The 95,609-nt window shown below is 59.1% G+C and carries 77 protein-coding genes, 3 tRNA genes, 1 other RNA gene and 1 pseudogene; 54 read left to right on the top strand and 28 right to left on the bottom strand.

The features are described from left to right. Positions 1 to 75: 75 nt before the first annotated feature. Both ACSFE6_RS06545 and ACSFE6_RS06540 read right to left on the bottom strand, forming a co-directional pair. Positions 76 to 780 (bottom strand): methyl-accepting chemotaxis protein, encoded by a 705-nt coding sequence (locus tag ACSFE6_RS06545; protein WP_435426831.1) that lies wholly within the window; start codon positions 778 to 780, stop codon positions 76 to 78. A 201-nt stretch (positions 781 to 981) separates the two neighbouring features. After that, positions 982 to 1,860: pseudogene (locus ACSFE6_RS06540) on the bottom strand (methyl-accepting chemotaxis protein); the annotation flags it as partial. 395 nt (positions 1,861 to 2,255) lie between these two features. Between ACSFE6_RS06540 and ACSFE6_RS06535 the strand changes: the two are divergent. Together ACSFE6_RS06535 and ACSFE6_RS06530 are read left to right on the top strand one after the other, a co-directional pair. Beyond that, positions 2,256 to 2,927: a histidine phosphatase family protein gene (locus ACSFE6_RS06535; RefSeq protein WP_435426829.1), complete on the top strand. Its 672-nt coding sequence runs from the start codon at positions 2,256 to 2,258 to the stop codon at positions 2,925 to 2,927. A gap of 26 nt (positions 2,928 to 2,953) precedes the next feature. Continuing rightward, on the top strand, positions 2,954 to 3,787 hold the full coding sequence (locus ACSFE6_RS06530) for a phosphatase PAP2 family protein (RefSeq protein WP_435426828.1): 834 nt from the start codon (positions 2,954 to 2,956) through the stop codon (positions 3,785 to 3,787). A 112-nt stretch (positions 3,788 to 3,899) separates the two neighbouring features. On the opposite strand, the gene rimJ is transcribed toward ACSFE6_RS06530, so the two are convergent. Next, the gene (rimJ, locus tag ACSFE6_RS06525; RefSeq protein WP_435426827.1) at positions 3,900 to 4,487 is read right to left on the bottom strand and encodes a ribosomal protein S5-alanine N-acetyltransferase; all 588 of its coding nucleotides are present in this window, start codon (positions 4,485 to 4,487) and stop codon (positions 3,900 to 3,902) included. A gap of 213 nt (positions 4,488 to 4,700) precedes the next feature. Continuing rightward, positions 4,701 to 5,171, bottom strand: coding sequence for a cysteine hydrolase family protein (locus ACSFE6_RS06520; RefSeq protein ID WP_435426826.1), 471 nt, complete (start codon positions 5,169 to 5,171; stop codon positions 4,701 to 4,703). Positions 5,172 to 5,440: 269 nt separating this feature from the next. Between ACSFE6_RS06520 and ACSFE6_RS06515 the strand changes: the two genes are divergently transcribed. The 10 genes from ACSFE6_RS06515 (at position 5,441) to ACSFE6_RS06470 (ending at position 20,788) form a co-directional block, all read left to right on the top strand. Next, positions 5,441 to 6,373, top strand: coding sequence for an NAD-dependent epimerase/dehydratase family protein (locus ACSFE6_RS06515; protein ID WP_435426825.1), 933 nt, complete (start codon positions 5,441 to 5,443; stop codon positions 6,371 to 6,373). A 60-nt stretch (positions 6,374 to 6,433) separates the two neighbouring features. Continuing rightward, positions 6,434 to 9,247: an endo alpha-1,4 polygalactosaminidase gene (locus ACSFE6_RS06510; RefSeq protein WP_435426824.1), complete on the top strand. Its 2,814-nt coding sequence runs from the start codon at positions 6,434 to 6,436 to the stop codon at positions 9,245 to 9,247. Continuing rightward, positions 9,225 to 12,848, top strand: coding sequence for a tetratricopeptide repeat protein (locus ACSFE6_RS06505; RefSeq protein ID WP_435426823.1), 3,624 nt, complete (start codon positions 9,225 to 9,227; stop codon positions 12,846 to 12,848). The genes ACSFE6_RS06510 and ACSFE6_RS06505 overlap by 23 nt, the downstream gene beginning before the upstream one ends. 28 nt (positions 12,849 to 12,876) lie before the next feature. Next, entirely contained in the window at positions 12,877 to 13,395 is a 519-nt protein-coding gene (locus ACSFE6_RS06500) for a penicillin-binding protein activator LpoB (protein ID WP_435426822.1), read from the top strand. 5 nt (positions 13,396 to 13,400) lie between these two features. After that, the gene (locus ACSFE6_RS06495; RefSeq protein ID WP_435426821.1) at positions 13,401 to 14,765 is read left to right on the top strand and encodes a PelD GGDEF domain-containing protein; all 1,365 of its coding nucleotides are present in this window, start codon (positions 13,401 to 13,403) and stop codon (positions 14,763 to 14,765) included. Next, positions 14,743 to 15,732 (top strand): HEAT repeat domain-containing protein, encoded by a 990-nt coding sequence (locus ACSFE6_RS06490; protein ID WP_435426820.1) that lies wholly within the window; start codon positions 14,743 to 14,745, stop codon positions 15,730 to 15,732. Before ACSFE6_RS06495 ends, ACSFE6_RS06490 begins: the two co-directional genes overlap by 23 nt. After that, entirely contained in the window at positions 15,729 to 17,243 is a 1,515-nt protein-coding gene (gene pelF, locus ACSFE6_RS06485; protein ID WP_435426819.1) for a GT4 family glycosyltransferase PelF, read from the top strand. The genes ACSFE6_RS06490 and pelF overlap by 4 nt, the downstream gene beginning before the upstream one ends. After that, positions 17,244 to 18,614 (top strand): exopolysaccharide Pel transporter PelG, encoded by a 1,371-nt coding sequence (pelG, locus tag ACSFE6_RS06480; protein WP_435426818.1) that lies wholly within the window; start codon positions 17,244 to 17,246, stop codon positions 18,612 to 18,614. 345 nt (positions 18,615 to 18,959) lie between these two features. After that, positions 18,960 to 19,910 (top strand): enoyl-CoA hydratase/isomerase family protein, encoded by a 951-nt coding sequence (locus ACSFE6_RS06475; RefSeq protein ID WP_435426817.1) that lies wholly within the window; start codon positions 18,960 to 18,962, stop codon positions 19,908 to 19,910. Between the two features lie 158 nt (positions 19,911 to 20,068). Further along, the gene (locus tag ACSFE6_RS06470) at positions 20,069 to 20,788 is read left to right on the top strand and encodes a hypothetical protein (protein ID WP_435426816.1); all 720 of its coding nucleotides are present in this window, start codon (positions 20,069 to 20,071) and stop codon (positions 20,786 to 20,788) included. Positions 20,789 to 20,819: 31 nt separating this feature from the next. Here ACSFE6_RS06470 and ACSFE6_RS06465 read toward each other — a convergent pair whose 3' ends face one another. Beyond that, positions 20,820 to 21,197 (bottom strand): winged helix-turn-helix transcriptional regulator, encoded by a 378-nt coding sequence (locus tag ACSFE6_RS06465; RefSeq protein ID WP_435426815.1) that lies wholly within the window; start codon positions 21,195 to 21,197, stop codon positions 20,820 to 20,822. A 90-nt stretch (positions 21,198 to 21,287) separates the two neighbouring features. On the opposite strand from ACSFE6_RS06465, the gene ACSFE6_RS06460 reads away from it, so the two are divergent. Further along, positions 21,288 to 22,433 (top strand): alkene reductase, encoded by a 1,146-nt coding sequence (locus ACSFE6_RS06460; RefSeq protein WP_435426814.1) that lies wholly within the window; start codon positions 21,288 to 21,290, stop codon positions 22,431 to 22,433. 91 nt (positions 22,434 to 22,524) lie between these two features. On the opposite strand, the gene ssrA is transcribed toward ACSFE6_RS06460, so the two are convergent. The 7 genes from ssrA to ACSFE6_RS06425 all read right to left on the bottom strand — a co-directional run bounded on the left by ssrA (position 22,525) and on the right by ACSFE6_RS06425 (position 31,068). After that, positions 22,525 to 22,914, bottom strand: a transfer-messenger RNA (tmRNA) gene (gene ssrA / locus ACSFE6_RS06455). A gap of 96 nt (positions 22,915 to 23,010) precedes the next feature. Continuing rightward, positions 23,011 to 23,283 carry a hypothetical protein gene (locus ACSFE6_RS06450; protein WP_435426813.1) on the bottom strand — a complete coding sequence of 91 codons (273 nt, stop codon included), beginning with the start codon at positions 23,281 to 23,283 and terminating at the stop codon, positions 23,011 to 23,013. Positions 23,284 to 23,473: 190 nt separating this feature from the next. Then, the gene (locus ACSFE6_RS06445; protein WP_435426812.1) at positions 23,474 to 26,284 is read right to left on the bottom strand and encodes an FAD-binding and (Fe-S)-binding domain-containing protein; all 2,811 of its coding nucleotides are present in this window, start codon (positions 26,282 to 26,284) and stop codon (positions 23,474 to 23,476) included. Continuing rightward, positions 26,281 to 26,952 carry a LutC/YkgG family protein gene (locus tag ACSFE6_RS06440; RefSeq protein WP_435426811.1) on the bottom strand — a complete coding sequence of 224 codons (672 nt, stop codon included), beginning with the start codon at positions 26,950 to 26,952 and terminating at the stop codon, positions 26,281 to 26,283. The genes ACSFE6_RS06445 and ACSFE6_RS06440 overlap by 4 nt, the downstream gene beginning before the upstream one ends. Continuing rightward, positions 26,952 to 28,406, bottom strand: a complete 1,455-nt coding sequence (locus tag ACSFE6_RS06435) for a LutB/LldF family L-lactate oxidation iron-sulfur protein (protein WP_435426810.1) — start codon at positions 28,404 to 28,406, stop codon at positions 26,952 to 26,954. Before ACSFE6_RS06435 ends, ACSFE6_RS06440 begins: the two co-directional genes overlap by 1 nt. Next, a complete protein-coding gene (locus tag ACSFE6_RS06430) occupies positions 28,403 to 29,227 on the bottom strand; it encodes a (Fe-S)-binding protein (RefSeq protein ID WP_435426809.1) in 825 nt (274 codons plus the stop codon). Before ACSFE6_RS06430 ends, ACSFE6_RS06435 begins: the two co-directional genes overlap by 4 nt. Positions 29,228 to 29,373: 146 nt before the next feature. Further along, on the bottom strand, positions 29,374 to 31,068 hold the full coding sequence (locus ACSFE6_RS06425) for a lactate permease LctP family transporter (protein WP_435426808.1): 1,695 nt from the start codon (positions 31,066 to 31,068) through the stop codon (positions 29,374 to 29,376). A gap of 261 nt (positions 31,069 to 31,329) precedes the next feature. Between ACSFE6_RS06425 and ACSFE6_RS06420 the strand changes: the two genes are divergently transcribed. After that, positions 31,330 to 32,097 carry a GntR family transcriptional regulator gene (locus ACSFE6_RS06420; protein ID WP_435426807.1) on the top strand — a complete coding sequence of 256 codons (768 nt, stop codon included), beginning with the start codon at positions 31,330 to 31,332 and terminating at the stop codon, positions 32,095 to 32,097. A gap of 172 nt (positions 32,098 to 32,269) precedes the next feature. Here ACSFE6_RS06420 and smpB read toward each other — a convergent pair whose 3' ends face one another. After that, positions 32,270 to 32,752: an SsrA-binding protein SmpB gene (gene smpB, locus ACSFE6_RS06415; protein WP_435426806.1), complete on the bottom strand. Its 483-nt coding sequence runs from the start codon at positions 32,750 to 32,752 to the stop codon at positions 32,270 to 32,272. A gap of 238 nt (positions 32,753 to 32,990) precedes the next feature. On the opposite strand from smpB, the gene ACSFE6_RS06410 reads away from it, so the two are divergent. Both ACSFE6_RS06410 and ACSFE6_RS06405 read left to right on the top strand, forming a co-directional pair. Further along, positions 32,991 to 33,425 carry a type II toxin-antitoxin system RatA family toxin gene (locus tag ACSFE6_RS06410; protein ID WP_435426805.1) on the top strand — a complete coding sequence of 145 codons (435 nt, stop codon included), beginning with the start codon at positions 32,991 to 32,993 and terminating at the stop codon, positions 33,423 to 33,425. Beyond that, entirely contained in the window at positions 33,418 to 33,732 is a 315-nt protein-coding gene (locus tag ACSFE6_RS06405) for an RnfH family protein (protein WP_435426804.1), read from the top strand. The genes ACSFE6_RS06410 and ACSFE6_RS06405 overlap by 8 nt, the downstream gene beginning before the upstream one ends. A 61-nt stretch (positions 33,733 to 33,793) precedes the next feature. Here the strand turns inward: ACSFE6_RS06405 and ACSFE6_RS06400 are convergent, their stop codons facing one another. Then, a complete protein-coding gene (locus tag ACSFE6_RS06400; RefSeq protein WP_435426803.1) occupies positions 33,794 to 34,321 on the bottom strand; it encodes an outer membrane protein assembly factor BamE in 528 nt (175 codons plus the stop codon). A gap of 97 nt (positions 34,322 to 34,418) precedes the next feature. Here ACSFE6_RS06400 and fur point away from each other — a divergent pair, with 97 nt between their 5' ends. After that, positions 34,419 to 34,823 carry a ferric iron uptake transcriptional regulator gene (gene fur, locus ACSFE6_RS06395; RefSeq protein ID WP_003197684.1) on the top strand — a complete coding sequence of 135 codons (405 nt, stop codon included), beginning with the start codon at positions 34,419 to 34,421 and terminating at the stop codon, positions 34,821 to 34,823. Positions 34,824 to 34,898: 75 nt separating this feature from the next. Here fur and recN read toward each other — a convergent pair whose 3' ends face one another. Beyond that, the gene (gene recN, locus ACSFE6_RS06390) at positions 34,899 to 36,572 is read right to left on the bottom strand and encodes a DNA repair protein RecN (RefSeq protein WP_435426802.1); all 1,674 of its coding nucleotides are present in this window, start codon (positions 36,570 to 36,572) and stop codon (positions 34,899 to 34,901) included. A 240-nt stretch (positions 36,573 to 36,812) separates the two neighbouring features. On the opposite strand from recN, the gene grpE reads away from it, so the two are divergent. The 8 genes from grpE (at position 36,813) to ACSFE6_RS06350 (ending at position 47,285) form a co-directional block, all read left to right on the top strand. Further along, positions 36,813 to 37,379 (top strand): nucleotide exchange factor GrpE, encoded by a 567-nt coding sequence (gene grpE, locus ACSFE6_RS06385; protein WP_435426801.1) that lies wholly within the window; start codon positions 36,813 to 36,815, stop codon positions 37,377 to 37,379. A 102-nt stretch (positions 37,380 to 37,481) separates the two neighbouring features. Next, positions 37,482 to 39,398: a molecular chaperone DnaK gene (dnaK, locus tag ACSFE6_RS06380; RefSeq protein ID WP_435426800.1), complete on the top strand. Its 1,917-nt coding sequence runs from the start codon at positions 37,482 to 37,484 to the stop codon at positions 39,396 to 39,398. A 298-nt stretch (positions 39,399 to 39,696) separates the two neighbouring features. Continuing rightward, entirely contained in the window at positions 39,697 to 40,821 is a 1,125-nt protein-coding gene (dnaJ, locus tag ACSFE6_RS06375; protein ID WP_110966284.1) for a molecular chaperone DnaJ, read from the top strand. Positions 40,822 to 40,830: 9 nt separating this feature from the next. Next, on the top strand, positions 40,831 to 41,637 hold the full coding sequence (dapB, locus tag ACSFE6_RS06370; protein ID WP_435426799.1) for a 4-hydroxy-tetrahydrodipicolinate reductase: 807 nt from the start codon (positions 40,831 to 40,833) through the stop codon (positions 41,635 to 41,637). A gap of 259 nt (positions 41,638 to 41,896) precedes the next feature. Beyond that, positions 41,897 to 43,033, top strand: coding sequence for a glutamine-hydrolyzing carbamoyl-phosphate synthase small subunit (carA, locus tag ACSFE6_RS06365; RefSeq protein ID WP_435426798.1), 1,137 nt, complete (start codon positions 41,897 to 41,899; stop codon positions 43,031 to 43,033). A 118-nt stretch (positions 43,034 to 43,151) separates the two neighbouring features. Continuing rightward, positions 43,152 to 46,373 (top strand): carbamoyl-phosphate synthase large subunit, encoded by a 3,222-nt coding sequence (gene carB / locus ACSFE6_RS06360; protein WP_435426797.1) that lies wholly within the window; start codon positions 43,152 to 43,154, stop codon positions 46,371 to 46,373. A gap of 2 nt (positions 46,374 to 46,375) precedes the next feature. Then, positions 46,376 to 46,852 (top strand): transcription elongation factor GreA, encoded by a 477-nt coding sequence (greA, locus tag ACSFE6_RS06355; protein ID WP_433741287.1) that lies wholly within the window; start codon positions 46,376 to 46,378, stop codon positions 46,850 to 46,852. 28 nt (positions 46,853 to 46,880) lie between these two features. Continuing rightward, positions 46,881 to 47,285, top strand: a complete 405-nt coding sequence (locus tag ACSFE6_RS06350; protein ID WP_435426796.1) for an MFS transporter — start codon at positions 46,881 to 46,883, stop codon at positions 47,283 to 47,285. A gap of 9 nt (positions 47,286 to 47,294) precedes the next feature. Here the strand turns inward: ACSFE6_RS06350 and ACSFE6_RS06345 are convergent, their stop codons facing one another. Next, positions 47,295 to 47,603: a YhbY family RNA-binding protein gene (locus tag ACSFE6_RS06345; protein ID WP_435426795.1), complete on the bottom strand. Its 309-nt coding sequence runs from the start codon at positions 47,601 to 47,603 to the stop codon at positions 47,295 to 47,297. Between the two features lie 101 nt (positions 47,604 to 47,704). Between ACSFE6_RS06345 and rlmE the strand changes: the two genes are divergently transcribed. The 16 genes from rlmE to ACSFE6_RS06265 all read left to right on the top strand — a co-directional run bounded on the left by rlmE (position 47,705) and on the right by ACSFE6_RS06265 (position 63,376). Then, a complete protein-coding gene (gene rlmE, locus ACSFE6_RS06340) occupies positions 47,705 to 48,334 on the top strand; it encodes a 23S rRNA (uridine(2552)-2'-O)-methyltransferase RlmE (protein ID WP_435426794.1) in 630 nt (209 codons plus the stop codon). A gap of 202 nt (positions 48,335 to 48,536) precedes the next feature. Then, complete coding sequence (gene ftsH, locus ACSFE6_RS06335) at positions 48,537 to 50,447, top strand: ATP-dependent zinc metalloprotease FtsH (RefSeq protein ID WP_077046416.1); 1,911 nt, start codon at positions 48,537 to 48,539, stop codon at positions 50,445 to 50,447. A gap of 8 nt (positions 50,448 to 50,455) precedes the next feature. Further along, complete coding sequence (gene folP / locus ACSFE6_RS06330) at positions 50,456 to 51,307, top strand: dihydropteroate synthase (RefSeq protein ID WP_435426793.1); 852 nt, start codon at positions 50,456 to 50,458, stop codon at positions 51,305 to 51,307. 16 nt (positions 51,308 to 51,323) lie between these two features. After that, positions 51,324 to 52,661, top strand: coding sequence for a phosphoglucosamine mutase (glmM, locus tag ACSFE6_RS06325; protein ID WP_435426830.1), 1,338 nt, complete (start codon positions 51,324 to 51,326; stop codon positions 52,659 to 52,661). 66 nt (positions 52,662 to 52,727) lie between these two features. After that, positions 52,728 to 53,483, top strand: a complete 756-nt coding sequence (tpiA, locus tag ACSFE6_RS06320; RefSeq protein ID WP_435426792.1) for a triose-phosphate isomerase — start codon at positions 52,728 to 52,730, stop codon at positions 53,481 to 53,483. 4 nt (positions 53,484 to 53,487) lie between these two features. Further along, positions 53,488 to 53,871: a preprotein translocase subunit SecG gene (gene secG, locus ACSFE6_RS06315; RefSeq protein WP_017336473.1), complete on the top strand. Its 384-nt coding sequence runs from the start codon at positions 53,488 to 53,490 to the stop codon at positions 53,869 to 53,871. A gap of 22 nt (positions 53,872 to 53,893) precedes the next feature. Continuing rightward, positions 53,894 to 53,979: transfer RNA gene (locus ACSFE6_RS06310), tRNA-Leu, on the top strand. Between the two features lie 97 nt (positions 53,980 to 54,076). After that, positions 54,077 to 54,153, top strand: a tRNA-Met gene (locus ACSFE6_RS06305). A 138-nt stretch (positions 54,154 to 54,291) separates the two neighbouring features. Further along, the gene (rimP, locus tag ACSFE6_RS06300) at positions 54,292 to 54,750 is read left to right on the top strand and encodes a ribosome maturation factor RimP (protein WP_435426791.1); all 459 of its coding nucleotides are present in this window, start codon (positions 54,292 to 54,294) and stop codon (positions 54,748 to 54,750) included. A gap of 47 nt (positions 54,751 to 54,797) precedes the next feature. Continuing rightward, a complete protein-coding gene (nusA, locus tag ACSFE6_RS06295; protein WP_435426790.1) occupies positions 54,798 to 56,279 on the top strand; it encodes a transcription termination factor NusA in 1,482 nt (493 codons plus the stop codon). Positions 56,280 to 56,306: 27 nt separating this feature from the next. After that, entirely contained in the window at positions 56,307 to 58,832 is a 2,526-nt protein-coding gene (gene infB, locus ACSFE6_RS06290) for a translation initiation factor IF-2 (RefSeq protein ID WP_435426789.1), read from the top strand. Between the two features lie 159 nt (positions 58,833 to 58,991). Further along, positions 58,992 to 59,393 carry a 30S ribosome-binding factor RbfA gene (gene rbfA, locus ACSFE6_RS06285; protein ID WP_435426788.1) on the top strand — a complete coding sequence of 134 codons (402 nt, stop codon included), beginning with the start codon at positions 58,992 to 58,994 and terminating at the stop codon, positions 59,391 to 59,393. 3 nt (positions 59,394 to 59,396) lie between these two features. Next, positions 59,397 to 60,314: a tRNA pseudouridine(55) synthase TruB gene (gene truB / locus ACSFE6_RS06280; RefSeq protein ID WP_433738629.1), complete on the top strand. Its 918-nt coding sequence runs from the start codon at positions 59,397 to 59,399 to the stop codon at positions 60,312 to 60,314. A 262-nt stretch (positions 60,315 to 60,576) separates the two neighbouring features. Further along, positions 60,577 to 60,846: a 30S ribosomal protein S15 gene (gene rpsO / locus ACSFE6_RS06275; protein WP_002555121.1), complete on the top strand. Its 270-nt coding sequence runs from the start codon at positions 60,577 to 60,579 to the stop codon at positions 60,844 to 60,846. A gap of 209 nt (positions 60,847 to 61,055) precedes the next feature. Then, complete coding sequence (gene pnp, locus ACSFE6_RS06270; protein ID WP_435426787.1) at positions 61,056 to 63,161, top strand: polyribonucleotide nucleotidyltransferase; 2,106 nt, start codon at positions 61,056 to 61,058, stop codon at positions 63,159 to 63,161. A 139-nt stretch (positions 63,162 to 63,300) separates the two neighbouring features. Next, positions 63,301 to 63,376, top strand: a tRNA-Thr gene (locus tag ACSFE6_RS06265). An 8-nt stretch (positions 63,377 to 63,384) separates the two neighbouring features. Here ACSFE6_RS06265 and ACSFE6_RS06260 read toward each other — a convergent pair. After that, complete coding sequence (locus ACSFE6_RS06260; protein WP_435426786.1) at positions 63,385 to 63,891, bottom strand: hypothetical protein; 507 nt, start codon at positions 63,889 to 63,891, stop codon at positions 63,385 to 63,387. A gap of 299 nt (positions 63,892 to 64,190) precedes the next feature. Here ACSFE6_RS06260 and ACSFE6_RS06255 point away from each other — a divergent pair, with 299 nt between their 5' ends. Next, positions 64,191 to 64,496, top strand: a complete 306-nt coding sequence (locus ACSFE6_RS06255; protein WP_435426785.1) for a DUF6388 family protein — start codon at positions 64,191 to 64,193, stop codon at positions 64,494 to 64,496. A gap of 85 nt (positions 64,497 to 64,581) precedes the next feature. Here ACSFE6_RS06255 and nadC read toward each other — a convergent pair whose 3' ends face one another. Then, a complete protein-coding gene (gene nadC, locus ACSFE6_RS06250; protein WP_435426784.1) occupies positions 64,582 to 65,430 on the bottom strand; it encodes a carboxylating nicotinate-nucleotide diphosphorylase in 849 nt (282 codons plus the stop codon). Positions 65,431 to 65,670: 240 nt separating this feature from the next. On the opposite strand from nadC, the gene ACSFE6_RS06245 reads away from it, so the two are divergent. The 5 genes from ACSFE6_RS06245 to ACSFE6_RS06225 all read left to right on the top strand — a co-directional run bounded on the left by ACSFE6_RS06245 (position 65,671) and on the right by ACSFE6_RS06225 (position 71,326). Next, positions 65,671 to 66,954, top strand: a complete 1,284-nt coding sequence (locus ACSFE6_RS06245) for a DUF1631 family protein (protein WP_435426783.1) — start codon at positions 65,671 to 65,673, stop codon at positions 66,952 to 66,954. A gap of 64 nt (positions 66,955 to 67,018) precedes the next feature. Next, entirely contained in the window at positions 67,019 to 67,594 is a 576-nt protein-coding gene (gene ampD / locus ACSFE6_RS06240; protein WP_435426782.1) for a 1,6-anhydro-N-acetylmuramyl-L-alanine amidase AmpD, read from the top strand. After that, entirely contained in the window at positions 67,591 to 68,427 is an 837-nt protein-coding gene (gene ampE / locus ACSFE6_RS06235) for a regulatory signaling modulator protein AmpE (protein WP_435426781.1), read from the top strand. Before ampD ends, ampE begins: the two co-directional genes overlap by 4 nt. A 217-nt stretch (positions 68,428 to 68,644) precedes the next feature. Further along, positions 68,645 to 70,675, top strand: coding sequence for a methyl-accepting chemotaxis protein (locus tag ACSFE6_RS06230; RefSeq protein ID WP_435426780.1), 2,031 nt, complete (start codon positions 68,645 to 68,647; stop codon positions 70,673 to 70,675). Positions 70,676 to 70,936: 261 nt separating this feature from the next. Continuing rightward, positions 70,937 to 71,326 carry a hypothetical protein gene (locus ACSFE6_RS06225; RefSeq protein WP_435426779.1) on the top strand — a complete coding sequence of 130 codons (390 nt, stop codon included), beginning with the start codon at positions 70,937 to 70,939 and terminating at the stop codon, positions 71,324 to 71,326. Here the strand turns inward: ACSFE6_RS06225 and ACSFE6_RS06220 are convergent, their stop codons facing one another. Both ACSFE6_RS06220 and cra read right to left on the bottom strand, forming a co-directional pair. After that, positions 71,327 to 72,103 carry a TatD family hydrolase gene (locus tag ACSFE6_RS06220; protein WP_435426778.1) on the bottom strand — a complete coding sequence of 259 codons (777 nt, stop codon included), beginning with the start codon at positions 72,101 to 72,103 and terminating at the stop codon, positions 71,327 to 71,329. 3 nt (positions 72,104 to 72,106) lie between these two features. Next, positions 72,107 to 73,102 carry a catabolite repressor/activator gene (cra, locus tag ACSFE6_RS06215; RefSeq protein ID WP_435426777.1) on the bottom strand — a complete coding sequence of 332 codons (996 nt, stop codon included), beginning with the start codon at positions 73,100 to 73,102 and terminating at the stop codon, positions 72,107 to 72,109. 294 nt (positions 73,103 to 73,396) lie between these two features. On the opposite strand from cra, the gene ptsP reads away from it, so the two are divergent. From ptsP to ACSFE6_RS06195, 4 genes are all read left to right on the top strand, one after another. Continuing rightward, the gene (gene ptsP / locus ACSFE6_RS06210; protein WP_435426776.1) at positions 73,397 to 76,258 is read left to right on the top strand and encodes a phosphoenolpyruvate--protein phosphotransferase; all 2,862 of its coding nucleotides are present in this window, start codon (positions 73,397 to 73,399) and stop codon (positions 76,256 to 76,258) included. Continuing rightward, positions 76,258 to 77,199 (top strand): 1-phosphofructokinase, encoded by a 942-nt coding sequence (pfkB, locus tag ACSFE6_RS06205; protein WP_435426775.1) that lies wholly within the window; start codon positions 76,258 to 76,260, stop codon positions 77,197 to 77,199. Before ptsP ends, pfkB begins: the two co-directional genes overlap by 1 nt. An 11-nt stretch (positions 77,200 to 77,210) precedes the next feature. After that, positions 77,211 to 78,950: a PTS fructose-like transporter subunit IIB gene (locus tag ACSFE6_RS06200; protein WP_435426774.1), complete on the top strand. Its 1,740-nt coding sequence runs from the start codon at positions 77,211 to 77,213 to the stop codon at positions 78,948 to 78,950. Positions 78,951 to 79,086: 136 nt separating this feature from the next. Then, positions 79,087 to 80,628: an alkaline phosphatase D family protein gene (locus ACSFE6_RS06195; RefSeq protein WP_435426773.1), complete on the top strand. Its 1,542-nt coding sequence runs from the start codon at positions 79,087 to 79,089 to the stop codon at positions 80,626 to 80,628. A 642-nt stretch (positions 80,629 to 81,270) separates the two neighbouring features. Here ACSFE6_RS06195 and ACSFE6_RS06190 read toward each other — a convergent pair. Together ACSFE6_RS06190 and ACSFE6_RS06185 are read right to left on the bottom strand one after the other, a co-directional pair. Next, entirely contained in the window at positions 81,271 to 83,799 is a 2,529-nt protein-coding gene (locus ACSFE6_RS06190; RefSeq protein ID WP_435426772.1) for a PepSY domain-containing protein, read from the bottom strand. Positions 83,800 to 84,003: 204 nt separating this feature from the next. Then, positions 84,004 to 86,328, bottom strand: a complete 2,325-nt coding sequence (locus ACSFE6_RS06185) for a TonB-dependent receptor (RefSeq protein ID WP_435426771.1) — start codon at positions 86,326 to 86,328, stop codon at positions 84,004 to 84,006. A 208-nt stretch (positions 86,329 to 86,536) separates the two neighbouring features. Here ACSFE6_RS06185 and ACSFE6_RS06180 point away from each other — a divergent pair, with 208 nt between their 5' ends. Both ACSFE6_RS06180 and ACSFE6_RS06175 read left to right on the top strand, forming a co-directional pair. Next, complete coding sequence (locus ACSFE6_RS06180; protein WP_435426770.1) at positions 86,537 to 87,217, top strand: Fe2+-dependent dioxygenase; 681 nt, start codon at positions 86,537 to 86,539, stop codon at positions 87,215 to 87,217. After that, positions 87,214 to 87,981 (top strand): tetratricopeptide repeat protein, encoded by a 768-nt coding sequence (locus ACSFE6_RS06175; protein ID WP_435426769.1) that lies wholly within the window; start codon positions 87,214 to 87,216, stop codon positions 87,979 to 87,981. Before ACSFE6_RS06180 ends, ACSFE6_RS06175 begins: the two co-directional genes overlap by 4 nt. Positions 87,982 to 88,164: 183 nt before the next feature. Here ACSFE6_RS06175 and ACSFE6_RS06170 read toward each other — a convergent pair whose 3' ends face one another. The 6 genes from ACSFE6_RS06170 to ACSFE6_RS06145 form a co-directional block, all read right to left on the bottom strand. Next, entirely contained in the window at positions 88,165 to 89,328 is a 1,164-nt protein-coding gene (locus tag ACSFE6_RS06170; protein WP_110966316.1) for a type III PLP-dependent enzyme, read from the bottom strand. Positions 89,329 to 89,483: 155 nt separating this feature from the next. Then, a complete protein-coding gene (locus ACSFE6_RS06165; RefSeq protein WP_435426768.1) occupies positions 89,484 to 89,915 on the bottom strand; it encodes a hypothetical protein in 432 nt (143 codons plus the stop codon). Between the two features lie 62 nt (positions 89,916 to 89,977). Beyond that, positions 89,978 to 91,135, bottom strand: coding sequence for an osmoprotectant ABC transporter ATP-binding protein OsmV (locus ACSFE6_RS06160; RefSeq protein WP_435426767.1), 1,158 nt, complete (start codon positions 91,133 to 91,135; stop codon positions 89,978 to 89,980). Continuing rightward, entirely contained in the window at positions 91,132 to 91,785 is a 654-nt protein-coding gene (locus ACSFE6_RS06155) for an ABC transporter permease (protein WP_435426766.1), read from the bottom strand. The genes ACSFE6_RS06160 and ACSFE6_RS06155 overlap by 4 nt, the downstream gene beginning before the upstream one ends. A gap of 12 nt (positions 91,786 to 91,797) precedes the next feature. Further along, positions 91,798 to 92,691 carry a glycine betaine ABC transporter substrate-binding protein gene (locus tag ACSFE6_RS06150; protein ID WP_435426765.1) on the bottom strand — a complete coding sequence of 298 codons (894 nt, stop codon included), beginning with the start codon at positions 92,689 to 92,691 and terminating at the stop codon, positions 91,798 to 91,800. Positions 92,692 to 92,711: 20 nt separating this feature from the next. Continuing rightward, positions 92,712 to 93,428, bottom strand: a complete 717-nt coding sequence (locus ACSFE6_RS06145) for an ABC transporter permease (RefSeq protein ID WP_435426764.1) — start codon at positions 93,426 to 93,428, stop codon at positions 92,712 to 92,714. Positions 93,429 to 93,869: 441 nt separating this feature from the next. Here ACSFE6_RS06145 and ACSFE6_RS06140 point away from each other — a divergent pair, with 441 nt between their 5' ends. Beyond that, the gene (locus tag ACSFE6_RS06140; protein ID WP_435426763.1) at positions 93,870 to 95,453 is read left to right on the top strand and encodes a peptide chain release factor 3; all 1,584 of its coding nucleotides are present in this window, start codon (positions 93,870 to 93,872) and stop codon (positions 95,451 to 95,453) included. Positions 95,454 to 95,609: the final 156 nt, after the last annotated feature.

Below are 95,609 nucleotides of genomic sequence, written 5' to 3'. Positions count from 1 at the left end.
CCCACAGGTTCATCGACCAACCTGTGGGAGCGAGCCTGCTCGCGAATGGATCTGTGATTCACAGCTGATCCAAGGTCAAACGCGGAAGTGACTCACCATCATCTGCAACTGATTGCCCAATCGCGCCAGTTCAACACTGGACTTGGCCGTGTCATCGCTGGCCGCAGCCGTCTGTTCCGACACATCGCGCACGTTGATGATGCTGCGGCTGATTTCTTCGGCCACGGCGCTTTGCTGTTCGGCGGCGGCGGCGATTTGCTGGTTCATCGATTGGATGTTGGACACCGTGCGGGTGATGCTTTCCAGCGAATCGCCGGCCTTGCGGGTCAGGGCCACGCTGCTGTCGGTGAGGGCGCGGCTGTTGTTCATCACTGCCGCCACTTGCTGCGTGCCGTTTTGCAGGCCGGCCACCAGGCCTTCGATTTCTTCGGTGGATTTTTGCGTGCGCTGGGCCAGGCCGCGAACCTCGTCGGCGACCACGGCAAAACCACGCCCGGCCTCACCGGCACGGGCCGCTTCGATGGCGGCGTTGAGGGCCAGCAGGTTGGTCTGTTCGGCCACGGCCTTGATCACGTCCATCACGCTGCCGATCTTGTCGCTTTCCTGTTGCAGCACGCTCATGGCCTCGGTGGAGCGCACCACCTCGCTGGCCAGGCGCTCGATCTGGGCAATGGCTTCGTTGACCACTTTGTCGCCTTCACGGGCTTCGCCATCCGCAGCGGCCGCCGCTTGCGAGGCCTCTTCGGCGTTGCGCGCGACTTCCTGCACCGTGGCGGTCATCTCGTGCATGGCCGTGGCGACCTGATCGGTTTCGACTTTCTGGTTGTTGACCCCGGCGCTGGTTTGTTCGGTCACGGCCGATAACTCTTCCGCGGCGCTGGCGATCTGGGTGACGCCGTCACGAATACCGCTGATCAAATCGCGCAGGGTCACACCCATGCGCGCGATGCCTTGTTGCAACACGCCGAGTTCGTCGCGGCGGATCACAGTGACGTTCTGGGACAGGTCGCCGCTGGCGATGCGATTGACCACGGCCAGGGTATCGCGCAAGGGGCCTGTGATCTGCCGGGTGATGAGCACGGCGGCAATGATACCCACCAGCAACGCCAGCAAGGTGCTGACCAATTGCAGGGTCTGGGCTTTGGCGCTTTCGGCGTCACGACGATCGAGCTGGATCTGATACAGCTGTTCGCTCAGGGAGACGATGGCGGCGCCCTCGTCGGTCATTTCCTTGCGTGCCTCTACCACGTCACTGTTGGCGGTTTTGTAGGCCTGCAAGGCACTGCGATAGTTGCCCAGCGCGGTTTCCAGTTGGCGCAGGGCGTCTGGCTGAACGTCGGCCAACCGTGCATTGAGGGATTTCACGCTGGCGATGGCAGCGTCCAGTTGCGCGACGGCTTTCTGCTCGGTCTCGGCGTTGGCGGTGGCGGTGTAGCCGCGCACTTCGTAGCGAGCCAGCAGGAACGCTTCCCTGGCGGCGGTGATGGCCTGGAACTGTTCGAAACGCTGATCGCTGCTCGGCAGTTGCTGCACACGGGTGTTGATGTCGTTGATCAGTGTGTTGGCGGTTTCCGCGTTGGCAGTCATGACGTCCCGTGCACCGTTGCCAGCACGGTAGGCGCCCCGCATTTTGTTCAGCGACGTTTTGTAGGCGTCGATGACCGCGCCTTGCTCCTTGAGCAACTTGATGTTTTCCGGGCTCTTGAATTTGGTCAGGATGGCCTGGTGTTGTGCGGAAAACCCGTCGAGGGTGTTCTGTACATTCTGCGCGAGGGCTTCATCACCGTTGGCCAGCATGTATTGCAGACGCACCACGCGCAACTTGGTCAAGCCTGCGTTGAGCTGGGTGATGTCGCTCATCCAGTTGCTGCGATCAATCAGGCTGCCGAGGCTGGTCCAGCCCGTCAGCGCCAGGACGCAGGTCAATGCCAGGACCAGGCCAAACCCCAGGCCCAGTTTCAGGTTCACGCTGATATTGCCGAACCAGCTATTCATCAAAATTCCTCCAGGAACGTGGTGCTTCTCGATCGTCGGTTGGCTGGAAGATTGTTGTTTTTAGGTGCCAGCAAGGTGTGTAGAAGGTCTGTATCGGCCGCTACCGCGAGAGCTGAAAGGATTTTGTTGGATTGATCTGTAACAAGGTTTTTGGCCAGCCTTTAAGCTTTTTTTCACAAGCGTTTCACTGTCAGCCCACGCCCCGCTCTCTACCCTCGGCGCATCAAATGAAGGTGTGCATGCCGGCGAGGCGGCTTGATGTGGAATTGAGACTGAGTTTGTTCGGTGTAAGCCGCTCGATCGATTTGGGTGGTTTGGCCCGCTATCGCAATGCCGCCGTGGTGTTGGCCTCGGCGCTATTGGTGATCCCGCTGACCGTGTTTTTACTGCGTCCCGCCGCCGTGCCAGACCTGGCCCATGGCAACGTCGCCGGCGCACTGGCGCTACAGATGGGGTGGGCCAAAGGCGACATGATCGTGCTGGTGCGGCATGTCGAGCGCTGCGACCACTCCCGCGCCCCTTGCCTGATCGGTATCGACGGGATCACCGACCGCTCGCGCAGTGTCGCGGTGGCCGTCGGCGCGCAATTCGAGCGGTTGGGCCTGGGCAAGGCCGACATCTACAACAGCCCGATGATGCGTACCGCGCAAACTGCCGGATACATGTTCAACAAAGTCGGTACAGGTGATGAGTGGTTGATCAACTGCAAGGGCACCATGTTGCGTGACGCACTGGCGCACAAGGTGGCCGGGCGCAACCTGATTCTCGTGACCCACAGCGAATGCATGTCGCAACTGGAGAAAGACCTTAAGTTGCCAACCTCGACCCTGGGTTACGGCGCTTCTCTGTTTATCACCGCCGAAGCCCTCAAGGCGCCGCGCATGCTGGGTTTCATCGAAGCCTCGGACTGGCATTCGGTGACCTACAAATGAACTCACGCTCTGAATCAGGAAACACCATGCCAACGCCGTCCCGTAACCGTTTTTACTGGATGAATATCGGAATACCACTGGCCTGTGCGGTCGTGGTGTTCCTGTTGTTTGACCTGACCAAAATCGACATTGCCTTCAACGATCTCTTTTTTGATCCGGTAACGCAGACCTTTCCGCTGGACCATGTGCATCTGTTCGAAAAGATCACCCATAAATGGGCGCGGATCATTCCGAACTGGACCGGTGAACTGGCGGTGGTGGGCGCCGTGTTGTCCTTCTTTTGGGCACTTTTCAAAGTGGAAAAACACCCGAAGCTGCGCGCCTTCCTGGAAAAAATCAAAGTCGCGCCGTTGTTGCGCTTCACCCATAAACATCGCCGGGATTTTCTCTACGTGGTGTTTGCGTTTGCCATCAGCACCGGCCTGATTCACTACCTCAAGGGCCACACCAGCGTGTATTGCCCGATTGAAACGACGCAGTACGGGGGCAAGATCGAGCACAAGGAATGGTACGAGAACTTTGATTTGCTCAAGGTCGCAGGCGATGGCCGCTGCTGGCCGGGCGGGCATGCGTCGGGGGGCTTCACCATGCTGGCGCTGTACTTCGTCGCCCGTCGCTATCGCTGGCGTTATTCGAAAGCGTTGATGTACGGCTCGTTGGGGCTGGGGTTTGTGTATGGCACGACGAGGGTGCTGCAGGGCTGGCACTACATGTCCCACACCTTCTGGGCCGGAATTGTTGTGTGGATGGCCTGTTTGCTGACGGCGCTGGTGTTTTATGGACGGGCCCGGCTGGAGCAGCCGGTGTTGCAGAAGGCCAAAAAGCCGGTGTTGGTGGCTGAGACCCAGCCCGGATTTTGAATTGTGTTGTCCGGGAAATGGCTTTCGCGAGCAGGCTCGCTCCCACAGGAGATTGCAATCCACTGTGGGAGCGAGCCTGCTCGCGAAGAACGATAACGCGGTCCCAGACGCATCAACCCAACTGCCGCGACCATTGCCGATCAGGATCCTCCCAAACCCGGCTGACCAACGCCGTCAGCACATGATCCTGCCAGCGCCCGGCAATGTTCAGGTAATCCTTGGCATACCCTTCACGTTCGAAACCCAGGCGCTCCAGCAACCGCGCACTGCGCTCGTTTCCCGGAATGTAGTTGGCCATGATCCGGTGCAGGTTCATGGTTTCGAACATGTAGCCAATGCCCACCTCGAGCGCTTCTTGCATCAAGCCCTGGCCCTGCCTGGATTCGCAGATGTGGTAGCCCAGATAGCAGGCCTGAAAGGCACCGCGCACGATGCCGCTGAAATTGCACGCGCCGATCATCTGCCCGCCGTCACGATCCAGCACGGCGAAATGCACCGCGTACCCTTCATCAAAGGCCATGGCCTGTTGCGCCAGGCGCGAACGGATTCTTTCCGGGCTGTAGTAGTCGTCCGAACGAACCGGCGACCAAGGCGCCAGGTGCGCGTGGTTGCGTCGATAGAAGTCGCTCTCCAATGTCGCTTGGCTTGGGCTCAGGATCGCCAGTGTCAGGCGTTTGCAAGGCAGGGTGAGGATCGTCATCGGGCGCTCCGGGGCGCGAGCCCCCATCGGTGGAGAGAATGACGAGCAATCTACAGGCAAAAAAAAGCCCGCGGGAGGGCGGGCAAACCGTAGTTTCTTGAATGAGCGAGGGAAATGTACAGGTACCGGGATTAAGGCAGGGTGAAGAAATGTTCATGTGCTGATCGATGGGCGGTGCTTATGTTTCGTATGCGTGACATTCAGCGTCGGATGTTACGTATGCAGAACATCACGCGACGTAACTACATGCCCAAAATGATGCACCCAAAGCCTCACCCCCAACTCCCCCGACCGATCCAGTGACGATCCCACCGTCAAATCCGTGATCAATGTCGGCTGCAACCCCGCATCGAACAGTGCGAACCCTGCCGCGAGGCAGCAGGTTTCGGTTTGCAGGCCGCACACCAGGACTCGATCCACGTTCAGGCTTTTCAGGTACTCAATGGTCTCGGGCGTTGGCGCGTAGCCATGCTTGATGAAGATGCGGTCTGCGTCGATCAGGCTGTCGTCATCCGGGGCAGGGTGCCAGCCGAGTTGCTTCTGGAAGGGCGTTTTCGCTTCGTCGTGGCGTTCGACGGTGGCGACGCTGGGTAAGGTGCCGATGAGCTTGGCGATGCCATCAATGAGCCACTGCGGAGGCGCGAAGCAGGGTTGCACATCGATGATGAGTAAGGCTTGATACATGAGTCGATGTCCGGTTGGATCCGATTTATGTCGTCAAAAAAATGGCTTATTTTTGATCGGGTTGATCGCTTGGTAACAAAATAGACAACCTATTGACAGTGTTCGTTTGATCTCCCATCATCGGCCGCGTTTTGATGGCATCGCGCCATAAAACTGTCATTGATGACTGGCTAGTTTTACACGCTTCACATTCGTATACGATTAAACCGGCCCAACCGTTAGCGGATTTCAGACACGAGTATCCGCTTGAATCTTCAGGAAGAAATTTCATGTTCGTTGAGCGAGTACTGGTCACAGGCGGGGCAGGTTTCATCGGGTCGCATCTTGTAGAAGCATTGCTGGCCAAGGGGTACAAGGTTCGTGTGCTGGATAACCTGTCCACTGGCAAGATCAGCAATTTACCGATGGATAACGCCAACCTGAACCTGGTCATCGGTGATGTCGCCGACAGCGCCGCCGTTTCCCAGGCGATGCGCGATTGCACTGCCGTCGTACATTTGGCGGCCGTCGCTTCGGTGCAAGCCTCGGTGGATGACCCTGTCGCGACCCATCAAAGCAACTTCGTCGGCACCCTCAACGTCTGTGAAAGCATGTTGAAAGCCGGGATCAAACGGGTGGTGTTCGCCTCCAGCGCGGCCATCTATGGCAACAATGGCGAAGGTTCGGCCATTGACGAAGACACCCCCAAGTCGCCGCTCACGCCCTACGCCAGCGACAAACTGGCCAGTGAGTATTACCTGGACTTCTATCGTCGCGAGCACGGCCTGGAGCCGGTGATCCTGCGCTTCTTCAATATCTTTGGCCCGCGCCAGGACCCGTCCTCGCCGTACTCCGGCGTGATCAGCATCTTTACCGAACGGGCGATGAACCGGCAGCCGGTGTCGATTTTCGGCGACGGCGAGCAGACCCGCGACTTCGTCTATGTCCAGGACCTGGTGAGCATTTTGCTCCAGGCCGTGGAGGCGAACGCGCCGCGTCCGGGGGCGGTGAACATCGGCTTGAGTCGTTCCACCAGCCTCAATGATCTGATCGCTGAATTGGACAGTGCCACCGGCAACCCCTTGACGGTGAACTATCAAGCGCCACGTCAGGGCGATATTCGCCATTCGCGCGCCAACAACGCTCGCTTGCTCGAGCGCTTCAATCTCCCGGAACCGACGTCCATCGGCCAGGGCCTGGCGCAACTCATCCGCAGTCTGTAATCCGGGCGGTTTACCGTCTGGCATGCAGTGGTATTGGTGCAGTTTTTTCAAGAGTGAGTTATGGAAATCGTTTTTCGCAGGACGCGTGTCCGCTCGGTCGCCAAGCGACTGTTAGCCGCTCTGGCACTGTGTGTGAGCGGCCCTGCCGTGCAGGCGGCCACCTTGACGCCACCCTCCAGCGTGACCTTCTGGTATGCCGACGAACCGCCCATTTCCGAGCTGGCACAGTTCGATTGGGCCGTGGTCGAGCCGGGGCATGTGGCGACCAGCGACGTCAAAACCCTGCGCAAGCTGGGCAGCCAGCCGTTCGCTTACCTGTCGATTGGTGAGTTCAGTGGCAATAAGGCGGCCATCGACAAGGCCGGCCTGAGCAAAGCGGTCGGCCCGGTGCGCAATGGCGCCTGGGACAGCCAGGTCATGGACCTTGCATCGCCAGCGTGGCGCGAGCATTTGCTCGGCCGTGCCAAAGCGTTCCAGGCCGAAGGTTACGCCGGGTTGTTCCTCGATACCCTCGACAGCTTTCAGTTGATGCCGCAAGGCGAGCGAGAAAAGCAGCGCCTGGCCCTGGCCAGTTTCCTGCGCGAACTGCATCAGCGTCAGCCGGACTTGAAGTTGTTCTTCAATCGCGGTTTCGAAGTGCTGCCCGAGCTCGATGGCGTGGCCGCGGCGGTCGCAGTGGAATCCATCCATGCCGGTTGGGATGCATCCGCCAAGCGTTATCGCCCGGTGCCGGAAGCCGATCGCCAGTGGCTGGAAACCCAACTGCAACCCCTGCGTGCCAAAGGCATCCCGTTGGTGGCCATCGACTACTTGCCACCTGAGCGTCGTGAAGAAGCGCGCAAACTGGCCAAGCGTCTGCGCGATGAAGGTTTCATTCCGTACATCGGCACCCCTGACCTGGATTCCATGGGCATCAGCAGCATTGAAGTCCAACCGCGTCGCATCGCGCTGGTCTACGATCCCCGCGAAGGCGACGTGATCCGCAACGCCGGCCATACATTGCTCGGCGGTCTGCTCGAATACCTGGGTTACCGGGTCGATTACCTGGCCGCCGACGATTCGTTGCCGGATCACCGCTATAGCGGTTTGTACGCCGGCATCGTCACCTGGATGACCAGCGGCCCGCCGCAGGACGCGCCGGCGTTCAACCGCTGGCTGGGCAAGCGCCTGGACGAACAGGTGCCGCTGGTGTTCTTCGCCGGCCTGCCGGTCGAAGACAAACTGCTGCTCAAACGCCTGGGCCTCAATCGCGGTGCGCCTCCGGCCACTCAGGCGTTGACCATCACTTATCAGGACAAGGCGCTGCTCGGGGCGTTCGAAGCACCGGTGCAGCCCCGATCCCGTGACCTGACCGCCGTTTCCATTTTGGAGGGCGGTCCTAAACCTGCGTTGTTGTTAACTGGCGAAGGTGGCCAAACGTTTGCCCCTGTGGCGGTGGCCAGTTGGGGCGGCCTGGCCCTGGCACCCTATATCCTGGAAACCAACAACGAACGTAGCCGCTGGATCCTTGATCCGTTCGCCTTTCTCCAGGCCAGCCTGCGCCTGCCGGTACAGCCGCGTCCGGACACCACCACGGAAAACGGTCGACGCATTGCCACAGTGCACATCGATGGCGATGGTTTCCCGTCCCGCGCTGAAGTCCGCGGCACGCCTTATGCGGGCAAACAGGTACTCGATGATTTCATTCGGCCCAACCCGTTCCTGACCTCAGTATCGATTGTCGAAGGTGAAATCTCCCCGCGCGGGATGTTTCCGTTTCTGGCCCGCGAGCTGGAGCCCATCGCTCGCGAGTTGTTCGCCAACCCGAAAGTCGAAGTCGCCACGCACACTTTCAGCCATCCATTTTTCATGCAGCCGGAAGTGGCGCAGAAACGCGAAGGCTTCAATCCGGAATATGGCCTGAAAATGGCCATTCCGAATTACGACAAACTGGATTTTCGCCGCGAGATTTTTGGCTCGCGCGACTACATCAATCAGCAGCTGACCACCCCGGAAAAACCGGTGAAGCTGGTGTTCTGGCCAGGCGATGCCTTGCCGTCGGCGGCCACGATCAAGCTGGCCTATGACGCGGGCCTGAAAAACGTCAATGGCGCTGAAACCATGCTGACCAAGGCCAACCCGTCGCTGACCGGCCTGAACCCGTTGCTGCGACCTACCGCCGGTGGCTTGCAGTACTACGCGCCGATCATCAACGAGAACCTCTACACCAACCTGTGGAAAGGTCCGTATTACGGCTTTCGCGATGTGATCGACACCTTCGAACTGACTGACAGCCCACGGCGCTTGCGTGGCCTGCACCTCTATTACCACTTCTATTCGAGCACCAAGCAGGCCTCGATCAAGGCGATGAACGAGATCTACGGCTACATGCGCGAGCAGCAGCCGATGTCGTTGTGGATGAGCGATTACCTCGATCGCCTGCACGGCCTATATCAGGCGAGCTTGGCGCGGACCGTCGACGGCGACTGGCAGATTCGCGGCATGGATGCGCTGCGCACCGTGCGCCTGGACCCGCAAATGGGCTGGCCGGATCTGCTGCGTTCCCAAGGGATCGCTGGCGTGCGTGATGTGCCCCAAGGGCGCTACGTGCACTTGAGCAGCGACAAGGCGTTGTTGGTGTTGCGCCCGGATCGTGATCCCCGACCTGCATTGGAGGAAGCCAACTTGCCGTTGTTGGAGTGGCGTTATCTGGATGATCAGCGCGTGAATTTTTCCTTTGCAGGTCAAGTGGACCTGAGCTTCTCGGTACGCTCGGCGAGCGCTTGCCGGGTCGAGGTGGATGGACAGCGTTTTGCCGGCAAGGCATCCGGCGGTCTGTGGACTTTTCAATTACCAATGAAGCAGGTGAGTCATGGTCAACTCCTCTGCAACTAAAAACACCAGACTGCTCAATCCATGGGCATTGGCGGTGGTCGCGGTTGCCGTGGGAGGTCTGCTGTGGGCGACCTTCCAGCGTGAAGAAGTGTTCCAGCCCGATGGCCGTGAACCGGATGCGGTGTCGGCCAACTACGCCGAACTGTTGCTGACCGCCCACCCGGAAGATGACCACCTGCGTTTGCAACTGATCGATCTGTTGATTCGCCTCGGTGACTACGCCAAGGCGCGTCAACACCTGGAAAACTGGCCCGAACCGAACCCGCAATTGCAGGCGTACTACCGGCTGGAGCTGGATGCATTACAGGCCGCCAAGGACAGCGACCTGATCACGCAGCAGGCGTTGGTCGAGCGCCTGAAAAGCTTCGATCACCGCTCGCTGCCGCTGCCGCAATTGCAGAACCTGGCCAAGCTCGCTCTGACCTTGCAGGCGCCGGCCTTCGCCGCCAGCGTCTATGAAGAGATTGCCGCCCGCGATCCGAAGCAGCGCATCGAAGCGCTCAAATCTGCCGCCAAGTGGTATCTGGCCGGCGAGCAGCCGGGACGCGCCGCAGACATCTACCTGGAGCTGAAAAAGGACACCGATCAGGCCGGCGAGCGCCGTGAGTTTGCGCAGCTGGCGTACAACAGCCTGTTGGCGTCCGGGCAGGGCGATCAGGCAGCGCAAGTACTCGCCGATGAGATTGATCTGCTGATCAACCCGCAAACCGACACGGCCTGGGTGCAGCAGGGTGTCGATGTGGCCATCGCCAGCAAGCGCTTTGACCTGGCGCAGCGTTTCCTGCAGCAGTGGCGCGTCTTGCAGCCGGACAACCCGCAAATCCTGCAGAAGGATTTCAGCATGCGCCTGGCGCTGGGCGATTTGCCGGGTGCCTGGGAAAGCGGCCAGCAATTGCTGGAGGAGCACCCGGAAGATCCGCAACTGCTGGAGCAAATGGCGCATCTGGGCGAATGGCGCGGTGACATGGAGGCGTCGCTCGACTACTGGATTCGCCTGCTGAAGTTGCGTGAGTCCGAAGAAACTCGCGAGCATGCCTGGCGTCTGGCCAGCCAGCAGTTCGACTTCGACCGCTCGATTCCTTTGCTCGCCGGGATCATGGAGCAGCGTGCGTTGACCGACATCGAGCTCGATGCGCTGATCTACGGTCACGAGTCCCGGGGTACGCCAGAGCAGGCCGAAGCCTGGTTGCACACGTATCTGCGCAAGTATCCCCAGCACCGCCTGGCCTGGACCCGGCTGCTGCAAAACCTGGAAAACACCGGGCAGTACACGGCCAAGGCCAAGGTCTACAAGGACTATTCGAAACGCTTCACCCTGACCACCACCGAGCGGGTCGACTGGGTCGACACTTACCTCAAGCTGTTCGATAACAAATCGGCGTGGCAGGTGTTGCAGGTCGATAACCGCAAGATTGTCGATCCGAACTATTGGCGTTCCCGCGCCGCGCTGGCCTGGGACCTGGAACTGGACGATGAGCTGCAAGTGTCACTGGAGAAAATGCTGGCGCTCAAAGGCTCGCTGAACAGCGGCGACGAAAGCCAGTTGATCACCCTCTATCGCACCAACAAGCCCGAACGCGCCTTGCAGTTGATGATCGGCAGCTGGCAGCGCAGCCATGATCAGCAGCGACTGGTGGAAGCCTTGCAGCAAGCCCAGGAGTTGCAGGACTGGTCGCAGGTGCAGTCGCTGCTCAAGGACGCCGAGCAGTACCCGGACGCCTATGGGCAGGCCCAGGTGCTGGCGGTGCGTGGCGCCCTGGCGGTGCAGAACGGTCAGACCGAAGAAGCGCAGCGCCTGTACCAGGAAGGCCTGACGCGGTTCCCCGAGGACAACCTGTTTCGTGAGCGCCTGATGTGGCTCTACGTCGATCAGGGCAACACCGCCGAACTCAAGCCACTGCTGACCAAATGGAAGGCACAGGCCCGTGAAGACCGGATCCTGTGGCTGCCGTTCGCCAGTGCCAGCCAGATGCTGGGGCGCGACAGCGAAGCGTTGGCCTGGTACCGCATGTACCTCAAGACCAGTCCGAACGATTGGCTGGTGCAAGCGGCCTACGCCGATGCGCTGGACAGCGCCGGTTATCAGGATGCGGCCCAGCGCCTGCGCCTGAAGTTGCTGCGCAGCCCGGAAGGCGAAAGCGTGCAGCCATCGTCCCAGCGTTACGGTATCTGGTTGCGCTTGATGGCGAGCAGCTATTCGCCGAAGAAGGCGCAGCAGGAAGTCCTGAAGTGGAAGGATGGCTCGCCGGCGATGCTGCAACTGTGGTTCGAGCGATTGCTGGCGCGTCTGGACGCCACCAACCAGGAGTCGCAAAAAGACCAATGGCTGGATTGGGCGCGCAGTCAGGGCCTGAAGGTCGAGCGCTATGAGCAGATTCAGCAAGCCCTGCGCAGCCGTAACAAGGCCCAGGTCGAAACGCTGCTGGCCAGCAGCGACCTGAACCCGGCGCAGCGCGCCCAGGCGCTTACTCGCCTGGGTCGCCTGAACGAAGCCCTCGACACCAGCCTGACCGCGCTCGGCGACGATCAGCCCGAAGCGATGCGCGAACAACTGCGTCGTCAGGCCGTGGAGATCCATGAACGTACGCCGCAAGGCGCGCAGTTGTCGTGGCATGAGCAGGACTTCGGCGGCATCGAGTTCAAGGCTCCGCGCCTGGAAATCGCCCACAACCTGGGGGATCAGTGGTACGCCGACCTGGAGCTGGAACAGGGCGACTACAGCGGCGATGACATCGACTCCTCGAAGGTCGGCGAAGAGCGTAACGCCGCCCTGACCCTTATTCGTGGCGTCGAGAACGGCAGCTACAAACTGTTCGCGGACACTAGCCAACGCAGTGACGACGACCGCAATGGCCTGGGCCTGTCCCGGACCTGGCAACTGGGCGTGAGCGATGAGCTGGAAACCGGCGTCGACTGGCATCGCAAGAACGAAGACAGTGGTTTGATGCGTGCGTTCGGTCAGCAGGATCGAGTGTATCTGGGTGGCCGTCACAGCCTGACCGCCCGCGATCAGTTCAGTTGGGAAGTCGCGCAGCGATCGTTTTCCACCCGTGCCGGCGACGATCTGGGCGATGGCCATGCGCTGAAAATGGAGTACAACCACACGCTGGAATTCGCCGGGCCCAATTGGACCGTGCGCAGTGGTGTCGATTATCAGAAGAATCGGGTCAAGGACAAAACGCTGGATTATCTGTCCAGCAACTTCGGTGGCCCGGTCATCAGGGCAGCGCCTGTGCAGACGTTCGATACTGAGACCGGTTTGCCTGATCCGATCAATCCATCGGACATCGAGACCGTCACGGCCGATGACCTGCTGCAAAGCCGCTATGGCCAACTGTACTTCGGCAGCTCCTGGCGCCGAGGCTTGCCGGGGGCGCTGGTGCGCACCAAGCCGCAATACACCTGGCTGGTGGACCTGACGACGGGGTGGCAGTGGACGGATTCAACCTTTAACTACGGCATCAGCACCGGGATCGGCGTTGAGGTGCTGGGTGATGACGAGCTGGCCTTCACCTTCGGTTACCAATCCGCGCCACAGGGCGGGGACGGCAAGTCGGGCGGAACACTGGGCGTGAGCTACGGCCTGCGCTTCGGACGCTGATCATGGAATTTCTACGGGAGAAAAACGTATGCAAGCAATTCGTAATCTGAGCCTGGCGCTGGCGGTCCTGTTCGTCGCCGGTTGCGCCAGCTTCACCGATGAGACCAGCCCGAACCTGCCACGCAGCGCGCAATGGGGTGTGGTGCCGATGGTCAACTATTCGCAGACACCGCAGGCCGGTGAGCGCAGTGAGCAGATTCTGCTCAGCGTACTCAGCAGCCATGGCCTGCAACCACGGGTCTACCCGGCCAGCACCCGGGGCGAGCAGGCGTTGATGGACGATAACGAGCGTCTGGCTGGCGCCCTGGATTGGGCGCGTGAGCAGAAGCTTGATTACGTGGTCGCCGGCAGCGTCGAAGAGTGGCAGTACAAGAACGGCCTGGACGGCGAGCCGGCGGTGGGCATCAGCCTGCGTGTACTCGATGCCGACAGCGGTCGCGTGCTTTGGAGCAAAAGCGGCGCACGCGCCGGCTGGTCCCGTGAAAGCCTGGCGGGCACTGCGCAAAAAGTGCTCGACACACTTGTTGGCGCCCTTCGGTTCGAGTGATCGCAATGAATTCTCCACACATGGATTACAGCCTGGCGCCTCGCGCCAGCGGCCCGGTGTCTTGGCTGGAAACGTTCCTGGTGACCGGCCTGGCCATCGGCCTGGGCCTGTGGCTGACCCCGGAAGACCCGATGCGCATGCACGGCGGTTTCCCCTGGCCGATCCTGGCGCCGCTGCTGTTGGGTGTGCGTTATGGATTTGTCCGCGGTCTGCTCAGCGCCGCGTTGTTGGTGTTGGCGGTGTTCGTCCTGCGCTACAGCGGTCATGCCGGCTACGCAGAGCTTGAGCCGTCGTGGATCGTTGGTGTACTGGTTTGCGGGATGCTGGTGGGCGAGGTTCGCGATTTGTGGGAGCGACGCCTGGAGCGTCTGCAGATGGCCAACGATTACCGTCAGTATCGTCTTGATGAATTCACCCGTTCGCACCAGATTCTGCGGGTCTCCCACGACCTGCTGGAGCAGCGCGTGGCGGGCAGCGACCAGAGTCTGCGTAGCTCGTTGCTGGGGTTGCGGGAAAAACTGCGGGTGATGCCGGATGAAGGCGATGCGCTGGGCGCATTGGCCGATCCGATCGTGGCCGTGCTGGGACAGTACGGCGCGCTGCGGGTGGCCGGTTTGTACCGGGTCGATGATCGCGGTGAGCGCGTGTTGCCCACGCCATTGGCCACCATCGGTGTCATGGGATCGCTGGACACCGAGGACGGTCTGGTCAAGCTGTGTCTGGAGCGCGGCGAACTGGTGAGCGTGCGCCAGGAACTGCACGAGGCTGGTGCCTCGGGGCAATTCTCGTCGTTGCAGGCGTGCATCCCGTTGATCGATGCCGAGGGCCGTCTGCTGGCCGTACTGGCGGTGCGGCAGATGCCGTTCTTCGCTTTCCAGGATCGCACCTTGAGCTTGCTCGCGCTGTTGGCCGGGCACATCGCCGACCTGCTCCTGCGCGATGCCCAGGTGTTGCACCTGCAAGATGCGGATGCGCAGCACTTCACCCTGCAACTCAAGCGGTCGCTGGTGGACGTCGAGCAGCACAAGTTGTCGGCTGGGCTGTTTGCCTTTGAAATGACCCGTTCCAATGAAGAGCTCACACGTTTGCTCGAGCGCAGTCAGCGCGGTCTGGACTTGCACTTGCCACTGCGCAACAACCGTGACCATCAGTTGTTGCTGGTGCTGTTGCCGTTGACCAGTCCGCAAGGCACCGAAGGTTACCTGGCGCGTATCAACCTGATGCTGCACGAACACTTTGGTATTGAAAGTGATATGGACAGCCTTGGTGTGCGGGTCATGCCTTTCAACCTGGAGCCCGGTGAACCCAACGGGCTGCGTAACTTCCTGTTCAACGAGTGTGGCCTGAATGATCAGCAAGTGGCTGTTTAGCGGAGCCTTGGTTCTGGAGGCGGGTAGTTGGACCAGCTTGTGGGCCGACTTGCCCGAATTGCAGCAATTGCTGTTGTTCACCACCAGCCATGGTCTGGCCTGCGCAATGCTGTGCGGCGCTGTCTGGTTGTTGTTGCCGGCGCGTTACCGTTCGCCGCTGCCGTGGAGCCCACTGTTTATTTTCAGCCTGGCGTTCTTTGTCCCGGTGCTGGGGGCGGTGGGGGTGGTCGCGGCGATCTTCCCGGCGCTGTACCTGCCGCGCAAGCGCGACAAGCAGGCCTGGCAAGCGGTCGGCATTCCGAGCCTGCCGTATCGGGCGCAGTTGCAGTCGCGTTCGCCGATTTTTGCTGACGGCGGTTTGCAGGACGTGCTGCGCCACGCACCCGATCCGGACCAGCGCCTGGCGGCGTTGCTGGCCACCAAGCGCATGCCTGGCAAGGAAGCGGTGCCCATCCTCAAGCTGGCGCTGGGCGATCCGAGCGATGACGTGCGGTTGTTGGCGTACTCGATGCTCGATAAACAGGAGAGTGACATCAACCTGCGCATCCAGATCGCCCTCGGCCAATTGCACGGCGCCAAGGCCAAGGCGGCCGGTGTACTGCACGGCACGCTGGCGCGCTGGTATTGGGAGTTGGCTTATCTGGGCCTGGCGCAGGGCAGCGTGCTCGAACACGTGCTCAATCAGGCCAACGAACATGCCGAGCAAGGCCTGGCGGCCGGTGAGGGTGGCGAGCTGTTTCTGCTGGCCGGGCGTATCGCCCTGGAGCGTGGCGATGTCGAGCGCGCCGAAGTGCTGCTGACCAAGGCCCAGGAAAACGGCATGGGCTCGGCGCAGATCCTGCCGTTCCATGCCGAACTGGCCTTCGAAGCCGGTCGCTACCACGAAATTCCCGAATTGCTCTCCCGACTTCCGGAGAAGACCCGTCAGCGGCCACCTTTCGCTGATCTGGTAAGGAGCTGGACATGAGCCTCAAGGAAGAAACGCCGATGGCCGACATCTGCCTGTTGCTCGAAGGCACCTGGCCTTATGTGCGCGGCGGTGTGTCGAGCTGGATTCACCAGATGATCCTGGGCCTGCCGGAACTGACCTTCTCGGTGATGTTCATCGGCGGCCAGCGCTCAGCGTATGGCGAGCGTCGCTATCAAGTGCCGCCGAACGTGCTGCACATCGAAGAGGTCTTTCTCGAAGATGCCACCCGTCCCACTGACAGCCGGGGCACGCCACGGGACGCGGATTTGCAACAGTTGCAGGATTTGTATCGCTTCCTGCATCACCCGGACGCGCCAGAGCCGGCGCTGGGGGAAAGCCTGCTCGATTGCATCGCGCAAGGCCGCATGACCCTGGACGACGTGCTGCGCAGTCGCGCCAGTTGGGAAGCGTTGAGCGAAGGTTATCGCCTGCATTGCGCCGACCCGTCGTTCATCAACTATTTCTGGACCCTGCGCTCGATGCAGTCGCCGTTGCTGATGCTCGCTGAGTCGTCGCGCCGCATGCCGCGGGCGCGGGTGCTGCATTCGATTTCTACCGGTTACGCAGGGCTGTTGGGTTGCATCCTCAAGCAACGCTGGAATTGCACCTATCTGCTCAGCGAGCACGGGATCTACACCAAGGAGCGCAAGATCGACCTGGCCCAAGCCACGTGGATTGCCGAGAGTTCCGGCCAGGCGCTTAACCGCAGCCTCGACGCGGGTTCGGGTTATATCCGCACGTTGTGGGTGCGCTTCTTCGAACGCATCGGTCAGCTGACCTACAACAGCGCCGACAGCATCATTTCGTTGTATGACGGTAACCGTCAGCGGCAAATCAAGGATGGTGCCGACTCGGTCCGCACCCGGGTCATTCCCAACGGTATCGACTTGCCGCAGTGGACCGCCGCGCTCGAATCCCGCGCGCCCGGCATTGCACCTGTGGTGGGCTTGATCGGGCGTGTGGTGCCGATCAAGGACGTGAAAACCTTTCTGCGGGCCATGCGCGGCGTGATCAGCGCCATGCCCCACGTCGAAGGCTGGATCGTCGGTCCGGAAGAGGAAGACCCCGAATACGTCAGCGAATGTCGCAGCCTCATGGCCAGTCTGGGGCTGGAGGGCAAGGTGCATTTTCTTGGCTTCCAGCGCATCCAGGAGATTCTGCCCAAGCTCGGGCTGATGGTGCTGACCTCGATCAGCGAGGCCCAGCCGCTGGTGATTCTCGAAGCCTGGGCCGCCGGTACGCCGGTGGTCAGCAGCGACGTGGGTTCATGCCGCGAGTTGATTGAAGGTGGTAGCGCCGAAGACCGCGACCTGGGCTTGGCCGGCCAAGTGGTGGCGATTGCCGATCCACAGGCCACCAGTGTAGCGATCCTCGAACTGCTGCGCAGCCCGCAACGCTGGCAGGCCGCTCAGGCCAGCGGCTTGCTGCGGGTCACCCGTTACTACACCGAAGCCTTGATGCTGCAGCGTTATCGCGACTTGTATCAAGCCGCCATGGAGAACAGTTAAATGGCCGGTATTGGCTTCGAACTCCGCAAGATCCTGTCCCGCGATTCCTACACCGCGACGCTGCAGGCCTATGTGTATGCCGGGTTAATCAGCTCCGGTCCCTGGGTGTTGTCGATCATCAGCGTGATGCTGGTGGGCATCATCAGCTTGAGCCGTGTGGTGCCCAATAGCCTGGTCGGGCAGTTTCTGGTGACGGTGACCTACCTGATGGCCAGTTCGCTGATCCTCACCGGCGGCTTGCAACTGTTCTTCACCCGATTCGTCTCCGACCGCCTGTTCGAACACAAGTACGATCAGATTCTGCCCAACCTGCTGGGCGTGCTGCTGATGGTCACGGTCGCGACCGGCGTGCTGGGGATTGTCGTGCTGGCGACGCTGTTCGATCAGTCGTTGATCTACCGGCTGCTGGTGCTGTCGAATTTCGTGGTGCTGTGCAACCTGTGGATGGTGATCATCTTCCTGTCGGGGATGAAGGCCTATAACCGCATCCTGCTGGTGATGCTGGTGGGCTACACGCTGATGGTGATCAGTGCCTATCTGCTGACCTTCCTGGGAATAGCGGGCCTGCTGCTGGCGCTGTTGATCGGTCACAGCACGCTGCTGTTCCTGTTTCTCTACGACATCCTGCGCGAGTACCGTGCCGAGAAACTGATCGCCTTCGACTTCCTCCAGCGCCGCCAGGTCTTCGTCAGCCTGCTGGCCACCGGGCTCTTCTACAACCTGGGAATCTGGATCGACAAGTTCCTGTTCTGGTTCAACCCTGGCACCTCGAACGTCGTTATCGGCCCGCTGCGCGCATCGATCCTGTACGACTTGCCGATCTTCCTCGCGTACCTGGCGATCATTCCCGGCATGGCGGTGTTCCTGGTGCGCATCGAAACCGATTTCGCCGAGTGGTACGACCGTTTGTTCCGGGCGATCCGCGAGGGTGAAACCCTGCAGCACATCAGCTCGCTGAAAACCGAAATGACCTTGTCGATCCGCCAGGGCCTGCTGGAAATCTGCAAGGTGCAGGGGCTGACCGTGGTGCTGCTGTTCCTGTTCGCCCCGCGCTTGCTGGACTGGCTGGGCATCTCCAGCTACTACCTGCCGCTGTTCTACATCGACCTGATCGGCGTGAGCATCCAGGTGGTGTTCATGGCGTTGCTCAACGTGTTTTTCTACCTCGACAAGCGTGCCGTGGTGCTGGAACTGTGCGTGATCTTCGCGGTGTTGAACGCCGGCTTGACGCTGCTCAGCATGAACCTGGGCCCGAGCTTCTTCGGCTACGGCTTCACCCTGTCGCTGCTGGTGTGCGTGTTGTTGGGGCTGCATCGGTTGTCCACGGCACTGGAAGACCTTGAGTACGATACGTTCATGTTGTCGCGCTGAAACACCTCGGCGGTTTCTGTAAAGGTGCTGGCGGTCTCGTCGGCGCCTTTACATGTCGGGTGTGATCATCATCCGATGACAGGTCATGTGGGCCATCCATTCGCAGCTACGCTTGAACCTTCGGATTTGACGAAGAAGGCGCGTTTGCTCCCGACAATGTTGACGCCCTTCGATATTTCCGACCGTGCCCGACTCCTTAGCGGCGACGCGCACACTCACCATGTGTTGACCCGCTAAGGGACCGAACACCGCGCGTGAACGTTCACGCGCCACGCAGCAGGCAAGCCGCAACGGCTACTCAACGGGACTCCACATGCCAACAGGCAATTCTCTGGAGACGTTCCCATGAGACTTCAATTGCTCACGGCTGCACTGGTTTTCGCCAGCACGGCGATGACAGACGCGGCATTCGCGGGTGAAACAGCCCCTTCAAGCACCGACAAGGCATCCTCCACCAGCACGGTCAAACAGGAAATCAAGCTCACTCGAGTCACGCCCCAATACTGGCGGGTGACCTTCCACAACCCGCCGTACAACATCTACGGTCCCGAAACCATGCCGCAGTTGAACGAGGTGGTGACGGCCATCGAGTCCGATCCGAAACTGGTGGTCGTGGTGTTCGATAGCGACGTGCCGGATTTCTTTTTGACCCACTACGACTTCGTGCCGGCGCTGACCGAAACGACCAGCCTGCCCAACGGGCCGACCGGCCTGCCGCCGTTGCCCGACATGCTGGTGCGGCTGAGCAAGGCGCCAGTAGTCTCGATCGTGTCGATCCGTGGTCGCGCGACCGGTGTCGGCAGCGAACTGGCGCTGGCCAGCGACATGCGCTTTGCCAGTCGCGAGAAAGCCATCCTGTCGCAATGGGAAATCGGCGCGGCATTGGTGCCCGGAGGCGGGCCTATGGCGCGTCTGCCGAGACTGATGGGGCGCGGGCGAGCGCTGGAAATATTGCTGACCGGAAACGATATCAACGGCGAACTCGCGGAGCGTTACGGCTACGTCAACCGCGCGCTGCCCGACGCCGAACTCGACAAATTCGTCGACACCATGGCCCGCCGCATCGCCCGCTTCGACAAGCAGTCGATCGCCGACATCAAGAAACTGGTCGATGCTTCCAGCCTTCCGCCCAATGAAGCCATCGCCAGCGAGTGGGAAGGTTTTATTGGCTCGGTGCAACGCCCGGCAGCGCAGGCGCGGATCAAGCAGTTGATGGAATTGGGCCTGCAGAAGAAAGCGGATGTCGAGAAGCGATTGGCGCACTACACGGGCATGTTGGGCGAACCGTCGAAGTAATCCAGGTTTCGCGTCGCCCCCTGTAGGAGCGAGCTCGCTCGCGATGGTCGTCAACGATAACGCGTAAAATTGGAGACTCCGCGGCGGTTTCAAGTTTTTCGCGAGCAAGCTCGCTCCTACACAAAACATCGCGCCAAACTCCATTTGGGGTACGAACCATGAACGAATTGCTGCAAAGGGTGCTCGACGCCCACGGCGGCCTGGAGCACTGGAACCGTTTCACCACGCTCAACGCCACCATCGTGACGGGCGGGGAGTTGTGGGGTTTGAAGGGCGTGGTGCAAGACACCGTACCTCGGGAAATGACTATCAGCCTGCACCAGCAAAACGCCTCGGTGACGCCGTTCGGCAACCCGCAATGGCGCACGGCGTTCCGGGTCGACTACATCGCCATCGAAACTATCGAAGGCGAAATCGTGGGCGAACGCCACAACCCGCGCGAAGCCTTCGCCGGACATGTCATGGACACGCCTTGGGATCCGCTGCATCGCGCCTATTTCAGCGGTTATGCGATGTGGACCTACCTGACGACACCGTTTTTCATGGCGATGCCAGGGTTCAGCGTCAGCGAAATCGCGCCCTGGCAGGAAGGGCTGGAAAGCTGGCGGGGGCTGCGGGTGGAGTTTCCCTCTCATATCGCCAGCCATAGTCGTTTCCAGGACTTCTACTTCGGCGACGACTGCCTGCTGCGCCGTCACGACTACCACGTCGATGTGGCGGGTGGTTTTGCCGCCGCGCAATACGTAAGTGGCTACATTGAAGCGCAAGGACTCCGTTTTCCGACACGGCGCAGAGCCTACCTGAGGGGCGGGGATTCACAACCATTGCGCGAGCGCTTGATGGTGTCGATTGACTTGAGTGACTTTCGCTTGAGTTGAGGTGCGGTGATTGGCAAGGGCGGGGTAGGTGTCAGTGAGTGCGATCTCGAACGACGGCATTGCATGGCAGCAGCCTATGCACTTCGTCGAGCTCGGTGGCGTGATGGACTCCCCATTCGATCAGAGACTCCAGAATCGGCCGCAAGCTTGCGCCAAGCGGAGTGAGCAGGTACTCGATCCCTTGACGATCCTCGGCGCTGGGTTGCCGGCTCACCATTCCATGTTCCTCAAGCGCGCGCAGCTGCTCGATCAACACTTTCTGTGAAATGCCTGAAATGCGCTTCTCCAGATCGCAGGTGCGGTGCGGGCCGTCCAGCAGCACATGCAGGATGACGGCCTTCCAGCGCCCCGAGAGGACAGCCAGCGTGCGTTCGATCGGCAAGCCCGGCAGTCTATTGATTGTCTTCATGTGCAACCACTGACAAAACGGTGTGTAGAGGGGACGATTATCGAAACGTACGCTTTTCCTACCGATAAATACCGACCGGAAGGAAAGCCCATGATAGACCTGTTTGATACTCAATTGGTTGGCGGCACCGTTCTGCTGAAAAACCGTATAGTCATGGCGCCCATGACGCGTACGCGGACGTCCGATGGCGACGTCCCGAATGAGCTGATGGCCACCTACTACGGGCAGCGGGCCAGTGCCGGCCTGATCGTGGCGGAGGCAACGGACATCGCTCCGTCCAGTAAAGGCTACGCTTTGACGCCCGGAATACACACGCCAGCTCAGCGGCAGGGTTGGCGTCTGGTAACTGACCAGGTACACCGCAATGGCGGCACGATATTTTTGCAACTATGGCACGTCGGCAGGATGGCCCATCCATCGCTCATGCCCTGCGGTGAAGCACCTTGGGGTGTCACCGAGGAAAGGTCCGAGTCGCAGGTGTTTGCCCACGGCCCGGATGGCAAGTTGAACCATATCCCGGCAGGCACGCCCAGGCGCCTGAGGACGGAAGAAGTGATGGCCTTGGTCGGCACTTTTTCCCGAGGCTGCGTCCACGCTCGGGAAGCCGGATTTGACGGTGTCGAAATCCACGGGGCCAACGGTTATCTGTTCGAGCAGTTCATGAACTCGGTGCTCAATACGCGCACCGATTGCTACGGAGGCGGCAGCGTAGAAGACCGTACACGATTTCTGTTGGAAGTCGTTGAAGCCGCTGTGCATGAATTGGGGCCGGGACGCGTGGGTGTCCGCCTGTCCCCGTTCGGTAAGTTCAACGGTATTGCGGCAGATCCGCTTTCCGAAGAAACCTTGTTATACACCGCCGAACACTTGGGGCGCCTGGGCGTCGCCTATCTGCATCTGGTCTACGAGCTGATGCCAGAGGCGAACATGGAAATTGCCGAGTTCAAATCGCACCACCTCGATCACGCGCTACTGGCCAAGGTTCGGGCAGTGTTTCCTGGCGCGATCATCTGGGCTGGAGGCTTCACTGACCGCAAGGCCGCTCAGGATGCGCTCGACACTGGTCTAGTGGACTTGATCGCCTTCGGCAGACTCTACATCGCCAATCCGGATCTGACGGAGCGTCTCAAATATGGCTGGCCTTTGGCCGAAGCGGATCGATCAACGTATTACACGCGATGCGGCGAAAGGGGGTACACGGACTTCCCGGCGCATCCGGCCGTTACCGCTTTATAAGGCATGAACTGACCGAGGTGGCTTCCCTGAAGACTTGATTCTGCTGAATGCCAGGCACAAAAAAAGACGTCCGAGGACGTCTTTTTTGATTTGGTGGAGCCGGGGGGATTTGAACCCCCGTCCGCCAGTACTCCGCTGTCGGTACTACATGCGTAGCCGTGTCTATTAAGTTAACCCTCAGCGACCCGACGGGCAGGGTGCTTTGGGCGAGTTGTGTAAGTTTTAGCCGCTTCGTCCACAACGTACTGCACGGCGATTCTGTTCTATATGACAATCATTTTGGGTTTACAGACATCCCCTGATGATTGCTGGACCCGAAGGTACCAGGAGTGCATGTCAGCTGCAATTAAGCAGCGAGAGCAGCACCGTATTGGTCGTCATTGGCAACTATAAGAAGTTGCAACAGTGGATTTACGAGTTCTGTTACCAACTCGGCATGCACCTAAAGTTTCGCAACCGGCGTCGAATCCTAAACGGCCCCGAGCCCGCTGCTCTGTGAATCAAGTGAGCAACAGGCATGCACAGTGTACGTCAATGCGACCCGGAAGGCCAACCCGAAGGTTGGCCTTGGGCTGAGTTACTTCCCGCCTTTTTTCGCGTTCGTCACGTCCTGGATGGTTTGGGTGGTCTCGGCGATGCAATCATCAATACCTTCCTTGGTGCCTTTTGCCTGGTCGGCTTTGGCTTTTTCGACGGAGGCCTTCACCTGGTCAACCATTTCCGGAGGAATCTGTGCCTTACCGTTTTCGATGGTTTTCAGGTTGACCGCACACAGGTCGTCAGCGGCAAATGAAGTGGAAGCCATCAGGGAAGCAGTAACGAACAGACCTAACAGTACAGAACGTTTCATGTGTATCTCCTTGAACTGAGGGCCTGGCATGGTTGGCCATCAGCACGGGCTGCCCAGGATTGGGAACGTCCCGCATTGGCGGGACTTGATCGGTGGACTGCGGCGACACGTCAGGGTTCTGATTTTCTGTTGAAACCCGCAAGAAACTACTGAGCAGGCGCCTGAATGCACCTTCCTTGAGGCCTTGTCATCAGGTCACCCTGGCCTGGGTAACGCGGTCCACCAGATAGACTAGCCCGTGGTAATCGATTCCGCCGTGTTGTGTCAGGCCAATCTCGCAAGTACGGCTGGTGGAAATCCCCTCGCTGCACTGCTGTACCGCGTCCTTGAGCGTGCGCAACGAATGGGCGTTCAACTGCGGCGTGGTGAAGCCCTTATCGCCGGCAAATCCGCAGCAGTGAATACCTTCGGGAATGACCACGTTCTTGCTGCACTTGCGCACCAGATCGATCAGCGCCTGGCTTTCCCCCAGGTGTTGGGTGCTGCAGGTCACGTGCACGGTGATCGGTGCCTCCTGAGGCGTGAACTCCAGCCGATCCATCAGGTGTGTGCGAATGAATCGTACTGGGTCGTACAGGTCCAGACGTACATCACCGAGGTCCTGAGTCAGGCGCAAGGTGCAAGGGCTGGTATCGCAGTAGATCGGGTCGAGCCCGCCACGGCTGGCGTGGAGCAAGGCGCCGATCAATTCCTGGCGTTTGTGCTCGGCTTGTTCGGCATAGCCCTTGGAAGCAAACGGCTGGCCGCAGCAAAGATTGTCCAGATTGTCCGGAAAGACCACCTGATAACCGGCTTTCTCCAGCAGGCCGCGGGTTTTGTCGTACAGCGACATTTGCTCCTTGTCGCCAACCGCTGGTCCCATGGCCCGCGAAACGCACGCGGCCAGATACACCACCCGCGGACGCTCGTCCGTCACAGGCGGGCTGAAGCGAATCGGCCGTTCCGGCTGTGGCATGGCGTTGATCCACTGCGGGATCTGCCCTTTGGACAGTTTGCTCACGGTTGCGGAAAGCTTTGCCAGTCGAGGAGCCCCCAGCAACATTCGCGCACCGTTGGCGACGTGCAGGGTGAAACGCGCACCTTGCAGTGCCATGGCGAAATGTCCTTCCAGCCAGTTGGCGGTTTTCGTATGGGTGGCGTGCTGGCCGCGAAGCTTTTTCACCAGCTCGCCGGTATTGATGCCGACCGGGCAGCGTTGTGCGCAAAGGCCGGTGGCGGCACAGGTGTCGATGCCCTGGTATTCATAGGCCGCTTCCAGCTCGCGGGTGTCGACGCCGGCGCGTTTTTTCGCCTGAATATCACGCCAGATCACGATGCGCTGGCGCGGGCTCAGGGTCAGGCCTTTCGACGGGCAGACCGGTTCGCAGAAGCCGCACTCGATGCACTTATCCACAATCTCGTCGGCGGCCGGCAAGGGCTTGAGATGCTTGAGGTGAATCTGCGGATCGTCGCTGAGCACCACGTCCGGATTGAGAATGCCGTTGGGATCGAGCAGGCGTTTGAGTTGCCACATCAACTGGTAGGCATCGCTGCCCCATTCCAGTTCGACAAACGGTGCCATGTTGCGCCCGGTGCCATGTTCGGCCTTGAGCGAGCCGCCAAACTCCACGGCAACCAGCTGCGCCACGTCGTCCATGAATGCCTGGTAGCGCACGACTTCTTCCGGGCTGTTGAAGCCTTGGGTGAAGACGAAGTGCAGATTGCCTTCCAGTGCATGTCCGAAAAGGATTGCTTCGTCGTAGTGATGTTTATCGAACAACTCGATCAGGCGGTTCACGCCGACGGCCAGTTGTTCCACTGGGAAGGTCACGTCCTCGATGATCACCGTGGTGCCAGTTTTGCGCACCGCGCCGACGGCGGGAAAGGTGTCTTTGCGGATCGCCCAGAGGCGGGCGTTTTCCTGTGGGTCTTCGGTGAAGTCGACTTGCTTTTCCACCGGGAACGACGCCAGTGACGCCATGATCTGCGCCAACTGTTCCTGCAGCAACGTGGACGATGCCGCGCGGGATTCGATCAGCAAGGCGCAGGCATTGTTCGACAGATGCTGCACGAAAGCCGGCATGCCGGGTTTGTTTTGCACCGAACGCAGGCTGCGGCGGTCCAGCAGTTCCACGGCCGACACCGGTTGGCTTTTCAGGACGGTGACGGCGTTGCAGCAGGTTTCCACGTTTGGAAAGACGATCAGTGCCGAAGCCTTGTTCGGATGGTCGATCACGGTGTCGTAGGTCACCGCGCTGATAAAGCCGAGGGTGCCTTCGGAGCCCACCAGCAAGTGGCTCAAGATATCCACAGGCTCGTCGTAATCCACCAGGGCGTTGAGTGACAGGCCGGTGGTATTTTTCAGGCGATATTTGTGGCGAATTTTTGCAGCGAGTTCGGCATTGGCACGGGTCTCGCGACCCAATGTCGCCAGGCGCTCCAGTAGCTCACCGTGGCTTTGCCGAAACGCCGCGACACTGGCGGCATCTTCGGTATCGAGACGGCTGCCGTCGGCCAGTACCAGGCGAATCCCGGCCAATGTGTGATAGGTGTTTTGCGCCGTGCCGCAGCACATGCCGCTGGCGTTGTTGGCGACGATGCCGCCGATTTTGCAGGCGTTGATCGAAGCAGGATCCGGACCGATCTTGCGCCCGAACGGCGCCAGCCAGGCATTGGCCTGGGCACCGATCACGCCCGGTTGCAGGCGGATTTGCGTGCCTTGGCCACGAATCTCGCGGCCGTTCCAGTTATCCCCAAGGACAATCAGCACTGAATCGCTGATGGCCTGGCCGGACAGGCTGGTCCCGGCGGCGCGAAAGGTCACCGGAACCTGATCGCGCTGCGCCAGTTTCAGCAGCGCCACCACTTCATCTTCGGACTCGACGCGTATCACCAGTTGCGGAATCAGCCGATAGAAACTGGCATCAGTGCCGAACGCCAGGGTCGACAACGGATCGTCGAAGCGACGCTCTTGGGGAATCAGTTGCTGCGCATCACGCAGGAAAGCGGCCGGTAGACTCATTGGTCCTCCAGGATCAGCACCACCAGGTCTTTCGGACCGTGGGCGCCGTAGGCCAGCACTTGTTCGATGTCGGCAGTCTTCGACGGGCCGGATACCAGCAACGCATTGGTCGGCATGCCCTGGGCCCATTCGAACTCCTGTTGCACCTGATAGAAGTTGTCACGGATTTCGCTGGCCTTGAGCAGGGCGAAATGCACTGTTGGCGCCAGGCTCATCAGGCGCGGTTCTTCCCGCGTCGGCCAGAGAATCAGGCTACCTGTGGCGGCGATTGCGCCGAGAGTCGTGGTCAGGCTCGCCGGAGTGTCATTGAACAGTTCGGCTTTCCATTGTTCCACCGGGCGGTCGTAGGCCTTGAGTGTAGGCAGGGTCGGATTGTTCGCCCAATGCTGAGTGACACGCTGACCGTGAGGCGTGGTCGGCGCGATCAACAGGCTCGGCAATTGACGATCCTGCAGCAGTTTTGCCAGCAAGGCCGGCCAGTTTTCACCCGACGTCAGATGGATTTCCGTGTGCACGGCCTCCATCAGTTTGCGCAGTTGCGGGATGCGTTGTTCCGGGGTGTAGGTGTAAGGCGCGGTCACCAAATCCACATCGAAGTTGTCAGGCACCGGTGTGGTACCTGTCAGGCTTTTACGCAGCTTGCCGAGGATATTCTGCTTGGCGCTCATCAACGATCTCCCTGTTTGGCCAGATGCTCGCGAGCCATGTCGTGCAGTGAGCGGGCGGCGGGTTTCGGTGCGCTGTGGTTTTGCGTCCACGGGCCGACGTCGTTCGGGGTGAGCGCACGCAGGCGCGTAGCGGCAAGCGCAAACAAACGATACAGCGTCGGCGAGCTGTTGAGTCGGGCCCAGGCGTTCCAGATAAAACGTTCCTTACGCGAGTACTTGCGGCCCTGGTCGCGCATCACGGGGTGCGGGCTATCGGGTGCCTTGACGTTTTCTTCGCGCAGGCGCCGCAGCAGCGACGGGATCGGAATCTTGACCGGACACACTTCACCGCAAGCTCCGCACAACGACGAGGCGCTGGGGTGGTCCGGGACTTTCGTCAGACCGACCATGTGCGGGGTGATGATTTTTCCGATAGGGCCGGGATACACCTCGCCGTAGGCATGACCGCCGATTCGGGTATAGACCGGGCAATGATTCATACAGGCGCCGCAGCGGATGCAGTTCAGGCTCTGGCGCAATTCGCTGTCAGCAAATGCCTGGCTGCGACCGTTGTCCAGCAGGACCAGATGCACTTCCTGTGGGCCGTCGAGCTCATGTTCCTTGCGCGGGCCCGAGATCATGTTGACGTAGGTGGTGATCGGAATGCCTAGCGCAGAACGGGTCAGCAGTGACAACAGCGGCACCACGTCGCGCAGGTTTTCCACGACTTTTTCGATGCCGGTGACGGCGATATGCACCGGTGGCACCGTAGTGGTCATCCGGCCGTTGCCTTCGTTCTCCACCAGCAGCAAGGTGCCGGTTTCGGCTACGGCGAAGTTGACGCCGGAGACGCCGATGTCCGCTTCGAAGAATTTCTGCCGCAGCACCCTGCGACCGATCTGAATGAGTTGGTCAACGTCCTTGGTGTATTCCACGCCAAGTTTGTCGTGGAACAAGGACGCGACCTGGCCGGCGTTCTTGTGGATTGCCGGCATAATGATGTGTGAAGGCTTCTCGTGGTCGAGCTGGACGATGTACTCGCCCATGTCCGATTCCAGGCATTCAATGCCCTGTTCAGCGAGGACATGGTTCATTTCCATTTCTTCGCTGACCATCGATTTGCCCTTGATCACTTGCCGCCCCTCGTGAGCGCGGATGATCGAGAGGACGATGCCATTGGCTTCGTCCACCGTTTCCGCCCAGTGCACTGTCACACCGTTGCGGGTCAGGTTCTGTTCAAGCTGCTCGAGCAGGTCGGGCAACTTGGATAACGCACGGGCGCGGATGGCATTGCCCAGCGCTCGCAGGTGTTCTCTTTCGTGGGCATCGCCGAAGGCATTTGCCCGTTTGGTCATCAGTGAATCCATCGCCTTGCGAAAGTTGTTTCGCAATTGCGCATCACCCAGCGCGTTATGTGCGCGGGTGCGGAAATCTTCTTCTACGGCGACCGTAGGAATAATCGTGGAAGCGTTCATTGTGCGCCTCCGGTCCGCTGCCAGAGGAAACTGGCCAGGTGCTGACCGCGCAGCGCTTCCTTTTGTTTCTCCAGCGAGCCGTTGATGTTCATCAGGCAACCGCAGTCGGCACTGAGTACCTTGTGCGCACCGGATTCCTTCAACGACCGTGTCTTGTCAGCCACCATCGCCCCGGAAATATCCGGCATACGGACGCTGAAAGTTCCACCGAAGCCACAGCATTCGCTTTCGTGGTCGTGATTGACCCGTTCCACGTTGCTCAGTTGCGACAACAATTCGCGCCCGTGCAGGTGGGTATTCATCTCGCGGCGTGCCGAGCACGAGGTGTGCAGCGCCACTTTTACCGGTTCGCCACTGTCTTTGAGCTGCACCTTGCAGACAAACAACAGAAACTCGGCCAATTCATAGGTTCTGGCAGCCAGAGCCTGAACCTGTTTCAACGTTTCCGGTTCGTCCTTGAACAGGTCGGCATAGTGCTCGCGCAACATGCCGGCGCAGGAGCCGGACGGCACCACCACCGGATAATCCTCAGCGAACAGCGCCAGTTGCGAGCGCGCCACGGTCCTGGCCTGTTCGGTGTAACCCGAGGTGTAGGCCGGTTGTCCACAGCAGCTTTGCCCTTGCGGGTACTCGACACGGATGCCTTCGCGCTCCAGCAAGTGGATCGCGTCCATACCGGCTTGCGGGTAGAACAGATCCACTACGCAGGTCCCGAACAGGTACACCCGTTGCGGTTTCTCGCTGGGGTATTGCCGAGGTTCGGGCAGTGGCGGGGCGACACGGGTCGCATTCGGCACAGCGTTGTAAAAAAGTTCGCTCATCAGGCGTGTCTCTCGGCCGGTTACCCGTCCGCTGAGGTGGCTGAATATAGAGGGAGATTCTTTCAGCAGCCTTACAGACCGGGTTGTGAATAGCTGACGCCGGAGTCATGGTCCGGCGTCGGGTTTTTCGCTGTCGCTTGTAGTGCTTAGTGCACCAGCATGCCGGTGAACCAGTAAGCCTGAGCCAAGGTGATCAGGCCGACGATGGTTGCGAAGAACAGGCTGTGCTTGAGCGTGAAGCGGAACAGGTCCGATTCCTTGCCGACCAGGCCGGTCGCGGCGCAGGCCACGGCGATCGATTGTGGCGAAATCATCTTGCCGGTCACGCCACCGCTGGTGTTCGCGGCCACCAGCAAGGTGTCGTTGACGCCGATCTGGTGGGCGGTGGTCGCCTGCAACGAACTGAACAGTGCGTTGGACGAGGTATCGGAACCGGTCAGGAACACGCCCAGCCAGCCGAGGAACGGCGAGAAGAACGGGAAGGCCGCGCCGGTGCCGGCCAATACCAGGGCCATGGTCGAAGACATGCCCGAGTAGTTGGTGACGAAGGCGAAGGCCAGCACCATGCCGATGGACAGGATCGGCCAGCGCAGTTCGTAGAAGGTCTCTTTCAAAGTGGTCAGACCAGTTTTGATATTGATCTTCAGGACCAGCATCGAAATCAGTGCCGAGAAGAAGATAGCGGTACCGGTCGCGGAAATCGGGTCGAGCTTGAATACCGCCGGAATGGCGGTCGGTGCAGCCACGATCGGTGCAACCTTGATCACCATCTGGTCCAGGTGCGGAATGGCGAAGTTGAACACCCAGCTATACATCGAGCCGCCGGCGGCGAACATCGCCTTGAACGGTTTCAACGTCCAGATGGTGACCAGTACGGTGAGGATCAGGAACGGCGACCAGGCCTTGAAGATTTCGCCCAGGCTGTAAGGCGAAGCCACGGTTGTGCGTTTCTGGCCGAAGCCTCCGGCACTGGCGCTCACCACCGAGGCGGAGATTGCACCGACGATGTGTTGGCCGGCGGCGCGTTTTGGCTGCCAGACTTTCAGGAACAGCGTCAGGGAAATCAGGCTGGCCAGGGCCGACGTGATGTCCGGCAGTTCCGGGCCGATGAAGTTCGAGGTGAAGTATTGGGTGACGGCAAAGCTCAAACCAGCCACCAGTGCTGCCGGCCAGGTTTCCCGGACGCCGCGCAGGCCATCCATCATGAACACTAGCCAGAACGGTACGAACAACGACAGAAGCGGCAGTTGGCGACCAGTCATGGCGCCAATCTTGAACGCGTCGATCCCGGTCACTTGCCCGGCGACGATGATCGGAATGCCCAGGGCGCCGAACGCCACCGGCGCGGTGTTCGCGATCAGGCACAGGCCTGCGGCGTACAGCGGGTTGAAGCCCAGGCCTACCAGCAGCGCGGCGGTAATCGCTACCGGCGCACCGAACCCGGCCGCACCTTCAAGGAAGGCGCCGAAGCAGAAGCCGATCAGCAGAACTTGCAGGCGTTGGTCGTCGGTGATCGACAGCACCGAGCTGCGGATCACTTCGAACTGACCACTCTTGACCGTCAGTTTGTAGAGGAACACGGCCGCCACGATGATCCAGGCAATCGGCCACAGACCGTAGGCGAAGCCATATCCGGCGGCAGCAAATGCCATATCGACCGGCATCTGAAAGGCGAAGATTGCCACCAGAATCGACAAGGCCAGTGTAATGCTGCCGGCCACATGGCCTTTGAGGCGAAACACGGCCAGGGCGAGGAAGAAAAACACGATGGGAATGACGGCTGCGAGCGCGGATAAACCGAGGCTGCCGAGCGGGCTGTAAAGCTGTTGCCAGGTTTGCATATGGGGTGGCCCCTAATTGTTGTTGGTCAGGCACTGATCAGCGTTCTTGGATAATTGGTAATACCAATTTACAATCGCTGTTGGCTAGGGTAAAAGTCTTGTGGGCGGCGTGTCAATTTGCCGCCCTAAAACTTTTGTCGAATGCATGACCTCGGGATCGGCTGATCCGTTTGGGTAAGTGCTGGCTGGCAGGTGCCGAGGCTGCATGGATAGGCCAGAATAGAGCCCCGGCGAACCGTCGGATCGTGGAGAAATCGAGTTATGGGGTTTGATCAGATTCGTCAGCGCCGTTTGTCTGACGATATTGTCGAGCAGCTGGAGGGCATGATCCTCGAAGGCACGCTAAAGGCCGGTGAGCGCCTGCCGGCGGAGCGGGCGTTGGCCGAACAGTTCGGAGTGTCACGCCCGTCGTTGCGTGAGGCCATTCAGAAACTGGTCGCCAAGGGTTTGCTGGTCAGTCGTCAGGGCGGCGGTAACTATGTGGTGGAGTCCCTGGGGACGACCTTCAGTGACCCATTGCTGTTGCTGCTTGAAAGCAATCCAGAGGCCCAGCGCGATTTGCTGGAGTTTCGCCATACGCTGGAAGCGTCCTGTGCTTATTACGCGGCATTGCGCGCAACGGACGTTGATCGCGAGCGGCTGACCGCAGCGTTCAACGAATTGCAGGACTGCTATTCGCGGCATGAAGAAGTGAGTCGGGCGGAGGAGGGGGCGGCGGATGCGAAATTCCATCTGGCGATTGCCGAGGCCAGTCATAACGCGGTGCTGCTGCACACCATTCGTGGCTTGTTCGATCTGCTCAAACGCAACGTGGTAACCAACATTGGCGGCATGTATAAGCAGCGCACTGAAACCCGCGACATGCTGATCACTCAGCATCGGGAGTTGTATCTGGCGATTATCGAAGGCAGGGCGGAACAGGCGCGGGAAGTCTCCAGTCGCCACATTTTATACGTGCAGGAAGTGCTGGAAGAAGTGCGTCAGGAAGTGCAGCGCGTGGCTCGGGCGGAGCGGCGCAAGGGGATGTGATTGTGCAGTGGATTCACTGTGGCGAGGGAGCTTGCTCCCGCTGGGGTGCGAAGCGGCCCTAAAACCCGTTTGCGCAATCCTGCAGATTGAGGTCTACCGATTTACGACTGCTTCGCAGTCGAGCGGGAGCAAGTTCCCTCGCCACAATGGTCGCGCTTTGGCAGAAAGAAAATTACTCTTCCTTGCCCTTGTTTCGCACAGCGCGTTGCAACTCACGACCGGCGTCGCGTTCACGCTCGGTATCACGCTTGTCGTATTCCTTCTTGCCCTTGCCCAGAGCGATCTCGCACTTGACCATGTGCTTGCTCCAGTACCAGGACAGGCATACGCAGGCGTAACCCTTTTGCGCCACGGCAGCGGACAGCTTGTCCAGCTCGCGCCGGTTCAGCAGCAGCTTGCGCGTGCGTGTCGGGTCTGCGATGACGTGGGTACTCGCGGTTGTCAGGGGCGTAATGTGGCTGCCGAGCAGCCAGGCTTCGCCATCCTTGAGCAGTACATAACTGTCGACCAGTTGTAGCTTGCTCGCCCGCAAACTCTTTACTTCCCAGCCGGCCAGGACCAGACCAGCCTCGAACTTGTGTTCGATGAAGTAATCGTGTCGCGCCTTTTTATTTTGCGCGATGGTCCCTGTAGGGTGTTTCTTCTGTTTAGCCATAGGGGCGGCATTATAGGGAGTTGCAAGCCAGTCGGCTACGGTGATGCTACGTGCTTGAGCAGGTTGATTGAATCCCGGACAATGCGCGCTCTTTTTTTGAACGCTTGGTCGTAGTATCGATGTCGACTGTCGATTCGTGACCCGGCATTGTTTGCCTTGTTTTGGTTCTTGATGCGCTATGTGGCGCCCATCGGCATTCTCGTAGTGTTTGCCGCCCAGCTGTGGAAGTGACGCTGACATGACGACACACATTTCACGTTCGGCCTTGCTGCCGTACCCGGCACAAGCCTTGTATGACCTGGTCAACGACGTGGCGCGATACCCGGAGTTTCTGCCGTGGTGCTCATCCGCCGAAGTGCTGGAGAGTTCCCCCGAGCACATGCGCGCGAGCGTTGGTGTGGCCAAGGGAGGGCTCAGCCAGCATTTCGTGACGCGTAATACCCTGGTCCCTGGCCAATCCATCGAGATGAACCTCGAGGAAGGGCCGTTCACTCAACTGCACGGTGTCTGGGTGTTCAAGCCATTGGGCGAGAAAGCCTGCAAAATCAGTCTGGACCTGTCGTTTGATTACGCAGGGCCGATTGTTCGCGCGACCCTTGGGCCATTGTTCAATCAGGCGGCCAATACGCTGGTGGATGCGTTCTGCCAGCGGGCCAAGCAAATGCATGGTTGAGGCAGGGGTGAAGGTCGAGGTGGTGTATGCCGCCATTGATCGTCAGGTGCTTTTGGCGGTGACGGTGCCAGCAGGAACAACCGTTCGGGCGGCGTTGTTTGCATCCGGGATTGGCCAATCGTTTCCGGAGCTGGATCTGGCGGCGTGTCCTGTGGGAATCTTCGGCAAAGTGATCGTTGATCCCGAAAGTCGTCCGGTTCAATCCGGAGACCGGATCGAGATTTACCGGCCGCTGCTGGCTGATCCGAAGGAGGTCCGTCGACTCCGTGCGGCCAAGGCTGCCGAAGCTAAAGCTCGGAATCAGTGAGTCGCGTAAACGCCAGGCAATAAAAAACCCGGGCATGCCGGGTTTTTTATTGCGTCGCAAATTATTGCGGCGAGGTGTCCAGTGGTTCCGGAGTCGGGACCGGAACGGTTTCTACACCGTCCACTTCCTTCTGGATCTGATCCAGCAGCGAGCCCGGTTTGACCGGTTTTTCCGGCTTTGGCTTCTCGGCGTTTTCTGTCGGCGCGGTCACGGTAGTGCCGCTGTCCTTGCCGAGAATGGCCTCGTCGCGGCTCACGCCTGGCATGAAGTCACCAGAGAGGCTGACAAGTTGATCATTTGGGTTGAAGATAACGCTGATGCGTTCCTGTTGGCGTTCACCGCCCCCTGGTTGCAGGCTATACAGGTAATCCCAGCGATCGGCGTGGAACGTGTCGGTCAACAGAGGGTTGCCCATGATAAACCTTACTTGCTTACGGGTCATTCCCGGGCGTAACTGGTCTATCATGTCCTGCGTGACGACATTGCCCTGCTGGATGTCGATTTTGTAAACCCCGGGGAATGAACAACCGGCGAGTGCGAGCAGTCCCACAAAGGTGAAACTGGTTAGCAAGAGCTTGGTGTTTTGCATCGGTGGGCGACTTCCACTATCTTGGCTGGGACAACGTAAACGCCGATCATACCCGCATTAAGAGAAGCTGCGAAGCAGCATCGCGAGAAAGCTGACCATGGTTGAAAATAGCGAACTACGCAAAGCCGGCCTCAAAGTGACCCTGCCACGGGTCAAGATTCTGCAAATGCTCGATTCCGCCGAGCAGCGCCACATGAGTGCCGAGGATGTCTACAAGGCACTGATGGAGGCTGGCGAGGACGTCGGTCTGGCCACGGTTTACCGTGTACTGACTCAGTTCGAGGCAGCTGGCCTTGTGGTGCGGCACAACTTCGACGGAGGCCATGCGGTCTTCGAGCTGGACGATGGCAAGCACCACGACCATATGGTCAACGTCGAGACCAGTGAAGTGATCGAATTCTTCGACGAAGAAATCGAGCGGCTGCAGAAAGCAATCGTCGACAAATATGGCTTCGAGATGGTTGATCACAATCTGGTGCTGTACGTACGCAAGAAAAAGTAAGCATGTCGCGCGAACGCAAGGTTCGCGAAACGAACGAAGGCGACCCCAGGGTCGCCTTCGTTCGTTTCATCTGTCTTAGGCTTTAGCCGCGATCACCATTTTCTTGGCGTGAGCCAGGGATTCCTTGGTGAGATCAATGCCACCCAGCATTCGAGCCACCTCTTCGACGCGATCGCTCTTGCTCAATTTCGAGACGGCAGTGCGTGTCGCCTCTTCGCCTCGTACTTTGTGCACGAACAAATGCTGATGACCTTGCGCTGCTACTTGCGGCAAGTGGGTCACCGTCAAAACCTGTCCTCGCTCTCCGAGCCGGCGCAACAATTGGCCGACGATCTCGGCTGTCGGTCCGCCGATACCCACGTCCACTTCGTCGAATACCAGGGTGGGTACGCGAGAGGTTTGTGCGGTGATCACCTGGATGGCCAGGCTGATCCGTGAAAGTTCACCGCCGGAGGCCACCTTCGCCAGGGCTTTCAAAGGCTGACCCGGGTTGGCGCTGACCAGGAGCTCGACTTGCTCGAGCCCGTTAGGCAGCAATTCGTTGCTGCTGTTGGGGCGAAGCTCAATAGTGAAGCGGCCGCCAGGCATGCCCAGGCGCTGGATTTCCTGTTCCACGGCGCTGGCCAGGCTGCTTGATGCCTGATGGCGCAAGTCACTCAGTTCCCGGGCTTTTTCCTGATAGTGGCGGGCATAGGACGAAAGTTCGTCGCTCAGTCGCTCGATGGATTCGTCGTTGGCATTCAGGGTTTCGATTTCATCCAGTAACTTTTGTTGCATTTCAGCGACTTCAGTCGGCTGGATGCGGTGCTTGCGTGCCAGGGTGTAAATCGAGTCAAGGCGCTCTTCCAGGTACTGAAGGCGAGACGGGTCGGCATCGAAGTTGTCGAGGAAGCGGTTCAACTCGCCCACGGCTTCTTCGACCTGGATCTGTGCACTGGTGAGCAGGCTGCTGGCCTCACCCAGTGCGCCAATCGAACTGTTCACGCTCGACAGTCGGTTAAGGCTGGCGGTCAGGGCGTTCAATACGTTGCCGGAGTCACTTTCGCTGCATTGTTCGACCACTTGCCGGCAGATGCCCAGAAGAGCTTCAGCATTGGTCAGGTTCTTGTGTTCTTGCTCCAGCTGCTCCAGTTCGTTGTCGCCAAGGCCCAGATTCTCCAGCTCTTCGAGTTGATAGCTGAGCAGTTGGTGGCGGGCACGCTGCTCGTCGCCGGAGTTGGAGAGTCGCTCCAGTTCCTGGCGAGTCTGGCGCCAGCGTTGGGCGGCAAGTTGTACCTGGCGGGCAAGGTCCGTCGCGCCGGCGTACTCGTCGAGCAGACGGCGGTGGGTGTCGGTCTTTAGCAGGGATTGGTGTTCGTGCTGGCTGTGAATGTCGATCAGCAATTCGCCCAGCGCCTTGAGGTCACCCAGAGGGCAGGGCGTTCCATTGATATAGCCGCGCGAGCGCCCTTCTGCAGTAATCACTCGGCGCAGGATGCACGGGCCGTCGTTTTCGAGGTCGCGCTCCGCCAGCCATGCCCCGGCTTCCGGAATATCGGCCAGATCGAAAGTCGCCAGGATGTCGGCCTTGTCCGCGCCGGGTCGGACCACGCCGCTATCGGCGCGATCGCCGAGGGTCAGGCCCAGGGCGTCGAGCATGATCGACTTGCCTGCTCCGGTTTCCCCTGTGATCACACTCATTCCGCGATCGAGTTCGAGGTCGAGATGTTCAACGATGGCGTAGTTGTGTACGGACAGGTGCACCAGCATAAAGGCCGCTCCCAGGCATTAGGTCTGGTTATTTATACAGTGTTTTGTTTCTGGCTGACAATGCCCCTTGTTAGGTCGATTCGCTTGGTCCGACGAAATCCTTAGTGCGCCCTGGAATGATAATGCAGGTGTTTTTGTAGGGTTAATGCGTTGGCGCCCCTTGAAGCCGGATTTTGCGGCCCCATATAGCTGGGCAGAAGCGCGAGTCAGGCTCGCGGACGTTATTGAAAGGAGAATTCTATGGCTGACGAACAGACAGTGGATACGCAAAACCCAGACGCCAACCAGGCGCCCGAGGCTTCGGGTGAAGACCTGGTGGCTCGTGTACAAGTGCTCGAAGAGCAGCTGGCAGGTGCGCAGGATCAGGCTTTGCGTGTTGCCGCCGATCTGCAGAACGTCCGCCGCCGCGCCGAGCAGGATGTAGAAAAGGCTCACAAATTCGCGCTGGAGAAATTCGCTGGCGACCTGTTGCCGATCATCGACAGCCTGGAGCGTGGCCTGGAGTTGTCCAACCCGGATGACGAAAGCATCCGCCCAATGCGCGAAGGTATCGAACTGACCTTGAAAATGTTCGGGGATACCCTGAAGCGCTATCAGTTGGAAGCGATCGATCCCCATGGCGAACCGTTCAATGCCGTCAAGCATCAGGCAATGGCCATGCAGGAAAGCGCTGACGTCGAGCCGAACAGCGTGCTCAAGGTTTTCCAGAAGGGCTACGAGCTCAACGGTCGCCTGCTGCGTCCGGCGATGGTTGTCGTCAGCAAGGCACCTGCGCCAGTTTCGCCTTCGATTGATGAAAAGGCTTGAAATTAGCCGCAAGGCCCCCATTTAGAAGTCAAGCGTTTAAGTGCTACCGCAGATGGCCACAACCGCTGCGGCAACCAAATCCAAAGTTTCGGGAGAGTGAACATGGGCAAAATTATCGGTATCGACCTGGGGACTACCAACTCCTGCGTCTCCGTGCTGGAAAACGGCACAGCCAAAGTGATTGAAAACGCCGAAGGCGCGCGTACCACGCCGTCGATCATCGCTTACGCCAACGATGGTGAAATCCTGGTCGGCCAGTCGGCCAAGCGTCAGGCAGTGACCAACCCGCACAACACCCTGTACGCGGTGAAGCGTCTGATCGGTCGTCGCTTCGAAGAAGAAGTGGTTCAGAAAGACATTCAGATGGTCCCTTACAAGATCGTCAAGGCTGACAACAACGACGCCTGGGTTGAAGTGAACGGCCAGAAAATGGCGCCGCCACAAATTTCGGCTGAAATCCTGAAGAAAATGAAGAAGACCGCCGAAGACTACCTCGGCGAGGCTGTGACCGAAGCGGTGATCACCGTTCCGGCCTACTTCAACGACAGCCAGCGTCAAGCGACCAAAGATGCCGGCCGCATCGCGGGCCTGGACGTAAAACGTATCATCAACGAACCAACCGCAGCCGCTCTGGCTTACGGTATGGACAAGGCCAAGGGCGACCACACCGTGATCGTTTACGACCTGGGTGGCGGTACCTTCGACGTTTCCGTGATCGAAATCGCTGAAGTTGACGGTGAGCACCAGTTCGAAGTGTTGGCCACCAATGGTGACACCTTCCTGGGTGGTGAAGACTTTGACATTCGTCTGATCGACTACCTCGTCGACGAATTCAAGAAAGAAAGCGGTATGAACCTCAAGGGTGACCCGCTGGCGATGCAGCGTCTGAAAGAAGCCGCTGAAAAAGCCAAGATCGAGCTGTCTTCTGCTCAGTCGACTGACGTGAACCTGCCGTACATCACTGCAGACGCCACCGGTCCTAAGCACCTGAACGTGAAGATTTCCCGCGCCAAGCTGGAAGCCCTGGTAGAAGACCTGGTTCAGCGCACTATCGAGCCTTGCCGTATCGCCATGAAAGATGCCGGTATTGATGCTGCCAAGATCAACGATGTGATCCTGGTGGGCGGTCAGACCCGTATGCCTCTGGTTCAGAAGTTGGTGACCGAGTTCTTCGGTAAAGAGCCTCGCAAGGACGTGAATCCGGACGAAGCCGTTGCCGTAGGTGCTGCAATTCAAGGCGCCGTTCTGGCTGGCGACGTGAAAGACGTTCTGCTGCTGGACGTCAGTCCGCTGACCCTGGGTATCGAAACCATGGGTGGCGTGATGACCGCGCTGATCGAGAAAAACACCACGATTCCTACCAAGAAATCGCAAGTGTTCTCGACTGCCGACGACAACCAGGGCGCCGTGACCATTCACGTGCTGCAAGGTGAGCGTAAGCAAGCGGCTCAGAACAAGTCCCTGGGCAAGTTCGACCTGGCCGAGATTCCACCAGCACCACGTGGCGTGCCACAAATCGAAGTGACCTTCGACATCGACGCCAACGGCATCCTGCACGTAGGTGCCAAAGACAAGGCTACCGGTAAGACTCAGTCGATCGTGATCAAGGCCAACTCCGGTCTGTCCGATGAAGAAATCGAGCGCATGGTGCGTGATGCCGAGGCCAACGCCGAGGAAGACCGCAAGTTCGAAGAGCTGGCCGCTGCCCGTAACCAGGGTGATGCACTGGTTCACTCGACGCGCAAAATGGTCGCTGATGCTGGCGACAAGGTGAGCGCTGAAGAGAAGACTGCAATTGAAGCTGCCGTGGTTGCCCTGGAAGCCGCTGTTAAAGGCGACGACAAGGCTGCGATCGAAGCCAAGGTTGAAGAGCTGTCCAAGGTCTCCGCGCCTGTAGCTCAGAAGATGTACGCCGAGCAGGCTCAGCCAGCTGAAGGCGCGGCACAGAAGGACGAGTCGGCTGAAAAGGCTGATGACGTGGTCGATGCCGAGTTCGAAGAAGTCAAAGACCACAAGTAAGTTGTTGGTCGGCCGGTTGACTGCCTTGCGGCGGTGACTGGTAGGATGTCGCCGCGCGGGAGCTTGCTCCCGCGTTGGCGTGTCTGGAATACGCGAATTTTTACAGCATGCGACAAGGTTCGGGTGTTGGCGGTATGGCCGGAAATGCTCCTGCTTTTCGAGTCGCAGGTACCGCATTGAAACAAAGACCAGGATCGTTGAATTGACGTGAGTTGGGTCCGGGCCTGTATTGGGGCTCAACGAGTTTGGCAGGGCTCAGGAGAGGTTTGCCGAACGTCCTCAAGAGTGCAAAAGACTTATGGCAAAGCGTGACTATTACGAAGTATTGGGTGTTGAGCGAGGCTCAAGCGAGGCGGACCTGAAAAAGGCCTACCGTCGCCTGGCGATGAAACACCACCCGGACCGTAATCCCGATGACAAGGCGTCGGAAGAGAAATTCAAGGAGGCCAACGAGGCCTACGAAGTGCTGTCCGATTCCAGCAAGCGTGCGGCGTACGACCAGTACGGCCATGCCGGTGTCGATCCAAGCATGGGTGGCGGTGGTGCCGGTTTCGGTGGCCAGAATTTCTCCGACATCTTTGGCGATGTCTTCAGTGACTTCTTCGGTGGCGGTCGCGGTGGTTCCCGTGGTGGTGCCCAGCGCGGCAGCGATTTGCGTTACACCCTGGAGCTGGACCTGGAAGAAGCGGTGCGCGGCACGACCGTGAATATCCGCGTTCCGACGCTGGTCAACTGCAAGCCGTGCGACGGCTCGGGTGCCAAGAAAGGCTCTTCGCCGGTCACCTGTCCGACTTGTGGCGGTATTGGCCAGGTGCGCATGCAGCAGGGCTTCTTCTCGGTGCAGCAGACCTGCCCGCGCTGCCATGGCCAGGGCAAGATCATTTCCGATCCGTGCGACTCCTGCCATGGCGAAGGTCGTGTCGAAGAGTACAAGACCCTGTCGGTGAAAGTGCCGGCCGGTGTCGATACCGGTGACCGCATTCGTCTGTCGGGCGAAGGTGAAGCCGGCGCCCAGGGCGGGCCGACCGGTGATCTGTACGTGGTAATCAATGTGCGCGAGCACTCGATCTTCCAGCGTGATGGCAAGCATCTGTTCTGCGAAGTGCCGATCAGTTTCGTCGACGCGGCGCTGGGTGGTGAGTTGGAGATTCCGACCCTCGATGGTCGCGTCAAGCTGAAGATCCCAGAAGGGACTCAGACCGGCAAGCAGTTCCGCGTTCGTGGCAAGGGTGTTGCGCCTGTGCGCGGCGGTGGTGCAGGCGACCTGATGTGTCGTGTGGCGGTTGAGACTCCGGTCAACCTGAGTCGTCGTCAGCGTGAAATGCTCGAGGAGTTCCGCAGCTCCCTGGCGGACGACAACAGCCATTCGCCGAAAACCACGGGCTGGTTCGAAGGCGTCAAGCGCTTCTTCGGCGATTTGTAAGGAGTTTGCATGCGACGTATAGCTGTGATGGGCGCTGCCGGGCGTATGGGTAAAATCCTGGTTGAGGCGGTGCAGCAGCGCGCGCCTCTGACCGGTCTGACGGCGGCCGTTGTGCGCCCTGGCAGTACGCTGATCGGTGTGGATGCGGGTGAGCTCGCTTCGCTGGGGCGCATCGGTGTGCCGCTGACAGGAAATTTGGAGTCCGTGGCGGAAGAGTTTGACGTATTGATCGACTTTACGCTGCCGGAGGTCATGCTGAAGAACCTGGCCTTCTGCCGTAAGGAGGGCAAGGCCATGGTGATCGGTACCACCGGGCTGGACACTGCGCAGAAGCAGTTGTTGGCTGACGCGGGCAAGGATATTCCCATCGTGTTCGCTGCCAACTTCAGTGTTGGTGTGAACCTGTCGCTGAAGCTGCTCGATATGGCCGCTCGCGTGCTGGGTGATGAGGCGGACATCGAAATCATCGAAGCGCATCACCGTCACAAAATCGATGCGCCGTCCGGTACGGCCCTGCGCATGGGTGAAGTGATCGCGGGTGCACTGGATCGTGATCTGCAGAAGGTCGCGGTTTATGGTCGTGAAGGTCATACCGGTGCGCGCGAGCGTGAAACCATCGGCTTTGCCACGGTGCGCGGTGGTGATGTGGTTGGCGATCACACGGTGCTGTTTGCCTGCGAAGGCGAGCGTCTGGAAATCACCCATAAAGCGTCCAGTCGCATGACTTTTGCCAAGGGTGCGGTACGTGCTGCGTTGTGGCTGGAAGGGCGCGAGCCAGGGTTGTACGACATGCAGGATGTGCTCGACCTGCGTTAAGATGTGCCCGAAATCGGGTTCGAACCTGCAGTTCGAGCCCGATTTTATTACGCCAAGCGACGACCTGTCGCATTCTCCGGCCTTTCGGGCTCATTGGCGGTAGACCAAAATTGCCTTTTTCTGTAAGCTACAGCTTTAGTGTGTCCACTAAAAGCGCGCAGAATAATTCAGTGAAGAAGCGGGGTGACGTGTCCATACGTCACTCCGCTTTTTTACAACCTGCGATCGCCCTTTCAGGCTTTATTTACGGGAGGTCTTCTTGACTAAGCCAGCCATACTCGCCCTTGCTGATGGCAGCATTTTTCGCGGCGAAGCCATTGGAGCCGACGGTCAGACCGTTGGTGAGGTGGTGTTCAACACCGCAATGACCGGCTATCAGGAAATCCTTACCGATCCTTCCTACGCCCAACAGATCGTTACCCTGACTTACCCGCACATCGGCAACACCGGCACCACGCCGGAAGACGCCGAGTCGAACCGCGTCTGGTCCGCTGGCCTGGTTATCCGTGACCTGCCGCTGGTGGCGAGCAACTGGCGTAACACGATGTCCTTGTCCGACTACCTGAAAGCCAACAACGTTGTGGCTATCGCCGGTATCGACACCCGCCGCCTGACGCGCATCCTGCGTGAAAAAGGCGCGCAGAACGGCTGCATCATGGCCGGTGACAACATTTCCGAAGAAGCCGCCATCGCCGCTGCCCAGGGTTTCCCTGGTCTCAAAGGCATGGATCTGGCGAAAGTCGTCAGTACCAAGGACACCTACGAATGGCGTTCGACGGTCTGGGATCTGAAAACCGACAGCCACGCGACCATTGAAGCCTCCGAGCTGCCATACCACGTTGTGGCCTACGACTACGGCGTCAAGGTGAACATCCTGCGCATGCTGGTTGAGCGCGGTTGCCGTGTGACCGTGGTGCCTGCGCAAACCCCGGCCGCTGATGTGCTGGCCATGAAGCCGGACGGTGTATTCCTGTCCAACGGCCCTGGCGATCCGGAGCCTTGCGACTACGCGATCCAGGCGATCAAGGATGTGCTGGAAACCGAGATCCCGGTGTTCGGTATCTGCCTCGGTCACCAGCTGTTGGCTCTGGCCTCCGGCGCCAAGACCCTGAAAATGGGTCACGGCCACCACGGTGCCAACCACCCGGTTCAGGATCTGGACACCGGTGTTGTGATGATCACCAGTCAGAACCACGGTTTTGCGGTTGACGAAGAAACCTTGCCAACCAACGTTCGCGCGATTCACAAATCGCTGTTTGACGGCACCCTGCAAGGGATCGAGCGTACCGACAAGAGTGCCTTCAGCTTCCAGGGTCACCCTGAAGCCAGCCCTGGCCCGAACGACGTAGCGCCATTGTTCGATCGCTTCATCAATGAGATGGCCAAGCGACGCTGATCGCTCGCCCTGATGTAGCAAAGCTTGAGGGTGGTCCCGACACCGGTGGCCCCCTCAGGTCTTCAGAGATTGAACAAGACGGCTTGCCGACTGACCTGCGGATTTGAGTGACAAACCCATGCCAAAACGTACAGACATTAAAAGCATCCTGATTCTCGGCGCTGGCCCGATCGTGATCGGCCAGGCCTGCGAATTCGACTACTCCGGCGCCCAGGCCTGTAAAGCCCTGCGCGAGGAGGGTTACCGCGTCATCCTGGTGAACTCCAACCCGGCCACCATCATGACCGACCCGGCCATGGCCGACGCCACCTACATCGAGCCGATCAAGTGGCAGACCGTTGCCAAGATCATCGAGAAAGAACGTCCTGATGCGCTGCTGCCGACCATGGGTGGCCAGACTGCTCTGAACTGCGCGCTGGATCTGGAGCGCGAAGGCGTTCTGGAGAAGTTCGGTGTGGAAATGATCGGTGCCAACGCCGATACCATCGACAAGGCTGAAGACCGTTCCCGTTTCGACAAGGCCATGAAAGCCATCGGTCTGGAGTGCCCGCGCTCCGGTATCGCCCACAGCATGGAAGAGGCCAACGCGGTTCTCGAGAAGCTGGGCTTCCCGTGCATCATCCGTCCGTCGTTCACCATGGGCGGCACCGGTGGCGGTATCGCTTATAACCGTGAAGAGTTCGAAGAAATCTGCGCCCGCGGTCTGGACCTGTCGCCGACCAAAGAGCTGCTGATCGACGAATCGTTGATCGGCTGGAAAGAGTACGAGATGGAGGTTGTCCGCGATAAGAAGGACAACTGCATCATCGTCTGCTCCATCGAAAACTTTGACCCGATGGGCGTGCACACCGGTGACTCGATCACCGTGGCTCCGGCACAAACCCTGACCGACAAGGAATACCAGATCCTGCGTAACGCCTCCCTGGCGGTATTGCGCGAGATCGGCGTGGAAACCGGCGGTTCCAACGTCCAGTTCGGTATTTGCCCGGACACCGGCCGCATGGTCGTTATCGAGATGAACCCGCGCGTATCCCGTTCCTCGGCGCTGGCTTCGAAAGCCACCGGTTTCCCGATTGCGAAAATCGCCGCCAAACTGGCTGTCGGTTACACCTTGGACGAACTGCAAAACGATATCACCGGCGGTCGTACCCCGGCGTCCTTCGAGCCGTCGATCGACTACGTCGTCACCAAGCTGCCACGTTTCGCCTTCGAGAAATTCGCCAAGGCTGACGCGCGCCTGACTACTCAGATGAAGTCGGTCGGCGAAGTCATGGCCATCGGCCGTACCTTCCAGGAGTCCCTGCAGAAAGCCCTGCGCGGCCTGGAAGTCGGTGTTTGTGGCCTGGATGAGAAGGTTGATCTGAGCAACCCAGAAAGCATGGGCGTACTCAAGCGCGAGCTGACCGTGCCGGGTGCCGAGCGTATCTGGTACGTGGCGGATGCAATGCGCGCCGGCATGAGCGTTGATGACATCTTCAGCATGACCATGATCGATCGTTGGTTCCTGGTGCAGATGGAAGATCTGATCAAGGACGAAGAGAAGGTCAAGACCCTGGGTCTGACCAGCATCGACCGCGATCTGATGTTCCGCCTCAAGCGCAAAGGTTTCTCCGATCAGCGTCTGGCCAAGTTGCTGGGTGTGACCGAGAAGAGCCTGCGTGCTCATCGCCAAAAGCTTGAAGTGTTCCCGGTCTACAAGCGCGTCGATACTTGCGCAGCCGAGTTCGCTACCGACACCGCGTACCTGTACTCGACGTACGAAGAAGAATGCGAAGCCGCGCCATCGGGTCGCGACAAAATCATGATTCTGGGCGGCGGTCCGAACCGTATCGGTCAGGGTATCGAGTTCGACTACTGCTGTGTGCACGCGGCACTGGCCCTGCGTGATGACGGGTACGAGACCATCATGGTCAACTGCAACCCGGAAACCGTTTCTACTGACTACGACACTTCCGATCGCCTGTACTTCGAGCCGGTGACCCTGGAAGACGTGCTGGAAATCGTTCGCGTCGAGAAGCCAAAAGGCGTGATCGTCCAGTACGGCGGTCAGACGCCGCTGAAGCTAGCTCGCGCCCTGGAAGCCGCTGGCGTGCCGATCATCGGCACCAGCCCTGATGCCATTGACCGTGCCGAAGACCGTGAGCGTTTCCAGCAGATGGTCCAGCGCCTGAACCTGCGTCAGCCGCCAAACGCCACCGTGCGCAGCGAAGACGAAGCTGTGCGTGCTGCGGCGAAGATCGGCTATCCGCTGGTGGTGCGTCCGTCCTACGTGCTGGGCGGTCGAGCGATGGAAATCGTCTACAAGGAAGAAGAACTCAAGCGTTACCTGCGCGAAGCGGTGCAAGTGTCCAACGACAGTCCGGTGCTGCTGGATCACTTCCTCAACTGCGCCATCGAAATGGACGTGGACGCAGTCAGCGACGGCAAAGACGTCGTGATCGGCGCGATCATGCAGCACATCGAGCAGGCTGGTGTTCACTCCGGTGACTCCGCATGCTCGCTGCCACCGTACTCGCTGCCGGCGCACATCCAGGACGAGATGCGCGAACAGGTCAAGAAAATGGCTCTGGAGCTGGGCGTGGTCGGCCTGATGAACGTACAGTTGGCGCTGCAAGGCGAAGACATCTACGTCATCGAAGTCAACCCGCGTGCTTCCCGTACCGTACCGTTCGTGTCCAAATGCATCGGTGTTTCCCTGGCTATGATCGCCGCGCGCGTGATGGCCGGTAAGACCCTGAAAGAACTGGGCTTCACCAAGGAAATCATTCCGAACTTCTACAGCGTGAAAGAGGCGGTATTCCCGTTCGCCAAGTTCCCTGGCGTTGACCCGATCCTCGGCCCGGAAATGAAGTCCACCGGTGAAGTGATGGGCGTGGGCGACACTTTCGGTGAAGCGTTCGCCAAGGCCCAGATGGGCGCCAGCGAAGTGCTGCCGACCGGCGGTACTGCGTTTATCAGTGTCCGTGATGACGACAAGCCACTGGTTGCGGGCGTGGCCCGTGATCTGATCAACTTGGGCTTTGAAGTGGTTGCCACTGTCGGTACTGCCAAGCTGATCGAGGCCGCAGGCCTGAAAGTGCGCCGCGTGAACAAGGTGACCGAGGGTCGTCCGCACGTGGTCGACATGATCAAGAACGATGAAGTCACTTTGATCATCAACACCACCGAAGGTCGCCAGTCGATCGCTGACTCCTATTCCATTCGTCGCAATGCCCTGCAGCACAAGATCTACTGCACCACGACCATTGCTGCTGGCGAAGCGATCTGTGAAGCGCTGAAGTTCGGTCCCGAGAAGACCGTACGCCGCTTGCAAGATCTACACGCAGGATTGAAGGCATGAGCATAACGAAGTACCCCATGACAGTTCAGGGCGCTCGCGCCCTGGAGGAAGAGCATGCTCATCTGACCAAGGTCGTCCGTCCGAAGCTCAGCCAGGACATCGGTACGGCCCGTGAGTTGGGTGACTTGAAGGAAAACGCCGAATACCATGCAGCTCGCGAGCAGCAGGGTATGGTCGAGGCACGGATCCGTGACATCGAAGGCCGTATGCAGAATGCGGTGATTATCGACGTCACGACCATTCCTCACACCGGCAAGGTGATTTTCGGCACGACCGTCGAGATCGCCAACGTCGAAACCGATGAAAGTGTGACTTACCAGATCGTGGGTGAGGACGAAGCGGACATCAAGCTCGGCAAGATCTCCGTTGGCTCGCCTATTGCCCGTGCATTGATTGCCAAGGAAGAAGGCGATGTGGTTGCGGTCAAAACGCCAGGTGGCGTTATCGAGTACGAGATTGTCGAAGTTCGCCACATCTAAAGGCAGGCGCCCGCTACGTGCGGGCGCCATGCTTTGGCAGCTGGCCCAGATGTTGTGGGTCGGCGGCTTGTGGTTGTTGCACATCGGTCTGCCGCCGGTGCTGGGTCGAATTGGCCTGGCACCGCTGCTGATCGACGAAATTGCAGGCATGTCGAATGCGCTGATGGTGGGTTTTGCCGCAGCGTGTGTGATATTTCAGGCTTTGGTACTGCTTCAGGCCGAAGGCCTTGCCAGTCTATGGCGGGATGTTCGCGGGCAACTGTTGCTGATGGCGCTGTATGCGAGTGCGATGTACTTCGCGGTGCGTATCGGTTGGCCGGATGCGATGCGGTGGCAGGTGTTCAGCTATCTTGTCCTGGGCTTTTCCGGGTTGGTGCTGGTGTTGCAGCCGGTGCCGGGATGGAGTGGCAGGGCGCGCGAGGCGCACCCTTGACCCTTTCCATCACTTGAAGCGATGGACGTTCGACAGCTGCTTGTTGACGCTGAAGTTCTTGCGATAAATCAGTGCCATCTTGCCAATGACCTGAACCAGGTCCGCTTTGCCTGCCTTGCACAATTCTGCAATGGATGCGAGGCGCGATTCGCGATCCAGGATGTTGAGCTTGATCTTGATCAGCTCATGATCCGCCAAAGCGCGTTCAAGTTCGGCTAATACACCTTCAGTCAGACCATTGTCGGCCACAATCAAAACTGGTTTCAGGTGGTGGCCAATGGATTTGTACTGTTTCTTCTGCTCGTTATTGAGCGGCATAATCTGACCCTTTCGTCTGGATTCTGTAAAATGGCGGCCATTTTACCCGAGGGCTCGTGGATCCGCCCAATAAATCACGACCCTAATCATCGAGGTGCCCAATGGCGCGTTCCAAGACAAGCCTTGGTTGGCTGAAAAGACATGTCAACGATCCCTATGTGAAGCAGGCGCAGAAGGATGGCTACCGCTCGCGCGCGAGCTACAAGCTTCTGGAGGTCCAGGAGAAATACAAGCTGATCCGTCCGGGAATGAGTGTCGTTGACCTCGGTGCGGCGCCTGGCGGCTGGTCGCAGGTCACTAGCCGGCTGATTGGTGGTCAGGGGCGTCTGATCGCCTCGGATATCCTGGAAATGGACAGTATTCCCGATGTGACTTTCATTCAGGGGGACTTCACCCAGGACGAAGTACTTGCTCGGATCCTTGAGGCCGTGGGTAATTCGCAGGTGGACCTTGTGATTTCCGATATGGCCCCCAATATGAGTGGTACGCCTGCCGTGGATATGCCAAAAGCCATGTTTCTGTGCGAACTGGCTCTTGATCTGGCGGAGCGGATACTCAAGCCGGGTGGTAATTTCCTGATCAAGATTTTTCAGGGCGAAGGGTTCGATACTTACCTGAAGGACGCTCGTCAGAAATTCGACAAGGTCCAGATGATCAAGCCGGACTCTTCCCGTGACAGTTCCCGCGAGCAATACATGCTGGGTTGGGGCTTCCGCGGCGGTAGCGAGTAAAACGAGGTTTTTGGGCGGGGTGATAGGTTTTTCGTATTTCGCCCCGCGTGCATAAGCGAATATTGTGTAGAAAGTGTTTCACAAAGGGTTACAGACGGCGCCTGCCAGAGTTGTAGGTAATGTAGTAAGTTAGGCCGGTGAATATCATGCGAAGCGCGCGCCACTAGCGGAGCTAGCTTCAGAGGGTAGTTAATTGAACGATATGGCAAAGAATCTGATCCTGTGGTTGATCATCGCGGCTGTCCTGGTGACGGTGATGAACAACTTCTCCAGCCCTAACGAGCCGCAGACCCTCAACTATTCCGACTTCATCCAGCAGGTCAAGGATGGCAAGGTCGAGCGCGTGGCGGTTGATGGCTACGTGATCACCGGCAAGCGCAACGATGGCGACAGTTTCAAGACCATTCGTCCGGCGATCCAGGACAACGGTCTGATCGGCGACCTGGTGGATAACCACGTCGTGGTCGAAGGCAAGCAGCCAGAACAGCAAAGTATCTGGACTCAACTTCTGGTCGCCAGCTTCCCGATTCTGGTGATCATCGCCGTGTTCATGTTCTTCATGCGGCAGATGCAGGGTGGTGCTGGCGGCAAGGGCGGCCCCATGAGCTTTGGCAAGAGCAAGGCGCGCCTGCTCTCCGAAGATCAGGTCAAGACGACCCTGGCTGACGTTGCCGGTTGCGACGAAGCCAAGGAAGAAGTCGGCGAGTTGGTCGAGTTCCTGCGTGATCCAGGCAAATTTCAGCGTTTGGGTGGTCGTATTCCGCGCGGCGTGCTGATGGTTGGACCACCGGGTACCGGTAAAACCCTGCTGGCCAAGGCGATCGCCGGCGAAGCCAAAGTGCCTTTCTTCACCATTTCCGGTTCCGACTTCGTCGAAATGTTCGTCGGTGTAGGTGCCAGCCGTGTTCGCGATATGTTCGAGCAGGCCAAGAAGCACGCCCCATGCATTATCTTCATCGATGAAATCGACGCCGTTGGTCGCCACCGTGGCGCCGGCATGGGTGGCGGTCATGATGAGCGCGAGCAGACGCTCAACCAATTGCTGGTTGAGATGGACGGCTTCGAAATGAATGACGGCATCATCGTGATTGCCGCGACCAACCGCCCTGACGTACTTGACCCAGCGCTGCTGCGTCCAGGCCGCTTCGACCGTCAGGTAGTGGTCGGACTGCCGGATATCCGCGGTCGCGAGCAAATTCTCAAGGTTCACATGCGCAAAGTGCCGATGGGTGACGACGTCGCTCCGGCTGTGATTGCTCGTGGTACACCCGGCTTCTCCGGTGCAGACCTCGCCAACCTGGTGAACGAGGCATCGCTGTTCGCTGCCCGTGCCGGCAAGCGAATTGTCGAAATGAAAGAATTCGAGCTGGCCAAAGACAAGATCATGATGGGCGCGGAGCGCAAATCCATGGTCATGTCCGAGAAAGAGAAGCAAAACACGGCTTACCATGAAGCAGGGCACGCGATCGTTGGTCGTGTCGTGCCTGAACATGATCCGGTGTACAAAGTGTCGATTATTCCGCGTGGTCGAGCGCTGGGTGTGACCATGTTCCTGCCGGAAGAAGATCGCTATAGCCTGTCCAAGCGTGCGCTGATCAGTCAGATCTGCTCGCTGTACGGTGGCCGTATCGCCGAAGAAATGACTTTGGGCTTTGACGGTGTCACCACCGGTGCGTCCAACGACATCATGCGTGCCAGCCAGATTGCCCGGAACATGGTCACCAAGTGGGGGCTTTCGGAGAAACTTGGTCCGCTGATGTACGCCGAAGAAGAGGGTGAAGTATTCCTCGGTCGTGGCGGCGGTGGCCAGAACGCCAGTTTCTCTGGTGAGACGGCAAAACTGATCGATTCCGAAGTGCGCAGCATCATTGACCAGTGCTATGGCACGGCGAAGCAGATCCTCACGGATAACCGTGACAAGCTCGACGCCATGGCTGATGCCCTGATGAAGTACGAAACCATTGATGCCGAGCAAATCGATGACATCATGGCTGGGCGTACGCCTCGCGAGCCTCGCGATTGGTCGGGCGGTACCGGTACTTCCGGAACACCACCAGCGGTGCAGGATGAGCGTCCGCAAACACCTATCGGCGGTCCGGCTGCTGACGTTTAAGGCTTGAAATGACTTCTGTTCAGTCCTCGACCCGGTTGCCTTGCGGCAACCGGGTTCTTGATTTGGCCCAGACGCATGTCATGGGTATTCTCAATGTCACTCCCGATTCTTTCTCCGATGGTGGCCAGTACAGCCAGCTCGATGCGGCCTTGCGCCACGCCGAGGCCATGGTGATGGCTGGTGCGACACTGATCGATGTCGGCGGCGAGTCCACACGACCAGGCGCCAGAGCGGTTTCGCCACTGGAAGAGCTTGAGCGGGTCGCCCCGATCGTCGAGCGAATTCACCGCGAATTGGATGTGATCATCTCGGTCGATACGTCCACGCCGGCCGTCATGCGTGAAACCGCAAGACTAGGGGCCGGTTTGATCAATGATGTGCGCTCGTTGCGCCGCGATGGCGCGCTGGATGCGGCAGCGGCAACGGGGTTGCCGGTTTGTCTGATGCATATGCTGGGTGAGCCGGGCGACATGCAGGACAATCCGCAGTATCAGGATGTCACGAAAGAAGTGGGTGAGTTTCTTGTCGAGCGCATGGCTCAATGCGCGTCGGTGGGCATTCCGGCTGAGCGGATCATTCTCGATCCGGGATTCGGTTTCGCAAAAACCTTGCAGCACAATCTAAGCTTGTTCAAACATATGGAGGTCTTGCATGCCTTGGGGCGGCCCCTGTTGGTCGGGGTTTCTCGCAAGAGCATGATAGGCCACGCGTTGAATCGCCCGGTGGGTGAGCGCCTTTATGGTGGGCTCGCCCTGGCAGCGCTGGCATCACACAAGGGGGCGCGTATATTGCGCGTCCATGATGTGGCCGAAACAGTCGATGTGGTGAGGATGATCGCCGCAGTTGAATCAGCCGAATAAGAATGATGGAGCGCTTATGACTAGGAAATACTTTGGTACTGACGGCATTCGTGGTCGAGTCGGCGAATACCCGATTACTCCTGACTTCATGCTCAAGCTCGGCTGGGCTGCAGGTATGGCATTCCGCAAGATGGGCGCCTGCAAGGTGCTAGTTGGCAAGGATACCCGGATTTCCGGGTACATGTTCGAATCGGCGCTTGAAGCCGGACTCACTTCGGCGGGGGCCGATGTCATGCTGCTGGGGCCGATGCCGACACCGGCCATTGCCTATCTGACGCGTACCTTCCATGCCGAAGCCGGTATTGTGATCAGTGCCTCTCATAATCCGCATGATGACAATGGCATCAAGTTTTTCTCCGGCAAGGGCACCAAGCTTCCGGATGAAGTCGAGCAGATGATCGAAGAGCTGCTGGACACCCCGATGACCGTGGTTGAATCGAGCAAAATCGGCAAAGTTTCGCGTATCAATGACGCCTCTGGTCGTTACATCGAGTTCTGCAAGAGCAGCGTGCCAACCGGCACGAGCTTCTCGGGTCTGAAAATCGTCATCGACTGCGCCCATGGTGCGACTTACAAAGTGGCCCCCAGCGTTTTCCGTGAGCTGGGTGCGGATGTTGTGGTTCTATCCGCGCAACCCAATGGTTTGAATATCAATGACAACTGCGGTTCTACCCATATGGGGCAATTGCAGGCAGCTGTCCTGGCTGAGCATGCTGATCTGGGTATTGCCTTCGACGGCGACGGTGACCGCGTTCTGATGGTTGATCATACCGGTGCCATCGTCGATGGTGATGAGCTCCTGTATATCATTGCTCGCGATTTGCATGAGCGCGGCAAGTTGCAAGGCGGTGTCGTCGGTACTTTGATGAGTAACCTGGGGCTTGAACTGGCCTTGGCGGATCTGGCCATTCCCTTTGTGCGTGCCAATGTCGGTGACCGTTATGTGATTGCTGACCTGTTGGAGCGCGACTGGCTGGTGGGTGGCGAGAACTCAGGTCATATCGTTTGCTTCAATCACACGACGACGGGCGATGCGATCATTGCGGCATTGCAGGTGCTAATGGCATTGAAAACTCGTTCCGAAGGCTTGGCTCAGGCGCGCCAGGCGCTGCGGAAGTGTCCGCAGGTTTTGATCAACGTGCGCTTCGGTGGGGGTGCCAGTCCTCTCGAGCACGCTTCGGTGAAAGAGGCCAGTGAGCGTGTCACCAAGGCTATGGCGGGGCGCGGGCGTGTCTTGTTGCGCAAGTCCGGTACAGAGCCGCTGGTTCGCGTCATGGTCGAAGGTGAGGACGAAACGCAGGTTCGCGGCTACGCCGAAGAGCTGGCAAAACTGGTTACTGAAGTTTCTGCCTGAATTCGGCTTGCCAGCCATGATTGTGTTGGGTAACATCTGCGCCCACTTTGACCGACGAGGTACAGCATGCGTCGCCCTATGGTAGCTGGTAACTGGAAGATGCACGGTACCCGCGCCAGCGTCGCTGAGCTGATCAATGGCCTGAATCAATTGGCCTTGCCGAGCGGTGTTGATGTTGCGGTATTCCCGCCTTGCCTGCATATCAATCAAGTGATTGATAGCTTGAAAGGAAAGTCGATTTCGGTCGGCGCGCAGAACTCTGCGGTGGAATCCATGCAAGGTGCGCTGACTGGTGAGGTTGCGCCAAGTCAGTTGGTGGATGCAGGTTGTTCCCTGGTGCTTGTCGGGCACTCCGAGCGCCGCCTCATAATGGGCGAGCAGGACGGAATGCTGAATCGCAAGTTCGCAGCGGCACAGGCATGTGGCTTGATTCCGGTGTTGTGTGTAGGGGAGACCCTTGAGCAGCGTGAAGCCGGGAAAACTCTTGAAGTTGTCTCGCGTCAGCTAGGCAGTATCATTGAGGAGCTGGGTGTCGGTGCTTTTGCAAGGGCAGTAATCGCGTACGAGCCGGTCTGGGCCATTGGTACCGGGCTAACGGCTTCGCCGCAACAAGCGCAGGATGTGCATGCAGCCATCCGAGCCCAGTTGGCGGCAGAGAATTCTGAAGTCGCGCAAGGTGTGCGGCTTCTATACGGCGGCAGCGTGAAGGCGGCCAATGCGGTCGAACTGTTCGGCATGCCGGATATCGATGGGGGCCTCATTGGCGGGGCTTCCCTGAATGCAGATGAGTTCGGTGCGATTTGTCGCGCCGCGGGAAACTGAAAAAATGCTGGAAACAGTCGTAGTCGTTTTTCATCTGCTGGGTGCATTGGGCGTAGTGGCTCTGGTATTGCTGCAGCAGGGTAAAGGTGCGGATGCTGGCGCGTCTTTCGGAGCAGGTGCTTCAAATACTGTGTTCGGAAGCCAAGGTTCCTCTACCTTTCTTAGTAAGTTTACTGCTATACTCGCCGCAGGTTTTTTCATAACCAGCTTGGGGTTAGGTTACTTTGCTAAAGAGAAGGCTCATCAGCTGACTCAGGTAGGTCTCCCAAATCCAGCGGTGTTGGAAGTTCCAAAGCAACAACCGGCTTCTGATGATGTCCCGGTGCTTCAAGAGCAAAAGTCGGCTACTCCAGCGACTGACGTACCTCCAGCTCAAGAGCAGAAGTAAGAAGGGTTTCAAACGTAGTTTTGCCGAGGTGGTGGAATTGGTAGACACGCAACCTTGAGGTGGTTGTGCCCATAGGGTGTAGGGGTTCGAGTCCCCTTCTCGGTACCAATTAGTCAGGAGAGCCCGCTGTTGCGGGCTTTCTTGCAGGTGGAAGGTTACATTGACCCTGTCAGGGATCGGTCGTATACTTCCGCCCCAGCTTTGTCGCGGGGTGGAGCAGTCTGGTAGCTCGTCGGGCTCATAACCCGAAGGTCGTCGGTTCAAATCCGGCCCCCGCAACCAGTTTAAGGAGCCCCTTTTAAGGGGCTTTTTGTTAGCTGGACACTTTCAACGCCGCTGTTCGACGGCGTTTCAAGGATGGGCGTTTCGCCCATTTTTTTATTTTGCATAGCATGCACATACATGCACTAGGGGGTTCAGGTGTCGAGCAAGCTAGAAGAGTTGCAGGCCTTGCTGGCCCCGGTGGTCGTGGCCCTAGGCTATGAATGCTGGGGTATTGAGTTTACGGCCCAGGGCCGCCACTCAATGTTGCGCGTTTATATCGATAAAGAGGGCGGCGTGCTGGTGGACGATTGTGCCATCGTCAGCCGTCAGATCAGCGGTGTCCTGGATGTTGAAGATCCAATCTCCGTTGAGTACACCCTTGAAGTTTCCTCGCCTGGCATGGAACGCCCGCTGTTCACTCTTGAGCAGTTTGCCAAATTTGCCGGTGAACAAGTGAAGATCAAGCTGCGCTCGCCTTTTGAAGGTCGACGCAACTTTCAGGGCCTTCTGCGCGGTGTGGAAGAGCAGGACGTTGTGGTGCAGGTAGAAGACCATGAGTTCCTGTTGCCGATCGATATGATCGACAAGGCCAACATTATTCCCAGTTTTGACTGAGACGCGGATCCCGCGGATCCAATGGCTTGCGAAAGGCGAGGCGTACGATGAGCAAAGAAGTACTGCTGGTTGTTGAATCGGTATCCAATGAAAAAGGCGTACCGCCAAACGTGATTTTTGAAGCGCTGGAGCTGGCTTTGGCCACTGCTACCAAAAAGCGTTTTGAGGACGAAGTTGATCTGCGTGTGGAAATCAATCGCCACACCGGTGCTTACGAGACATTCCGTCGTTGGACGGTCGTCGAAGAAGATGACCTGGACGATCCAGCGATTGAGACTTGGCCAAGCAAGGTTGCTCAAACGCATCCTGGCGCCAAGGTAGGTGATGTCGTCGAAGAGAAGATCGAGTCGATCGAATTCGGCCGTATCGCTGCACAGACTGCCAAGCAAGTCATTGTGCAGAAGGTTCGCGAAGCCGAACGCGCTCAGGTTGTTGACGCTTACCGCGAGCACCTGGGTGAAATCATCTCCGGTACCGTCAAGAAAGTAACCCGCGACAACGTGATCGTTGATCTGGGCAATAACGCCGAAGCGTTGCTGGCTCGTGAAGACATCATTTCTCGCGAAACCTTCCGGGTTGGCGTGCGTCTGCGTGCGCTGCTCAAGGAAATCCGCACCGAGAACCGCGGCCCGCAGTTGATCCTGTCGCGCACCGCGCCGGAAATGCTGATCGAGTTGTTCCGCATCGAAGTGCCGGAAATCGCTGAAGGACTGATCGAAGTCATGGCTGCCTCCCGTGATCCGGGTTCGCGTGCCAAGATCGCCGTTCGCTCCAAGGACAAACGCATCGACCCTCAGGGCGCTTGCATCGGTATGCGCGGATCGCGTGTCCAGGCAGTGTCGGGCGAGTTGGGCGGTGAGCGTGTGGATATCGTTCTGTGGGACGACAACCCGGCTCAGTTCGTAATCAACGCCATGTCCCCGGCCGAGGTTGCGGCAATTATCGTTGACGAGGATGCCCATGCCATGGACATCGCCGTTGGCGCAGACAATCTGGCTCAGGCCATCGGTCGCGGTGGTCAGAACGTGCGTCTGGCCAGCCAATTGACTGGCTGGACCCTGAACGTGATGACCGAATCGGACATCCAGGCTAAGCAACAAGCAGAAACCGGCGACATCCTGCGTAATTTCATCGACGAGCTGGAAGTCGACGAAGAACTGGCTCAGGTGCTGGTAGATGAAGGCTTCACCAGCCTGGAAGAGATTGCCTACGTACCGTTGGAAGAAATGCTCAACATCGACGGCTTTGACGAGGACATCGTCAACGAGCTTCGCGCTCGTGCCAAGGATCGTTTGTTGACCAAAGCCATCGCTACTGAGGAAAAGCTGGCAGACGCCCATCCGGCCGAAGACCTGCTCTCGCTTGAGGGTATGGACAAGGATTTGGCGATGGAACTGGCGGTGCGCGGCGTAATTACCCGCGAAGACCTGGCCGAGCAGTCTATTGACGACCTGCTCGACATCGACGGCATTGACGATGATCGTGCCGGCAAGTTGATCATGGCCGCCCGAGCCCATTGGTTCGAGTAATTAGGCGCGGCCTGAGGAGAGAAGTGCATGACGCAAGTCACGGTGAAACAACTGGCCGATGAGGTCAAAACACCGGTAGAGCGCCTGTTGCAGCAGATGCGTGAGGCAGGTCTGCCGCACACCGCCGCCGAAGAACATGTGACTGACAGTGAGAAGCAATCGTTGCTGACTCACTTGAAAAGCAGCCACAAGGCGAAAGTGGAAGAACCACGCAAGATCACGCTGCAGCGTAAAACCACCAGCACCCTGCGTGTTGCTGGCAGCAAAAGCATCAGTGTTGAAGTACGCAAGAAGAAAGTCTTCGTACAGCGCAGCCCGGAAGAAATCGAAGCCGAGCGCAAGCGTGAGCTGGAAGAGCGTCGCGCAGTAGAAAATGCTGCACGTCAGAAGGCTGAAGAAGAAGCCAAGCGTCGCGCCGAAGAAGAAGCGCGTCGCCAGCCTGTTGCTGCGCCGGCCGCTCCAGCCGAACCTGTTGCGGCACCTGCTGTGGTGGCCGAGCCTGTACGCGAAAGTGCACCGGTGGTGGCTGTCGCTCCGGCTCCTGCTGCCGATACTCGCAAGCGCGATGAGCAGCGTCGTCCGGATAAACCACGTGCCGATGATAACAATCGTCGCGGTGGTGGCGATGGCGAGCGTAAAAACGCTCCACATCGTGCATCGGTCAAGGAAAAGGCACCTGCTCCACGCGTTGCCCCACGCACTACCGACGAAGAAAGCGATGGCTTCCGTCGTGGTGGTCGCGGCAAGGCCAAGCTGAAGAAGCGCAACGCCCACGGTTTCCAGAGCCCAACCGGCCCTGTCGTGCGCGAAGTGAAGATCGGCGAGACCATCACTGTGGGCGATCTGGCTCAGCAGATGTCGGTCAAGGCAGCTGAAATCATCAAGTTCATGTTCAAACTGGGTACTCCAGCGACCATCAACCAGGTACTGGATCAGGAAACTGCCCAGCTGGTTGCTGAAGAACTGGGCCACAAAGTGACCCTGGTCAGCGATACCGCCCTGGAAGATTCCCTGGCCGAGTCCCTGAAGTTTGAAGGCGAGGCAGTTGCCCGTGCGCCGGTCGTGACCGTAATGGGTCACGTAGACCACGGTAAGACTTCCCTGCTCGACTACATCCGTCGTGCCAAGGTAGCGGCTGGCGAAGCCGGCGGCATTACCCAGCACATCGGTGCATACCACGTTGAAACCGACCGTGGCATGGTGACATTCCTCGACACCCCGGGTCACGCCGCGTTTACCGCAATGCGTGCTCGTGGTGCCAAGGCTACTGACATCGTGATCCTGGTGGTTGCAGCGGATGACGGCGTGATGCCGCAAACCGTTGAAGCGGTTCAACACGCTCAGGCCGCCGGTGTTCCGCTGGTCGTGGCGGTGAACAAGATCGACAAGCCGGGTGCCGACCTCGATCGCATCCGCAGCGAATTGTCGGTGCATGGCGTGACGTCGGAAGACTGGGGTGGCGACACTCCATTCGTACCGGTTTCGGCCAAGATGGGTACCGGTGTCGACGAACTGCTCGAAGCTGTTCTGCTGCAAGCCGAAGTTCTGGAACTGACGGCTACGCCTTCGGCTCCTGGTCGCGGCGTCGTGGTTGAATCGCGTCTGGACAAGGGCCGTGGCCCGGTGGCTACCGTGCTGGTTCAAGACGGTACCCTGCGTCAGGGTGACATGGTTCTGGTCGGTTCGAACTATGGCCGTGTTCGCGCCATGCTCGACGAGAACGGCAAACCAATCAAGGAAGCCGGTCCTGCTATTCCTGTCGAAATTCTCGGCCTGGACGGCACGCCGGATGCTGGCGACGAGATGAGCGTGGTTGCCGACGAGAAGAAAGCCCGTGAAGTGGCTCTGTTCCGTCAAGGCAAGTTCCGCGAAGTCAAACTGGCTCGTGCTCACGCTGGCAAGCTGGAAAACATCTTCGAAAGCATGGGCCAGGAAGAGAAGAAGACGCTCAACATCGTCCTCAAATCCGACGTCCGTGGTTCGCTGGAAGCTTTGCAGGGCGCTCTGAATGGCCTGGGTAACGACGAAGTGCAAGTGCGTGTAGTGGGTGGCGGTGTTGGTGGTATCACCGAGTCCGACGCCAACCTGGCACTGGCTTCCAACGCTGTACTGTTCGGCTTCAACGTGCGTGCCGATGCCGGTGCTCGCAAGATCGTCGAGCAGGAAGGTCTGGACATGCGTTACTACAACGTGATCTACGACATCATCGAAGACGTGAAGAAAGCGTTGACCGGTATGCTCGGCAGCGATGTTCGCGAGAACATCCTCGGTGTGGCCGAAGTGCGCGACGTGTTCCGTTCGCCGAAGTTTGGCGCGATCGCAGGTTGCATGGTTATCGAAGGTGTCGTTCACCGTAACCGTCCAATCCGTGTACTGCGTGAAGACATCGTTATCTTCGAAGGCGAGCTGGAATCCCTGCGCCGCTTCAAGGATGACGCTTCCGAAGTGCGTGCCGGCATGGAATGCGGTATCGGCGTGAAGAGCTACAACGACGTCAAGGTCGGTGACAAGATCGAAGTCTTCGAGAAGGTTCAGGTTGCTCGCAGCCTCTAACTCGCGTACTTCAAGAGCCGTGATGGCCTGCCACATGCAATTGTGCGGCGCATCTCCCGGACTCTAAATGCAACGCCCGGTCTGGCTTTCGTCAGGCCGGGCGTTTGCCGCTTTCAGACCTCGTGGGTTTCACCATGGGGCAGTAACAGGTAACAAGACATGGCAAAAGAATACAGCCGTACCCAACGAATCGGCGATCAGATGCAGCGCGAGCTGGCACAACTGATCCGTCGTGAAGTCAAAGACCCGCGCGTCGGCCTCGTCACCATTACCGCTGTGGAAGTCAGCCGTGACGTCGGTCACGCCAAGATTTTCATCACTGTGATGGGGCAGGACAGCCGCGAAGAAATCGCGCAGAGCATCAAGGTGCTCAATTCTGCCGCCGGTTTCCTGCGCATGCAGTTGGCTCGCGAGATGAAGCTGCGCAGCGTTCCACAGTTGCACTTCCACTACGATGAAAGCGTTGTGCGCGGTGCGCATCTGTCGGCGTTGATCGAACGTGCAGTGGCTGAAGACAATCAGCATCCGGTTGCGGCAGAAGCCGAAGACACCAAGGAGTAATCGGTGGCTCAGGTCAAACGTATCCGTCGTAACGTCAGCGGCATCATCCTGCTCGACAAGCCGCTGGGGTTCACCTCCAACGCGGCACTGCAGAAAGTCCGCTGGCTGCTCAATGCCGAGAAGGCCGGGCACACCGGCAGTCTCGATCCGCTGGCCACCGGCGTTTTGCCGTTGTGCTTCGGTGAAGCCACCAAGTTCTCGCAATACCTTCTCGATTCCGACAAGGGCTACGAGACGCTGGCGCAATTGGGCAAGACCACCACCACGGCGGATGCCGAGGGTGAAGTTTTGCAGGAGCGCCCGGTGACCGTTGGTCGCGCCGAAATCGAGGCCGCATTGCCGAAATTTCGTGGGCAAATCAGTCAGATACCTCCGATGTACTCGGCGCTCAAGCGAGATGGACAGCCTTTGTACAAGCTGGCTCGCGCTGGCGAAGTAGTGGAGCGTGAACCGCGTTCTGTTACTATTACGCGCTTGGAATTGTTGGCCTTCGAAGGTGACACGGTACGACTGGCAGTCGATTGCAGCAAAGGCACCTATATCCGCACGTTGGTGGAGGATATCGGTGAGCAACTCGGTTGTGGCGCTTACGTTGCGGAACTGCGACGTACCCAGGCCGGGCCCTTCACGCTGGCGCAGACGGTCACATTGGAAGAGCTGGAAGCAGTACATGCCGAAGGTGGCAACGAGGCGGTTGATCGCTTCCTGATGCCATCGGACAGCGGCTTGCTGGATTGGCCGCTGCTGCAGTTCTCGGAAGCGAGTGCGTTCTATTGGCTCAACGGCCAACCGGTACGCGCACCGGATGCACCGAAGTTCGGCATGGTACGGGTACAGGATCACAATGGTCGCTTCATCGGTATCGGTGAAGTGAGCGAAGACGGGCGTATCGCGCCACGTCGACTGATTCGGTCAGAATGACCGGAACCAGTTTGAGGTAAAAGCGTAGCGAGCGAAGGTAAGACAAGGAAAAAACTGGCGAGGAAGCGGAGTTGACTGCTGTCAATGAGCATTCCGAGCCGGTTTTTGACGCAGGATTACCGAGCGCAGTAGCTTTTATACAAACTGGGACGAGGGTGGCTGTTAGCAGGCATGGTCACTACTCATTTTTAGATACAGGGATTTGTCCCTGGCCTGTTGAAGCTGTTTTTTTGAAACAGTTTCCTGATAAAAGGATTGCCTCATGGCTCTCAGCGTTGAAGAAAAAGCTCAAATCGTTACCGACTACCAGCAAGCTGTTGGTGATACTGGTTCGCCAGAAGTGCAAGTTGCACTGCTGACCGCCAACATCAACAAACTGCAAGGTCACTTCAAGGCCAACGGTAAAGATCACCACTCCCGTCGTGGTCTGATCCGCATGGTTAACCAGCGTCGTAAGCTGCTGGACTACCTGAAAGGCAAAGACGTGAGCCGTTACAGCGCTCTGATCGGTCGCCTGGGTCTGCGTCGCTAATAAGCGATTGCGCTAGAGGTTGGTTGTCTGTCGTGCGTCAGCGGGTTTCCGCCGGCGCATGGCAGGCTCCCAGCCTCAAGTTTTATCTGGATACCTGCTTTACCTGAGTGACAACACCTGGACAAACCGATCGGGCCGATTCCCGACGTTGCCCAAGAATTTCGCAAGAAACCCGTTTCCCCAAGAGCCACAAAAGAAGGTAGGACACCGTGAACCCGGTAATCAAAAAATTCCAGTTCGGTCAGTCGACCGTTACCCTCGAGACTGGCCGCATCGCCCGTCAGGCCTCCGGCGCAGTATTGGTCACCGTTGACGACGACGTCAGCGTATTGGTGACCGTAGTCGGTGCCAAGCAAGCCGATCCTGGCAAGGGTTTCTTCCCTCTGTCTGTTCACTACCAGGAAAAGACTTACGCTGCCGGTAAGATCCCTGGCGGTTTCTTCAAGCGCGAAGGCCGTCCTTCCGAGAAAGAAACCCTGACTTCCCGACTGATCGACCGTCCGATCCGTCCACTGTTCCCTGAAGGCTTCATGAACGAAGTGCAGGTTGTCTGCACCGTCGTTTCCACCAGCAAGAAGACTGATCCGGACATCGCTGCGATGATCGGTACTTCGGCTGCCCTGGCCATCTCCGGCATTCCTTTCGATGGTCCGATCGGCGCTGCCCGCGTCGCTTTCCACGAAAGCACCGGCTACCTGCTGAACCCGACTTACGAGCAACTGGCTGCCTCCAGCCTGGACATGGTCGTTGCCGGTACCGAAGAAGCCGTACTGATGGTTGAGTCGGAAGCCAAAGAGCTGACCGAAGACCAGATGCTGGGCGCCGTGCTGTTTGCACACGACGAATTCCAGTCGGTCATCAAGGCCGTCAAAGAGCTGGCCGCCGAAGCTGCCAAGCCAACCTGGACCTGGGCTCCACAAGCCGAAGCCACCGAACTGCTGGGCGCTATCCGTGCCGAGTTCGGCGAAGCGATCTCCCAGGCTTACACCATTACCGTCAAGGCTGACCGCTACGCTCGCCTGGGTGAGTTGAAGGATCAGGTTGTCGCCAAGCTGTCCGGCGAAGAAGGCCAGCCTTCCGCAGCTGACGTCAAAGCTGCTTTCGGTGAAATCGAATACCGCACCGTTCGCGAAAACATCGTTAACGGCAAGCCACGTATTGACGGTCGCGACACTCGCACCGTTCGTCCGCTGAACATCGAAGTCGGCGTTCTGCCGAAGACTCACGGCTCGGCGCTGTTCACCCGTGGTGAAACCCAGGCCCTGGTTGTTGCAACGCTGGGTACTGCCCGTGACGCACAGCTGCTGGACACCCTTGAAGGCGAGAAAAAAGACCCGTTCATGCTGCACTACAACTTCCCTCCGTTCTCGGTGGGCGAGTGTGGTCGCATGGGGGGCGCCGGTCGTCGCGAAATCGGTCACGGCCGTCTGGCCCGTCGTTCGGTTCAGGCCATGCTGCCAGCCGCTGACGTGTTCCCGTACACCATCCGTGTGGTGTCGGAAATCACCGAATCCAACGGTTCGAGCTCCATGGCTTCCGTTTGCGGTGCTTCCCTGGCACTGATGGACGCGGGTGTACCGATGAAGGCGCCGGTTGCCGGTATCGCCATGGGTCTGGTTAAAGAGGGCGAGAAATTCGCCGTCCTGACCGACATCCTGGGCGACGAAGACCACCTGGGCGACATGGACTTCAAGGTAGCCGGTACCGCCAAAGGTGTGACCGCGCTGCAGATGGACATCAAGATCAAGGGCATCACCGAAGAGATCATGGAAATCGCCCTGGGCCAAGCCCTGGAAGCGCGCCTGAACATCCTCGGCCAGATGAACCAGATCATTGGCCAGTCGCGTACCGAACTGTCGGCCAACGCTCCGACCATGATCGCGATGAAAATCGACACCGACAAAATCCGTGATGTCATCGGTAAAGGCGGCGCGACCATTCGTGCGATCTGCGAAGAAACCAAGGCTTCGATCGATATCGAAGACGACGGTTCGATCAAGATCTTCGGCGAAACCAAGGATGCAGCGGAAGCAGCGCGCCAGCGCGTTCTGAGCATCACCGCCGAGGCCGAGATCGGTAAGATCTACGTCGGCAAGGTTGAGCGCATCGTCGATTTCGGCGCATTCGTGAACATCCTGCCTGGCAAGGACGGCCTGGTTCACATCTCCATGTTGAGCGACGCTCGCGTTGAGAAAGTGACCGACATCCTGAAAGAAGGCCAGGAAGTGGAAGTGCTGGTACTGGACGTGGACAACCGCGGCCGTATCAAACTGTCCATCAAAGACGTGGCAGCAGCCAAGGCTTCGGGCGTTTAATCAGCCCTCAAGCCTGGCCGCTTTAACGTTGTAAAAAGGCCCCGCAGTGAAAACTGCGGGGCCTTTTTTTTGGCTGGAGCAAATCAAGTCGCTGGCCGAAGTTGCCGGTCTGGCTGAGCGATGCTAGGTTTAGCCCACTGCCCGTGTAGCTCAGTCGGTAGAGCAGCGCACTCGTAACGCGAAGGTCGCAGGTTCGATTCCTGTCTCGGGCACCATTCCCTTCTTACTTCACCTTCCTGCTCAAGTCTTCGACGGTTCGTTTGAGCTGATCGATGGTGCGATCCTGATCGCTGACTTCGCGCTTGAGGTTCGAAATCTCGCTGTTGCTGGAGCTCGAACTGGAGCCGCTATTACGCTTCAGCTCTTCGACCTGCTTGCGAAGATTGTCCAGATCGCGCTCTTGCTCCTTGACGGTACGCTTGAGCTCATCGAACTCCTTGTTGCTGGAACTGGAGCTTGAGCCACTGCTGCGCTTGAGTTCTTCAATCTGGCGCGCTTGTTCCTTAAGGGTGTCCTGCACCTTTTCCAGTTCGCCCACTTCGACATCGGTTTTGACCAACACGTCCTTGCCGTACTCATTTTGGATGGCGGTCAGTTTCCCGTATGAACTCGAGGAGCTGTTGCTGAATTCAATACCGGCAAGAGCCATTCCTGGCAGTACCAGGATTCCTAGCAGAGACGTCACTGCTGTGGCGGATAGAACAGCGGAAAACTTCGAGTAGCCAGGCATCGCGAGGGTTCCATATGACATACCTAGATGGCACATCGCTATGACTTGTGCTTTCGATTTATGTTCCCGCTCGATTGGCAGGCTGTGTGGTTTTTTGTGGGGTTGATGTAAAGAGTCGTGTAAATCGTCCGACAAACATCCTATATTCGGAGCCTGCCTGAGCTTCGCCCAGCAGTTTTCAGATGATCCCCGAATGGTTCTGAAGGCCAGATAAACCGCACGACACACGGTTTTTTGCGTCAGAGAGATCCTTGATGATCCACATCCATCTTCCATTCCCCCCGATCAGCGAGAACAACATGACCGTAAAAGAATTAAGCCAGGAAGCCCGACACGAGGAAGCGCTCAGAAAGTACGCACTCGATGCGCCCGAGTTACTGGAAGAGATCAAGGACTTGAGTCCGGACGATCAGAAAGACCAGATACAGTGGGCATTCGAGGACGAGGCAGAGGCCCAGGGCCTGCAGCCTTGGGAATTGACGCTCAAGTACACCACCACACCGGAAGAATTCGAGGCTGAACGCCTGAAACTGCATAAAGAGGCGGCCGAGGTGTTGGGTGTGGAGTGGGAGGAATACTGCGAGATGAACAATCTGGTGGTTTGAGAGCAGTTTCAAGCTTCAAGCGGAAAGCTACAAGTTAAAGCGAAGTCGCTTGAGGCTTGTAACTTGCCGCTTGCAGCTGCTCCTCTCAGAGACTCAGACGCATCGACAAGTCGACAGCCTTCACATCCTTGGTCATCGCCCCGATCGAAATGTAATCCACACCCGTCTCGGCGATTGGCAGCAGCGTACTTTCGTTGATCCCGCCGCTGGCCTCCAGTTTTGCCTTGCCGCCGTTCAGGCGCACAGCTTCGCGCATGTCATCCAGGCTCAATTCATCGAGCATGATGATGTCGGCACCACCCGCCAAAGCCTCTTTGAGTTCATCCAGGCTTTCCACTTCGACTTCCACCGGTTTGCCCGGTGCGATTTTGTGTGCGGCGGCGATGGCCTGCGAGATGCCTCCGCAAGCGGCGATATGGTTTTCCTTGATCAGGAAGGCGTCATACAGGCCGATGCGGTGGTTATGGCAGCCACCGCAGGTCACGGCGTATTTTTGCGCCAGGCGCAGGCCCGGCAAGGTCTTGCGGGTGTCGAGCAGCTTGACCTGGGTCTGGGCGACGAAGTCCGCCAGGTATTGCGCGCGGGTGGCCACGCCGGACAGCAACTGCAGGAAATTGAGTGCGCTGCGTTCACCGGTCAGCAGCGAGCGGGCCGGGCCTTCGAGGTGAAACAGCACTTGATTGGGTTTGACCCGTTCGCCGTCGGCGACCTGCCAGTGCACTGCAACCCGCGGGTCCAGTTGCCGAAACACGGTATCCACCCAAGCCGTACCGCTGATGACAGCGGCGTCGCGGGTAATGATGGTGGCTTTGGCCAAGCGTTCGGCCGGGATCAATTGCGCGGTGATATCGCCGCTGCCGACGTCTTCGAGCAACGCACGGCGCACGTTGGCTTCGATTTCGGCGGTCAAATCGGCGAGACGTAGATTCGGCATAACGGGCTCCACAAACAAAGTGCCCCGATTATAGGGCCATGGCGCGAGGCAACCCAAGGCGTCCGCGTGGTTCGTGGTGCTCCGGCGGCTGCATTTGGTCGATTCTGGCGGGTACGAGGGCATCGTTCTGGAGGCTGGTGCAGAGTCTTCTGGCGCCCAAGGGGTGTTTACAAGATAATTCGCCTTGCAATTGACGTCATGTCTTTGACGAAACGAAGAATTACCGTGTCAGGAGGCTGGATGCACAACGACGGGAATGTAGTGCCTTTGCACAAGGCGACTACCGACCAGGCGATTCACTCGCCGCTCGCCCGGCTGCCCGTGGTTCTGCTTCAGGTTCGCGACAAGGCCGCACAACAGCTGCGGCAGGGGTTGCAGGCGCTGTTCGATAACGCCGACGACACCCTCTTCGAAATGGCCGACCGGGCCCGCAATGATGTCGATCAGAATGTTTTTTTCCAAGCGATGCGCGATCTGCGGTTGAAGCGTAAAAGCATCGAGCGTTTCTTCTTCGAGCAGTTTTTCGACGCGTTCATCAGCCTCACCCAGTACAACGCAACTCACACGCTATTGCCTCAGCCTTCGTCCGCCGAGGTCTATACGACGTTGGCCCGTGACGAGCTGGAACGCAATGACGCGGTGGAGGCGATGGTAAACGAGGTGTTGAAACGCGATGGTTTCGCACTTGACCAGCTCACTGCCCGCTTCAGTACACTGCTGGGCCGATCGTTGATGGAGCGGCACAATCCCGTGGGACCAACGATGCTCTGCGGGTACTTCCTGCAGGCCTGGCGTAATCTGGGGGTGGAGATCAAGGTCAAGTTGATCATCCTCAAACTGTTCGACAGCTATGTACTCAGTGCTATTGGCCAGCTCTATGCCGAAGCCAATCAATTGCTGATCGCCACGGGTGTGTTGGCCGATCTCCAGCCCACTCCGGCATGCCGGATCGTGGAGGCTGGTCTCACCGGTACGTCGGTCGAGTCTGACCATCTGCTTGAGCGTCGTCGCAGTGAATGGTTCGAGCAACGAACCCGCGATGCCCTGGAAAGCAACGCCCAAACCGTGCTAGCTCGACGCCGTGTCGAGCTGGAGTTGAGCCAGGCACTGATCGGCAAGGTCTTGCCGCGAAGCGTGGTGCTGTTCGTGTGCGAGGCGTGGAGCAAGGTGTTGCTGCTGACGTATCTAAAGCAGGGTGATCAGTCTACGCAATGGCATGTCGCTGTGCGGACCATGGAACAGTTGATCTGGAGCGTCCAGCTTCATGAGGAGCCCGATGCGCGCTCACGTTTGTTGGTGTTGGTGCCGGAATTGCTCAAGGGATTGCGCGAGGGGTTGAGTGGCTCGGCATTCGATCCGTTTACCGCCAGTGAATTCTTCACCGAGCTGGAAGGTTTGCACGTCCAGTTGTTTGAACCGGAACCGCGCAGCGCCCACGCGGGATCGGCGATGGTTGAGGTGCTGGAGGAAGTCGTGCTGCCGCCCCCTGAAGACGGCTCGCTCCGCCTCCATCGCGGCAAGTGATCGCGTCCGGAGGGGCTATCGCGGCATACTGGGCACCAATACAGTCGTCGTTGAAGGAATCGGTATGCAGTTGGACCTCGCGAGCGGTTGGTGTCAGGACGTGCGTTTGTGTCCCTCGCCCAACTTCAATGCGCGCCCCACCGGCGAAATTTCCCTGCTGGTGATTCACAACATCAGTCTGCCGCCGGCGCAGTTCGCCACCGGCAAGGTGCAGGAGTTTTTCCAGAACCGTCTGGATGTCACGGAGCACCCCTACTTTGAGGGGATTGCCGACCTGCGGGTGTCTGCGCACTTTCTGATCGAGCGTGACGGCGCGATAACCCAGTTTGTCTCCTGTCTTGAGCGCGCCTGGCATGCCGGGGTTTCGAGTTTCGAGGGGCGGGAAACCTGTAACGATTTTTCCGTGGGCATTGAGCTCGAGGGCACGGATGATTTGCCGTTCACGGATGCTCAATACGACGCATTGACGGCCCTGACCCGGCAACTGCAAAGCGCTTTCACGGCCATCACTCCACAGCGTATCTGCGGGCATAGCGATATCGCACCCGGGCGCAAAACCGACCCGGGACCGGCGTTCGACTGGGCACGGTATCGTGCGGCGCTGGCTAAAGATGCTCAGGGAAAAGAGGAACAACGATGAGTTTTCTGGTGTTGCTGTTGGCTGTATGGATCGAGAAGTTTTCGGCTCTGCGCCATCAGGTTCAGCGAGATGGTGGTTGGATTCGCGAGTTGCACAAACTTGAATCCAGTTCGCGCCTGGCGAAAAGTCCATGGCTGGTTTTGGTCGTGCTGGTGTTATTGCCGGTCGCGCTGCTGGGTTTGCTGTTACTGGTGCTGGACCCGGTCGCCTATGGTCTGCTGGCGCTACCGGTGCACCTGCTGGTGGTGATTTACAGTTTGGGGCGGGGGGATCTGCTGGGCGGTCTCGGGCCGTTTCGCGATGCCTGGCGCCGAGAGGACTTGCAAGCCGCGGCTCATGTCGCAAAACGTGACCTCGATATCTGCGCCGACAGCGGTGAGCAATTGCTGGAACGGGTCGAAGGGCATTTGTTGTGGGAGGCCTACCAGAGTTTTTTCGCGGTGATTTTCTGGTACTTCCTGTTGGGACCGGTCGCCGCCCTGAGTTATAGGCTATTGGCCCTGGCGGAAGAGCATGGGCAAAACCCGGCGGTCGTCGAGCGTGCCGGGCAATTGCGCCACGCGTTCGATTGGGTGCCGGTGCGTCTGCTGGCGGCAAGTTTTGCCTTGGTTGGCAACTTTGTTGCGGTCAGCCGGATGATGTTGCACGAGCTGCTGAACTGGAACATCAGCGCCGCCCAATTGATCGAGAAGGCCGGGCTGGTCGCCGCTGAAATTCCGACCCCGGTGGTCGGGGCGGAAGGGATCATCAACCTCGACCGGATCTGGGAGCTGCTGTTGCGGGCGGCGGTGCTCTGGTATGCGGGTTTTGCGTTGTGGACGGTCCTTCCTTGATTTGAAGATCAAGATAAAAAGATCGCAGCCTGCGGCAGCTCAGGGTGAACGGCGTTTTCCTCTGTAGGAGCTGCCGCAGGCTGCGATCTTTTGTCGTTTACCTTAAGTTACAAAACCCTCCTTCGATTTGAGCTATATAGAGACAGCGCCCAATAGTGGCTATCTGCTTTCCGGCTGCGCAGATCAATAAAAATAAGAAATCGAGGGGTGACTTCCAGTGAAGAGCTTGCTCTATCCCGCCGTCGCGCTGATGAACCGCTTGAGCTTCGGCATGAAGTTCAGCCTGATCAGTGTCCTGTTCCTGGTGCCGATGCTGGTGACCAACTTTTATCTGGTTCGTGACTCCTATCGCGAATTCCAGGGCACCCGGATCGAACTGCAGAGCCTCGACCTGTTGGGCAGCAGCCTGACACTGCGTCGCGATCTGGAAACCCTGAACAACCTGGTGCAGATCAACGTAACCCTTGGCCAGTCCGGCAAGGCCGGCAATCTCGAGTCACAGATCGGTACGCTGGAGCAGCGTGTGTTGACGCGCCTGCAAGGGCTGACGGCGATGGCCAGCGATCCGGAACAGATCGTGGTCTTCGATGGCAAACGCGATGAAATGATCGCCGCGTTCAAGGCTCAGCAAACGGAAAAATCCCTGCAAAGCAAAAGTGCATTGATCGGCAAGTTGGTGAGTAACGCGCAGATCTTCAGCCAGATTGTTGCCAGTCAGGCCGGGCTGAGCCGTGACAATCAAAGCGACATGCGTCAGCTCAGCGAGCTCGTCACCAGTGTCACGCCTGCGGTCACACAGATTTTGGGCGACGGTCGGGCCATGGGTTCTTACTCGTTGGGGCAGGGCTTTCTCAATTCGTCCTCAAGCACCCGTTTCGATGAGCTGTTGGCACAGATCGAAAAACTCCAGGCCGAATATGGCCTGAAATTGCAGGACGCGTTGGCCTCCAGTAAAACCGCGCGGGAGACCCTGGCCACCCAAGCCGATAGCAGCAAAGCCTCGCTGAAAAAAGCCAGTGAGCTCTTTGAAGAGCAAGTGGTGATGGCCGACACGCTGGATGCGCCGTGGCAGGCTTTTTACGACCAAGTCACCGGCCTGATGGACCAGACTTACCAGCTCAATGAAGCCACCCTGAAGTTTCTCGGCTCTCAGTTGCAGCTGCGTCTGGAGCAGAATCGAACTCATATGATCTTGCAGGCCGTGGCGCTGTCCGTGGTGTTTGTATTGATTTTCTACCTGTACGGCGGTTTCTATGCCTCGACCCGCACCACGCTCAAACGCCTTGGCGGGGTGATGGACAAAGTGGCGGCCGGCGACATGACCGTCACCTTCAGCGCCAACAGCCATGACGAGTTGGGCGAGTTGGGTGAGGTGTTCAACGGTACCGTGAAAAAAATCCATGACCTGATCGAGCGCGTGGGGCACACCGTCAGCGAGGTCGAACGGCAGGCCGGTCAGGTGGAGAATGTCTCCGCACAAAGCAATCAGGCCGTGGCGGGACAGCGCACGCAGATCGAACAGGTCGCTACGGCAATGAACCAGATGTCCGCCACGTCGCTGGAAGTGGCACGCAGTGCGGCGGCAGCGGTGAGCAGTGCCCACAGTGTCAACGACGAGACCATCAGCGGCCGCGGGCTGGTGCAATCCCAGCAGGGCAGCATCGCCGCGCTGGCCAGCGAGATCGACCAGTCGGTGCTGGTGATCAATCAGTTGGCCAGTGACAGCCAGTCCATCAGTCGTGTGCTGGAGGTGATCAAGAGCATCGCCGAACAGACCAACCTGCTGGCGCTGAACGCGGCCATCGAAGCGGCTCGGGCCGGGGAGCAGGGGCGTGGTTTCGCGGTGGTGGCGGACGAGGTCCGGACGTTGGCCAAGCGTACCCAGCAGTCGACCGAGGAAATCGAGCAGATGATTGCCAAGCTCCACGGTGGCGTTGGCGCGGCGGTGAAGGCCATGGGTGTTAGCCATGAAATGGCGAACGGTACTGTCGGTCAGTCGGAAAAGGTCCAGCAGGCGCTGGAGAATATCCTCGACGCGGTGGGCATGATCGTCGACCAGAACCAGCAGATCGCTGCAGCCGTGGAGCAGCAAACCGCCGTGGCCCACGACATCGACCAAAACATCGTCGAGATCAACCGCGCCGGTGAGCGCACCGCCGAGGGGGCGCACCAAACCGAGGATGCCAGTCGGGCGTTGTCGATGCAGGTGGTGGAATTGAAGCAGTTGATCAGCGCGTTTCGGGTCTAGGCGTTACAGCATTACAAGTGTGGGAGCGAGCCTGCTCGCGAAGACGGTCTGTCTGTCACATCGATGTTGAATGTGGCAACGCCTTCGCGAGCAGGCTCGCTCCCACAGGGGGTTTGGTTTCTCACTGGAGAGATTGCAGAATTTCCTGTAATACTTTTTACCTGTATGAGTCAGGATCTTCCTGTTTTTTCTGCGGTTTCGGATTTTTCGTCTTCAATGAAGCAAGATTCATTTCATTGCCCGCATGGAGAAGGCCCGGTCATGACTGTTGTAACGCTTGGAATCCAGGGGCACTGCGCCCATTGCCAGTGCACGCTGTTACTCAAACCCTGGCAGCTCAATGCCATTGCAATCAATGAGCCCTTCACCTGTTCCCACTGCCAGAAAGCCTTGCAGTTGAACGACCCGAAACAGATCAAACGCTTCAAGTCCCTCGATTCATTGGCCCTGTTGAAAGCCAGTCTTTTGATCATGGTTTGCACGGCACTGCTGGTAGCGCTGGTGCTGGAGTGGATTGGTTTGATCAGCGTCGTCGAGCAACTGAACTTTTCGCTGGTGGCGATTTTCGTTTACTTCATCTCTGTTCGATTGGCCCGCCAGCGTCAGCACATGACGCTGATTCTTGATGCCGCCAAGGCCCACGTCGACTGACTACCAGTTGAACAATTCACTGGCATTGGCGGTGCTGACAGTCGCCAACCGCTCGGGGCTGATCGCCATGATCCCGGCCAGCGCCTCGCAGATCGCCGGCAAGTGCGCCGGGCTGTTGCGTTGACCGGCAAACATGGCGGGTGCCATGTCCGGTGAATCGGTTTCCAGTACCACTGATTCCAGTGGCAACTCGGCCAGTACGCGGTGCATGCGCAAGGCCTGTGGCCAGGTCGCGGCACCGCCCAGTCCCAGTTTGAACCCGAGCTTGATGTATTCCCGGGCTTCTTCGCGGCTGCCGGCGAAGGCGTGGATGATACCGGCACGTTTCAGCTTGAAGCGTTTGAGCGTAGCAATCACCGCCGCATGGCTGCGCCTTACATGGATCAGCGCTGGCAGATTGAAGTCCGCCGCCAGTTGCAGCTGTGCGTCAAACAAGGCTTGCTGGCGCTCGCGATCGAGGGTTTCGATGAAGTAGTCCAGGCCGACTTCACCGACCGCGCACAGCTGTCGATGACCGGTCAGGCGCGTCAGCCAGTCACCGAGTTCGGTCAGATGTTCGGGCCGATGGTCGTCGAGATACACCGGATGCAAACCGAACGCGGCATAGAGGTCGGGATCGCGTTGCACCAGCTCCCAGACCCGTTGCCAATTGCTCTGATACACACCCAACACCACCATCTTTCGCACGCCAAGGGCGCGGCTTTCGGCCATCAACGACTGACGATCGGCATCGAAGTCCGGAAAGTCCAGATGGGTGTGGGTGTCGATCAACTCCACGGCTCAGTCCTGGCGAATACGCTGCTTGAAGGTGCGCGCGATGGCCTGCACGCCGGGTTGGTAATCGGACTGTTCGATGGCTGCCAGTGCCAGTGCCAGGGCTTTATCGGCAATCAACTGATGCTGTTGGGCCATGGCATTGACCGGCAAGGGCAGGAAGTCCAGCAACTGGGTGTCGCCAAACGTGCCGAGGCGCAGTGGTCGTGATTTCAGCGGGAAGTCATGCAAGGCATCGAACACGCCTTGTAGCAGCACGTAAGAGGTAGTCACCAGCGCCTCGGGCAAATGCCCAACACGTTGGAGCAGTTCTTCCATCAGTTGTTTGCCGCATTCACGGCTGAACGACTCGCCGTGTTCGATCAGTACCTCACCCTTGTATCCGGACAGCGCCTCTTTGAAACCGGCGGCCCGTTCCTGACTGATGCTCAACTCCGGGCGCGCGCCGATCAGGGCGATCTGTTTGGGCAACGGGTCGAGCAGGCTGCGGGTCAGTTGCAGGCTGGCTTCACGGTCATCGCTGATCACCGAGCAGAAATGCTCGGGCTCCATGACCCGGTCGATGGCAATGATCGGGATGCCTTTGGCCTGCAATTGGCGATAGCTGTCATCGCCGGCGGGCAGGCAACTGGCGACGATCAGCGCGTCGCAGCGACGGGCGCGGAACAGTTTCAGCAATTGCCGTTCGCTGTCCGGCGCATCGTCGGAACTGGCAATCAGCAACTGATAGCCGCGAGCCCGTGCGCCTTGTTCCAGCAGCTTGGCGATGCGCGCGTAACTGGGGTTTTCCAGATCCGGCAGAATGAACCCGAGGGTGCGGGTATGGCGACTGCGCAGCCCGGCGGCCTGGGGATTGGGCGTGAAGCCGTGTTGATCGACCACCGCGCGCACGCGTTCGACGGTCGCGCTGCTGATGCGTTGCTGTTCGGCCTTGCCATTGATGACATAGCTGGCGGTGGTAACGGACACACCGGCCAACTGGGCGATATCACTGAGTTTCAACCCGCTGTTTCCTTGTTTTTTCGAGCATGCCCGACATTTTCGTCAATCCTACCCGATTCCGGCAGTCGACCATTGTCGTGACGCATCCGACAATTGGACTTCTAGAGAAAGAGATTATCGAGTAACGTGCCAATCATTCTAGATTAAACGTTTCAGCAGGCGTATTTTCTACGTTATTGGTGCCTTTGGTCAGTTCTGCCGCGAAACTGCCAAATCTTGTCTTCAGACAGGTTGCCTACGCTGAATCATTCAAAACAATACCTGGTGCCCATAGGGTGCCAAAAAGGAGAAAGCATGCTCGAGCTCACTGTAGAGCAGATATCCATGGGCCAGTCGGTTGTGGATAAGTCCGCCGCGTTGCAGTTGCTGGCCCGTCATCTGGTTACCGACGGCCTGGTCGCCGAGGGTTACCTGGCCGGGCTACAGGCACGCGAAGCCCAGGGCTCGACCTTTCTCGGTCAAGGTATTGCCATTCCCCACGGTACACCTGAAACCCGCGATCTGGTGTTCACCACCGGCGTGCGCCTGATGCAGTTTCCCGAGGGCGTGGATTGGGGCGATGGGCAGATTGTCTACCTGGCGATCGGTATCGCCGCCAAATCCGATGAACACCTGCGCTTGCTGCAATTGCTGACCCGCGCCCTCGGTGAAACCGATCTGGGCCAGGCCTTGCGTCGCGCCAGTTCCGCCGAAGCCTTGCTGAAGCTGCTGCAAGGCGCGCCGCAAGAGCTGGCGCTGGATGCACAGATGATTGGCCTGGGTGTCGCCGCTGAAGATTTCGAAGAATTGGTCTGGCGCGGCGCCCGCTTGCTGCGTCAGGCCGACTGCGTCAGTGGTGGATTTTCCGCGGTATTGCAGCAAGTCGAAGCGTTGCCGCTGGGCGATGGCCTGTGGTGGTTGCACAGCGAGCAAACGGTCAAACGCCCGGGGCTGGCCTTTGTCACGCCGGACAAGCCGCTGCGTTACCTCGGTCAACCGCTGAACGGATTGTTCTGCCTGGCCAGCCTTGGCGAGGCGCATCAGGCCTTGCTCGAGCGTTTGTGTGCGTTGTTGATTGAAGGTCGCGGCCATGAATTAGGACGCGCCACCAGTTGCCGCGCTGTACTCGAAGTGCTTGGCGGTGAACTGCCAGCCGACTGGCCAAGTGCGCGGATTGCACTGGCCAATGCCCACGGTTTGCATGCGCGCCCGGCGAAAGTCCTCGCGCAACTGGCAAAAAGTTTTGAAGGCGAGATCCGCATCCGCGTCGTCGATAGCCAGGACAGCGCGGTGTCGGTGAAGAGCTTGAGCAAGCTGCTCAGCCTCGGTGCCCGCCGCGGTCAGGTGCTGGAAATCATTGCCGAGCCGAGCATTGCCGCTGACGCATTGCCTGCAATGCTGGCTGCCATCGAAGAAGGCCTGGGTGAAGAAGTCGAGCCATTGCCAGCGGTGAGCCAGCTACGGGAAGAAGTCGTCGAAGTGGCCCAAGTGCTGCTCGTTCCGGCGTCCGGCAGCCTTGTTCAAGCCATTGCCGCCGCGCCGGGCATTGCAATCGGCCCGGCGCACATTCAAGTGCAGCAACACATCGACTACCCACTGCGGGGCGAGTCCGCGGCCATCGAGCGCGAGCGTCTGAAACAGGCACTGGCGGATGTGCGGCGCGACATTGGCGGCTTGATCGAACGCAGCAGGGCCAAGGCGATTCGCGAGATTTTCATTACCCATCAGGAAATGCTCGACGACCCGGAATTGACCGATGAAGTCGACACTCGCCTCAAGCAGGGTGAAAGCGCGGAAGCGGCGTGGATGTCGGTGATCGAAGCGGCTGCCCGGCAACAGGAAGCCCTGCAGGATGCTCTGCTAGCCGAGCGCGCCGCTGATTTGCGCGATATCGGTCGTCGTGTACTGGCGCAATTGTGTGGCATTGAAACACCGAGCGAACCCGAACAACCTTACATTCTGGTGATGGATGAAGTCGGGCCGTCCGATGTGGCACGTCTCGATCCGACTCGTGTCGCCGGCATTCTCACCGCCCGAGGAGGCGCTACCGCACACAGCGCCATCGTCGCCCGGGCTCTGGGTATTCCAGCGCTGGTCGGCGCCGGTGCAGCCGTGTTGCTGCTGGCACCGGGCACGCCATTGTTGCTCGATGGCCAGCGCGGCCGCTTGCATGTGGACGCCGACGCCGCGACTTTGCAGCGCGCCACCGAAGAGCGGGACACCCGTGAACAAAGGCTCAAGGCCGCTGCCGAACAACGCCACCAAGCGGCCCTGACTACCGACGGTCACGCGGTCGAAGTGTTCGCCAACATCGGTGAGAGCGCTGGCGTGACCGGTGCGGTGGAGCAGGGGGCCGAAGGCATCGGCCTGCTGCGCACCGAACTGATTTTCATGGCTCACCCGCAAGCGCCGGACGAAGCCACCCAGGAAGCCGAGTACCGTCGGGTGCTCGATGGTCTGGCCGGACGGCCGCTGGTGGTGCGCACCCTCGATGTCGGTGGCGACAAACCTTTGCCCTATTGGCCGATCGCCAAGGAAGAAAATCCGTTCCTCGGCGTGCGCGGTATTCGTCTGACCCTGCAACGGCCACAGATCATGGAAGCGCAGTTGCGCGCCTTGCTGCGGGCCGCCGACAACCGCCCGTTGCGCATCATGTTTCCCATGGTCGGCAGCGTCGATGAGTGGCGCCAGGCACGGGATATGACCGAACGCCTGCGCCTGGAAATCCCGGTCGCGGACCTGCAACTGGGGATCATGATCGAGGTGCCATCGGCGGCGTTGCTGGCACCGGTGTTGGCCAAGGAAGTCGACTTCTTCAGTGTGGGCACCAACGATCTGACGCAATACACCCTGGCCATCGACCGTGGTCATCCGACGCTGTCGGCCCAGGCCGATGGCCTGCACCCGGCAGTACTGCAACTGATCGACATCACCGTGCGGGCGGCCCATGCCCATGGCAAGTGGGTGGGCGTCTGTGGAGAGCTGGCGGCCGATCCGCTGGCGGTGCCGGTGCTGGTCGGGCTGGGCGTGGATGAGCTGAGCGTGGGTGCGCGCAGCATCCCCGAGGTCAAGGCGCGGATTCGCGAACTCAGCCTCAGCCAGAGCCAAACCCTTGCTCGCGAAGCGCTCGCCGTGGGCAGCGCCAATGAAGTACGTGCATTAGTGGAGGCCCTGTAATGGCCCGGATTTTAACCCTGACCCTCAACCCGGCGCTGGACCTGACGGTGCAGTTGTCGCGCCTGGAGCCCGGTCAGGTCAACCGCAGCGATGCCATGCACACCCACGCCGCCGGCAAAGGGGTGAACGTGGCACAGGTACTGGCGGACCTCGGGCATCAGCTGACGGTTAGCGGATTTCTCGGTGAAGACAACCTGCAAGCGTTCGAAACCCTGTTCGCCAAACGCGGTTTCAGCGACGCGTTCATTCGCGTGCCCGGCGAGACACGTAGCAATATCAAGCTGGCGGAAAACGATGGTCGCATCACCGACCTCAACGGTCCTGGCCCCTTGGTCAGTGCGGCGGCACAGCAGGCGTTGCTCGATCGACTGGACATGATGGCGCCAGCCCACGACGCCGTCGTCGTCGCCGGCAGCCTGCCGCAAGGCGTCAGCCCGCAGTGGTTGCAGGCGTTGATCCTGCGCTTGAAAAACCTGGGACTGAAGGTCGCGCTCGATACCAGTGGCGAGGCGCTGGTGGCAGCGCTCAAGGCCGGTCCCTGGCTGATCAAGCCCAACACCGAGGAGCTGGCCGAGGTGCTGGGTGCCGAGGTGGTGTCGGTGATGGCCCAGGCCGAAGCGGCCGATCGCTTGCACGCCCAAGGCATCGAACATGTCGTGATTTCCCATGGCGCCGAGGGTGTGAACTGGTTCAGTGTCGGCTCGGCGCTGCATGCCACGCCGCCCAAAGTCAGCGTTGCCAGTACGGTGGGCGCGGGTGACTCGTTGCTGGCGGGCATGCTCCACGGTTTGCTTGAGGCCCATACGCCCGAGCAGACCTTGCGCACTGCCACGGCGATTGCCGCGATGGCGGTCACCCAGATCGGTTTCGGCATCAGCGACGCCGCGCACCTGGCGCAGCTCGAACAGGGTGTGCGCGTGCGTCCCCTGACAGAACAATAAGAGGGTTGGTCATGAAGTTAGCCATTGTTACGGCCTGCCCAAACGGCATGGTCACCAGCGTGCTCTGTGCTCGGTTGCTCGATGCGGCGGCCCAGCGTCAGGGCTGGAGCACCAGTGTCGAAGTCAGCGACTCGGCCCACCCCGAACGGCAACTGTCGGCGGCGACCCTTGAAGCCGCCGAGTGGGTGCTGCTGGTGACCAGCGCACCGGTGGACATGTCGCGATTCGTCGGTAAACGCGTGTTCCAGAGTACGCCGGCCCAAGCCCTGCAAGACGTCGAAGCGGTGTTGCGGCGCGGCGCTGAAGAGGCTCAGGTTTACATTGCCCCCGACGCCATCGCCGAGCCTGTTGCCGTTGCAAAAAATGCTTCGCGCCTGGTTGCGGTCACTGCGTGCCCGACCGGCGTTGCCCACACATTCATGGCCGCCGAAGCCTTGCAGCAGGCGGCCAAACGATTGGGCTACGACCTGCAAGTTGAAACCCAGGGCTCGGTCGGGGCACGCAATCCGTTGAGCGCGCAAGCGATTGCCGATGCCGACGTGGTGCTGCTGGCGGCGGATATCGAAGTCGCCACCGAGCGGTTTGCCGGCAAGAGGATTTACCGCTGCGGCACCGGCATTGCCCTCAAACAGGCCGAAGCAACGCTGAACAAGGCACTGGCCGAAGGTGTGCAGGAAAGCGCATCGACCGGTTCCCAAGCACCGACCAAGCAAGAGAAGACCGGTGTCTATAAACACCTGTTGACCGGTGTGTCGTTCATGTTGCCGATGGTAGTGGCAGGCGGTCTGATGATCGCGCTGTCGTTCGTGTTCGGCATCACGGCGTTCAAGGAAGAGGGGACGTTGGCGGCGGCGTTGATGCAGATCGGCGGCGAGACCGCGTTCAAGCTGATGGTGCCGTTGCTGGCAGGCTATATCGCCTATTCCATCGCTGACCGTCCGGGGCTGGCGCCGGGGATGATCGGTGGTTTGCTTGCGAGCACACTGGGCGCCGGCTTCATCGGCGGGATCATCGCTGGTTTCATTGCCGGTTACGCGGCTCAAGCGATCAATCGGTATGCGCGGCTGCCGCAAAGCCTCGAGGCGTTGAAGCCGATCCTGATCATCCCGCTGCTGGCCAGTTTGTTTACCGGCCTGGTAATGATTTACGTGGTCGGCAAACCGGTGGCCGGGATGCTGGCAGGGCTCACGCATTTCCTCGACAGCATGGGCACCACCAACGCGATTCTGCTTGGGGTCTTGCTGGGCGGGATGATGTGCGTCGATCTTGGCGGACCGATCAACAAGGCGGCGTATGCGTTCTCGGTCGGGCTGTTGGCATCGCAGAGTTATGCGCCGATGGCCGCCACGATGGCAGCGGGCATGGTGCCGCCGATAGGGCTGGGGATCGCCACGTTTATCGCCCGGCGCAAGTTTGCCCAGACCGAGCGCGAGGCCGGCAAAGCAGCGCTGGTGCTGGGCTTGTGCTTCATCTCCGAAGGTGCGATTCCGTTTGCCGCCAAGGACCCGCTGCGGGTGATCCCGGCGAGCATTGCCGGCGGTGCGCTGACCGGTGCACTGTCGATGTACTTCGGCTGCAAACTGATGGCGCCCCACGGTGGTTTGTTCGTGATGTTGATTCCGAATGCGATCAACCATGCGCTCTTGTATTTGCTGGCGATTGTGGCAGGGAGTTTGTTGACGGCCGTGGTGTATGCGCTGGTCAAGCGACCTGAGACAGTTGAGTTGGCGCTGGAGCCCGCGAAGGCCTGACATTGATCCCTCGTGGGAGCGAGCTTGCTCGCGAAAGCAGTCTGTCATTCAAATGGATATAGACTGACACGACGCTTTCGCGAGCAGGCTCGCTCCCACAGGGATGGTGTATTCAATAGGTATCGGGGAGAACACCTTGAGTGAATTCGACCCCGGTCGCCGCCGGGTCATCCAGGCCGTAGGCGCCGGTTTGTTGTTACCGGGACTGGCGCCGGCGGTGATCGCTTCGGTCAAGGATCGTCCACAGCTCACCGATGGCGTGCAATCCGGGGACTTGCTCGGTGATCGGGCGATCATCTGGAGCCGCTGTGATCGCCCGGCGCGGATGGTGGTGGAGTGGGACACGCGCAGCCTGTTCCCCAATCCCCGGCGATGTGTCTCGTCCCTGGCAGATGCACGCACTGACTACACGGCACGGGTCGAGCTGACGGGGCTACCCGCCGATCAGGCGATTTTCTACCGCGTGCAATTCGAGGATGCCCAAAGTGGCGTCGCCAGCGAGCCTTGGTTCGGCCATCTGCGCAGCGTGCCCCAGACCCGCCGCAACATTCGTTTCGTCTGGAGCGGCGACACCGCCGGCCAGGGCTTCGGCATCAACCCGGACATCGGCGGCATGCGCATCTACGAAGCCATGCGCCTGCGTCTGCCGGACTTTTTTATCCACAGTGGCGACACCATCTACGCCGACAACCCCGTGCCTGCTCAACTCGTCACCGAGAACGGTCGGGTGTGGCGCAACATCAGCACCGAGGCCAAGAGCAAAGTCGCCGAAACCCTCGATGAATACCGTGGCAATTACCGCTACAACCTGATGGACGAAAACATCCGCCGCTTCAACGCCGAAGTGCCGCAGATCTGGCAGTGGGACGACCATGAGGTGGTGAACAACTGGTCGCCGGGCAAGCAACTGGATAAGCGTTACAAGAGCAAAGATATCCACAGCCTGGTGGATCGCGGGCGTCAGGCCTGGCTCGAGTACGCACCGATGCGTGTGCAGGGTGCCGATGGCGGCGGACGGATTTATCGCCAGCTCAGCTATGGGCCGCTGCTCGATGTGTTCGTGCTCGACATGCGCAGTTATCGCGGCGCCAATGACGACAACCTGGGCGATGCCAAACCGTTCCTCGGACGCGAACAACTGGACTGGTTGAAGGCTTCACTGAAAGCTTCCAAGGCTCAATGGAAAGTCATCGCCGCCGATATGTCGATCGGGCTCGGGGCTCCGGATGGCGAGGTCAGCCCCGGAGTCACACGTTGGGAAGCGGTGGCCAATGGTGACCCCGGACCAGCCCAGGGACGCGAACTGGAAATCGCCGAATTGTTGGGTTTTCTCCGGGCCTGGCAGGTGCGCAATTTCGTCTTCCTGACGGCGGATGTGCATTACTGCGCGGCGCATCATTACCATCCGGACCGTGCCGTATTTCAGGATTTCGAACCGTTTTGGGAGTTCGTAGCTGGCCCCTTGAATGCAGGGAGCTTTGGCCCTGACCTGCTGGATAAAACCTTCGGCCCTGAAGTGGTGTTCCAGAAGGCACCGCCAGCGCAAAACCTTTCACCGTTCGCCGGGTTTCAGTTCTTTGGCGAGGTGAATATCGATGGGCAGAGCGGGGTATTGAGTGTGGTCTTGCGGGATCTGGATGGAGTCAGCGTGTTTGAGCGGACATTGGAAGTGGTCTGATGAATAAGCATCTGGAGCTTGGGAAATAAGGAGGTAAAACTTCGAATTGATTGAGTTGAAGTACCTGTTATTTGTGATAGGTGTTTCTTGTATGGGTTCTATTTATGGTTGTGCCTCAATCCAACCGAGTAATCAATAATGAAGTTGATAATGGAACATCAAAAAAACCTATGGAAGATAATGGCTTCGTTGATCTTTTCTGTACTCTTTCTTTCAACCTGTAAAAACGTCTATGCCAATGAGACTAACGCCGGGTTGTGCAACGGTGCGTGGGCAATTGTCGGTGGGTATTACTGCAATCTAAACCCGATTGGTGGGGGGAGTGTCCTATGTATTTTCATGGGGAGAGACAATGATCGAAATGGTGTCCTCCAAAGTGGTACCAGCGATCAATGCAAAGTTGATGTGGCAGGTACTCAGAGGGCAATGGACTGCAACGAAGTGTGTCGCCTGAATAACAATTGCTCTAGAGTTCAATGTCCTATAGGCGAGCAACACGACGATATCAATGTACATCTCAATGCATTAGGTCGAGAAACGAACAAAGAGTTAATCAAGTCGCCTTGAGATTGATTTCACATTGTGATTTCAGTTCGATCGTTCCCGTGAGTGGGAACGATCTTTCACTAATATTCAGTTTTATCAGTAAACGTCGCGGCGGTAGCGACCCTGTTCGATCAGGCGCTCCACTTCGGCGGCACCGAGCACCTCGTTGAGCACTTGATCCACGCCAGAGGCCATTCCCTGCAAACTGCCGCAGATGTAGATCACGGCGCCATCCGCCAGCCATTTTTTCAGTTCACTGGCTGATTCGCGCAGACGATCCTGTACGTAGATTTTCTCAGCCTGATCCCGTGAAAACGCCAGATCCAGACGTTGCAGGTCACCGGAAATCAACCACTCTTCCAGCTCGTCGCGACACAGATAATCGTGTTCCCGATGGCGTTCGCCGAACAGCAGCCACTGACGTTGCTGGCCATCGGCAATCCGTGCCTTGAGCAGGCTGCGCAGGCCGGCCAGTCCCGTGCCGTTGCCGAGCAGGATCATCGGCACCGGCTCGTTCGGCAGGTGGAAGCCACTGTTGCGTCGAACTCGAAGGCTGATGCTGCCACCCACCGGCGCATGTTCGGTGAGCCATCCGGACCCGACACCCAGGCTGCCATCGGCACGCAGTTCCTGGCGCACGATCAGTTCCAGGATGCCGTCGGCGGCAATCGAGGCGATGGAGTATTCGCGCATGGCCAAGGGCACCAAGGCATCCAGTAATGCCTGGGCGTGCAAACCGACCAGATGACTGCGGTTCTCGGGCAGCTGTCGACTGGCGAGGGCTTGCTCCAGCGGTTGCGACAAACCGTCGAGCGCAATCGTGGCCCGGCCATCGATTCCCAAACCATCGAGGAAATGTTCGATCGCCCACGGGCAATTGCGCGGCAAGACCTCCACCAGGTCCCCGGCCAGCCAACTGCTGGTGGTCGGCGCGGTGAGGCCCAGCAAATAGACGGCCGAACCGCTGCTGTCAGGGTTGAGCAGTTCGCGGCGGGTCAGGGTCCAGTTGTCGTAGCTCGGTGCTTGCCAGGTGTCCACGGGGGGCTGGCCGGTCAACAGGCCGAGCTGCTGTTGCCAGTGACGCAAGGCGTAAGGGTCGCCGCTGTCGACTTCCACCGGTGCAAACAAGGTTTTGCCGCCGTGCTCGCCCAGCCAGGTGTTCAGGCGGCGAGCGAAACCGCAGAAGTGTTGGTACTGCCGGTCGCCGAGGCCGAGCACCGCATAGTTCAGGCTTTTCAGGCTCAATGTCCGGCCCAGTACCTTGCGTTCGAAACCACGGGCACTGTCCGGTGCTTCGCCGTCACCGAAAGTGCTGACCACGAACAACGCGTTGCTCGAATCACGCAGGTCCTGTTCGCTCACACTTGCCAGTGGTTGTACTTTCACCGGCAGTCCCGCTGCCTGCAATTGACCGGCGGTCTGCCACGCCAGTTGCTCGGCAAATCCGCTCTGGCTGGCGAATCCGATCAGCCATGCCGGGGCGTCGCTGCCTGGTTGGGCGAGGCCTTTACGGGCGTCCTTGATCTGCTTTTTCTTGCGGCGACGATCCAGGTACAGCATCCAGCCCGTGATGAAAAACAGCGGCATGGTCAAGGACGTGATCGTCAGGATGATGCGCCCGCCGATACCGAAGTAACTGCCGACGTGCAGCGCGTAGATGCTGGTCAGCAGCTGCGCCTTGAAGCTCTTGTCGCTGTAACGGTCATGGCGTTTGATCACGCCGGTGACCGGGTCGAGGGTGATCTGGTTCAGCGCGCGGTCGTGGGGAGAGTCTTTCAACAGGTAATAAACAGTCGCCGGTTGCCCGGCCACTGGTGGCATGCGGGTGTTGTAGAAGCTCAGGTCAGGACCTGCCGCACTGTAGATGCTGCTCCACATGGCCGAGTAATCGGCCGTCGGCGCTGGTCCGCTCGGAGCCGGACCGCGACCACCACGAACACGTTCGTTTTTCGGCGAGTCAGACAGCAACTGGTTCAGTCCCTTGTTGTACCACTCGTAGGACCAGGACAACCCGGTCAACGCCGACAGGAGGTAGAACACCAGGACCCAGGTGCCGGCAACCGAGTGCAGGTCCCAGTTGAAGCTTCGACCTTTTTTCTTCCAGTCCAGGGTCAGCCAGGCGCGCCAGCTTTTCCACTGGCGCGGCCAGCGCAGATATAGGCCGGACAGGCAGAAGAACACCAGGATCAGCGTACAGGCGCCAGTGATCTGCCGGCCGGTGTCACCCATCGCGAGGAAGCGGTGCAGTTGCAGCATCAGGCCGAAGAATTGCTGGCCGGTGGCGTCGCCCAGCAACTCGCCCGTGTATGGGTCGAAGAAACGCATGGGCCCGCGTCGCTCACCCGGCGCCGGGGTGAAAAACGCGCGTGCGGCAATATCGCTATCGATGTCGACCGAGAGCATGGCGACTTTCAGGCCGGTCGCCGCTTCGACTTTTTCCACCAGTTCGGCGGGTGGAAGCACGCCTGCGACCTGCTTCTGCACCTGCAGCACAGAAGGGTTCAGTGCGTACAGGATCTCATCCTGAAACGAAACCGTTGCTCCGGTGATGCCCATCAGAGCCAGGACGAGCCCGGCGCTGATGCCGAAAAACCAGTGCAACTGGAACAGGGTTTTCTTCAACACGTCACTCGCCTTGTTCGTTCGAAAATAGTCATCACGGCGCGCATTATGATGCCGTGGGTTGTCGAGAAACATTCTTTTTTACACACGAAAACTGTGGGAGCGAGCCTGCTCGCGATGAGGCCATAACATTCAACATTTATGCTGAGTGTAAGGCCGCCATCGCGAGCAGGCTCGCTCCCACAGGGATTGTCGTATGGCAGGCAATCAGAAGTGGAAGTTGGTGCTCAGCAAGGCCGTACGACCTGCCGCCTGATTGGCGAAGTGTGTCGAGAACGCCTTGTCGTAGTAGGTTTCGTCGGTCAGGTTCTGCACGTTCAGTTGCAGGTCGACGTTTTTGGTCAGCTTGTAGGCGGCCATCGCGTCGTAACGAACGTAGGAGTCGACCATGGTGGTGTTGGCCACGCTGCCGAACACGTCATCGACATAGAACGCACCGCCACCAATGGTCAGCTTCGGCGTGACCTGATAGGTCGTCCACAGGCTGGCGCTGTTTTTCGGCGTGTTCGGCAACTCATTGCCATTGTTGGCCTTGTTGGCCGGCAGTGGGCCGCCGTCGACTTGTTCGCTGTCCATGTAGGCGTAGCCGGCGAAGACTTGCCATTTGTCGGTGAGCTTGCCGGTCGCCGACAATTCGAAGCCTTGAACGCGGGTCTTGCCGACGTTTTCGTACGAGGTGGTGTTGGTCTGCACGCGAGCGTTTTCTTTCTCGGTGCGGAAGATATCGGCCGTCAGCGACAGGCGATCATTCAGCAAGTCCCACTTGGTACCGATTTCGTAGTTCTTGGTGGTTTCCGGCTCCAGGTCGCTGCTCAGCAGGTTGCCGTTGCGATCCGGGGTGCCGCCCAACGGGTTGCCATCCTGACCTTCGCCGAGGGTCGCGCCTGGTGGTGTGGCGGAGGTGGCGTAGGACGCATAAATGCTGCCGTTTTCCGCCGGCTTGTAAACCACGCCGAACTGGCCGGTGACGAACTCGCTGACGTCGTCGCCCTTGGAGGTGGTGTTGCCTGCGGCAGTGTAGGTCTTGTAGTCGGTGTCGAAATGGTCGTAACGCAGGCCCATGTTCACCAGCCACTGCTCGGACAGCTCCAGGGTGTCGAACACATACAGCGCGTAGGTATCGGCCTGGGTGGTGGTGCCGGCGTAGTTGCGCGAAATGGCACCGTTCCACGGGTCGTTCGGATTCGGGTTCGACAGCGAGGTGCAGTTGTAGCCGCTCGGCGCGCCAATCAAGGCTGGAGAACAGTTGGTGGTAACAGCCGAAGTGCCAGGCGTGGTGTCGGTGTTGACGTTGTACGAGGATTTCTTGCTTTCCTCGTGGCTGAACTCGATGCCGGTGGCGAAGCTGTTCTTGAAGCCAGCGATGTAGACGTCACCGAACAGATCGGTCTGGTTGGTGGTGGTCTCGGTGTTGCTCACGCGGGTGTTTGCACGACGCCAGACGCTGCCATTGTTGACGTTGCCCTTGCTGTCGTCCGGCTGGGTCAGGATGTAATCCTGCATGCTGGTGCCATGACGCAGGGTGTTCTTGACGGTCAGTGCGTCGCTCAGGTCGTGCTCGATGGCAATGGTCGCGGTATCGACGCGGGTTTTGCGGAAGTCGCGGTCATTCAGGCCATAGAAGTTGCTGCTGTCACCGCCGTCGTTTGGCTTGTCCGGGTTGGACTTGGTGCGTGCGGCCGAGCCAGCGGTCGGGATCGAGTACGGAATACCCGAGTCCGGCGTGTCGTTGCTTTCCAGGTGGTAGTAATCGAGGTTGACGCGGGTGTCGGTGCCCAGACCGAAGGCCAGCGACGGCGCGACGCCCCAGCGATCGTAATCGACGCTGTCACGACCGGCGACGTTGCTCTCGTGGCTCATCAGGTTCAGACGGCCGGCGGCGGTGTCGGAGAACTGATAGTTGCCGTCCAGGGTGTAGCGCTGGGTCTGGTCCGAGCCCCAAGTGAAGCCACCGTCAAACGAGTTGCCCAGGTGAGCTTTCTTGCTCACCAGGTTGATGCTGCCGCCAGCGGCGCCACGACCGCCAATGGCCGAGTTCGGGCCTTTGCTGACTTCGATCGATTCCACGGCGAAGATTTCGCGGCTCTGCGAACCGGTGTCGCGCACGCCGTCCAGGTAGGTATCGCCCTGGGCATCGAAGCCGCGAATGAACGGACGGTCGCCCTGTGGGTTACCGCCTTCGCCGGCGCCAAAGGTAATGCCTGGAACGGTGCGCAGGGCGTCCTGCATGTTCAGGGCGCCGGTGTCCTTCAGGACTTGTTGCGGGATGACCGTGATCGAGCGCGGAGTGTCGACCAGCGGTGCGGTGTACTTGGGTGAGGAAGCTTTTTCAACGTTGTAGGAGGTCTCGTCCTGGGCTTCGCCGGTGATCGCGGTAGCGCCCAGCGAGATGGTGTTGCTCGGCGCTTTCTCGTCGGCTTTTTCAGCCGCGAAGACCATGTGGCCCGCAGAGCCGGCAGTGATAGCCACGCCAATGGCAGAAGCGAGCAGGCGTGGTGAACTGACCGGTAGTTGTGGGTGTTGACGTGACATTTTTGATTCCCCTCCCCAAGGATTTGAGGCGGCGGAATATAGGGTAGACGCGTCTTTGTATCAATTGCGAAACGTTACTATTCGCACTGAATTTACATTCTTTACAATTTAACCTTACGGTTTTTGCTATTTCGTTCGTCTAGCGGGTTTTACACGGGCAATAAGAATCAATACCATTGGCGCCCCATTGCATCCAGGCGCCTATCCCATGCTGTTGCACATTCCCGGCTTGTTCGACAAAGAAGAAGTGCAACGCATTCGCGAGGCTCTGGAGCAGGCCGATTGGGCCGATGGCAAGATCACGGCGGGCTATCAGTCGGCCAAGGCCAAGCACAACCTGCAATTGCCCGAAGGCCATCCGTTGGCCAAGGAGATCGGCGCGGCCATGCTGGAGCGGTTGTGGAAAAACCCACAGTTCATGTCGGCAGCACTGCCGCACAAGGTCTTCCCCCCGTTACTGAACTGTTACACGGCCGGTGGCAGTTTCGACTTCCACATCGACAATGCCGTGCGACAACCCAAGGGCAGCATTGAACGGGTGCGCACCGATCTGTCGGCCACTTTGTTTTTCAGCGAGCCGGAGGATTACGACGGCGGCGAGCTGGAAATCCAGGACACCTACGGTACCCAGCGGGTGAAGCTGCCGGCGGGTGACATGGTGTTGTACCCCGGCACCAGTTTGCACAAGGTCAACGCCGTGACCCGTGGCGCGCGCTATGCCTCGTTCTTCTGGACCCAGAGCCTGGTGCGCGAAGACAGTCAGCGCGCGTTGTTGTTCGAAATGGACGGCGCGATCCGGCAACTGACGCAGGATGTACCGGACCACCCTTCGTTGATCCGCCTGACCGGCACCTATCACAACCTGTTGCGTCGCTGGGTCGAAGTATGAGTTTTCAATTGCGCCGCGAGGAAGTGCTCGACGGTGAAAGGCTCAAAGCCATGCTCGATGAAAGCCCGGCCCGTGCGGCCCAGGCGATTCTGATGGCGGCCCGTGAAGGCGTTGTCGATGCCCAGGCGCTGCTCGGGCAGATTCTGCTGGACGGACGAGGCATTGCGCAGGATCAGCCGCTGGCGCTGCGCTGGTTCGAGATTGCCGCGCGCCGGGGGCATCTGATGGCGCGCAACATGCTGGGGCGGTGCCATGAGCATGGTTGGGGTTGCACAGCCGATGCAGTCATTGCCGCTGCGCATTATCGTCAGGCGGCTGAAGCCGGTCTGGACTGGGCGATTTACAACTATGCGAACCTGCTGGCGACGGGGCGTGGCGTGAGTGAAGACCAGGCACAGGCGATGAAACTATATCGTCGCGCTGCCGAACTTGGCCATGCGAAGTCGATGAACCTGTTGGGGCGCTATTTGGAGGAAGGGCGTGTTTGCCCGGTAAATACAAAGGCTGCCCGCGACTGGTATCGACGTTCGGCGGTGGGTGGAGATTTTCGTGGGCAGTTCAGCTATGCGGCGGTGCTGGCGGGAGAGGGAAATATTGATGAGGCTTTGGTCTGGCTGCGCAAGGCGCTGGACGGTGGGAACCTGAATTTCCTGCGGGTGGCGAGCGAAGCGTTGCTGAGTGCAACCGATCCAGAAATTCGTGCCTTGGCGCCCGAGTATGCCCAGCGGCAAGCTGAACTCGAGCAGCAACTCAACCCTCTGTAGGAGCGAGCTCTGCTCGCGAAAAATCTTGGGGAATCGTGGGGTGTCAGGTTTGGCGCGTAATCGTTAAACACCATCGCGAGCAGAGCTCGCTCCTACAGGGGAAATGCGATCACGCACAAAAAAGCCCATGACACGTCATGGGCTTTTTACTTGCGGCTTGCAGCTTGAAGCTAGCGGCTGCTCTTAAACGTAGAACGATTTCAGTGGCGGGAAGCCATTGAATTCCACAGCGCTGTAGCTGGTGGTGTACGCACCGGTCGACAGCCAGTACAGGCGATCGCCGATGGCCAGGTTCAGCGGCAGGCCGTACTTGTAGTTTTCATACATGATGTCGGCGCTGTCGCAGGTCGGGCCGGCGATGACCACTTCTTCCACTTCACCTTTCTTTTCGGTCCAGATCGGGAACTTGATGGCTTCGTCCATGGTTTCGATCAGGCCGGAGAACTTGCCCACGTCGGTGTACACCCAACGCTCGACGGCGGTACGGGATTTACGTGCCACCAGCACCACTTCGCTGACCAGGATACCGGCGTTGGCGATCAACGAACGGCCTGGCTCCAGGATGATTTCCGGCAGGTCGTCACCGAAGTCTTCCTTGAGGAAGCGGATGATTTCTTCGGCGTAGGTTTCCAGGCTGTTGGTACGGGTGATGTAGTTGGCAGGGAAGCCGCCACCCATGTTGATCAGCTTCAGTTCGATGCCGTCTTCTTCTTTCAGGCGTTCGAAGATCACTTTGACCTTGGCGATTGCTGCGTCCCAGACGCTGATGTCGCGCTGCTGCGAGCCCACGTGGAACGACACGCCGTAAGGCACCAGGCCCAGGTCGCGAGCCAGGATCAGCAGGTCCATGGCCATGTCGGTCTGGCAACCGAACTTGCGCGACAGAGGCCAGTCGGCGGTGGTCGAGCCTTCGGTCAGGATGCGCACGTAGACTTTCGAGCCCGGCGCGGCCTTGGCGATGTTGCGCAGGTCCGCTTCGGAGTCGGTGGCGTACAGGCGCACACCCTTGTCGTAGAAGTAGCGGATGTCCTTGGATTTCTTGATGGTGTTGCCGTAGCTGATCTGGTCGGGGCTGACACCGCGGCTCAGTACTTTGTCCAGCTCATAGATAGAGGCGATGTCGAAGCTCGAGCCTTTTTCCTTGAGCAGGTCGATGATTTCCACGGCCGGGTTGGCCTTGACCGCGTAGTAGACCTTGGCAAATTCGAAGCCGGCGCGCAGGTCGTCGTAGGCCTGGCTGATCATGCCGGTGTCGATCAATACGAACGGGGTTTCTTGCTTGTCGGCGAACGCCTTCATTTTCTGAAAGGTTTCGCGCGCGAAATAATCTTCGACCTGGATCGACATGCTGGGAACTCCTACTGGCAAACTAAATTAATCAATGGGTGCAAATGAACGTCCTCCGTATCCCCACTTTGGTTCGCCTACTTCCCAAGGCATGTCGCCGAAAGCAAAAAGGCCATGGGAAGTGCAGCTTTTCCCTTGGCCTTGCTGTCTCGTCGTCAGTACTTGAGCCGGATGGATCGTTTCCAGCATGGACGTTCGGCGCGAACTTTAGGGCGTGAGGGGCTTGAGATCAACAAAAAATGTCGCGTTTTTGCACTTGTCTGACGCACGTTGCCGCCAGCTCTCCTTGTACTCGACACAGATGACAGGCGGATGTTCCCGGTGAATTGTGAAGTGTTAAAAATACCTGCACGTTCGACGCTTTTGCTCACCAGATCGTAGATGACTACGATGGTGACAACTTCGGCGACGATGGGTACGAAAAGTTCGGCTGAGCGAAATTTTGGCTGTTCCTGCAGGTCTTTTTGGAGGCTGCCTGTCGAGACGGGTGTTGATATTTTTTTCCAGTCTGGAATCGCTCTGTTTTTTGTGGGAGCGAGCCTGCTCGCGAAGGCATTTTCACAGCCAACATCATTGCTGACTGACATTGCGCATTCGCGAGCAGGCTCGCTCCCACAGGTTTTGCATTTTTACCGAGTAATTTGGGCTGTCAGGCGACTGCCGTCTCGGCCGGCGACACGATATGGGTCTTCATCCCACGCGACCGACCGGAACTCAGGTAAGCCGCAATCGACTCCTGAGTCACCTCCCCAAGAAACACCCGCTCGGCATCCATCACCGGCAACCACGCCCGATTGAACTCATACATCCGCGACAACAGAATGCGCAAATGCTCGTCATACGCCGCCGTTGCATTGAATTCGCGCAGGTATTGCCCGCAGGTGCCGGTCTGACGGTGCAGGTCGCGACGACGTACATACCCCAGTGCTTTGTTCTCGGCACAGGTGACCACCACGTAGCGCCGGTCGTGCTCGTCCATCAATTCCAACGCCTCGGCCACCGGCGTTTCCGGACTTACCGAAGGCGCGTTGTCAGCCGCGTCTTCGGCTTTTACCAGTAATAAGCGTTTGAGGGTGCTGTCCTGGCCGACGAAATTTCTGACAAAGTCATCCACCGGGTGCGCCAGCAGGGTGTCCGGGTGGTCGATCTGTAGCAGTTTACCGGCACGGAAGATCGCGATCTTGTCACCCAGCTTGATCGCCTCGTCGATGTCATGACTGACCATGATCACGGTCTTGTTCAGCGCCCGCTGCATCTCGAAGAATTCGTTCTGGATCATTTCGCGGTTGATCGGATCGACCGCGCCAAAGGGTTCGTCCATCAGCAGCAGTGGCGCATCGGCCGCCAGCGCGCGAATCACGCCGATCCGCTGCTGCTGACCACCGGACAGTTCCCGTGGATAACGATGCAGATACTGCTTGGGCTCAAGCTTGATCATGCTCATCAGTTCACGGGCGCGGTCGTGGCATTTCTGTTTGTCCCAGCCGAGCAGTTTCGGTACGACCACGATGTTTTCCTCAATGGTCATGTTCGGAAACAGGCCGATCTGCTGGATCACATAGCCGATGTTGCGCCGCAGGGTCACGGCGTCGAGGTCGGTGGTGTCTTCGCCGTTGATCAGGATCTTGCCCGAAGTGGGTTTGATCAGGCGGTTGATCATTTTCAGCGTGGTGCTTTTACCGCAACCCGATGGCCCGAGGAACACGCATATCTCGCCTTCATTGACGGTCAGGCTCACCGAGTCCACGGCTTTCACATCCTTGCCGTTGCTCTGGAAGGTCTTGCTGAGGTTTTGAAGTTCGATCATTTCAGGAGTCCTTTTGGAGTCAACGAGCGTTGCAGCGCTTGCAGGATCAGGTCGGCGAAGATGGCCAGCAGGCTGACCAGTACGGCGCCGACGATCAGCATCGACATGTCGCTGCGGCTGATGGAAGCGAGGATGAGTACGCCCAGGCCACCGGCGCCGATGGTGGCGGCGATGGTCATGACACCGATGTTCATCACCACGGCAGTGCGTACGCCGGCAAGAATCACCGGAACGGCAATCGGCAGTTCGACCATGCGCAGGCGCTGGCCGAAGGTCATGCCGATACCGCGCGCGGCTTCACGGATGCCCGGTTCGACACCGGTCAGTGCCAGGTAGGTGTTGCGCATGATTGGCAGCAGCGAATACAGAAACACGGCGGTGATCGCCGGCATCGGCCCCAGGCCCTGGCCGAATTTCGAATAGAACGGCAGCAGAAGGCCGAACAGGGCAATCGACGGCACGGTCAGCAGCACGGTGGCGCTGGCCTGCAACGGGCCTGCGAGGGTCGGGAAGCGTGTCATAAGGATGCCCAGCGGCACACCGACGACAATCGCCAGGGTGACGGCGATGCCAACCAGGGTGATGTGCTGCCAGGTCAGGTGCATCACCTGTTGCCAGTCGAGATGGGAAAAGGCGTTCAAAAATTCCATGACTTTTCCTCCTTAATGGATGGGGTGCTGGCGCAGGAAATCGGCAGCAACGGTCGAGGGGCTTTCGTGGTCGACATCCACTCGCGCATTGAGCTGGCGCATGGTGTCGTCATCGAACAGTTCGGCCAGTGGCTTGAGCTGTTCGGCCAATTGCGGGTGCGCATCGAGAAACGCCTGACGTACCACGGGAGCGGCGGTGTAGTCCGGGAAGTAGTGCTTGTCGTCCTTCAGCAGCTTGAGCTTGAAGGCGTTGAGGCGCCCGTCGGTGGTGTAGACCAAACCGGCAAACACCTGGCCGTTGCGTAGCGCGGTGTACACCAGCCCGGCATCCATCTGGCGGATGTTCTTGCGCGTGAGGTTCATGTCGTACAGCTGCACCATGCCACCCAGACCGTCGGAACGGTTGGCGAACTCGGTATCCAAAGCGACCAGATGATTGGTCCTGGCCTCGTCACGCAGCACGTGGTTGAGCTCGCTGATGCTGTTGATCTGCGGGTACTCGTCAGCAACGTTTTCCGGCAGGGCGAGGGCATAGGTGTTGCTGAATTTCGACGGGGTGAGCCAGACCAGGCCTTTTTTCGCGTCGAGTTCTTTCACCCGGGCGTAGGACTGTTCGCTGTCGAGTTTTTCAGTGACATGGTTGTAGGCCACCAGGGACACGCCGGTGTATTCCCAGAGCATGTCCAGTTGCCCGGATTCCTGGGCACTACGGGCCAGGTTGCTGCCCAGGCCACCGGTGACTAGAACGTTGTAGCCCTGGGTGCGCAGGTATTGCGAGGTGATCTCCGCCAGCAGGGTCTGTTCGGTGAACACCCGGGCGCCGATACGGATCACTGGTTTTTCGGCGGCGTGGGCAAATCCTGCGCACAGCAGGACGCAGCCTAGTAAAAAGCTTGATGTCTTCATGAGAATTCCTTTGCCGAGGCTTAAGACGGGCGCAGCCCGCGTTCGAGCCAGAGGCGGCTGGCGCCTGTCACCAGGCCGTCGAGCAACAAGGCCAGCAGCGCGGTGCAGGCCGCACCGAGCAGAAGCTGCGGCTGATTGTTCAGTGCAATGCCGGGGAAAATCAGGCTGCCCAGGCTGTTGGCGCCGATCAGGAACGCCAACGGCGCCGTCCCGACATTGATCGCCAATGCCACGCGCACGCCACCGATGATGATCGGTACGGCGTTCGGCAATTCGACCTTCCACAGCACTTGGCGCGGGGTCATGCCGATGCCGACGGCGGCTTCCTTGAGTGAGCCTTGAACGTTCTTCAGGCCTTCGTAGGTGTTGCGCACGATGGGCAGCAGAGAGGCGAGGAACAGGGCGAAGATGGCGGGACCACTGCCGATCCCCAGTACGCCCAGGGCGATGGCCAGCACGGCCAGCGGCGGAATGGTGTTGCCAATGTTGAAGATTTGCATGAAGCGTTCGGCGCGCGCGACTCGGGTCGGGCGGCTGAGGTAGATACCGGCAGGGATGCCCACGACAAGGGCGGCCAGCATGGAGGCGAGGACGAGCAGCAGATGAGCTTGCAGGTAAAACAACAGATCGTCGCGGTAATGTTCGATCGTATCGATACCGATCCAGTGGATCAGCAGGGCCAGAAGGGCGATTACCAGCGCGCCTCCTATCAGCCCTTTGCCATGGTGGATAGCCACAGGCGGACTCCTTTTTTCAGTCGGCGAACGCAGTCCCGTGTGGCAGGCCATCATGGGCTGCCGGGCAAGGCGTTCGCGAGAAGCAGCTCTCAATACCGAGCGCAGTCCCCTGTAGGAGCGAGCATGCTCGCGAAAAACGTCCAGACACCGCGTGCATCCAGGTGCCCCGCGTTATCGTTGACGTCCATCGCGAGCATGCTCGCTCCTACAGGAGGACGTGTACGGCTTTTGAGCCATGAGCACAGCCTCGTCAGGCTGAATTGCAGGTGTTGCAGGCCCCCGACGAGTGGTCGTTACGGGGGAGTGGACGTCTCCGTGCTTTAAAAGGTTCCCATCAAAAGAAGCATTTGGCCACCCCGGATGTGCTCAACGGTTCGGTTCTTCGATCAACTTGGGCTATAATCTGCGCCCTTTTTTGAATCACCTGCCAGGCGATTTCCCATGACCAAACAGGCCGCCGAAGTCGCGAAACGCCGCACTTTCGCCATTATTTCCCACCCCGACGCCGGTAAAACCACCATCACCGAAAAGCTCTTGCTGATGGGCAAGGCGATTGCGGTGGCCGGTACGGTGAAATCCCGTAAGTCCGACCGCCATGCCACCTCCGACTGGATGGAAATGGAAAAGCAGCGGGGTATCTCGATTACCACGTCGGTCATGCAGTTCCCGTATCGCGAGCACATGATCAACCTGCTCGACACCCCGGGCCACGAAGACTTCTCCGAAGACACCTACCGCACCCTGACCGCGGTGGACTCGGCCTTGATGGTCCTCGACGGCGGTAAAGGTGTAGAGCCACGGACCATCGCCCTGATGGACGTCTGCCGTCTGCGTGACACGCCGATTGTCAGCTTCATCAACAAACTCGACCGTGACATCCGCGACCCGATCGAACTGCTCGACGAAATCGAAGCGGTCCTGAAGATCAAGGCGGCGCCGATCACCTGGCCGATCGGTTGCTACCGTGACTTCAAGGGCGTGTATCACCTCGCCGGCGACTACATCATTGTCTACACCGCCGGTCATGGTCACGAACGCACCGAGACCAAGATCATCGAGAAACTCGACTCCGACGAGGCGCGCGCGCATCTGGGTGACGAGTACGAGCGTTTCCTTGAGCAGCTCGAGCTGGTCCAGGGCGCTTGCCACGAATTCAACCAGCAGGAGTTCCTCGACGGTCAGATGACCCCGGTGTTCTTCGGTACTGCACTGGGCAACTTTGGTGTCGATCACGTACTCGACGCCGTGGTCGACTGGGCCCCGCGCCCGCTGCCACGGGTAGCCAACGAGCGTACCGTGGAGCCGGTGGAAGAGAAGTTCTCGGGCTTCATCTTCAAGATCCAGGCGAACATGGACCCGAAACACCGCGACCGCATCGCCTTCATGCGTATCTGCTCCGGCAAGTACGAGAAAGGCATGAAGATGCGCCACGTGCGTACCGGCAAGGACGTGCGCATCGGCGACGCCCTGACGTTCTTCTCCTCCGAGCGTGAGCAACTGGAAGAGGCCTTCGCCGGCGACATCATCGGCCTGCACAACCACGGCACGATCCAGATCGGTGACACCTTCAGCGAAGGCGAGACCCTGGGTTTCACCGGCATCCCGCACTTCGCCCCGGAGCTGTTCCGACGCGTACGTTTGAAGGATCCGCTGAAATCCAAGCAACTGCGCCAGGGCCTGCAACAGCTGGCCGAAGAAGGCGCGACCCAGGTGTTCTTCCCGGAGCGCAGCAACGACATCATTCTCGGCGCCGTCGGTGTGCTGCAGTTCGACGTGGTCGCCAGCCGCCTGAAAGAGGAATACAAGGTCGAGTGCTCCTACGAGCCGATCACCGTGTACTCCGCACGCTGGATCGAATGCAGCGACAAGAAGAAGCTTGAGGAATTCTCCAACAAGGCTGTGGAAAACCTGGCGCTGGACGGCGGCGGTCACCTGACCTACCTCGCCCCGACCCGGGTCAACCTTGCCCTGATGGAAGAGCGCTGGCCGGATATCAAATTCCGTGCGACGCGTGAACATCACTAAGCGCTGAGTCGAAACACCAAAACCCCGTTGCGAAAGCTGCGGGGTTTTTTTATGCCCGCCCGATCTTGAACTGTGGGGGGGGGGGGGGGGGGGGGGGGGGGGGGGGGGGGGGTGGGGGGGAGGGGGGGGGGGGGGGGGGGGGGGGGGGGGGGGGGG

Source organism: Pseudomonas baetica (assembly GCF_051216495.1).
In the GTDB taxonomy this organism is placed as follows: domain Bacteria; phylum Pseudomonadota; class Gammaproteobacteria; order Pseudomonadales; family Pseudomonadaceae; genus Aquipseudomonas; species Aquipseudomonas baetica_B.
This window is presented reverse-complemented; position numbering and strand designations above follow the sequence as displayed.

Coding starts and splice junctions, on each gene's coding strand:
- ACSFE6_RS06175 (WP_435426769.1), top strand. CDS start 87,214: ATGAGTTTTCAATTGCGCCGCGAGGAAGTGCTCGACGGTGAAAGGCTC.
- ACSFE6_RS06490 (WP_435426820.1), top strand. CDS start 14,743: ATGATCAGCAAGTGGCTGTTTAGCGGAGCCTTGGTTCTGGAGGCGGGT.
- pfkB (WP_435426775.1), top strand. CDS start 76,258: ATGGCCCGGATTTTAACCCTGACCCTCAACCCGGCGCTGGACCTGACG.
- infB (WP_435426789.1), top strand. CDS start 56,307: ATGACGCAAGTCACGGTGAAACAACTGGCCGATGAGGTCAAAACACCG.
- ACSFE6_RS06500 (WP_435426822.1), top strand. CDS start 12,877: ATGCAAGCAATTCGTAATCTGAGCCTGGCGCTGGCGGTCCTGTTCGTC.
- recN (WP_435426802.1), bottom strand. CDS start 36,572: ATGCTGGTGCACCTGTCCGTACACAACTACGCCATCGTTGAACATCTC.
- ACSFE6_RS06200 (WP_435426774.1), top strand. CDS start 77,211: ATGAAGTTAGCCATTGTTACGGCCTGCCCAAACGGCATGGTCACCAGC.
- ACSFE6_RS06405 (WP_435426804.1), top strand. CDS start 33,418: ATGGTTGAGGCAGGGGTGAAGGTCGAGGTGGTGTATGCCGCCATTGAT.
- ampE (WP_435426781.1), top strand. CDS start 67,591: ATGAGTTTTCTGGTGTTGCTGTTGGCTGTATGGATCGAGAAGTTTTCG.
- ACSFE6_RS06140 (WP_435426763.1), top strand. CDS start 93,870: ATGACCAAACAGGCCGCCGAAGTCGCGAAACGCCGCACTTTCGCCATT.
- ACSFE6_RS06465 (WP_435426815.1), bottom strand. CDS start 21,197: ATGAAGACAATCAATAGACTGCCGGGCTTGCCGATCGAACGCACGCTG.
- ACSFE6_RS06520 (WP_435426826.1), bottom strand. CDS start 5,171: ATGTATCAAGCCTTACTCATCATCGATGTGCAACCCTGCTTCGCGCCT.
- nusA (WP_435426790.1), top strand. CDS start 54,798: ATGAGCAAAGAAGTACTGCTGGTTGTTGAATCGGTATCCAATGAAAAA.
- ACSFE6_RS06530 (WP_435426828.1), top strand. CDS start 2,954: ATGCCAACGCCGTCCCGTAACCGTTTTTACTGGATGAATATCGGAATA.
- ACSFE6_RS06225 (WP_435426779.1), top strand. CDS start 70,937: ATGACTGTTGTAACGCTTGGAATCCAGGGGCACTGCGCCCATTGCCAG.
- ACSFE6_RS06435 (WP_435426810.1), bottom strand. CDS start 28,406: ATGAACGCTTCCACGATTATTCCTACGGTCGCCGTAGAAGAAGATTTC.
- dnaJ (WP_110966284.1), top strand. CDS start 39,697: ATGGCAAAGCGTGACTATTACGAAGTATTGGGTGTTGAGCGAGGCTCA.
- rlmE (WP_435426794.1), top strand. CDS start 47,705: ATGGCGCGTTCCAAGACAAGCCTTGGTTGGCTGAAAAGACATGTCAAC.
- tpiA (WP_435426792.1), top strand. CDS start 52,728: ATGCGTCGCCCTATGGTAGCTGGTAACTGGAAGATGCACGGTACCCGC.
- ACSFE6_RS06495 (WP_435426821.1), top strand. CDS start 13,401: ATGAATTCTCCACACATGGATTACAGCCTGGCGCCTCGCGCCAGCGGC.
- ACSFE6_RS06255 (WP_435426785.1), top strand. CDS start 64,191: ATGACCGTAAAAGAATTAAGCCAGGAAGCCCGACACGAGGAAGCGCTC.
- ACSFE6_RS06470 (WP_435426816.1), top strand. CDS start 20,069: ATGAACGAATTGCTGCAAAGGGTGCTCGACGCCCACGGCGGCCTGGAG.
- ACSFE6_RS06515 (WP_435426825.1), top strand. CDS start 5,441: ATGTTCGTTGAGCGAGTACTGGTCACAGGCGGGGCAGGTTTCATCGGG.
- ftsH (WP_077046416.1), top strand. CDS start 48,537: ATGGCAAAGAATCTGATCCTGTGGTTGATCATCGCGGCTGTCCTGGTG.
- smpB (WP_435426806.1), bottom strand. CDS start 32,752: ATGGCTAAACAGAAGAAACACCCTACAGGGACCATCGCGCAAAATAAA.
- ACSFE6_RS06425 (WP_435426808.1), bottom strand. CDS start 31,068: ATGCAAACCTGGCAACAGCTTTACAGCCCGCTCGGCAGCCTCGGTTTA.
- ACSFE6_RS06185 (WP_435426771.1), bottom strand. CDS start 86,328: ATGTCACGTCAACACCCACAACTACCGGTCAGTTCACCACGCCTGCTC.
- ACSFE6_RS06445 (WP_435426812.1), bottom strand. CDS start 26,284: ATGAGTCTACCGGCCGCTTTCCTGCGTGATGCGCAGCAACTGATTCCC.
- ampD (WP_435426782.1), top strand. CDS start 67,019: ATGCAGTTGGACCTCGCGAGCGGTTGGTGTCAGGACGTGCGTTTGTGT.
- ACSFE6_RS06410 (WP_435426805.1), top strand. CDS start 32,991: ATGACGACACACATTTCACGTTCGGCCTTGCTGCCGTACCCGGCACAA.
- ACSFE6_RS06400 (WP_435426803.1), bottom strand. CDS start 34,321: ATGCAAAACACCAAGCTCTTGCTAACCAGTTTCACCTTTGTGGGACTG.
- ACSFE6_RS06420 (WP_435426807.1), top strand. CDS start 31,330: ATGGGGTTTGATCAGATTCGTCAGCGCCGTTTGTCTGACGATATTGTC.
- ACSFE6_RS06460 (WP_435426814.1), top strand. CDS start 21,288: ATGATAGACCTGTTTGATACTCAATTGGTTGGCGGCACCGTTCTGCTG.
- ACSFE6_RS06505 (WP_435426823.1), top strand. CDS start 9,225: ATGGTCAACTCCTCTGCAACTAAAAACACCAGACTGCTCAATCCATGG.
- ACSFE6_RS06475 (WP_435426817.1), top strand. CDS start 18,960: ATGAGACTTCAATTGCTCACGGCTGCACTGGTTTTCGCCAGCACGGCG.
- ACSFE6_RS06170 (WP_110966316.1), bottom strand. CDS start 89,328: ATGTCGATCCAGGTCGAAGATTATTTCGCGCGCGAAACCTTTCAGAAA.
- ACSFE6_RS06430 (WP_435426809.1), bottom strand. CDS start 29,227: ATGAGCGAACTTTTTTACAACGCTGTGCCGAATGCGACCCGTGTCGCC.
- ACSFE6_RS06160 (WP_435426767.1), bottom strand. CDS start 91,135: ATGATCGAACTTCAAAACCTCAGCAAGACCTTCCAGAGCAACGGCAAG.
- rbfA (WP_435426788.1), top strand. CDS start 58,992: ATGGCAAAAGAATACAGCCGTACCCAACGAATCGGCGATCAGATGCAG.
- rpsO (WP_002555121.1), top strand. CDS start 60,577: ATGGCTCTCAGCGTTGAAGAAAAAGCTCAAATCGTTACCGACTACCAG.
- fur (WP_003197684.1), top strand. CDS start 34,419: ATGGTTGAAAATAGCGAACTACGCAAAGCCGGCCTCAAAGTGACCCTG.
- ACSFE6_RS06440 (WP_435426811.1), bottom strand. CDS start 26,952: ATGAGCGCCAAGCAGAATATCCTCGGCAAGCTGCGTAAAAGCCTGACA.
- ACSFE6_RS06450 (WP_435426813.1), bottom strand. CDS start 23,283: ATGAAACGTTCTGTACTGTTAGGTCTGTTCGTTACTGCTTCCCTGATG.
- ACSFE6_RS06180 (WP_435426770.1), top strand. CDS start 86,537: ATGCTGTTGCACATTCCCGGCTTGTTCGACAAAGAAGAAGTGCAACGC.
- ACSFE6_RS06150 (WP_435426765.1), bottom strand. CDS start 92,691: ATGAAGACATCAAGCTTTTTACTAGGCTGCGTCCTGCTGTGCGCAGGA.
- ACSFE6_RS06345 (WP_435426795.1), bottom strand. CDS start 47,603: ATGCCGCTCAATAACGAGCAGAAGAAACAGTACAAATCCATTGGCCAC.
- nadC (WP_435426784.1), bottom strand. CDS start 65,430: ATGCCGAATCTACGTCTCGCCGATTTGACCGCCGAAATCGAAGCCAAC.
- dapB (WP_435426799.1), top strand. CDS start 40,831: ATGCGACGTATAGCTGTGATGGGCGCTGCCGGGCGTATGGGTAAAATC.
- ACSFE6_RS06245 (WP_435426783.1), top strand. CDS start 65,671: ATGCACAACGACGGGAATGTAGTGCCTTTGCACAAGGCGACTACCGAC.
- dnaK (WP_435426800.1), top strand. CDS start 37,482: ATGGGCAAAATTATCGGTATCGACCTGGGGACTACCAACTCCTGCGTC.
- secG (WP_017336473.1), top strand. CDS start 53,488: ATGCTGGAAACAGTCGTAGTCGTTTTTCATCTGCTGGGTGCATTGGGC.
- ACSFE6_RS06260 (WP_435426786.1), bottom strand. CDS start 63,891: ATGCCTGGCTACTCGAAGTTTTCCGCTGTTCTATCCGCCACAGCAGTG.
- ACSFE6_RS06165 (WP_435426768.1), bottom strand. CDS start 89,915: ATGTCAGTCAGCAATGATGTTGGCTGTGAAAATGCCTTCGCGAGCAGG.
- pelF (WP_435426819.1), top strand. CDS start 15,729: ATGAGCCTCAAGGAAGAAACGCCGATGGCCGACATCTGCCTGTTGCTC.
- carB (WP_435426797.1), top strand. CDS start 43,152: ATGCCAAAACGTACAGACATTAAAAGCATCCTGATTCTCGGCGCTGGC.
- pelG (WP_435426818.1), top strand. CDS start 17,244: ATGGCCGGTATTGGCTTCGAACTCCGCAAGATCCTGTCCCGCGATTCC.
- ACSFE6_RS06510 (WP_435426824.1), top strand. CDS start 6,434: ATGGAAATCGTTTTTCGCAGGACGCGTGTCCGCTCGGTCGCCAAGCGA.
- rimJ (WP_435426827.1), bottom strand. CDS start 4,487: ATGACGATCCTCACCCTGCCTTGCAAACGCCTGACACTGGCGATCCTG.
- ACSFE6_RS06155 (WP_435426766.1), bottom strand. CDS start 91,785: ATGGAATTTTTGAACGCCTTTTCCCATCTCGACTGGCAACAGGTGATG.
- glmM (WP_435426830.1), top strand. CDS start 51,324: ATGACTAGGAAATACTTTGGTACTGACGGCATTCGTGGTCGAGTCGGC.
- ACSFE6_RS06545 (WP_435426831.1), bottom strand. CDS start 780: ATGACCGCCACGGTGCAGGAAGTCGCGCGCAACGCCGAAGAGGCCTCG.
- ptsP (WP_435426776.1), top strand. CDS start 73,397: ATGCTCGAGCTCACTGTAGAGCAGATATCCATGGGCCAGTCGGTTGTG.
- folP (WP_435426793.1), top strand. CDS start 50,456: ATGACTTCTGTTCAGTCCTCGACCCGGTTGCCTTGCGGCAACCGGGTT.
- ACSFE6_RS06350 (WP_435426796.1), top strand. CDS start 46,881: ATGCTTTGGCAGCTGGCCCAGATGTTGTGGGTCGGCGGCTTGTGGTTG.
- grpE (WP_435426801.1), top strand. CDS start 36,813: ATGGCTGACGAACAGACAGTGGATACGCAAAACCCAGACGCCAACCAG.